104 protein-coding genes, 1 tRNA gene, 1 pseudogene and 1 riboswitch are annotated in these 111,418 nt (G+C 68.9%); of the genes and pseudogenes, 55 read left to right on the forward strand and 51 right to left on the reverse strand.

The features are described from left to right. Positions 1-81: 81 nt before the first annotated feature. The 3 genes and pseudogenes from Q8N19_RS08075 to Q8N19_RS08085 all read left to right on the forward strand — a co-directional run. Positions 82-717: pseudogene (locus Q8N19_RS08075) on the forward strand (methyl-accepting chemotaxis protein); the annotation flags it as partial. Between the two features lie 93 nt (positions 718-810). Further along, positions 811-1,275 (forward strand): hypothetical protein, encoded by a 465-nt coding sequence (locus Q8N19_RS08080; RefSeq protein ID WP_305589535.1) that lies wholly within the window; start codon positions 811-813, stop codon positions 1,273-1,275. Positions 1,276-1,350: 75 nt separating this feature from the next. Next, complete coding sequence (locus Q8N19_RS08085; RefSeq protein WP_305589537.1) at positions 1,351-1,821, forward strand: DNA-deoxyinosine glycosylase; 471 nt, start codon at positions 1,351-1,353, stop codon at positions 1,819-1,821. An 82-nt stretch (positions 1,822-1,903) separates the two neighbouring features. Here the strand turns inward: Q8N19_RS08085 and Q8N19_RS08090 are convergent, their stop codons facing one another. The 3 genes from Q8N19_RS08090 to Q8N19_RS08100 all read right to left on the reverse strand — a co-directional run bounded on the left by Q8N19_RS08090 (position 1,904) and on the right by Q8N19_RS08100 (position 3,701). Then, positions 1,904-2,344: a hypothetical protein gene (locus Q8N19_RS08090; RefSeq protein ID WP_305589539.1), complete on the reverse strand. Its 441-nt coding sequence runs from the start codon at positions 2,342-2,344 to the stop codon at positions 1,904-1,906. Positions 2,345-2,551: 207 nt separating this feature from the next. Beyond that, positions 2,552-3,442: a LysR substrate-binding domain-containing protein gene (locus tag Q8N19_RS08095; RefSeq protein ID WP_305589541.1), complete on the reverse strand. Its 891-nt coding sequence runs from the start codon at positions 3,440-3,442 to the stop codon at positions 2,552-2,554. A 76-nt stretch (positions 3,443-3,518) separates the two neighbouring features. Then, positions 3,519-3,701, reverse strand: coding sequence for a YdcH family protein (locus tag Q8N19_RS08100; protein ID WP_305589543.1), 183 nt, complete (start codon positions 3,699-3,701; stop codon positions 3,519-3,521). 366 nt (positions 3,702-4,067) lie between these two features. Between Q8N19_RS08100 and Q8N19_RS08105 the strand changes: the two genes are divergently transcribed. From Q8N19_RS08105 to Q8N19_RS08140, 8 genes are all read left to right on the forward strand, one after another. Next, positions 4,068-4,571 carry a hypothetical protein gene (locus Q8N19_RS08105; RefSeq protein ID WP_305589545.1) on the forward strand — a complete coding sequence of 168 codons (504 nt, stop codon included), beginning with the start codon at positions 4,068-4,070 and terminating at the stop codon, positions 4,569-4,571. 180 nt (positions 4,572-4,751) lie between these two features. Continuing rightward, entirely contained in the window at positions 4,752-6,950 is a 2,199-nt protein-coding gene (purL, locus tag Q8N19_RS08110) for a phosphoribosylformylglycinamidine synthase subunit PurL (RefSeq protein WP_305589547.1), read from the forward strand. 37 nt (positions 6,951-6,987) lie between these two features. Next, positions 6,988-7,803: a DUF3313 domain-containing protein gene (locus Q8N19_RS08115; protein WP_305589548.1), complete on the forward strand. Its 816-nt coding sequence runs from the start codon at positions 6,988-6,990 to the stop codon at positions 7,801-7,803. A gap of 41 nt (positions 7,804-7,844) precedes the next feature. Continuing rightward, entirely contained in the window at positions 7,845-8,213 is a 369-nt protein-coding gene (locus Q8N19_RS08120; protein ID WP_305589550.1) for a thiol-disulfide oxidoreductase DCC family protein, read from the forward strand. Further along, complete coding sequence (locus Q8N19_RS08125) at positions 8,210-8,668, forward strand: DUF3429 domain-containing protein (RefSeq protein WP_305589552.1); 459 nt, start codon at positions 8,210-8,212, stop codon at positions 8,666-8,668. Before Q8N19_RS08120 ends, Q8N19_RS08125 begins: the two co-directional genes overlap by 4 nt. Positions 8,669-8,744: 76 nt before the next feature. Next, the gene (locus Q8N19_RS08130; RefSeq protein ID WP_293320868.1) at positions 8,745-8,927 is read left to right on the forward strand and encodes a DUF3606 domain-containing protein; all 183 of its coding nucleotides are present in this window, start codon (positions 8,745-8,747) and stop codon (positions 8,925-8,927) included. Positions 8,928-9,198: 271 nt separating this feature from the next. Further along, entirely contained in the window at positions 9,199-12,273 is a 3,075-nt protein-coding gene (locus tag Q8N19_RS08135) for a TonB-dependent receptor domain-containing protein (protein WP_305589554.1), read from the forward strand. 139 nt (positions 12,274-12,412) lie between these two features. Beyond that, the gene (locus Q8N19_RS08140) at positions 12,413-14,224 is read left to right on the forward strand and encodes a DUF885 family protein (protein WP_305589556.1); all 1,812 of its coding nucleotides are present in this window, start codon (positions 12,413-12,415) and stop codon (positions 14,222-14,224) included. A 40-nt stretch (positions 14,225-14,264) separates the two neighbouring features. Here the strand turns inward: Q8N19_RS08140 and Q8N19_RS08145 are convergent, their stop codons facing one another. After that, positions 14,265-15,611, reverse strand: a complete 1,347-nt coding sequence (locus tag Q8N19_RS08145) for an ATP-binding protein (RefSeq protein ID WP_305589558.1) — start codon at positions 15,609-15,611, stop codon at positions 14,265-14,267. Next, positions 15,611-16,321 carry a response regulator gene (locus Q8N19_RS08150; protein WP_305589560.1) on the reverse strand — a complete coding sequence of 237 codons (711 nt, stop codon included), beginning with the start codon at positions 16,319-16,321 and terminating at the stop codon, positions 15,611-15,613. Before Q8N19_RS08150 ends, Q8N19_RS08145 begins: the two co-directional genes overlap by 1 nt. Positions 16,322-16,463: 142 nt before the next feature. On the opposite strand from Q8N19_RS08150, the gene Q8N19_RS08155 reads away from it, so the two are divergent. Beyond that, on the forward strand, positions 16,464-17,351 hold the full coding sequence (locus Q8N19_RS08155) for a branched-chain amino acid aminotransferase (RefSeq protein ID WP_305589562.1): 888 nt from the start codon (positions 16,464-16,466) through the stop codon (positions 17,349-17,351). A gap of 64 nt (positions 17,352-17,415) precedes the next feature. On the opposite strand, the gene Q8N19_RS08160 is transcribed toward Q8N19_RS08155, so the two are convergent. The 6 genes from Q8N19_RS08160 to Q8N19_RS08185 form a co-directional block, all read right to left on the reverse strand. Next, positions 17,416-18,600 (reverse strand): tetratricopeptide repeat protein, encoded by a 1,185-nt coding sequence (locus tag Q8N19_RS08160; protein ID WP_305589564.1) that lies wholly within the window; start codon positions 18,598-18,600, stop codon positions 17,416-17,418. Positions 18,601-18,725: 125 nt separating this feature from the next. Further along, a complete protein-coding gene (locus Q8N19_RS08165; RefSeq protein WP_305589566.1) occupies positions 18,726-19,136 on the reverse strand; it encodes a hypothetical protein in 411 nt (136 codons plus the stop codon). Between the two features lie 56 nt (positions 19,137-19,192). Continuing rightward, positions 19,193-19,696, reverse strand: coding sequence for a hypothetical protein (locus Q8N19_RS08170; protein WP_305589568.1), 504 nt, complete (start codon positions 19,694-19,696; stop codon positions 19,193-19,195). Between the two features lie 2 nt (positions 19,697-19,698). Beyond that, entirely contained in the window at positions 19,699-20,109 is a 411-nt protein-coding gene (folB, locus tag Q8N19_RS08175; protein WP_305589570.1) for a dihydroneopterin aldolase, read from the reverse strand. A gap of 26 nt (positions 20,110-20,135) precedes the next feature. Then, entirely contained in the window at positions 20,136-20,867 is a 732-nt protein-coding gene (locus Q8N19_RS08180) for an SDR family oxidoreductase (RefSeq protein ID WP_305589572.1), read from the reverse strand. A gap of 24 nt (positions 20,868-20,891) precedes the next feature. Continuing rightward, positions 20,892-21,215 carry a hypothetical protein gene (locus Q8N19_RS08185; protein ID WP_305589574.1) on the reverse strand — a complete coding sequence of 108 codons (324 nt, stop codon included), beginning with the start codon at positions 21,213-21,215 and terminating at the stop codon, positions 20,892-20,894. Between the two features lie 25 nt (positions 21,216-21,240). Here Q8N19_RS08185 and Q8N19_RS08190 point away from each other — a divergent pair, with 25 nt between their 5' ends. Further along, positions 21,241-22,677, forward strand: a complete 1,437-nt coding sequence (locus Q8N19_RS08190) for an aldehyde dehydrogenase family protein (protein WP_305589576.1) — start codon at positions 21,241-21,243, stop codon at positions 22,675-22,677. 102 nt (positions 22,678-22,779) lie between these two features. Beyond that, on the forward strand, positions 22,780-23,715 hold the full coding sequence (locus Q8N19_RS08195; RefSeq protein ID WP_305589577.1) for an alpha/beta hydrolase: 936 nt from the start codon (positions 22,780-22,782) through the stop codon (positions 23,713-23,715). 9 nt (positions 23,716-23,724) lie between these two features. Here Q8N19_RS08195 and Q8N19_RS08200 read toward each other — a convergent pair whose 3' ends face one another. Both Q8N19_RS08200 and Q8N19_RS08205 read right to left on the reverse strand, forming a co-directional pair. After that, entirely contained in the window at positions 23,725-24,132 is a 408-nt protein-coding gene (locus tag Q8N19_RS08200; protein WP_305589579.1) for a globin, read from the reverse strand. A 10-nt stretch (positions 24,133-24,142) separates the two neighbouring features. Beyond that, positions 24,143-25,411, reverse strand: coding sequence for an adenosylmethionine--8-amino-7-oxononanoate transaminase (locus Q8N19_RS08205; RefSeq protein WP_305589581.1), 1,269 nt, complete (start codon positions 25,409-25,411; stop codon positions 24,143-24,145). A 64-nt stretch (positions 25,412-25,475) separates the two neighbouring features. Here Q8N19_RS08205 and bioF point away from each other — a divergent pair, with 64 nt between their 5' ends. The 3 genes from bioF to Q8N19_RS08220 are packed head-to-tail and all read left to right on the forward strand — an operon-like array spanning position 25,476 to position 28,740. Further along, positions 25,476-26,630 (forward strand): 8-amino-7-oxononanoate synthase, encoded by a 1,155-nt coding sequence (gene bioF / locus Q8N19_RS08210; RefSeq protein WP_305589583.1) that lies wholly within the window; start codon positions 25,476-25,478, stop codon positions 26,628-26,630. Next, on the forward strand, positions 26,631-27,290 hold the full coding sequence (gene bioD, locus Q8N19_RS08215) for a dethiobiotin synthase (RefSeq protein ID WP_305589585.1): 660 nt from the start codon (positions 26,631-26,633) through the stop codon (positions 27,288-27,290). It begins immediately after the preceding gene. A gap of 28 nt (positions 27,291-27,318) precedes the next feature. After that, positions 27,319-28,740 (forward strand): protein adenylyltransferase SelO, encoded by a 1,422-nt coding sequence (locus Q8N19_RS08220; protein ID WP_305589587.1) that lies wholly within the window; start codon positions 27,319-27,321, stop codon positions 28,738-28,740. On the opposite strand, the gene Q8N19_RS08225 is transcribed toward Q8N19_RS08220, so the two are convergent. Genes Q8N19_RS08225 through Q8N19_RS08235 form a run of 3 tightly spaced genes read right to left on the reverse strand, consistent with a single transcriptional unit; the run spans position 28,737 to position 31,139 of the window. After that, on the reverse strand, positions 28,737-29,651 hold the full coding sequence (locus tag Q8N19_RS08225; protein ID WP_305589589.1) for a DMT family transporter: 915 nt from the start codon (positions 29,649-29,651) through the stop codon (positions 28,737-28,739). The genes Q8N19_RS08220 and Q8N19_RS08225 overlap by 4 nt on opposite strands. Continuing rightward, positions 29,648-30,499 (reverse strand): tRNA glutamyl-Q(34) synthetase GluQRS, encoded by an 852-nt coding sequence (gene gluQRS, locus Q8N19_RS08230; RefSeq protein ID WP_305589591.1) that lies wholly within the window; start codon positions 30,497-30,499, stop codon positions 29,648-29,650. The genes Q8N19_RS08225 and gluQRS overlap by 4 nt, the downstream gene beginning before the upstream one ends. 16 nt (positions 30,500-30,515) lie before the next feature. Further along, on the reverse strand, positions 30,516-31,139 hold the full coding sequence (locus tag Q8N19_RS08235) for a TetR/AcrR family transcriptional regulator (RefSeq protein ID WP_305589592.1): 624 nt from the start codon (positions 31,137-31,139) through the stop codon (positions 30,516-30,518). 471 nt (positions 31,140-31,610) lie between these two features. Between Q8N19_RS08235 and Q8N19_RS08240 the strand changes: the two genes are divergently transcribed. Beyond that, positions 31,611-32,171, forward strand: a complete 561-nt coding sequence (locus tag Q8N19_RS08240) for an HNH endonuclease (protein WP_305589594.1) — start codon at positions 31,611-31,613, stop codon at positions 32,169-32,171. A 9-nt stretch (positions 32,172-32,180) separates the two neighbouring features. Here the strand turns inward: Q8N19_RS08240 and Q8N19_RS08245 are convergent, their stop codons facing one another. Then, positions 32,181-33,056: an SDR family oxidoreductase gene (locus tag Q8N19_RS08245; RefSeq protein ID WP_305589596.1), complete on the reverse strand. Its 876-nt coding sequence runs from the start codon at positions 33,054-33,056 to the stop codon at positions 32,181-32,183. Between the two features lie 105 nt (positions 33,057-33,161). On the opposite strand from Q8N19_RS08245, the gene Q8N19_RS08250 reads away from it, so the two are divergent. Continuing rightward, entirely contained in the window at positions 33,162-33,593 is a 432-nt protein-coding gene (locus tag Q8N19_RS08250; protein WP_305589597.1) for a helix-turn-helix domain-containing protein, read from the forward strand. Between the two features lie 145 nt (positions 33,594-33,738). Next, the gene (locus tag Q8N19_RS08255; protein WP_305589599.1) at positions 33,739-34,122 is read left to right on the forward strand and encodes a PEGA domain-containing protein; all 384 of its coding nucleotides are present in this window, start codon (positions 33,739-33,741) and stop codon (positions 34,120-34,122) included. Positions 34,123-34,440: 318 nt separating this feature from the next. Here the strand turns inward: Q8N19_RS08255 and Q8N19_RS08260 are convergent, their stop codons facing one another. From Q8N19_RS08260 to Q8N19_RS08275, 4 genes are all read right to left on the reverse strand, one after another. Next, the gene (locus tag Q8N19_RS08260) at positions 34,441-34,824 is read right to left on the reverse strand and encodes a response regulator (protein ID WP_305589850.1); all 384 of its coding nucleotides are present in this window, start codon (positions 34,822-34,824) and stop codon (positions 34,441-34,443) included. Between the two features lie 102 nt (positions 34,825-34,926). Beyond that, positions 34,927-36,084 carry an MFS transporter gene (locus Q8N19_RS08265; RefSeq protein WP_305589600.1) on the reverse strand — a complete coding sequence of 386 codons (1,158 nt, stop codon included), beginning with the start codon at positions 36,082-36,084 and terminating at the stop codon, positions 34,927-34,929. Between the two features lie 164 nt (positions 36,085-36,248). Then, a complete protein-coding gene (locus Q8N19_RS08270) occupies positions 36,249-36,812 on the reverse strand; it encodes a demethoxyubiquinone hydroxylase family protein (RefSeq protein WP_305589602.1) in 564 nt (187 codons plus the stop codon). Further along, positions 36,809-37,324 (reverse strand): disulfide bond formation protein B, encoded by a 516-nt coding sequence (locus Q8N19_RS08275; protein ID WP_305589604.1) that lies wholly within the window; start codon positions 37,322-37,324, stop codon positions 36,809-36,811. Before Q8N19_RS08275 ends, Q8N19_RS08270 begins: the two co-directional genes overlap by 4 nt. Positions 37,325-37,477: 153 nt before the next feature. Between Q8N19_RS08275 and hppD the strand changes: the two genes are divergently transcribed. From hppD to Q8N19_RS08305, 6 genes are read left to right on the forward strand one after another with little or no spacing between them, the layout of a single operon-like run. Next, positions 37,478-38,575, forward strand: coding sequence for a 4-hydroxyphenylpyruvate dioxygenase (gene hppD, locus Q8N19_RS08280; RefSeq protein WP_305589606.1), 1,098 nt, complete (start codon positions 37,478-37,480; stop codon positions 38,573-38,575). Positions 38,576-38,577: 2 nt separating this feature from the next. Further along, positions 38,578-39,615, forward strand: a complete 1,038-nt coding sequence (locus tag Q8N19_RS08285; protein WP_305589608.1) for an isoaspartyl peptidase/L-asparaginase family protein — start codon at positions 38,578-38,580, stop codon at positions 39,613-39,615. After that, positions 39,615-40,748 carry a homogentisate 1,2-dioxygenase gene (locus tag Q8N19_RS08290; protein ID WP_305589610.1) on the forward strand — a complete coding sequence of 378 codons (1,134 nt, stop codon included), beginning with the start codon at positions 39,615-39,617 and terminating at the stop codon, positions 40,746-40,748. Before Q8N19_RS08285 ends, Q8N19_RS08290 begins: the two co-directional genes overlap by 1 nt. Then, positions 40,745-41,020 carry a hypothetical protein gene (locus tag Q8N19_RS08295; RefSeq protein ID WP_305589612.1) on the forward strand — a complete coding sequence of 92 codons (276 nt, stop codon included), beginning with the start codon at positions 40,745-40,747 and terminating at the stop codon, positions 41,018-41,020. The genes Q8N19_RS08290 and Q8N19_RS08295 overlap by 4 nt, the downstream gene beginning before the upstream one ends. 21 nt (positions 41,021-41,041) lie before the next feature. After that, the gene (locus tag Q8N19_RS08300; RefSeq protein ID WP_305589615.1) at positions 41,042-42,049 is read left to right on the forward strand and encodes a fumarylacetoacetate hydrolase family protein; all 1,008 of its coding nucleotides are present in this window, start codon (positions 41,042-41,044) and stop codon (positions 42,047-42,049) included. Then, complete coding sequence (locus tag Q8N19_RS08305; protein ID WP_305589617.1) at positions 42,046-42,543, forward strand: MarR family winged helix-turn-helix transcriptional regulator; 498 nt, start codon at positions 42,046-42,048, stop codon at positions 42,541-42,543. Before Q8N19_RS08300 ends, Q8N19_RS08305 begins: the two co-directional genes overlap by 4 nt. Positions 42,544-42,602: 59 nt before the next feature. Here the strand turns inward: Q8N19_RS08305 and feoB are convergent, their stop codons facing one another. Both feoB and Q8N19_RS08315 read right to left on the reverse strand, forming a co-directional pair. After that, on the reverse strand, positions 42,603-44,480 hold the full coding sequence (gene feoB, locus Q8N19_RS08310; protein WP_305589618.1) for a ferrous iron transport protein B: 1,878 nt from the start codon (positions 44,478-44,480) through the stop codon (positions 42,603-42,605). Continuing rightward, entirely contained in the window at positions 44,477-44,809 is a 333-nt protein-coding gene (locus tag Q8N19_RS08315) for a FeoA family protein (RefSeq protein WP_305589620.1), read from the reverse strand. The genes feoB and Q8N19_RS08315 overlap by 4 nt, the downstream gene beginning before the upstream one ends. Before the next feature lie 181 nt (positions 44,810-44,990). Here Q8N19_RS08315 and Q8N19_RS08320 point away from each other — a divergent pair. Next, positions 44,991-45,075: transfer RNA gene (locus Q8N19_RS08320), tRNA-Leu, on the forward strand. 14 nt (positions 45,076-45,089) lie between these two features. On the opposite strand, the gene Q8N19_RS08325 is transcribed toward Q8N19_RS08320, so the two are convergent. Continuing rightward, positions 45,090-46,553 carry a DASS family sodium-coupled anion symporter gene (locus Q8N19_RS08325; protein ID WP_305589622.1) on the reverse strand — a complete coding sequence of 488 codons (1,464 nt, stop codon included), beginning with the start codon at positions 46,551-46,553 and terminating at the stop codon, positions 45,090-45,092. Positions 46,554-46,706: 153 nt separating this feature from the next. Between Q8N19_RS08325 and Q8N19_RS08330 the strand changes: the two genes are divergently transcribed. The 5 genes from Q8N19_RS08330 (at position 46,707) to Q8N19_RS08350 (ending at position 50,717) form a co-directional block, all read left to right on the forward strand. Then, positions 46,707-47,741 carry a hypothetical protein gene (locus tag Q8N19_RS08330; RefSeq protein ID WP_305589624.1) on the forward strand — a complete coding sequence of 345 codons (1,035 nt, stop codon included), beginning with the start codon at positions 46,707-46,709 and terminating at the stop codon, positions 47,739-47,741. A gap of 30 nt (positions 47,742-47,771) precedes the next feature. After that, positions 47,772-48,695, forward strand: coding sequence for a DMT family transporter (locus Q8N19_RS08335; protein WP_305589626.1), 924 nt, complete (start codon positions 47,772-47,774; stop codon positions 48,693-48,695). Between the two features lie 136 nt (positions 48,696-48,831). Then, positions 48,832-49,407, forward strand: coding sequence for a tetratricopeptide repeat protein (locus tag Q8N19_RS08340; protein WP_305589628.1), 576 nt, complete (start codon positions 48,832-48,834; stop codon positions 49,405-49,407). 49 nt (positions 49,408-49,456) lie between these two features. Beyond that, on the forward strand, positions 49,457-49,813 hold the full coding sequence (locus Q8N19_RS08345; protein WP_305589630.1) for a hypothetical protein: 357 nt from the start codon (positions 49,457-49,459) through the stop codon (positions 49,811-49,813). A gap of 55 nt (positions 49,814-49,868) precedes the next feature. Continuing rightward, positions 49,869-50,717, forward strand: a complete 849-nt coding sequence (locus Q8N19_RS08350) for a neutral zinc metallopeptidase (RefSeq protein ID WP_305589632.1) — start codon at positions 49,869-49,871, stop codon at positions 50,715-50,717. Positions 50,718-50,738: 21 nt separating this feature from the next. Here Q8N19_RS08350 and Q8N19_RS08355 read toward each other — a convergent pair whose 3' ends face one another. The 3 genes from Q8N19_RS08355 to Q8N19_RS08365 form a co-directional block, all read right to left on the reverse strand. After that, positions 50,739-51,428 (reverse strand): aspartate/glutamate racemase family protein, encoded by a 690-nt coding sequence (locus Q8N19_RS08355; RefSeq protein WP_305589634.1) that lies wholly within the window; start codon positions 51,426-51,428, stop codon positions 50,739-50,741. After that, positions 51,425-52,429 (reverse strand): D-cysteine desulfhydrase, encoded by a 1,005-nt coding sequence (locus tag Q8N19_RS08360; RefSeq protein WP_305589636.1) that lies wholly within the window; start codon positions 52,427-52,429, stop codon positions 51,425-51,427. The genes Q8N19_RS08355 and Q8N19_RS08360 overlap by 4 nt, the downstream gene beginning before the upstream one ends. A 68-nt stretch (positions 52,430-52,497) precedes the next feature. Further along, a complete protein-coding gene (locus tag Q8N19_RS08365) occupies positions 52,498-52,893 on the reverse strand; it encodes an MAPEG family protein (protein ID WP_305589638.1) in 396 nt (131 codons plus the stop codon). 225 nt (positions 52,894-53,118) lie between these two features. On the opposite strand from Q8N19_RS08365, the gene Q8N19_RS08370 reads away from it, so the two are divergent. Further along, positions 53,119-54,690 carry a sulfotransferase gene (locus tag Q8N19_RS08370; RefSeq protein ID WP_305589640.1) on the forward strand — a complete coding sequence of 524 codons (1,572 nt, stop codon included), beginning with the start codon at positions 53,119-53,121 and terminating at the stop codon, positions 54,688-54,690. A 12-nt stretch (positions 54,691-54,702) separates the two neighbouring features. Here the strand turns inward: Q8N19_RS08370 and Q8N19_RS08375 are convergent, their stop codons facing one another. Beyond that, on the reverse strand, positions 54,703-55,131 hold the full coding sequence (locus Q8N19_RS08375; protein WP_305589641.1) for a DUF6491 family protein: 429 nt from the start codon (positions 55,129-55,131) through the stop codon (positions 54,703-54,705). A 134-nt stretch (positions 55,132-55,265) separates the two neighbouring features. Next, a riboswitch (TPP riboswitch) is annotated at positions 55,266-55,373 on the forward strand. On the opposite strand from Q8N19_RS08375, the gene Q8N19_RS08380 reads away from it, so the two are divergent. Further along, positions 55,369-55,776 (forward strand): hypothetical protein, encoded by a 408-nt coding sequence (locus tag Q8N19_RS08380; RefSeq protein ID WP_305589642.1) that lies wholly within the window; start codon positions 55,369-55,371, stop codon positions 55,774-55,776. Its footprint overlaps the riboswitch before it by 5 nt. 32 nt (positions 55,777-55,808) lie before the next feature. Next, positions 55,809-57,647, forward strand: coding sequence for a phosphomethylpyrimidine synthase ThiC (thiC, locus tag Q8N19_RS08385; RefSeq protein ID WP_305589644.1), 1,839 nt, complete (start codon positions 55,809-55,811; stop codon positions 57,645-57,647). Positions 57,648-57,652: 5 nt separating this feature from the next. Here the strand turns inward: thiC and Q8N19_RS08390 are convergent, their stop codons facing one another. Then, positions 57,653-58,132, reverse strand: a complete 480-nt coding sequence (locus Q8N19_RS08390) for a DUF421 domain-containing protein (RefSeq protein WP_305589646.1) — start codon at positions 58,130-58,132, stop codon at positions 57,653-57,655. 298 nt (positions 58,133-58,430) lie between these two features. Between Q8N19_RS08390 and Q8N19_RS08395 the strand changes: the two genes are divergently transcribed. Next, positions 58,431-58,682, forward strand: coding sequence for a hypothetical protein (locus tag Q8N19_RS08395; protein WP_305589647.1), 252 nt, complete (start codon positions 58,431-58,433; stop codon positions 58,680-58,682). A 73-nt stretch (positions 58,683-58,755) separates the two neighbouring features. After that, the gene (locus tag Q8N19_RS08400) at positions 58,756-60,684 is read left to right on the forward strand and encodes an alpha/beta fold hydrolase (RefSeq protein ID WP_305589649.1); all 1,929 of its coding nucleotides are present in this window, start codon (positions 58,756-58,758) and stop codon (positions 60,682-60,684) included. Positions 60,685-60,689: 5 nt separating this feature from the next. On the opposite strand, the gene Q8N19_RS08405 is transcribed toward Q8N19_RS08400, so the two are convergent. Both Q8N19_RS08405 and Q8N19_RS08410 read right to left on the reverse strand, forming a co-directional pair. Beyond that, positions 60,690-61,043 carry a DUF1428 domain-containing protein gene (locus Q8N19_RS08405; RefSeq protein WP_305589651.1) on the reverse strand — a complete coding sequence of 118 codons (354 nt, stop codon included), beginning with the start codon at positions 61,041-61,043 and terminating at the stop codon, positions 60,690-60,692. Positions 61,044-61,118: 75 nt separating this feature from the next. Continuing rightward, entirely contained in the window at positions 61,119-61,586 is a 468-nt protein-coding gene (locus Q8N19_RS08410; RefSeq protein WP_305589653.1) for a YaiI/YqxD family protein, read from the reverse strand. Between the two features lie 160 nt (positions 61,587-61,746). Here Q8N19_RS08410 and Q8N19_RS08415 point away from each other — a divergent pair, with 160 nt between their 5' ends. From Q8N19_RS08415 to Q8N19_RS08445, 7 genes are all read left to right on the forward strand, one after another. Continuing rightward, the gene (locus tag Q8N19_RS08415) at positions 61,747-63,366 is read left to right on the forward strand and encodes an MBL fold metallo-hydrolase (RefSeq protein WP_305589655.1); all 1,620 of its coding nucleotides are present in this window, start codon (positions 61,747-61,749) and stop codon (positions 63,364-63,366) included. A 57-nt stretch (positions 63,367-63,423) separates the two neighbouring features. Further along, positions 63,424-64,260, forward strand: a complete 837-nt coding sequence (locus Q8N19_RS08420) for a universal stress protein (RefSeq protein WP_305589657.1) — start codon at positions 63,424-63,426, stop codon at positions 64,258-64,260. A 121-nt stretch (positions 64,261-64,381) separates the two neighbouring features. After that, entirely contained in the window at positions 64,382-66,337 is a 1,956-nt protein-coding gene (locus Q8N19_RS08425; protein WP_305589659.1) for a TonB-dependent receptor domain-containing protein, read from the forward strand. 1 nt (position 66,338) lies between these two features. Further along, positions 66,339-70,286: a cobaltochelatase subunit CobN gene (cobN, locus tag Q8N19_RS08430; protein ID WP_305589661.1), complete on the forward strand. Its 3,948-nt coding sequence runs from the start codon at positions 66,339-66,341 to the stop codon at positions 70,284-70,286. Beyond that, entirely contained in the window at positions 70,273-70,743 is a 471-nt protein-coding gene (locus Q8N19_RS08435) for a MotA/TolQ/ExbB proton channel family protein (RefSeq protein ID WP_305589663.1), read from the forward strand. The genes cobN and Q8N19_RS08435 overlap by 14 nt, the downstream gene beginning before the upstream one ends. Further along, positions 70,743-71,048 carry a DUF2149 domain-containing protein gene (locus tag Q8N19_RS08440; RefSeq protein WP_305589665.1) on the forward strand — a complete coding sequence of 102 codons (306 nt, stop codon included), beginning with the start codon at positions 70,743-70,745 and terminating at the stop codon, positions 71,046-71,048. The genes Q8N19_RS08435 and Q8N19_RS08440 overlap by 1 nt, the downstream gene beginning before the upstream one ends. Positions 71,049-71,163: 115 nt before the next feature. After that, a complete protein-coding gene (locus tag Q8N19_RS08445; RefSeq protein ID WP_305589667.1) occupies positions 71,164-72,759 on the forward strand; it encodes a leucyl aminopeptidase in 1,596 nt (531 codons plus the stop codon). A gap of 4 nt (positions 72,760-72,763) precedes the next feature. On the opposite strand, the gene Q8N19_RS08450 is transcribed toward Q8N19_RS08445, so the two are convergent. The 5 genes from Q8N19_RS08450 to Q8N19_RS08470 all read right to left on the reverse strand — a co-directional run bounded on the left by Q8N19_RS08450 (position 72,764) and on the right by Q8N19_RS08470 (position 80,599). Next, entirely contained in the window at positions 72,764-73,822 is a 1,059-nt protein-coding gene (locus tag Q8N19_RS08450; protein WP_305589669.1) for a methyltransferase domain-containing protein, read from the reverse strand. A 54-nt stretch (positions 73,823-73,876) separates the two neighbouring features. Next, positions 73,877-74,854: an alpha/beta fold hydrolase gene (locus tag Q8N19_RS08455; RefSeq protein WP_305589671.1), complete on the reverse strand. Its 978-nt coding sequence runs from the start codon at positions 74,852-74,854 to the stop codon at positions 73,877-73,879. A gap of 74 nt (positions 74,855-74,928) precedes the next feature. Beyond that, positions 74,929-76,671: an ATP-binding protein gene (locus tag Q8N19_RS08460; protein WP_305589672.1), complete on the reverse strand. Its 1,743-nt coding sequence runs from the start codon at positions 76,669-76,671 to the stop codon at positions 74,929-74,931. A gap of 107 nt (positions 76,672-76,778) precedes the next feature. Then, positions 76,779-78,926 (reverse strand): malate synthase G, encoded by a 2,148-nt coding sequence (locus Q8N19_RS08465; protein ID WP_305589674.1) that lies wholly within the window; start codon positions 78,924-78,926, stop codon positions 76,779-76,781. 251 nt (positions 78,927-79,177) lie between these two features. After that, positions 79,178-80,599: a short-chain fatty acyl-CoA regulator family protein gene (locus Q8N19_RS08470; RefSeq protein ID WP_305589676.1), complete on the reverse strand. Its 1,422-nt coding sequence runs from the start codon at positions 80,597-80,599 to the stop codon at positions 79,178-79,180. Between the two features lie 149 nt (positions 80,600-80,748). Between Q8N19_RS08470 and Q8N19_RS08475 the strand changes: the two genes are divergently transcribed. Further along, positions 80,749-82,341 carry an isocitrate lyase gene (locus tag Q8N19_RS08475; protein ID WP_305589678.1) on the forward strand — a complete coding sequence of 531 codons (1,593 nt, stop codon included), beginning with the start codon at positions 80,749-80,751 and terminating at the stop codon, positions 82,339-82,341. 65 nt (positions 82,342-82,406) lie between these two features. On the opposite strand, the gene Q8N19_RS08480 is transcribed toward Q8N19_RS08475, so the two are convergent. Beyond that, a complete protein-coding gene (locus Q8N19_RS08480) occupies positions 82,407-83,171 on the reverse strand; it encodes a hypothetical protein (protein WP_305589680.1) in 765 nt (254 codons plus the stop codon). A 154-nt stretch (positions 83,172-83,325) separates the two neighbouring features. On the opposite strand from Q8N19_RS08480, the gene Q8N19_RS08485 reads away from it, so the two are divergent. The 3 genes from Q8N19_RS08485 (at position 83,326) to Q8N19_RS08495 (ending at position 85,174) form a co-directional block, all read left to right on the forward strand. Continuing rightward, the gene (locus Q8N19_RS08485) at positions 83,326-83,931 is read left to right on the forward strand and encodes a sensor histidine kinase (RefSeq protein ID WP_305589683.1); all 606 of its coding nucleotides are present in this window, start codon (positions 83,326-83,328) and stop codon (positions 83,929-83,931) included. 98 nt (positions 83,932-84,029) lie between these two features. Continuing rightward, positions 84,030-84,386 carry a hypothetical protein gene (locus Q8N19_RS08490; protein ID WP_305589685.1) on the forward strand — a complete coding sequence of 119 codons (357 nt, stop codon included), beginning with the start codon at positions 84,030-84,032 and terminating at the stop codon, positions 84,384-84,386. 23 nt (positions 84,387-84,409) lie between these two features. Beyond that, the gene (locus Q8N19_RS08495; protein ID WP_305589687.1) at positions 84,410-85,174 is read left to right on the forward strand and encodes a hypothetical protein; all 765 of its coding nucleotides are present in this window, start codon (positions 84,410-84,412) and stop codon (positions 85,172-85,174) included. A 159-nt stretch (positions 85,175-85,333) separates the two neighbouring features. Here the strand turns inward: Q8N19_RS08495 and Q8N19_RS08500 are convergent, their stop codons facing one another. Next, positions 85,334-85,831, reverse strand: a complete 498-nt coding sequence (locus tag Q8N19_RS08500; protein WP_305589688.1) for a pyridoxamine 5'-phosphate oxidase family protein — start codon at positions 85,829-85,831, stop codon at positions 85,334-85,336. A gap of 70 nt (positions 85,832-85,901) precedes the next feature. Beyond that, complete coding sequence (locus tag Q8N19_RS08505) at positions 85,902-86,708, reverse strand: undecaprenyl-diphosphate phosphatase (protein ID WP_305589690.1); 807 nt, start codon at positions 86,706-86,708, stop codon at positions 85,902-85,904. Between the two features lie 155 nt (positions 86,709-86,863). Between Q8N19_RS08505 and Q8N19_RS08510 the strand changes: the two genes are divergently transcribed. Both Q8N19_RS08510 and Q8N19_RS08515 read left to right on the forward strand, forming a co-directional pair. Continuing rightward, complete coding sequence (locus Q8N19_RS08510) at positions 86,864-87,244, forward strand: YciI family protein (RefSeq protein WP_305589692.1); 381 nt, start codon at positions 86,864-86,866, stop codon at positions 87,242-87,244. Further along, positions 87,244-88,506: an RNA polymerase sigma factor gene (locus Q8N19_RS08515; RefSeq protein ID WP_305589694.1), complete on the forward strand. Its 1,263-nt coding sequence runs from the start codon at positions 87,244-87,246 to the stop codon at positions 88,504-88,506. Before Q8N19_RS08510 ends, Q8N19_RS08515 begins: the two co-directional genes overlap by 1 nt. A gap of 66 nt (positions 88,507-88,572) precedes the next feature. Here the strand turns inward: Q8N19_RS08515 and Q8N19_RS08520 are convergent, their stop codons facing one another. From Q8N19_RS08520 to Q8N19_RS08540, 5 genes are all read right to left on the reverse strand, one after another. After that, positions 88,573-89,709: an acyl-CoA dehydrogenase family protein gene (locus tag Q8N19_RS08520; RefSeq protein ID WP_305589696.1), complete on the reverse strand. Its 1,137-nt coding sequence runs from the start codon at positions 89,707-89,709 to the stop codon at positions 88,573-88,575. 34 nt (positions 89,710-89,743) lie between these two features. After that, the gene (locus Q8N19_RS08525; protein WP_305589697.1) at positions 89,744-90,940 is read right to left on the reverse strand and encodes an acyl-CoA dehydrogenase family protein; all 1,197 of its coding nucleotides are present in this window, start codon (positions 90,938-90,940) and stop codon (positions 89,744-89,746) included. A gap of 31 nt (positions 90,941-90,971) precedes the next feature. Next, entirely contained in the window at positions 90,972-92,180 is a 1,209-nt protein-coding gene (locus Q8N19_RS08530; protein WP_305589699.1) for an acyl-CoA dehydrogenase family protein, read from the reverse strand. A gap of 73 nt (positions 92,181-92,253) precedes the next feature. Further along, positions 92,254-93,462: an acyl-CoA dehydrogenase family protein gene (locus Q8N19_RS08535; protein WP_305589701.1), complete on the reverse strand. Its 1,209-nt coding sequence runs from the start codon at positions 93,460-93,462 to the stop codon at positions 92,254-92,256. Between the two features lie 75 nt (positions 93,463-93,537). Next, positions 93,538-94,761: an acyl-CoA dehydrogenase family protein gene (locus Q8N19_RS08540; RefSeq protein ID WP_305589703.1), complete on the reverse strand. Its 1,224-nt coding sequence runs from the start codon at positions 94,759-94,761 to the stop codon at positions 93,538-93,540. 161 nt (positions 94,762-94,922) lie between these two features. On the opposite strand from Q8N19_RS08540, the gene Q8N19_RS08545 reads away from it, so the two are divergent. Next, positions 94,923-96,623, forward strand: coding sequence for a GNAT family N-acetyltransferase (locus Q8N19_RS08545; RefSeq protein WP_305589705.1), 1,701 nt, complete (start codon positions 94,923-94,925; stop codon positions 96,621-96,623). Between the two features lie 45 nt (positions 96,624-96,668). On the opposite strand, the gene Q8N19_RS08550 is transcribed toward Q8N19_RS08545, so the two are convergent. Further along, complete coding sequence (locus Q8N19_RS08550) at positions 96,669-96,881, reverse strand: hypothetical protein (protein ID WP_305589707.1); 213 nt, start codon at positions 96,879-96,881, stop codon at positions 96,669-96,671. 212 nt (positions 96,882-97,093) lie between these two features. Between Q8N19_RS08550 and Q8N19_RS08555 the strand changes: the two genes are divergently transcribed. The 3 genes from Q8N19_RS08555 (at position 97,094) to Q8N19_RS08565 (ending at position 101,924) form a co-directional block, all read left to right on the forward strand. Then, positions 97,094-100,153 (forward strand): peptidoglycan-binding protein, encoded by a 3,060-nt coding sequence (locus tag Q8N19_RS08555; RefSeq protein ID WP_305589709.1) that lies wholly within the window; start codon positions 97,094-97,096, stop codon positions 100,151-100,153. Positions 100,154-100,221: 68 nt separating this feature from the next. Beyond that, positions 100,222-101,142, forward strand: coding sequence for a sulfite exporter TauE/SafE family protein (locus Q8N19_RS08560; protein ID WP_300577670.1), 921 nt, complete (start codon positions 100,222-100,224; stop codon positions 101,140-101,142). Further along, positions 101,142-101,924 carry a TIGR02186 family protein gene (locus Q8N19_RS08565; protein ID WP_305589711.1) on the forward strand — a complete coding sequence of 261 codons (783 nt, stop codon included), beginning with the start codon at positions 101,142-101,144 and terminating at the stop codon, positions 101,922-101,924. The genes Q8N19_RS08560 and Q8N19_RS08565 overlap by 1 nt, the downstream gene beginning before the upstream one ends. A gap of 6 nt (positions 101,925-101,930) precedes the next feature. On the opposite strand, the gene pdeM is transcribed toward Q8N19_RS08565, so the two are convergent. After that, positions 101,931-102,668, reverse strand: a complete 738-nt coding sequence (pdeM, locus tag Q8N19_RS08570; RefSeq protein WP_305589713.1) for a ligase-associated DNA damage response endonuclease PdeM — start codon at positions 102,666-102,668, stop codon at positions 101,931-101,933. After that, positions 102,665-105,142 (reverse strand): ligase-associated DNA damage response DEXH box helicase, encoded by a 2,478-nt coding sequence (locus Q8N19_RS08575; protein WP_305589714.1) that lies wholly within the window; start codon positions 105,140-105,142, stop codon positions 102,665-102,667. The genes pdeM and Q8N19_RS08575 overlap by 4 nt, the downstream gene beginning before the upstream one ends. Before the next feature lie 16 nt (positions 105,143-105,158). Between Q8N19_RS08575 and Q8N19_RS08580 the strand changes: the two genes are divergently transcribed. Continuing rightward, positions 105,159-108,026: an ATP-dependent DNA helicase gene (locus Q8N19_RS08580; protein ID WP_371133816.1), complete on the forward strand. Its 2,868-nt coding sequence runs from the start codon at positions 105,159-105,161 to the stop codon at positions 108,024-108,026. Between the two features lie 105 nt (positions 108,027-108,131). On the opposite strand, the gene Q8N19_RS08585 is transcribed toward Q8N19_RS08580, so the two are convergent. From Q8N19_RS08585 to Q8N19_RS08600, 4 genes are read right to left on the reverse strand one after another with little or no spacing between them, the layout of a single operon-like run. Further along, complete coding sequence (locus Q8N19_RS08585; RefSeq protein ID WP_305589719.1) at positions 108,132-108,461, reverse strand: multidrug efflux SMR transporter; 330 nt, start codon at positions 108,459-108,461, stop codon at positions 108,132-108,134. After that, complete coding sequence (locus Q8N19_RS08590) at positions 108,461-109,390, reverse strand: prephenate/arogenate dehydrogenase family protein (protein WP_305589720.1); 930 nt, start codon at positions 109,388-109,390, stop codon at positions 108,461-108,463. Before Q8N19_RS08590 ends, Q8N19_RS08585 begins: the two co-directional genes overlap by 1 nt. Next, positions 109,390-110,511, reverse strand: coding sequence for a histidinol-phosphate transaminase (hisC, locus tag Q8N19_RS08595; protein WP_305589722.1), 1,122 nt, complete (start codon positions 110,509-110,511; stop codon positions 109,390-109,392). Before hisC ends, Q8N19_RS08590 begins: the two co-directional genes overlap by 1 nt. A gap of 37 nt (positions 110,512-110,548) precedes the next feature. Further along, positions 110,549-111,373: a chorismate mutase gene (locus tag Q8N19_RS08600; protein WP_305589724.1), complete on the reverse strand. Its 825-nt coding sequence runs from the start codon at positions 111,371-111,373 to the stop codon at positions 110,549-110,551. Between the last annotated feature and the right edge of the window lie 45 nt (positions 111,374-111,418).

A 111,418-nucleotide genomic window follows, 5' to 3' on the forward strand; every position in this document is an offset into this window, starting at 1 on the left:
CAACTGATCCGGGCCATCCAAGCCTGATCGCTAAACCGCGTGCTAAGGGTCAGAACTTACGGCACAGCGTTTTCACACGGCCTCGGTCAGATCGAGACCTCGGCCAATCAGATCAGCCAGATCATCGGCGTGATCGACGAAATCGCCTTCCAGACCAACCTTCTCGCCTTGAATGCAGGGGTCGAGGCCGCCCGGGCCGGCGAGGCTGGCCGCGGCTTCGCCGTGGTCGCCTCCGAAGTCCGCGCCCTCGCCCAGCGTTCGGCTGAGGCGGCCAAGGAGATCAAGTCGCTGATCTCCAATTCCGCCCAGCAGGTGGGGGCCGGCGTGGAGCTGGTCGGCAAGACCGGCGAGGCCCTGCGGCGCATCGCCAGCCAGGTCAGCCAGATCACCGACCTGGTCACCGAGATCTCCGCCAGCGCCCAGGAGCAGGCCTCGGGTCTCGCCCAGGTCAATACGGCGGTCAGCCACATGGATCAGATGACCCAGCAGAACGCCGCCATGGTCGAGGAATCCACCGCCGCCAGCCGAACCCTGTCCGACCAGTCGGCCGAACTGGCGCAGCTGGTCACCGGCTTCCAGATCAACCGTGTCCGCGCCCAGGCGTCGTCGCGGGTCTCCCCGACGCGGGCGCCGGCCCGGGTCTCTGTGGTCCGCCAGGGAGCCACGCTGCGCAAGGTTTCCCTGGCCCCCGAGACCGACAACTGGAAGGACTTCTAAGGACCATTTCTCCGCCGTCTCAGGCGCTGTCTTGGGACGGCGGACCCAATGGTGCTATCGTTTCCGGGCCGACGGCTAAGAGGTCTGGAACTGGTGTCATTCGCCCTCGCATTCGCGCTCGCCCTCCTGGCCCAGGAGGGGCAGGCCACTCTGCAATCCTGCGTTTTCGAGGCGGACGGCTGGGTGTGCCGCTACCGCGTGCCCGAGGCGATCTATCGGCCGCTGGCGCCGACGCCTTCGCCCCCGGCGACGGTGGCCCCCGCGCCGGTCGATGTCGCGCCGGCGACAGCAGCGCCCGCCCCCGATCGCGAAGCCGCTCGCCGGGCCAGGCTGATCAGTCGCTGCGCCGAGGCTGACTGGCTGTCGCTCTGCACCCCGGATGACCGGCGTGAGGCCAAGGCGCTCAAGGCCCAGGCCGAAGCTCAGACCGCCCTCCGGCTCGAAGTGACCGCCCTGGCCGCCAAGGACCAGTGCCCAGACGCAATTCGCGTGGCCCTGGAGGGCGGCGATCTGGATCTGGCCCGGGAAATCCGCGCCTTCTGTGCGCCGGCCAACTGAGGCCCGCCCCTGGCCAAGTCGCCACCCTCGACCCCGCTCTCGCCCTCCGGCGCCCGCAAGGTCTCCTTCCCACCTGTGGTCGATGACCAGACCCGGGTCCTGATCCTGGGCAGCCTGCCGGGCGAGATATCCTTGGCTCGAGCGCAGTACTACGCCAATCCCCGCAACCAGTTCTGGCGACTGCTGTGCGCCGTCTCCGGACGGGACATGCCCGACGACTACGGCGCCCGCCTGGCGGCGCTCCGGGCGATTCACATTGGCCTTTGGGATGTGGTCGGGTCTGCCGAACGGACCGGCAGCCTGGATGGCGCAATCCGCAAGGCGACCGCCAACCCCCTGGGCGATCTGGTCGCGAGCCTGCCGCGCCTGAAAGCCGTAGCCTTCAACGGCGGGCGAGCGTCCGCCACAGGCGCTGCGGCCCTGGCCGGCCAGCCCGGTCTCGTCATCTTGCCCCTGCCCTCCAGCAGTCCGGCCTACACCCTGTCATTCGAACTCAAGCTGGCCCGCTGGCAGGCCCTGGCGCCCTTCCTGCCCGACTGCGGCTGAGATCTGCGCCCGAAAACGCAAAACGCCGCCGCCCAGGGAGGGCGACGGCGCTTCGAGTGTCGCCGACGCGCGGCGCGAAGGCTCAGGGACGGGCGACAGGCCCGCAGACCCGGCCGTCCGGGCAAGGCGCGATATGCACCTGCGGCGGCTCGACGGTCACCTGCGAGGGCTTCACCCGCACGTCCGGGGCGTGGAGATAGATCTGGGCGGGCGCAACGCGGATCGGCGGCGCTTCCACATAGATTGGCGGGCCCTGAATATCGATGCGGCCGGACGGGACATAGACCGGCTGGGAATAGATGCGCACAGCCGGCCCCCCGGTGTGGCGAACATTGTAGGGCGTGCCGGGATGGTAGAAGACATGCTCCTGCGGGCAGTAGCAGTCGGCATGACCCGGATGCCCCGGATGGGTCGGCGGGCAGTTCTGATAGGTGGGCTGAGCCGACGTCGGGTGATATTGCGCGCTGGCCGCGCCGGCCGAGGCCAGGATCGCGATCACCGCCAAAGACGCTGTCTTGAGCATTAAAACCATCCCCAGTTGAGACTATTCAAGGGCTGGCGAACGGCCATCAGCCCCTTACGCTGACGGTTCCCTGTTAGGGCGGAACGAACGGCCTGACAAGGTTCTGTTAACCATAGTTCCAGGCAAGGTTAATGCGCCCGTCCACCTGACGCAGACGGGTTCGCCTCTCAGGCGAGCGGAACAACGCGGGTCTTCAACTCAAGGGCGTCATCCCCGGGCCTGGGTCCGGCGGTCGAGCGCCTGGAGAATATGTTCGGCAAGCTGTTCGGCCGCCGCCGGAATCGCGCCCCGGGGACGCATCAGGGCGATCTCGGCGTCAGCCAGGGGAGGCAGGCCGCTGTCCTCACCCAGAATGAGCAGGTCCGGCGGCGCCATGTCCCGCGGCAGCACGGTGGCGCCCAACCCTGCGCGCAGGGCGGCCTGCTGCCCGGCCAGGGACGGGCTGGTATAGGCCGCCCGCCAGGTGCGTCCCCGCGCCTCCAGGGCGGCGATGGCCCGCTTTCGATAGACGCAAGGCGACGGCGCCAGCACCAGGGGTATCGGCCCAGGCCCGTTGATCGCCGCGGTGTCGGCGCCGACCCAGACCAGAGGCTCGCGCCAGACCCGTACGCCCATGTCGGGGCCAAGCGGCTCGCGCTTGACCAGGACCAGGTCAAACGCGCCGTCCCGCAGCCCTTCCAGCAGCCGCAGTGTCAGGTCGCAGGTCACCGTCATGGCCACCTGCGGGTGGGCCCGGACGAAGGCGCCCAGAACCTCGGGCAGGTAGAGGGTGGCGAAGTCCTCAGGCGCGCCTAGCCGAACCTCGCCGGCCAGATCATCGCCCCGCAGACCCGAGACGATCTCGTCGTTAAGACGCAGCAGGCGGCGCGCCTGGGGGAGCAGGCCTTCGCCATCGGCGGTCAGCACGACTCGCCGGGGGTCGCGGTTGAACAGGGTCGTCCCCAGGGTGGTCTCCAGCCGACGCAGCTGCAAACTCACCGCCGACTGGGTCAGGCCCAGACGCTCGCCGGCGCGGGTGAAATTCTGGGCCTCGGCGATGGCCACGAAGGTTCGGACGAGATCCAGGTCCAGGGTCTCGAACCGACGACGCTCTGACATATCGACCTACCTCGTCCTGGGTTGCGGGTCGGCCCAGGCGCCGGAAGGGCCGGGGCGCGGGGCCCCGGCCGTGACCCTAAAATCGTACAGGGGAGAGACCCGCTTCTGCGAGGAACATCTGGCCCTTCAGGGCCAACCTGCGGCGCTTGAGATCCTGCAGCCGCTCGGTGTCGGGGGCCTCAAGGCACTCCTCCCGCCGGATGGCGTTGTCGAGGCGGCGGTGCTCGTTGCGCAGTCGATAGAGACGTATCCGATCCATGTCTGGGCTCCTCAGGTATAGAGGACGCGCCCGGCCAAGGAAGCCGACCTGACGATTGGGGGGAGAGAGACCTTCAGACCCTTCTCGCAGCCGGACGCGCCCGCTGCGGTCCGACATCGCGACCCCGATGGTCGCCAGAGGGGCCCGGCCCGCGATGTCGATTTGGCCAAACGGCGGGCGCGGACGCAAGCCAAACCGTCATTCGAAACCGCAATGATCGCGATGAGACTTAAGATCGCGCGCGACGCAGTCGCAGCATGACACAGCCTCATCGCAACCATGGCCTTGCGCACCGATGACAGCGGACCGGACGCCGCCATCTCTGTTCCCAGGACCGCCACCAGAGGCGGAGAAAGGGAAGAAGCCATGCTGAACAGAATGTGGAGTGTCACCAGCGCCCTCATGCTGGCGGGCCTGATCGCCTGGATGTGGGCCTATCCGAAACTCATCGCCGGCTATGAGGTCCATCCAGTCTTCGGGTGGAGCGAGGTGCTCTCAGGCCTTGGCTTTATGGACCCGTATGTCCGCTGGGTCGCCGGCGCGGTGGCTGTCGCCGCCCTTGTCCTGCTGCTGATCGGCAGGACCCGGCTGATCGGCGCCTATCTGGCCGCAGGGCTGTCGGCCTTCTACGTCGTGCTCCACGCCACCCCGTGGCTTGGCCCGGCCATTCCGGCCCATGACGTGCTGGTCAACGGCCTGCAGATGGGTTTGAGCGCCGAGCAGATCCGCGCGGCGGGCCGACTTGATGATGTGCACATCATCATGAGCCTGGTGAACGGCATGCTGGCCGGGGTGATCATCGCCAGCGAGCTGGGCCGGCGCCGGGCAGCCGAGGAGCCCCGGCGGGTCGCCGCCTTCGCCCTCAACTGACGCCCGGGCGGGCGTCACCCTCCCCGAAACTCGCGCCGCGGAGTCCGTCTCCGCGGCGCGCTTGTTTTGCAGCCCGGCCGATCGCCCTGCGCCGCCAACCTCGCTCAAACCTGCATGACTTGCGCGCGTTTCATCCGATAACCGGTTTCCACTTATCGGAACGCGCTCTAGAAGGCGGCCATGACCGCTACGCCCGCGAAATCCCTGGCCGACACGGCCGCCGAGTTCGGCCTCAAGGCCGAGGAATATGACCTGATCCTCAAGCGCCTGAACCGCGAGCCGAACCTCGTGGAGCTGGGCGTCTTTTCGGTCATGTGGAGCGAGCACTGCTCCTACAAGTCCAGCCGCAAGCACCTGGGCAAATTCCCCACCAAGGGCCCGCGGGTGATCCAGGGTCCGGGCGAGAACGCCGGCGTGGTGGACATCGGCGATGGCCAGGCCTGCGTCTTCAAGATGGAGAGCCACAACCACCCCTCCTATATCGAGCCCTATCAGGGCGCGGCCACAGGCGTGGGCGGGATCATGCGCGACGTCTTCACCATGGGCGCGCGGCCCGTGGCCTTGCTGAACGCCCTGCGTTTTGGCGATCCGTCACATCCGAAGACCAAGCGCCTGGTGTCTGGCGTGGTCGCCGGCATCGGCGGCTATGGCAATTGCGTCGGCGTGCCCACCGTGGCCGGCGAGACCAATTTCCATCGCGGCTATGACGGCAATATCCTGGTCAACGCCATGTGCGTGGGCCTGGCCGACGCCGACAAGATCTTCTATTCCGCCGCGCCTGGCCCTGGCCTGCCCGTGGTCTATTTCGGCTCCAAGACTGGCCGCGACGGCATCCATGGCGCCACCATGGCCTCGGCCGAGTTCGACGACGCGTCGGACGAAAAGCGCCCCACGGTCCAGGTGGGCGACCCCTTCGCCGAGAAGCTGCTGATTGAGGCGACGCTTGAGCTGATGGCCTCAGGCGCGGTGGCCGCGATCCAGGACATGGGCGCGGCTGGCCTCACCTCGTCCTCGGTCGAGATGGCCGGCAAGGGCGGGGTCGGCATCGAGCTCGACCTGGACGCCGTGCCCCAGCGCGAAGAGGGCATGAGCGCCTATGAGATGATGCTGTCGGAGAGCCAGGAGCGGATGCTGGCCATCCTCAAGCCCGGCCGCGAGGCCGATGGCCAGCGCATCTTCGAAAAGTGGGGCCTGGACGCCGCCACCATCGGCCAGACCACCGACACCGGCCGCATCGTTCTGAAGCACCAGGGCCAGGTGGTCTGCGACCTGCCGCTGGGACCGCTGTCTGACGATGCGCCTCTATATGACCGCCCCTGGGTCGCGCCCGCCGCGCAGCCCGCTCTGGCGCCCCAAGACGTCCCGGCGCCCGCCGACTACGCTGCGGCGGTCCGCCAGCTGATGGGCAGCCCCGACATGGCCTCCAAGCGCTGGATCTGGGAGCAGTACGACCGCCACGTCATGGCCGACACCATGGAAGACTCCGCCACCGGCGCCGACGCCGGGATCGTGCGGGTCCATGGGACCAAGAAGGCCCTGGCCGTCACGTCTGACTGCACCCCGCGCTATGTGCTGAACGACCCCTTCGAGGGCGGCAAGCAGGCCGTGGCCGAGGCCTGGCGAAACCTGACCGCCGTCGGCGCCGAGCCCATCGCCATCACCGACAACCTGAACTTCGGCAACCCTGAGCGGCCCGAAATTATGGGCCAGATCGTCCGGGCCATTGAGGGCATGGCGCTGGCCTGCCGCGAACTCGACTTCCCGGTCGTGAGCGGCAATGTCTCGCTCTACAATGAGACCAATGGCCAGGCCATTCCGCCGACCCCCACCGTCGGCGCCGTCGGCCTGATCGCCGACTATGATCGCCATGCCGACTTCTCCAGCCTTCGGCCGGGCGACACCCTGATCCTGCTGGGCGAGTCCCATGGGGCGCTGGGGGCCAGCATGTACCTGCGCGAGATCCTGGGACGGGAGGACGGTGCGCCGCCGCCCGTGGACCTGGCCCAGGAACGCAAGATCGGCGACTTCGTCCGGGACATGATCAAGGGCGAGCAGGTGACGGTCGTTCACGATCTCTCTGACGGCGGACTGGTTGCCGCCGCCGCCGAAATGGCCCTGGCGTCTGCCGTCGGGATCACCTTGAAGCTGGCCGGCGACCTGCCCGCCCATGCCGAACTGTTTGGCGAAGACCAGGCCCGCTACCTTGTGGCCGTGGCCGACGCCGAGCCGATCCTGGCCGCCGCCCGCGCCGCTGGCGTCCCGGCCCGCCAGATCGGCGAGGCGGGCGGAGAGCATCTGGCCACCGCTGATCTCTTCCAACTGCCCCTATCGCAACTTCGCGATGCATACGAAGGGTGGCTGCCGGCGTACATGGGCTAGGCGGAGCCACTGGTCGGCCTCCGCGTTGAAGGTCGCCATGTCCCATAGTCTCCCCCGCCTCGCCGCCCCCGCCCTCCTCCTCGCCCTGGCCGCCTGCGCCGGCGCGCCCCAGCAGGGGGCGTTCCTGTCCTCCTATGAGGGGCTCACCCCGCGCACCGACATGGTTCGGGCCGGCGCCCTCGATCGGTCAGACCCCGCCGCCCTGGCCGGGATCACCACCGTGCGGATCGAGCCCACGGTCTTCTCCCCCCGCGCAGAGGCCAAGGCCTGGATGACGCCGGCCGAACAGACCGCCCTCCTGCGGGAGGTTGACGCCCAGCTCTGTTTTGAGCTGTCCGAGCGCTTCGAGATTGCGGGCGCGAACGCTGCGCCTCAGACCCCGCAGGTCCGCGCTGCGGTCACCGAGGTCATCCCCACCGGCCGCGCCGGCTCGGCGGCGTCCGCAGCCGCCGGCTTCTTCATTCCCGGCCCGATCGGGGTGCGGGTGCCCGGAACCCTCGGCGGCCTGGGCGCAGAGGCCGAGATGCTCGGGCCGCAAGGCCAGCAGGTGGCCGCCATCGTCTGGCGCCGCACGGCCGGCGCCATCGGCACGGACAATCCCTCCCTCAGCCGGATCGGCGACGCCCTGCAGTTCGTCGAACCCTTCGCCGACGCCGCCGCCGCGGCCATGACGCCGGAAGATCACACGCCCCGCTCCATCACCGCCGAGACCGATCCTTGCCGCGAGTTCGGCGCCCGGTTCCGGGTCGAGGGCTTTGGCGCGCGCTTCATCACCGGCCTCTATGTGCCTGAGGTCAGCGCGGCTCGTCCGGCCGAGGCTGCGCCTGAGGGCGATCCGGCGACCCAGCCGTGAACGCCAGGGACCAGGCGCCACCGCCTGAGGCGAAGGCTGGGTTGACCGTCTGGTACGACGGCGCCTGCCCCCTGTGCGCGCGGGAGATCGCGCTGATGCAGCGACTGGATGCGACGGGCGAGGTCTGGTTTGTGGATCTGACGACCACCGCCGAAACCCCCTTGCCCAGGCAGGCCATGCTGGAGCGGTTTCACGTCACCACCCCGGAGGGTCAGACCGCCTCTGGCGCGGCGGCCTTCGTCCAGATGTGGCTTCGCCTGCCGGCCTTGCGCCCCCTCGGCCGGCTCGCCGCCTGGCCGCCTGTCCTGGCCGCCCTGGAAGTCGCCTATCGCCTGTTCCTGAAAGTCCGCCCGGGGCTTCAGACCTTGGCGCGGCGATGGGACGCTAGACGGGGAGCGCGTCCGGCATGAGCCCATCGCGTCACATTCCGCAGGCCGCCTTGTTGCTTGGCGCGGCCGGCGTCATCCCCTTCGCCGCCCTGGCCTTGCTCATCGTCCTCGATGGCGCGGGCCTGATCGCGCCGGAGCAGGCTGAGCGCATCCTGCGGCTCTATGGCGCCCTGATCCTGTCCTTCATGGGCGGGGCCCAGTGGGGCCTGACGACAGCCCGACCAGAAGGCCCCAAGGCCCGCGGCCTGGCGGTCAGCGTCCTGCCCGCCCTGTTCGCCTGGGCGGCCTTCCTGATCCCAACGGGCCCTGGCCTGCTCGCCCTGTCGGCCGCATTTCTGGCCTTGATGCTCTATGATCTCTGGACCGTGCGCCGGGGCGAGGCGCCGGTCTGGTATGGCCGCCTGCGGGTCGGTCTGACCCTGGCCGTGGTCGCCGCCCTCCAGATCGCCCTGGCGGCGGGTGGGGGTCTGGCCTGAGGCGGCTTGCGCCCCATGGCCCCGGCTGCGCGCCCGGGATAAACAGACGCAACACCCCAGTGAGGAGCGCATCACCATGGCCGGTCTGAAGGACAAGCGCGGCTTCATCGACAAGGACCGCCTGGACCTGTCGGAGCGCAAGGCCGTCGAATACTGGATGAAGCGCTGGGGGGTCACCCGCGACCAGATTACCGCCGCCCACCGAAAGGTCGGTCGCATGACCAAGGACATCGCAGCCGAACTTGGCAAGCGGCGCTAGGGTATTTTCGACCTCTAGCGCGATGGGGGCTGCCGGCCAGCTCTGACCGGCAAGCTTTAGCTTAACGCCTTCATATAGCTCAGCTTAATATGTGACATCGACATGACATGGGTCTGCGAGTCTGTGGCTTTTTCGCCTCAGGACAGACAGATTATCGCGCCTTTATGCCGCATTTCGGCGGCAGCGGGCCATTTTCGGGCGCCCAAGGGGGTGCGGTCAGAATTCTTCCGTGGTCGAAAATGTGCAACCTCACCCATTTCGGGACGCACAGATGCCGACCAAGCCCCGCCTTCTCGCCACCTCCCTTCTGACCAGCGCCGCGGCCCTCGCCGCCCTGGCTGCGCCTCAGATCGCCTCGGCCCAGACCACCCAGGACGAAGCCGTCGCCGTCGAAGAGCTGGTCGTCACCGGCTCACGCATCCGGCTGCAGGATTTCGTCGCGCCCAATCCGGTCAGCACCCTGACGGGCGAGGCCATCGAACGCTCCGGCGTCACCAACGTCACCGACCTGATGGAGAACTATCCGGCCCTGGTCGGCTCCACCGACACCCAGGCCCTGTCCAACGCCGCCGACCGCGGCAGCGTCGGCCTCAACCTCTTGAACCTGCGCAACCTGGGAACCAAGCGGACCCTGGTCCTGGTGGACGGCCGCCGACATGTGGCCGGCCAGCCCGGCTCCTCGGCCGTGGACACCAACACCATCCCCGTGGCGCTGATCGAGCGGGTCGAGGTTCTGACCGGCGGCGCCTCGGCCATCTATGGCGCCGATGGCGTCTCCGGCGTGGTCAACTTCGTCACCAAGCGCAATTTCGACGGCTTTGACGTCCGGGCCCAGTATGGCTGGTCAGACCTGGGCGGCGGCGAGCAGAGCTTCATCAGCGCGCTGGGCGGCCGCAACTTCATGGACGGCCGCGCCAACCTCACCGTGGGCCTGGAATACTCCAACACCGACGCCCTGGATCCCCGCGACCGCGACTTCTCCCGCCCCGGCCAGCGCGAGACCCTGGTCAATAATCCCGCCGACTATCCCAACGACAACCCCGGCGTCGACCGCGCCGCCTGGGGCGACACCGATCTCGTCTTCGCCCGCGACGGCCGCTACATCGACACCGCGCTGGGCGGCGGCGTCTATACCCGCGCGGGCTTTGACCCCAACACCCTCTCGGGCGTCAGCTTTGTCGGCGACGGCACACGCTGGCAGGACGGCCTCTATACCGGCGGCTTCTCCATGCTGGGCGGGTCGGGCACGCCTCTCGACCTCTTCCAGACCGAGCTGATCCCCGGCCTGGAGCGCTGGACCGGCTATGTGGGCGGCATGTTCGAGATCACCCCGAACCACCGGATGTTCGCCGACTTCAAGTACAACACCGCCAAGACGGACTTCCGCTCGCAGCCGACCTTCGACTACGGGATCTTCGTCCCCATCGATAATCCCTACATGCCTGACTCCATCCGCGCCGACGCCCTGGCGCCGGGGGGCACGGCCGCGGCCGACACCTGGCTGCCGGCGCCCGGCGTCCTGGTGGCGCGGGACAACTTCGATCTGGGCGAGGTTCGCCGGGAGATCGAGCGGGAGACCTTCCGCGGGGTGATCGGCTTCGAAGGCGATCTATCCTCGGCGGTGGCCTACAATGTCTCCTACACCTACGGCCAGACCAAGGAATCCAACAGCGAGCTGAACAACCGCAACAATCTACGCTGGTTCGCCGCCATCGACTCCGTGCGCGATCCGAGCTCCGGCCAGATCGTCTGCCGCTCGACCCTCAATCCGTCGGCCGTGCCGGCCGGCGATCTGTTCGGGACCACGGTCGACCCTGACGTCTGGAACAACCTCTATGTGGGCGGCGGTCAGGCCGCCGGCTGCGTGCCGATCAACATCTTCGGCGAAGGCGGCATTTCGCCCGAAGCCCAGGCCTGGATCAACGACGTCGCCACGTCTGAGGCCAAGATCGAGCAGGAGGTGTTCAGCGCCTACATCACCGGCGACTCCTCCCTGGCCTTCAGCCTGCCGGCCGGGCCGGTGGGCTTCGTGCTCGGGACCGAGTACCGCAAGGAAAAGAGCCGCGAGACCCCCGACGAGGACGTGCTGCTGGGCTCCGAGCTCGGCTACAACATCACCTGGCTGGGCCAGGGCGTCGCCGAGAACGGCCAGTTCGAAGTCCACGAGCTGTTCGGCGAGCTGGCCATCCCGATCGTGCGCGACCTGCCGTTCGTGGACTCGTTTGACGTCAATCTCGCCTACCGGTTCTCCGACTATTCGACGATCGGGACCACCGACACCTGGAACATCGGCGCCCAGTGGCGGGTGACCGAAGATCTGATGATCCGAGGCAGCCGCGCGCGTGCGGTCCGGGCCCCGAACATCAGCGAGCTGTTCCTGCCCCAGACCCAGACCTTCCGCACCATCACCGACCCCTGCGACACCCGCAACGTCCAGGCCGGTTCGGAATTCCGGGTCGCCAACTGCACCGCCGATCTCGGGTTCAATCCGGCGGAGGTGGACTTCATCAACACCACCTCCTCATCGGTTGAAGGCGTGGTGGGCGGCAATCGCGACCTCGACGCCGAGACCGGCGACACCCAGACCCTGGGCCTGGTCTTCACCCCGCGCTTTGCGCCGGGCCTGTCCATGTCGCTGGACTATTACCGGATCACGCTCACCGACGCGGTGAACCTGTTCACGGCCAACACCATCATCGAGAGCTGCTACGACCTGGAGCAGCCCAACGACTTCTGCGGCCTGTTCACCCGCGACCCGGGCAGCCAGTTCGTGGACTCCTTCCAGGAGTATTCGGTCAACGTCTCGTCCTATGAGACGGCGGGCTTCGACTTCTCCATGCAGTACCTGCTGAACCCGGCCGATTTCGGGGTCATGCGCGACATCGGGACCTTCCAGTTCAACCTGGTGGCCAATCGCCTGACCAAGCTGGAATTCGTCGAGATCGACGGCGCCGAGGCCTCCAGCGAGCTGGGCTTCGCCGGCGCGCCCAAGTGGCAGGCCAATCTCGACGTCACCTGGGCCTGGAATGACCTGCTGGTGAACTACGGCTTCAACTGGTTCGACGAGACCAAGCGCTTCACCGACGAGCGGCGCGCGGCCAATCCGAACTATGTGCCGGACGGCTACTGGACCTGGTCGCCGCGGGAGACCCACGACATCCAGGTGCAGTACACCTTCCAGGACCGCTACCAGGCCTATGCCGGCGTCAACAACTTCACCAACCAGCTGCCCGATCGCGGCTCCACCGGCACCGCCACCACGGGCTCGGCGGCCTTCACCGAGGGCGCTTCGCCGGTCGGTCCCATGGGCCGGTACTTCTATGTGGGCATGAAGAGCAGCTTCTAGGCTCTCATCCCCACGGGCGAGGGAGGGCGGTCGCATGCGGCCGCCCTTTCGCGTTGCGCCCCCTCCTGCCGCCACGGGCCTGAGACCATGCTAGGTTCAGGCCCAGACTCAGTTCGGTTGATCGAGAGCGCCTGACCCCATGGATCGCAGAACCTTCCTCTTTTCCGCCGTCGCGACGGCGGCCCTGGCGACGAACGTGCGCGCTCAGGCGCTTGGCCCCCAGGATCAGAAACTCAGGACGCTGTTCGACGAGATGTTCAGCGAGATGCTGGATCACTCGCCCCAGAGCGTAACCCGCCTCGGCCTTCACCAGGGGGCGCGGGCGGGCGCCAAGGCGCAGCTGAACAGCGCCTCGATCAGCGATCTGGCCGCCGACAAGGCGCGCAACGCCGCCAACCTCGCCCGTCTTGAGGCCTTCGACGCCTCGACCCTGAGCCCCTCGGAAGTCCCCCACTACGAGGCGGTGCTGTTCACCCTCAGCGCCGAGGCCGAGGCCAATCAGCGCTACGCCTATGGCGATGTCGGCGCCGGCGACCCCTATGTGATCTCCCAACTGAACGGCGCCTATCGCTCCGTGCCAGATTTCCTGGGCACCCAGCACGGGATCGAGACCCAGGCCGACGCTGAAGCCTATCTGTCCCGCCTGGCGCAGTTCGCCACGGTGATGGACCAGGAGACCGAGCGCAGCCGCCGGGATGCCGAGCTTGGCGTCATCCCGCCTGACTTCGCCCTGGAGCGGGCGCTGACCCAGATGGAGGGGCTGAAGGGCGATCCGGCCGCCTCGCCGCTGGTGACCTCTGTGGCCGAACGCGCCGCGGCCAAGGGCATTGGGGGTGACTATGCCGCCCGGGCCAGCGCCATCTATACCGATCAGGTCCTGCCGGCCCTGGAACGCCAGATCGCCTGGGTCCGCTCCCTGCAACCCCGCGCGGTTCACGACGCCGGCTGCTGGCGCCTGCCGGACGGCGAGGCCTATTACCGCGACGCCCTGAAGAGCTCGACCACCACGACACTGACGCCGGATGAGATCCATGAACTCGGCTGGGAGCAGGCCAAGGCCTTGTCGGCCCGGGCCGAGGTCATCCTTCAAGGTCAGGGCCTGACCCAGGGCTCGGTGGGCGAGCGCATCCAGGCCCTCTTCAAGGATCCCCGCTACCTCTACGCCGACACCGATGAGGCCAAGGAACAGCTGATCGCCGACCTGAACAAGCAGGTCGCCGAGATCACCCCGCGCCTGCCCCAGGCCTTCGGCGCCCTGCCCCAGGCGGCCGTCGAGATCCGCAGGGTGCCCAAGTTCATCGAGGCCGGCGCGCCAGGCGGCTATTACAACCGCCCTGCGCTCGATGGCTCACGGCCTGGCATCTACTGGATCAACCTGCGGGATTCGGCGGAAAACCCCAGCTGGACCCTGAAGACGCTCACCTATCATGAGGCCATTCCCGGCCACCATCTGCAGCGCTCCCTCCAGCAGGAGGCCGACATCCCGATGCTGCGCAGGATCGCCGGCTTCTCCCCCTATAGCGAGGGTTGGGCGCTCTATTCCGAGCAGCTGGCCCTGGAGATGGGCATGTACGAGAACGACCCCCTGGGCGAGCTTGGCCAGATCCAGGCCTCCCTGTTCCGGGCCGCGCGGCTGGTGGTCGACACCGGCATCCACGCCAAGCGCTGGAGCCGCGAGCAGGCCATCGAGACCATGTCCTCCATCGACGGGTCACCCATCTCGTCTTCGACCACGGAGATCGAGCGCTATGCGGTGTGGCCCGCCCAGGCCTGCAGCTACATGGTCGGCAAGCTGGTCTGGCTGCGCCTGCGGGAGAAGGCCCGCGCGGCGCTGGGCGACCGGTTCGACCTGCGCGCCTTCCACGATGCGGGGCTGCTGTCGGGGGCGGTGCCGCTGACCGTGCTGGAGGCGGTGATCGACAACCACATCGCCGCTCGCCGGGCCGCCTGATCCGAGACGCTGCGACCCTTGGGGCGATCGCCCCAGGGGTTCAGGCGGGCAGCCGGATCACTGCCCGCAACCCGCCCAGTGGCGAGCGGTCCAGCAGGACCTCGCCCCCATGCCCGCGGGCCACGTCCCGAGCGATGGCGAGGCCCAGGCCGACCCCCTTGATGTTCTGATTGCGCGCCTCATCCAGCCGGTTGAAGGCCTTGAAGGCGTCCTCGTACTGGGCGGCGGGAATGCCCGGCCCGTCGTCGTCCACGGCGATCTCCACCCCGCCTGAGGGCAGGCGGCGGGCGACGACCTCGATCGTCTCCCCATGGACGGCGGCGTTCATCACCAGGTTGGACACCGCCCGGCGCAGGGCGCTGGGCCGGACCCGGGCCGTCAGGCCGTCGGGCGCCTCGACCCGCACCTGCGCGCCGGCGCGAACCGCGCCTTCGCCGACATCCTCCAGCAGGGGTCGCAACAGGGTGTCCTCGACGCTCTCGCCGCCCTCGCCGCGGGCGAAGGCGAGGTATTCGTCGATCATGTGCTCCATCTCGGCCAGGTCGCGCTTCATGTCGCCGGTCCGGGAGGAGGGCGGCGCCAGGGCCAGTTCCAGTTTCAGGCGGGTGAGCGGGGTGCGCAGGTCGTGGCTGACCGAGGCCAGCAGGGCGGTACGCTGCTCCAGATGGCGCTGGATGCGGGACTTCATGGCCAGGAAGGCGTGGGCGGCCTGGCGCACCTCACGGGCCCCGTGGGGCTTGAAGCCGGTGTCGTCCACCCCACGGCCAAAGGCGTCGGCGGCCGCAGCCAGGCGCTCGATGGCCCGGGTCTGGTTGCGGATGAACAGGATGGCCACCGCGGTCAGCAGCAGGGTCGCCACCGTCATCCAGAGAATGAAGATGTGGCCCTGGGTGGCGAAGGCCCGGTCCCGGGGGGCGAGGATCCGCAGCACGCCCTCGTCCACCTGCACGCGGATGTCCACATAGGCCGGGTAACGGGTCGTATCGAACCAGAAGGGGGCGTCCAGCCGCTCCGACAGGGCGCGCTTGAGCGAGCGGTCCACCGGGGCGAAGAAGGAGTAGCGCCGGTTCAGGGGCAGCTCGCGCCCCTCCTGCAGGGCGATGGACAGGCTGAGGGCCTCCTCGGCCCGGGCGGCCAGCACGGCGAAGGCCTCCGGGCTCTTGTCGTCCTCATAGCCCGCCACCGCCCAGGCGACCTCGCCGGCCAGGCCATCGGAAAGCCGGCTGGTGACCGTGTCCCAGTGGGCGTCGAAGAAAATCCAGGTCACCGCCACCTGCATCAGGGCCACCGGCAGGACGATGATCAGCAGGGAGCGGCCAAACAGGCTGGTGGGCAGGCGGCGCTTGATCAGCCGGCCGAGATAGCGCGGGGGCAACCGGACGCGCATCAGTCGGGCGCCAGCATGTAGCCGACCCCCCGAACGGTCTGCAGATAACGCGGCGCCTTGGGATCGGCCTCGATCTTGCGCCGCAGACGGGTGACCTGGACGTCCACCGCCCGACCGGACGGGTCGACCGTGTCGCGGGCGAGTTCCAGCCTATCCACTGGTTCGTGCGGCGACTGGGCCAGCCTGCGCAGCAGCACGGCTTCACCTTCAGTCAGGCGCACCGGCGCGCCCTCGCGGGTCAGCTCGCCGCGGGCCAGATCAAAGGCGCAGGCGCCAAGGGAATACCGTCCCGCGGCCGGCGCGCGCTGGGCCGTGCGGCGCAGAATGGCCTCGATCCGCAACAGCAGCTCCTGCGGCTCAAAGGGCTTGCCCAGATAGTCGTCGGCCCCGACCTGCAGGCCCTCGATCCGGTGTTCGGCCTCGCTTTTGGCGGTCAGCATCAGGACCGGCGTGCGGCCGGTCCCGCCGCTCTGGCTGCGCAGCCAGCGGGTCAGCGAGACGCCGTCCTCACCGGGCATCATCACGTCGAAGACCGCCAGGTCGAAATCCAGGCTGTCCAGCAGCCGCCGCGCGGCTGCGCCGCCGGCCGCGGTCGTGACGCGAAAGCCCTCGCGGCTGAGGAAGGCCTTCAGCAGTTCGCGGATGCGGTCATCGTCGTCCACCACCAGCAGATGGCGGGCCAGCGGCCCCGAGGCTTCAGCTAGGCTCATGCGTCTGGCGGCTCCCCTTGGCGCAGGCTGACAGGATAGGCCGCTCTTGCGTTGGCGGCCATGCGGCGGCGTGGCCATTTCGTTTGACGAGCGCGGCTTGCGGCGCTGTAAGGGGAGCGCATTGAAAGGAGGCTCTACGCCGATGGCACTCGTTCCCTTTGACGATCGCGATGGATGGATCTGGCTGGATGGCCAGTTCGTAGCCTGGCGCGAGGCGAAGGTGCACGTATTGACGCACGGCCTCCACTACGCCTCGGCGGTGTTCGAAGGCGAGCGAATGTATGGCGGTGAGATCTACAAGCTTACCGAACACACAGAGCGCCTGTTCAAGTCGGCGGAGATGCTGGACTTCGAAATCCCGTTCACGGTGGCCGAGATCGACCAGGCCTGCAAGGAGACCTGCGCCCGCAACGGCCTGACCGACGCCTATGTGCGGCCCATCGCCTGGCGCGGCTCGGAGATGATCGGGGTCTCGGCCCAGGAGACCAAGATTCATGTGGCCATCGCGGTGTGGGAGTGGCCGAGCTACTTCTCGCCGGAGGAAAAGGCCAAGGGCATCCGCATGTGCTGGGCCAAGTACAAGCGGCCCTCGCCGGAGACCGAGCCGGTCCACGCCAAGGCCACCGGCCTCTACATGATCTGCACCATCTCCAAGCATGCGGCGGAGAAGGACGGCTATACGGACGCCATGATGCTCGACTACCGCGGCTATGTGGCCGAGAGCACCGGGTCGAACGTGTTCTTCGTGAAGGACGGGGTGCTGCATACGCCGATCCCCGACTGCTTCCTGAACGGCATCACCCGCCAGTCGGTGATCGCCCTGGCCAAGACCAAGGGTCTTGAGGTGGTCGAGCGCCACATCAAGCCGGAGGAACTGGCCGGCTTCACCGAGTGCTTCGTGGTCGGGACCGCCGCCGAGGTGACCCCGGTCTCGCAGATCGGCGAGTACAGCTTCACCCCGGGCAATATCTCGCTCAGCCTGATGGACGACTACGCCAAGATGGTCCGCCGGGAACTCCAGCCGGCCTGATCCGAAGACCTGCTCAGGTCTGGATATTCGCCCCCTTCGCCCCAGGCGGAGGGGGCGTTTTCGTTCAGGCCAGGATTCGCGCCTCAAGCTCCTCGCGGCGCTGGCGGGTGGTGACGAGATCGGCGCCGTAGCGGGCGGCGTCGCCCTGGGCCAGCTCGGCGGCGATCGCCTCACTCTCGCGATAGAGGTCGAGAGCCCGGGTCCGATGGCCACGGTCTTCCCGGGCGTCGGCCAGGCGCTCCAGGGCGATGGAGAGGGCGCGGCGCGCGTCGGCGCCCCCGACATCCTGGGCGATCTGACGCCGCAGAGCCAGGGTCGCTTCATAGGAGTCGACGGCGGAGTCGAGGCGATGCTCCTCATAGGCCATGTCCCCCACATTCAGCAGGGCGTCGGCGATCAGCTCGGGCGCCTGGGCCTGTCGCGCATAGGCGAGCGCCAGGTCGTAGGCCTCGATGGCGTCGTCGGTCCGGCCCTGGGCCCGGGCGAAGTCTCCGGCGTCCTGGGCGGCCAGCATCTGCTGCCGGTCGGTGCTCGCCAGGGCGGAGACCCGCTGCAGGGCTGCAGCCGCCGCCGGCCAGGCCTCAGCCCGGGCGTGCATCCGCAGGTCCGACCGGGCGGCGTCAAAGTCATCCAGGGTCGGCGCGGCCGCAGGCTCCGGGAGCGGCTCTACAGGCGCGTAAGTGACCTCGGGCTCTGAGACCGGTTCAGCGGTCACCGCGGGCGCGGCGGCTGCAACAGCCGCCAGGGGCGCGGGTAGAGCCGCCGCCGGGTCTGGTTCCGGTTCCAGGGCGGGGGCTTCGACGTCGACCGAGGCGACCTCAATCCCCTCGGGGATCACTTCGGGCTCAGGCTCCGATGGCGCCGTGTCCGCGGTCTCGGCGGGAAAGGGGGCCGGCTCAGGGACCGGCGCGGCCTCGAGGGCCTGGAGCGGGGTCAGGCCTGGAAAGGGACGGGGCTCTTCCGGGAGCGCCGCCTCCTTTGCGTCCTGAGCCTCGTCGGCGAACTTGAAGTCGGCGATCACCGGCAGGCCGTCGCGGGCCTTTTTCCGGGTGGGGCCGCGCACGACGGCGGCGATCACCAGGGCTGCGCCGAGAAGGCCGGCCGCCAGGGCCACCCCCATCCGGACGCTCTCGAAGGCCCCGAGGTCGAGCGCCGGGATCTGCCCCTGCAGGCCGCCAGGATAGAGGATGACATAGGCCAGTCCGCCCAGTCCCAGCCCCAGAAGCAGTCCGATAATCCGCCCCAGCATGCCCAATCCCCGTTCGCCCATCTTAATGGTTAAGCTAGGTGGGCTGGGAGCGGACCCCTCAAGGGGATGCAACCCTCAGGGGACAGGACCCAAGGTCGCCCGCCCTCGAATTAGGCAAGGCGCCCTTAAATCAGCCAGTTCAGCGGCCGCGGATAGGCTTCCCCACGGGCCAAGTAGATGACCCCCAGGACGCAGCGCACCGCAAACCAGATCCAGACCACGCCCATGATGAAGACGCCGAGCAGGACCGCTGGGATGCCGATCAGCACAAAGGACAGCGGAATGCCGAACAGCAGCAGCAGCCCGCCGATCACGAACCAGCCGATGGACAGCCAGAAGGTGCGGATCTGGAACGTGTAGTGGCTGGCCATGACCGGCCCGGCGTCCCGACGATTGGCGTAGGCGATGAACAGGCCGATGAAGATGGTGATCACATTGGCGAGGCCCAGCAGATAGAGCCCATAAGCCACCGCAGGCAGGGTGCGGTCTTCGGTGGGGGCGGCCATCGGCGCGGGGTTGGGCATGGCGTCAGTCATGGCGGATCCTTCAGGCGTTGGTCGCCATATTGGGGCGCCAGCCGTTGGGGGGCACCTTAATTCGGCGTTATGTCGCCGCGTCCGATCCAGGGGAGGGCTGCGGCGGCCAGGATCAGGACGAAGAGCAGCCGCGCCGAGAGCGCCAGCCCCAGGGCCCAGGCGCCGATCATGGCGGCCGCCGCCATCACCGCCAGAACGCCGGCGCCGCACAGGACGATGGTCCAGACCACCATGTCGGCCGCCTGCCGCGGGGGCTGGCCCAGCCGCAGCCGAGGGGCGTGGACCGCGCTGCCAGCGGCCAGGGCCTCGGTCAGTCGGACAAAGGTCTCCCCGTGATCCTCCAGCCGCCCGCCGCGGCCGAAGCTGCGGGCGGGAATACGCACCCGACCCCGGGCGAAGTCGGCCTGGGCCAGTCCGTCTGTGACCGACAGCCGCCGCAGGTCCTTGAGCGGAAAGCGTCGCTCCCTAGCGCCGCGCCGCTCCACCAGCTCGCCATCGGCCAGGGTCCACTCGGTCGGCGGCAAGAGGGGCGAGATCCGCGCGCGGTGGACCGTGGCCATGGTCAGGTCCTGACGAGGACGACCTCGACGCCGGCGCTGGCGGCGTGGGGGGCGAGCGCCTGGGGCTTGTCCACCCGCACCCGGGCGCGGGTCACCCGGGGGTCGGCCAGGCAGGCGCGGGCCAGCATTTCGGCGAAGGTCTCCACCAGGCCGATATGGCCGGACGCCGCGAGGGATCGGGCCGCCTCGGCCACCAGCTCGTAGTTCACGGTCTCCGACAGATGCTCGGCGCCGGCCACGGCCGCGTCCAGTTCCACATCGATGACCAGGGGCTGGCTGCGGCCGCGTTCGTGGGCGTAGATCCCCACATAGGCGTCCACCCGCAGGGTGGAGACGAAGATCTTGCTGGCGACCACGCGGCAGCCGCCGACGTCGGAGGACAGCTGGTCTTCGGTGACGGGGGACAGGGCCATGGAAACGCCCTCCGGGCTCACGGGGGTCAGGCCAGGTGCTGGCCGGAATCGATGGCGATCATCTGGCCCGTCACTGACGGAGCGTCAATGAGGTAGCGCAGGGCCTGGGCGATCTCCCGGGGATCGACGGCCCGCGCCAGGGGCGTGCTGGCCGCTTCCTGGGCGAAATCGTCCGGCGTCTGGTGGATGGAGGGCAGGACGGGGCCAGGCCCGATCCCGTTGACCCGCACCCGGGGCGCCAGCGCCAGCGCCATCATCCGGGTGGCCTCCCACAGGGCGGCCTTGCTGAGGGAATAGGAGAAGAAGGCCGGCTGGGTGCGCAGGACACGCTGGTCGAGGATGTTGACGATCAGGCCCTGCCGCTGGCCGGTGATCCGGCGGGCGAAGGCCTGGGCCAGGACCAGGGGCCCGCGGAGATTGGTCTCCATGTGCAGGTCCCAGGACTGGCGGTTCATGGAGGTGAAGGCGTCGTCCTCGAACACCGAGGCGCTGTTGACCAGCAGGTTCACCGGGCCAAGTTCGGCCTCGGCCTCGCCCACCAGAGGGGCGGTCTCTGACTCTTTGCGCAGGTCCCGGGTGAACAAGGCCGCCCGACGCCCCAGGGCGCGGATCTCGGCGGCGACCGACTCGGCGTCGTCATCAATGGCCCGGCAGTGCAGGGCCACGTCATAGCCGGCCTCGGCGCAACTGATCGCCAGGACCCGGCCGATGCGTCGCGCCGCCCCGGTGACCAGGGCCGCGCCGCGGGGCTCGGTCAAGACCGCCGGCTCCGCTTGCGCGGCTTAGTCCGGACGTCCGAACTCATAGATGTTGATCGCAAAGATCACGACGAGGAACACCAGGATGGTGAGGATGGCGGTCATGGGGCTCTCCCGAAATACAAGGCCCTCCGGCTTTAGCGAGGCCCGCGCCGGCCCGCAAGGCGAGGCGAGCGCGCAGGACCACCGCAATTCCGCGCAGGCCCGGTTGCGGCCAGGCCTCAGGCGCGCCACCTTGGGGACGGAAAGCGGCGCGTGACCCGCGCCGACCGGATTGATGTTCCCTTGGTGAACGTCGATAACTAAAATGCCTGTTTGAAACTGCGCGGGCCGCGGAGCCGGCGCCAAGAAATCTAGGGTCCAGGAGGACGGCATGCGCGAATATCTGAAATTCTATATCGACGGCCAGTGGGTCGAGCCGGTGTCGCTCAAGACCCTGGACGTCATCAATCCCGCCAACGAGGAAGTGGTCGGCAAGATCGCCCTCGGCGGCGAAGCCGATGTGGACAAGGCCGTGAAGGCCGCCCGCAAGGCCTTCGCCACCTGGTCCCAGACCAGCCGCGAAGAGCGCCTGGATGTCATGCAGCGGGTCCTGGCCGAGTACCAGAAGCGCTTTGGCGACCTGGCCACCGCCGTCACCGAGGAGATGGGCGCGCCCGCCTCGCTGGCTCAGCGCGCCCAGGTGCCGTCGGGCATGGGCCACCTGGCCACGGCCATCGGCATTCTGAAGGACTTCAAGTTCGAGGAAGACCGCGGCTCGACCATGATCGTCAAGGAGCCGATCGGGGTCTGCAGCTTCATCACCCCCTGGAACTGGCCGCTCAACCAGATCATGTGCAAGGTCGCCCCGGCGCTGGCCACCGGCTGCACCATGGTGCTGAAGCCGTCGGAAGTCGCCCCTTTCACCGGTCAGATCTTCGCCGAGATCATGCATGAGGCCGGCGTGCCGGCCGGCGTGTTCAACCTGGTCCACGGCGATGGCCTGGGCGTGGGCGTGCCGCTCTCGACCCATCCGGAAGTGGACATGGTCTCCTTCACCGGCTCCACCCGGGCCGGCATCGAGGTGGCCAAGAACGCCGCCCCGACCGTCAAGCGCGTCCATCAGGAACTGGGCGGCAAGAGCCCGAACATCGTCCTGGACGACGAGGTCTTCGCCAAGAGCGTGGCCGGCGGCGTCCGTCAGATCATGACCAATTCCGGTCAGTCCTGTAACGCCCCGACCCGGATGCTGGTCCCCACCAAGAGGATGGACGAGGCGATCGCCGCGGCCAAGGAAGCCGCCGCCCAGGTGACGGTGGGCGATCCCACCGGCAACGCCATGCTGGGCCCGGTGGTCTCCAAGACCCAGTGGGACAAGATCCAGGGCCTGATCCAGAAGGGCATCGACGAGGGCGCCACCCTGGTCGCCGGCGGCGTGGGCCGTCCCGAGGGCCTGGACAAGGGCTACTATGTCCAGCCGACGGTGTTCGCCAATGTGACTCCGGACATGACCATCTCTCGCGAGGAGATCTTCGGTCCTGTCCTGTCGATCCTCGGCTATGAGGACCTCGATCAGGCCATCGCCATCGGCAACGACACCGAATACGGCCTGGCGGCCTATGTGAACGGCGCCGACCTGGCCAAGGCCCGGGAAGTGGCTTCCAAGCTCCGCGCCGGTCAGGTGTCGATCAACGGCGCCTCGGACATGACCGCCCCCTTCGGCGGCTTCAAGATGAGCGGCAACGGGCGCGAGTGGGGCGACTTCGCCTTCCACGAGTTCCTGGAGGTCAAGGCCGTCATGGGCTACGCGCCCAAGCAGGCGGCCGAGTAAGGGCTGTAAGCTCCACGAGACCCACGGCCCCCGGCGATCCGCCGGGGGCCGTTTTCATGACCGCGCCGGTAAGAGCGCGACACGCAAACGAGGACGACGCCGATGATGGACCCCCATTTCCAGGCCATGCTGGAGGCCCAGGCCAAGGCCGCCGAGGGCCAGACCCCGCCGCCCCTGGACGCCCTGCCGCCGGACATGGTCCGGGCCGGCTATCGCATGCAACGCCAGGCGACCGATCAGAACGCGCCCAAGGATGTCGTGACCCGCGACCTGAAGGTCGATGGCGCGGCCGGCGAGATTCCGGCCAGGCTCTACACCCCGGCCGGCGCGGCGCCGATCACCGGCGGGCTGGTCTATTTCCACGGCGGCGGCTTCGTGATCGGCGACCTGGAGAGCCATGACGGCCATTGTCGCCGCTTGGCGGCCCTGGCCGGCGTGCGGGTGCTGTCGGTGGACTACCGCCTGGCGCCGGAAAACCCGTTCCCGGCGAGCCATGACGACGCCTTGGCGGCCACCCGCTGGGCCTTCGACCATGCCGCGGAGATCGGCTTTGACCCGGCCAAGATCGCCGTGGGCGGCGACTCCGCCGGCGGCAACCTCGCCGCCTCGGTGGCCAGCGACCTGAAGGCCGAACCCAAGCGAAAGATCGCCTTCCAACTGCTGCTCTATCCCGGCATCTGGCCCGAGGAGGAGACCGCGTCCCGCAAGGCGCTGGATGGTCCGCTGCTGACCAAGCAGGCCATCGCCTGGTTCGACAAGTGCCTGGCGGCCATGGGCCACCCCCAGGCGCATCGGGCCATGCTGGGTAAGGTCGACTGCGCGGGTCTGCCGCCGGCCCTGGTGGTCACGGCGGGCTTCGATCCGCTGAAGGACGAGGGCCGCGACCATGCCGAACGCCTGCGTGCGGCCGGCGTGGCGGCGGAACATGTGGAATATCCCAGCCTGATCCACGACTTCTACATCATGGCCGATGTCTCGCCGGCGGTGGGGGAGGCGGTCAAGGCGACGGCGGCCTCGCTGAAGGCGGCGCTGGCCTGAGAATGGGTTTCAGATCGTCTGGGGTTCGCCCTGGACGATCTGCTCAACCTGCGCGGTGAGGTCATTCCAGGCGGCCTGCATGTCAGGCGTCCAGTCTTCACCCAGGATATCGGCGAAGGCCTCGGCCATGGCCTGGTAGAAGCGCGGGAAGATGTCGCCGGGCACGCCGATATCGTCGTGATTGCGCAGCTCGGCCTTCAGGAAGTTGGCGGCGTAGATATTGGGGCCCAGATGGTCCAGCAGGGTCTCGGTGGCCTGGCGCAGCATCTGGCCGCGGGCTGCGCCACGCTTGTCGCCGACGAACAGGGCCTCGGTCTCCGGATAGCGGGCGAACAGCCGCTCATAGACCTGGGGGGCGGGGTCGTCGCTGCGTTCAGCCACAAGGTCGAGACTGTCGAGAATGGCCTGGGTGTCCATGGCCCGCAGCCTAGTCCTGCGATCCGGCGACGCCCAGGACCTTTCGGATCGCGCCGGTCAGCTGCGCAAGCTCGGCGTCCGTGGTGACAAAGGGCGGGGTCAGATAGACGACCTTGCCCATGGGCCGGATCCAGCAGCCCAGCTCGGCGAACTGCTGGCAGAGGCCGCCTGAGTCCACCGCCGCCTCGAACTCCACCACCCCGATGGCGCCCAGGGTTCGGACATCGACCACGCCGGCGGCCCCCTGGCAGGGCTCCAGGCCTCGGCGCAGGGCCAGCTCGATCCGCGCCACATCAGCCGTCCAGCCGCCGGCTTCGAAGAGGTCGAGCGAGGCGCCGGCCGCGGCGCAGGCCAGCGGATTGGCCATATAGGTCGGCCCGTGCATCAGGGCTGCGCCGGCGTCGTCGGACCAGAAGGCGTCGAAAATCCGCCGGCTGGCCACGGCGGCTGACAGGGGCAGGGTGCCGCCGGTCAGCGCCTTGGAGAGCGTGATGATGTCGGGCGTCACGCCGGCGCCCAGGCAGGCGACGAGATCGCCGGTGCGGCCAAAGCCTGTGAAGATCTCGTCGAAGATCAGCAGCACGTCGTGCCGGTCGGCGATGGCCCGCAGGCGACGCAGCACCTCATCATCATGGATCAGCATGCCGCCGGCGCCCTGGATGCGGGGCTCGACGATCAGGGCGGCGATCTCATATCCCTTCTCGGCCAGCAGGGCGTCGAGGGCGGCTTCGCTGTCGCGGTCCCGGGGCAGGGCGACCACATGCTGGCTCGGCATCACCCCGGAAAACAGGCTGTGCATGCCCTCTTCCGGGTCGCAGATGGTCATGGTGGCCAGGGTGTCCCCATGATAGCCGCCGAGAAAGCTGACGAATTTGGAGCGGCCAGACACGCCGCGATTGATCCAGAACTGGATCGCCATCTTCATGGCGATCTCCACCGATACCGAACCGCTCTCGGCGAAGAAGACGTGGTCGAGATCGCCTGGCAGCAGGGCGGCCAGGCGCCTCGCCAGCTCATAGGCCGGCGCATGGGCCAGGCCCCCGACCATGACGTGCGGCGCCCGGGCCAGCTGGTCGGAAACGGCCTTGGCGATATGGGGGTGGTTGTAGCCGTGGCAGGCGGTCCACCAGCTGGCGATGCCGTCCACCAACTGGCGGCCGTCCTCCAGTATGATTCGGGCCCCTTCCGTCCGGGCGACGGCCAGGGGCGCAGGGGCCGTCTTCATCTGGCAATAGGGCCGCCACACATGGGGGGCGCCGCGGTCGAGCCAGTCGGTCATGGAAGCCTCCTTCGCCAAGCAAGGGCGCTTTAACGCGGGCGCGGCCTCGTGCATACCGCGCGGCGTGACCGACAGCCTCTCCGCCTTCGCCGCCGCCAAGCTGGCCGACCTGGACGCCGCCCACCTGCGCCGCCGGCTGACGGCGACCCATCGCCTGGACGGCCTCTGGGTAGAGCGGGACGGGCGGCGCCTGCTGTCCTTTTCCTGTAACGACTATCTGAACTTGTCGCACCATCCTGCCGTGATCGAGGCTGCGGCCGCCGCCGTCCGCACCTATGGCGCTGGGGCCGGGGCCTCGCGGCTGGTGACCGGCGACCATCCGCTGCTGGGCGAGCTCGAGGTGCGGCTGGCCACCTTCAAGGGGACGGAAGCCGCCTGTGTCTTTGGCTCGGGCTATCTGGCCAATGCGGGCCTGATCCCCACGGTGGCGGGACCCGGAGATGGGGTGTTCGTGGACGAACTGGCCCATGCTTGCATCTGGGCGGGCGCGCAGCTGTCGGGGGCCAGGATCATCCCCTTCGCCCACAACGACACGGCCGATCTGGCGGCCAAGCTTGAGGTTGAGCGCGCCGGCCTGCGCCATGCCCTGATCGCCACCGATGGGGTCTTCTCCATGGACGGCGACCTCGCGCCGCTGGACGTCATCAGCGATCTGGCGCAGGCCCATGAGGCCTGGCTGCTGGTGGACGATGCTCACGGCCTGGGGGTCGTCGGGCAGGGGCGCGGGACCGCCGCCCTGTTCCCGCAGGCGCGGATCGACCTGGCCATGGGGACTTTCTCCAAGGCGGTGGGCGGTTATGGCGCCTATGTCTGCGCCAGCGCCCCGGTCATTGACCTGCTGCGCACCCGGGCGCGAACCTTCGTCTATTCCACCGGCCTGCCGCCAGCCAGCGCCGGGGCGGCCCTGGCGGCCCTGGAGATCATCGCCAGCGACGCAGGCCTCACCACCCGCCCCCTGGCCAAGGCCCGCCGGTTCACCAGGGCGCTCGGACTGCCGGACGCCCAGAGCCCGATTGTGCCCGTGGTGTTGGGGGATACGGCCCGCACGCTTGGCGCCATGCAGGCCCTGGAGGTCCAGGGCTTCCTGGCCGTGGCCATCCGTCCGCCCACCGTGCCGGCCGGGACCGCTCGCCTGCGACTGGCCTTCACTGCGGGCCACGACGACGCCGACATCGACCGCCTCGCCCAGGCCGTGGGCGCCCTGATGGAGACCGCCTGAATGCGCGCCCTGTTCATCGCCGGCGCCCACACCGACGTGGGCAAGACCTACGCCGCCTGCGCCCTGATCGCCGCCGCCCGCGCTCGGGGCCTGTCGGTCGAAGCCTTCAAGCCGGCGGTGAGTGGGATCGATCCCGCTGACTGGGCTGAGAGCGATCCTGGCCGCCTTCTGGCCGCGCTTGGCCTTCCCCTGACGCCCGCCAACCTCGAAGCCATGTCGCCGCTGCGGTTTACGGCCGCCCTGTCGCCGCCCATGGCCGCCCGGCTGGAGGGGCGGGACCTGCGCCTGCAGACCCTGGTCAGCCTCTGCCAGACCGCCCTGGCGGCCGGCTCGCCGGACCTGATGCTGATCGAAGGGGCCGGCGGAGTCATGTCGCCGCTCAGCGAGGACGCCACCAATCTCGATCTGATGGCGGCCCTGGGACTCCCGGTCGTCCTGGTGGGGGGCTCCTATCTCGGTTCGATCAGTCATACCCTGACGGCGGCCAAGGTGATCCAGGACGAGGGGCTAGACCTGGCCGCCGTGGTGATCAGCCAGGACGCCAGCCCGCTGGCGCCGGATTTCACCGAAACGATCGGCGATGTGGCGCGCTTCCTGCCAGGCGTTCGCGTGGTTCCCGCCCCGCGCAACGGGCAGGACTGGGCCAGGACGCTTATCTGACACCGAGACGCCAAGGGAGCCGCCGAACATGTCGATCTCGCCCGCCTATCAGCCCGATCCGCAGTTCGTGACCCTGGGCGAGAGCTTCTTCGACCCCGTAGCCCCGGCGGACTTTCCCCAGACGATCCTGCGCTATCGCAATGACCGGGCCGCGGCGTCGGTGGGGTTGAGCGACCTCAGCGACGGCGAGTGGATCGCCCATTTCGGCCGGTTCGCGCCGCTGCCGGACAATCTGAAACAGCCCCTGGCCATGCGCTATCACGGCCACCAGTTCCGCACCTACAATCCCGACCTCGGCGACGGCCGCGGCTTCCTGTTCGCCCAGCTGCGGGAGGCCGGGAACGGTCGCCTGCTGGACCTCGGCACCAAGGGGTCGGGCCAGACCCCCTGGTCGCGCTCGGGCGATGGCCGGTTGACCCTGAAGGGCGGCGTCCGCGAGGTGCTGGCCACGGCCATGCTGGAGGCCCAGGGGGTTCCCACCTCGCGCTCCTTCTCCCTGGTCGAGACCGGCGAGGCCCTGGAGCGCAATGACGAGCCGAGCCCGACCCGCGGGGCTGCGCTGACTCGGCTCTCGCACAGCCACATCCGCTTCGGGACCTTTCAGCGCCACGCCTTCGAGGAGGCGCCCGAGCGCATCGGCGCCCTGATCGACCACGTCATCGCCCACTACTATCCCGAGCTTGAAAGCGCGGTGAATCGCCCGGCCGCCCTGCTGGGGGCGGTGAGCGGACGGATGGCGCGGCTGGCGGCGTCGTGGATGGCGGCGGGCTTCGTCCACGGGGTGCTCAACACTGACAATATGAACATCACCGGCGAGAGCTTTGACTACGGCCCCTACCGGTTCCTGCCGCGCAATGATCCCAATTTCGTGGCCGCCTATTTCGACCACAGCGGACTCTACAGCTTTGGCCGGCAGGCCGAGGCGGTGTTCTGGAACCTGCGGCAGCTGGGCGGCTGTTTCTCCCTGGTCAGCCCGACAGAGCCCCTGGTCGAGGCGCTGAACGGGTTCGCCGGCGTCTACCGGGCCGAGCTGGCGGCCGCCATGCGCCGCAGGCTCGGGGTGCGCAGCCAGGGGACCGAGGCCGATTCCAGCCTCGCCCAGGCGGCGTTCCAGGCGCTGGCGGCCGGCGGCGAGCCCTTGCGCTGGGAGCCCTTCTTCTTCGACTGGTTCTGCGGTGATGAGGCCCGCGCACTGGCCGGCGTCCGCGGCGACATCTATCGCCAGGAAGGCTTTGCGGACTTCCGTGCGCAGCTCGCGGGCTTTGAACCCGTGCGACCCGACGCCCTCCAGCACCCTTATTTCAACGCCCCCGAACCTCAGGAGCTGATCTATGAGGAGATCGAGGCGATCTGGGCGCGGATCGATCAGGCCGACGACTGGAGCGCCTTTGACGCCAAGCTCGCCGCCATCGATACGGCCCGCCAGGCCTATGGGCTGAGCGACGCCTAGAGGGGCTTGGGCGCATCGGCGACGGGGACCCGCGGCGGCCTGGCTGACCACTGGGCCAGCGCCACCCCGGCCAGGGTGACGGCGCCGCCCAAGGCCTGGACTGGCCCGAGCGCCTCCGCAAACAACAGCCAGCCGGCGGCGGCGGCCACCACGGGCTGGATCAGCACCACGACTGAGGCGGTGGCGGGCGGCAGACGGCCCAGGGCCCAGGCGATGGCGCCCTGTCCCGCCACGTGCAGAACGCCCAGTCCCGCGCAGGCCGCCCAGCCGCCGAGGCTGGCGGGGATCACGCTCTCGCCCAGCAGAAGGGCCGCGCCGAGCAAGAGGGGCGCGCCGGTCAGGCTCGACCAGAACATGATCTTCAAGGCCGCCTCTGTCCGCCGCGCGGCGCTCACCGCCAGGAAGTAGAAGGCGTACCAGAGCGCCGTGAGGGCGGCCGCGGCGTTGCCGAGGCCAGGGGCTGGCCCCACGGCCCCGCTGCGGGCGGCGGCCATGGTGAAGGCGCCGACGAGCGCCAGGGTCACGGCCAGCAGGAAGAGCTTGCGGGGCGTCTGTCGCAGAAAGATCCAGGCGAAGGCCGTCACCACCACCGGCGTCAGATTGGTCAGCACCGTGGCGTTGGCCACCGAGGTGAGCGCGATGCCGTAGTGCCAGAAGCCGAGGTCCAGGGCGAACATCACCCCGGCGACCATGGCCAGGCGCGAGGGCGCGCGTCCCAGCCCTGCGCCCGCTCGGCGCGTCATCAAGGCCAGGAGCGGCAGGGCGAAGGCCAGACGCCAGAAGCCGGCGGCGGCTGAGCCCGTGTCGGACAGGCGCACCAGGATCGGTACGAACCCGATGACGACGGCGCCGAAGATCAGCACCGCCAGGGCGCGGCCGTCGCTGCTCTGCGGGGCTTGCGGGGTCGTCACAGGCCCATCTCCCGGCGCAACTGCTCGGGCGTGAGGCCCGCGGCGCGCAGCGCCTGCAGGGTTTCGGCCCGGTCACGCTTGGCGTAGCGCTTCCCGTCCGGCCCCGCCAGCAGCCAGTGGTGGCGATAGACCGGGGTCGGCAGGGCGAGCAGGGCCTGCAGCAGCCGCTGGACATGGGCGGCTTCGAACAGGTCGCAGCCGCGGATCACGTGGGTGACGCCTTGCAGGGCGTCGTCCACCACCACGGCCAGGTGATAGGCCACCCCCACATCCTTGCGGGCCAGGACGACGTCACCGCCGAGCTCGGGCCGCGCTGCGATCAGGCCGGTTTCGTCTTCTGGTCCGGCGCCCTCTTCCTGGAAGGTGAGGTCGTCGAACCCGCCGAGCCGCGTCGCCGCGGCCTCAAGGGAGAGCCGCCAGGCGAAGGCTTCGCCCCGGGCCAGGCGTTCGGCCTCCTCATCGGCGGAAAGGGGCGCGCTGCGGAAGGTGTCCATGGCGCCGTGCGGGGCGCTGGCCATGGCCTGGGCCACCTCCTTGCGCGTGCGGAAGCAGCGGTAGACTAGGCCCTCGGCCGCAAGGCGCGCGAGCGCGGCCTCGTAGTCGTCCAGGTGCTCGGACTGGCGCCGCACAGGCTCAGGCCAGGTGATCCCCAGCCAGGCCAGGTCCTCGCAGATGGCCGCCTCGAACTCCGGCCGCGCGCGGGTGGCGTCGATGTCCTCGATCCGCAGCAGGAAGGTCCCGCCGGCCGCCTGCGCCGCCTGATAGGCCAGCAGGGCCGAATAGGCGTGCCCCCGGTGCAGCAGGCCGGTGGGGGAGGGGGCGAAACGGGTGACGAAGGGCGCGCTCACCCCAAGGGCTCTAACCCTAGAGGCCCTTGGCGAACACCCCCACATGGGCGAGCACGCCGCGCAGGAAGGCCTCCTCGCCGCCCAGGGCTTCCTTAAGGGGCTCGAACTGCTTGAAGCTGGTCATCTCGGCCAGGCCATGGGCGGCGCACCAGCAGGCGATGGTCGCCAGTTCCAGGCCGATCTCGTCTGAGGGGTCGGCCCCGGCGGAGATCAGCACCTCCCGGACGCGACGATAGGCGCTTTCCTCATTTTCCAGCACATGGGCGGGCATGTCCGCCTTGTCCCGGGAGCAGTCGTACATCACCCGGTAGAGGTCGGGGTGCTGGCTGGCGAAACAGACATAGGCCACCCCCAACTCCCGCACCCGGTCCGGCGGAGAGGTGTGGGCGTCGCGGGCCGCCTGAAAGGCGAGGTCCAGCTTCTCCCAGCCCTCGTGGGCGACGGCGTCGAGCAGTTCGCTCTTGTCCTTGAAGTGGTGATAGGGCGCGGCGGGGCTGACGCCAGCCTCCCGCGCCACGGCGCGCAGGGACAGGGCCTGGGCGCCTTCTTTCTCCAGGAGGCGGCAGGCGGCCTCCACCAGGGCGCGGCGCAGATCGCCGTGGTGATAGGGGCGCGACTCGGGGGCTTCAGATTCTCTCATTACCCCGAGTGTAATTCTCTATCTGATCGCCGTAAAGATCATCTTGACGTCGCTTAGATGTGCGCTATCTTAGCGTTGTTCAAATAAGAAACCCGCCCCCCTCCCCGGGGGCTCCAACTCACAAGGTGTGTGTCATGTCTCTCGCTTCCCTGTCGGCCGCCGAACGCGTCTTTGATCGCATCACCCCGGCCCTGTTCGTGGTGCTCAGCCTCGCCCTGGTGGGCGCGCTGTTCGGCGCCTTCGCCTGAGGGCGACCTTTTTCTCCCAGTCTGTCGCCTTGAGGGGGCCCCATGGGTCCCCTCTTTTTTTGTGGCTCCATCCCGCCGCACGACGCCATGGAGCCGTCACAGAATCGCGACTATGGTGAGCTGTCCCTGGTCTCCCAGGGCACACGAGAGGGAGGATCTGCGTCTTCAGTCTCAGTGCATTTGACATAGGGCGTTCAGCGCCCCCGAGGTGGGCGCTCCGGCGATGCAGGTGATCCAGCATCCCCCATCGGGCTGGCCTGCCCTCGTACTCAACGCCGACTATCGGCCGCTCAGCTATTATCCCCTGTCGGTCTGGCCCTGGCAGGAAGTGATCAAGGCGGTGTTCCTGGATCGGGTCGACGTGGTCTCGACCTATGACCACATGATCCGCTCCCCCTCCTTCTCCATGCGTCTGCCCAGCGTCGTCGCGCTGAAGAGCTATGTGACGCAGGACCGCCCGCCGGCCTTCACCCGCTTCAACCTCTTCCTGCGCGACGGATTCGCCTGCCAGTACTGCCGCTCGGGTGAGGACCTGACCTTCGACCATGTGGTGCCGAGATCCCGTGGCGGCCGCACCAGCTGGGAAAACATCGTCACCGCCTGCGCGCCCTGCAATCTCGCCAAGGGCGGCCGCACCCCGCAGGAAGCCGGCATGCGGCCGCTGATGGCGCCGCGCCGCCCCCAGGCCCACGAACTTCAGGAGCGCGGCCGCCGCTTCCCGCCCAACTACCTTCACCAGAGCTGGCTCGACTATCTTTACTGGGACATCGAGCTGGAGGCCTGAGGGCGGCCCCTAGCCGCCTGCCGCGAGGGTTTCAGCGACCGTTGCGGTAAAGGGCGTGGTGGGCCGGCCGATGAGGCGCGACAGCTGGCCGGAGCGGTCAAACAGGGCGCCCTTGGCCGCAGCCGCATCGGAGTCCGAGAGGAGCTCGGCCACCGGCGATGGTAGTCCCGCGCCGACCAGGGCGCTGCGGAATTCGGCCTGCGGGAGATGGACATAGGCCACCGGCTTGCCGGCCTGGCGGGCGATCTCGGCCGCGAACTCCGTCAGGGTATAGGCAAGGTCGCCGGCCAGTTCATGCACCACCTGCGGACCCGTGTCCTCAATCAGCGCCTGGGCTGCGGCCTCGGCATAGTCCTGCCGGGAGGCGCTGGAGATATGGCCGTCGCCGGCGCTTCCCAGCAAGGCGCCATGGGCCAGGGCGGCCGGGATCGAAGCGGCATAGTTCTCCGTGTACCAGCCGTTGCGAAGCAGGGTGTAGGACAGCCCGCTGGTCCGGATCAGGGCCTCGGTCTGCCGATGCTCCTCGGCCAGGCCAAGGCTTGAGGTGTCAGCCCGCAGGACGCTTGTATAGGCCAGCCGCTCGACTCCCGCCCGGCTCGCGGCCGCGATCACATTGCGATGCTGGGCGAGGCGGGCGCCCAGGGCGTTGGAAGAGATCAGCAGCAGCCGGTCTACGTCCTTCAGGGCGATATCCAGGGTCTCGGGGCGCTCATAATCGCCTTGGCGGACCTCGACACCTTCTGGAAACGGGGCGCTGAGATGGGCCGGGTCACGCACCAGGGCGACCACGGCGCGAGGGGGCAGACTCCTCGCCAAGGTTTCGATGACAAGGCGGCCGAGCTGGCCGTTGGCGCCGGTGACGGCGACGCGGAAGGAGGTGCTCATGGGAGTCCATCGGTCTCTTGTTGTTGATAAGGTCTCATTTAGAGACCTATAAGCGCCACCGTAAGACGGCACCGCGCCGTCGCCTGGTTACGCTGGGGTCACCACATGGACGCGCGCATAGCCCTGGGGCTTAAGTTCTCGGAATGGCTGGCCATGGGCCACGATCCCGGCGGCTGCCCCGTGCGCAATCTGCTGGACCGGCTGGGAGACCGCTGGTCGATGCTGTTGCTGTGCGCCCTGGCCCAGGGACCCAAGCGGTTCAGCGTCCTGGCCCGCGTGATCCCCGACATTTCCAAACGCATGCTGTCCCAGACCTTGCGCAGTCTGGAGACGGACGGGCTGGTCCTGCGGGATGTTCAGCCCACCGTGCCCCCCAGCGTGACCTACTCCCTCACCCCCCTCGGGGAGAGCTTCGCCAGCCCGCTGCTCGGCCTTGTGACCTGGGCCGAGGCCAATTTTGACGTCGTCCGAGCGGCCAGGGCCCAGGGGCGCTCGGACCCTGGCGACCTGAGCCAGCCTTCATCTCAGGTGAGCTGAACGGGGGAGACCGCTCACGCGGCTGGCGGCGTCCCAAGGTTGCGCGTTGCACGATCGCGTGGCGATGGTGCAGCTTCCGCTTGTGTTGCGGCGGCCGCTCCTCTTATTTCCCATGGCCCGGTGTTTGGGCTCATGGGGGGATTTCATGCTTCGGACTATTGTGATCGCCAGCTCTATGCTGGCGCTGAGCGCGTGCGCGACTGTCACGCGCGGGACCAACACCACCTGGACGGTTGAGACTGAGCCCTCGGGGGCGAGCGTCAAGACCAGCAACCAGTTCGCCTGCGACGCGACGCCGTGCACCTTCAAGATGCCGCGGAAGTCGGAGTTCGGCGTCACCATCAGCAAGGATGGCTACAAGACCTGGACAGGCCAGGTGACGACCCGGGTTTCGGGCGCTGGCGGCGCGGGCATGGCAGGCAATGTCCTGGTCGGCGGCGTGATCGGCGCCGGCGTCGATGTGGCCACGGGCGCCATGCTCGACCTGGATCCGAACCCGCTGGTCGTCAAGCTGGAGCCGCAGGACTAGACTAGCGATTGCCCTGACCAATGACGGGGCAGGGGCGAGGACGGCTGGGCCGTTCTCGCCCCACTTCGGCCCATCTGGGCCCCATAAGCGCAAGGCCCGCGGAGCCGCCACATGAACCTCCGCCGAGCTTGAGCGTTGGCCTCGACGGCGCGGTAGCCATTCTCGCCTGCGCCAGCCCCATGCGGGCGTCAGGGGAGGCCGCGCCGTTCTACGAACCCAGTCCGACAGGATTTTCCAGACGGCCCAGGGCTGAGTCATCGCCACCTTCGGCTGGTTCTATGTCGCCGCCGTCGCCGCTGGCGACGGGGCTAGGCGTCCTCACGCCGGGGGCAGCAGCCTGCGAATCGCCTCAACCAGGGTCTGGCGGTCAAAGGGCTTGGCCAGGGCCTCCTGGGCGCCCAGGGCCTTGGCGGTCTCCAGGATGGTGTCGGGGCTGATGGTCCGCCAGCCCCCCGACATGGCGATGATCGGCAGGCTCGGCCAACGGGCGCGAACCTCGCCGATGGTCTCCATCCCGTCTTGATCGGGCATGAATATGTCAACAACTACCAGAGAAATGGCCAGGTTCTGCAGGGACTGGATGGCTTGGGCGGCAGTCTGGGCGAGAACTGCCTCAAATCCTTCCAGGTGTAGATGTCCAGCAATGACCTGTAACAGTGTTACGTCGTCGTCGACCAAGAGTATCAAAGGTCGAATTGTCATGAAATTCGGCTCCAGCAATTGAGCCGCTTCTAGATGTGTTCGGATCAGCGCGCATGGCCGCTCGCCTCACAAGCGAGGGCTGCACGTTCTGCTCGCGGCCACCTAGACAGGCGTCGTGCCCCGATGGGCGAACTGCCAGAAGGCGGCCGCCGCCACGGCCACGAGCCCCGCCGCGAAGGTCACCGACAGGGCGCCGCTCTGGGTCAGCAAGGCCCCGCCCAGGGCGCCGCCAAAGGCCTGACCCAGGGCGGCTGACGAGCCGTTGAAGGCCAGGGCCAGCGGCGCCGAAGCCGGCGCCTTGGCGATCAGTCGGGTCTGGATCACCGGCATGATCGAGAAGAGCGAGGTGGAGCCGGTCAGCACCGCCAGGCCGACAATCCCGTATGCCAGAGCGCCGGGCGCGCCGGTCCGCGCGAGCTCCAGGCCATGCAGGGCCGCCGCCGCCGCCAGGCCGAGGAAGCCCAGAGTGACGCTGAGGCCGCCCGCCCCCCGGTCGGCGGCCCGCCCGCCGAGCGCCAAGCCCAGGAAGCTGCCCACGCCCACCAGCATCTGGAAGGCCGCCACGCCGGCGCCTGTGACCTCTACCTGCAGGCGCAGGATAGGGGCGATGTAGGTGGTGATGGTCATATTGGCCCCGAAGGCCAGGAAGGTGGAGAGGAAGAGCGGCAGGACGCCGGCGCCCCTCAGGCCCTGGCCGACGCCCGGCGCTGGCGGCGTCACCCGCGGGATGAAGATCAGGATGGCCGCCAGGGCGAAGGCGCTTAAGCCTGCCGAGAGCAGGAAGGTGGCCCGCCAGCCGAACGCCGCGCCTACCACGCTGCCCAGGGGAATGCCCATCAGGAAGGCGACCGTCATGCCGCCCATGACGATGGCCAGGGCCGAGCCCCGGCGCTCGGGCGGGACCAGGGCGCTGGCGGCGGCTGACGCCGCGGGGCCAGCCATGGCGCCGATGGCGCCCAGGACCGCGCGCAGAATCATCAGGGTTCCGTAGCCGGGGGTCAGCAGGCAGGCGAGGTTGAGCAGAACCGCGACACTGAGCGCGACGGTCAGCACCCGCTTGCGCTCGAACCGGCCCACCAGGAAGGCCAGAGGCGGCCCAGCCAGGGCCGACGTCAGGACATAGACGGTCTGCAGCTGGCCCGCCGCACCCACCGAGACCCCAAGCTCGGCGGCCATGGGCTCCAGCAGCCCCGCGAAGATGAAGGCGCCCGAGCCGAAGGCGAAGGTCGACAGGGCCAGGACGAAGATCTTGATGTTCATGGCCGGAGATCCGCAGGCGGTCGCGCGCGCCGGGCGCTGCAGATTATCCCCATGGCCGAACTCCCTGCCGGCGGTCTGGCGCCGCCTGATCATCGATCAGTAAGCCCGACTCAGCTGGGGTCAATCATAGGATTTCTGAGGGCTGGATCAGGCCGGGGCTGGCCTCAGACCTTTTCGCTGATCTTGATCGCCGTCCGACAACCGGCCTGGATCACCGCCGACAACAGGCCATAGCCCGGCGCCTCGCGGGCGCCTTCTTCGACGGCGAGGTCGCGGTGGGCCAACTCCTCGTCGCGGAACTTGGCCAACTCGGCGGCCAGTTCCGGATCGCGGTCGGCGAGCTCGGCCACCTGGCCGGCATAGTGTTTCTCGATCACCGATTCGACGGCCTCGGTGCAGGCATGGGCGGCCTTCTCGCCCATCAGGGCGGTGCCGGCGCCCAGGGCGAAGCCGGCCAGGCGCCACAGGGGCGTCATCACCGTCGGGCGCACCCCATGCTGGTTCAGAAGCGCGTCGAAGCGGGCCAGATGGACGGCCTCATGCCCCTCCATCTCCTCCAGCTGGGCGGCCAGGCGTTCCTTGCCCTTGGCGGCGCCCAGCACGGCGCGCTGGCCTTGATAGATGTGGACAGCCCCAAGCTCGCCTGCGTGGTCGACCCGCAGGATTTCCGCCAGCCTCGCCTGGACGGCGCCAGCGCCTGGGCGGGCGGGAATGGGTTTGTCGCTCATCGCTTGCCTCTCTCATAGGCCGCGGCGGCCAGGCTCAGCGCCGCGAGGATCAGGGAGATGACCGCGTTCCACCCGGCCATGGACAGGCCAAGGAAAACCCAGGGCGCGGTGTCGCAGGCCGGCGCGGTGATCGCCTGGCCCGCCAGCAGCCCGCTCATGGCGTCGAGGCTGACCGCGCCCCCGGACGAGGCGCAGGCGCTGGGTCCCGGCCACCACTTCCACTCCGCGCCCGCGTGATAGACGGCCACCGCGGTCCCCACCAGGAAGATCAGGCCCAGGACCAGGTTGAAGGCCGGCCGGAAACGCGCCCCGCCCTGCAGCCGCGTCAGGATCATGCCGGCCAGGGCGACGCCGGCGGCGGCCCAATAGACCTCCCGCTGCCGCAGGCAGAGCGTGCAGGGCGCCAGCTCGCCAAAGGTCTGGAAGCCGTGGGCTATGGCCAGCATGCCCGCCGAGGCGAGCAGGGCCGTCAGGCGCCAACGGTCGAGGATCGGATCGAGGGCTCGGATCATGGACGGCGATTGAACCGCACTTTCGTCAGCGGCGCTATAGGACGTTGGGGCCCACGCCGTGCAGGCTGGAGAATTCGCCGCCGCCGGCTTGTGCGAGACAGGGTCTTTGGTAGATAGTTGCATCTGATACTATCTCGCCGACGGGAGACCACCATGACCGCCCTTGCGACCGCCGCCACCACCGATCTGTTCGAGAACCCCCTGGGCACCGACGGGTTCGAGTTTGTGGAGTTCACCTCGCCTGAGCCCGAGCGCCTGGGCGGTCTGTTCGAGCTGATGGGCTTCACCGCGGTCTCGCGGCATCGGTCCAAGCATGTGGTCCGCTATCGCCAGGGCGACATCAATTTCCTGCTCAATATGGAGCCGTCGGGCCAGCCGGCCGACTTCCGCGCCGCCCACGGTCCCTCGGCCAACGCCATGGCGTTTCGGGTGCGGGATGCGGCCAAGGCGCTGGCCCTGGCGGTGGAGCGCGGCGCCACCGCGGTGCAGGGCCCGGTGGGACCGATGGAGCTCAATATTCCGGCCATCGAGGGGATCGGCGGATCGAACCTCTATCTGGTGGACCGCTACGGGGCCCAGGAAATCTATGACGTGGACTTCGTCCCCATCCCCGGCGCCGCCGAGCTGGAGGCTGAACGTGGGGTCGGCCTGACCTATCTCGATCACCTGACCCACAATGTGTTCCGCGGAAACATGGCCAAGTGGGCGGACTTCTATGAGCGGATCTTCAACTTCCGCGAGATCCGCTATTTCGACATCGAGGGCGCCCAGACGGGCCTGTTGTCCAAGGCCATGACCAGCCCCTGCGGCAAGATCCGCATCCCCCTGAACGAGAGCCGGGACGATCACTCCCAGATCGAGGAGTTCCTGAGGGACTACAAGGGCGAGGGCATCCAGCACCTGGCGCTCGGGACCGACGACATTTACGCCGCTGTCGAAACCATGCGCGAGCGCGGCGTCCGCTTCCAGGACACGCCGGAGACCTATTACGACCAGATCGAGTCCCGGGTGCCTGGCCACGGCGAGGACCTGCAGCGCCTGCGGACCGACCGTATCCTGGTGGACGGCGCCCCGACGCAGGGCCAAGGTCTGCTGCTGCAGATCTTCACGGAGAACATGGTCGGTCCGATCTTCTTCGAGATGATCCAGCGCAAGGGCAACGAAGGGTTCGGCGAGGGCAACTTCAAGGCGCTGTTTGAGTCCATCGAACTCGACCAGATCCGCCGGGGCGTGCTGCCGAAGAAGGACTAGACATGCGGACGTTTGCTTTGGCGGTGGTGCTGGCGAGTTTGGTGACGGGAAGTGCGATGGCGCAGCCGAAGTGGGCGATTGTGGTGCATGGGGGGGCGGGCGTCATCGAACGCGCCGACCTCACCCCTGAACAGGAGGCGGCCTATCGCGCCGCCATGACGAAGGTGACCCAGGCCGGCGGCGATGTGCTGGCCAAGGGCGGATCGGCCCTGGACGCCATCGAGGCGGCCATCCATCTGCTGGAAGACGATCCCCTGTTCAATTCCGGCCGGGGGGCGGTGTTCACCGCCGAGGGCCGCAACGAGCTGGACGCCTCGATCATGGACGGGGCGACCCTGAAGGCGGGCGCCGTGGCCGGCGTCACCCGCACCCGCCATCCCATCTCGCTCGCCCGGGCGGTGATGGAAAAGTCGCCGCACGTCATGCTGATGGGTTCCGGCGCTGACACCTTCTCGAAGGAGGCGGGCCTGGAGCAGGCCGAGCCTGCCTACTTCTTCACCGAGCGCCGCTGGCGCTCCCTGGAGAAGTTCCTGGCCGAACAGAAACTGCCGGTCCCGCCTAGGCCCACCGGCTCGGTGGTCGCCGATGAGGCCGCAGCCCTGGCCCATGACGAGGGCAAGTACGGCACCGTGGGCGTCGTGGCCCTGGATCAGGCCGGCCACGTGGCGGCGGGCACGTCGACGGGCGGCACCACGGGCAAGCGCTGGGGCCGGGTGGGCGACAGCCCGATCATCGGCGCGGGCAACTACGCCTCGGACGCCTCCTGCGCGGTCTCGGCCACCGGGACCGGCGAGTATTTCATCCGCCTGACGGTGGCCCGGGAGATCTGCGCCCTGGTGGAGCACAAGGGCCTGTCCCTGCAGGCCGCGGCCGATGAGGTGGTCCAGGAAAAACTCACCGCGCTCGGCGGCGACGGCGGCGTCATCGCCGTGGCGCCCGACGGCCAGATGGCCTGGAGCTACAACACCTCGGGCATGTACCGCGCCCGGCTGGCCGACGGCGAACCCCTGAGCGTGGGGATCTACAAGGACGAACCCTGATGGCGACCCGCAACTGGATCCCCGTGCGCGGGGCGCAAGGGACGCATTCGCGCCAGGCCCACGCCGACATGCCAGCCGGCACCTATGAGCGCGAGATTTCCAAGGAGGGCTTCTTCGGCCCCGCGGCCTTCCTGCATCATCCTAGGCCCCCCACCGGCTGGACGCGTTTCGAGGGCCCCCTGCGACCCCGGGCCTTCGACCTGGCGCGGCTGAACGAGCCCCAGGCCTCGCCCTGGAGCGCGCCGGTGGTGCTTCACAACGCCGCCACCGAGATCCGCTTCTGGAAGCTCGCCCAACCGATGCCGGGCCTGGCGCGCAACGCCGATGGCGACCAGCTGCTGTTTGTCCACCAGGGCGCCGGCGACCTCTTCTGCGACTATGGCCGCATCGCCTTTGTCGCCGGCGACTATCTCTATCTGCCCCGGGGGACCATGTGGCGCCTGGCGCCGGCGGAGCCCTGCGCCATCCTGACCATCCAGGCGACCAACAGCCACTTCACCCTGCCCGACAAGGGCCTGCTCGGCCCCCACGCCATCTTTGATCCCGCGATGCTGGATACGCCGGCGATGGACGAGGCCTTCCGCGACCACCAGGCGCAGGACGGCGAAACCACGGTCGCCATCAAGAAGCGCGGCCAGGTCTCGACGGTGACTTATCCCTACAATCCCCTGGACGCTGTGGGCTGGCATGGGGAGCTGGCGCCGGTGCGCCTGAACGTCAGCCATATCCGACCGGTGGTCAGCCATCGCTACCACCTGCCGCCCAGCGCCCACACGACCTTCCTGGCCGACCGGTTCGTGGTCTGCACCTTCGCGCCGCGGCCCTTCGAGACCGACCCCGGCGCGCTGAAGGTGCCGTTCTTCCACAACAATGACGACTATGACGAGGTGCTCTTCTACCACGCCGGCGACTTCTTCAGCCGCGACGGCATCGATGCGGGCATGATGACCTTCCACCCGTCGGGTTTCACCCACGGGCCTCACCCGAAGGCGCTGAAGAACATGCTGTCCCAGCCCAAGCCCGCCACCGACGAATATGCGGTGATGATCGACACCCGCGATCCGCTGGAGGTGGGCGAGGCCGCTGCGAGCGTCGAGAACACCGCCTATGTCGACAGCTGGAAGGCCCGATGAACGCTGCGGTTCATGACGACCTGGAGGCTGCCGCCCGGGAGGAGCTGACCCAGGCCTGCGATCTTGGCTGGCGGGCGCTTTCGCCCTGCACGCCGTGGGGCGACACCTTCGAGGGCTTCAGTCCCCAGGGCCGGCCGGTCTGCTTCGAGCGGAACTATATGTGGGAGGACAGCCCCGGCGGCGACATCCGCGTGGAGGTCCACGTCTATGAGCCCCGCGCCTTCGAGGCCGGTGTGCGTCTGGTGCAGACCCTGATTCAACAACAATCCTAGCCCTCAAGCGGAGACCCCAAGATGAAGCTCGCCTCGCTGAAGTCCGGCCGTGACGGCCGGCTGGTGGTGGTCTCCAACGACCTGGCCTGGTTCACGGACGCCGCCACGGTGGCGCCCACCCTGCAGGCGGCGCTGGACGATTGGGAGCGGTGCGAGCCCATGCTGCGCGCCCTGGCCGAGAGCCTGGAGCACGGCGGGGTGCCCAAGGAACGCTTCCATGAGCACGACGCCGAAAGCCCCCTGCCGCGGGCCTATCAGTGGGCCGACGGCTCGGCCTATGTGAACCATGTGGAGCTGGTGCGCCGCGCCCGCGGGGCCGAGATGCCGCAGAGCTTCTGGACCGATCCGCTGATGTACCAGGGGGGCTCCGATGGCTTCCTGGCGCCCCGCGACCCCATTCCGCTGGCCGATGAGGCCTGGGGTTGCGACCTGGAGGCCGAGGTGGCGGTCATCACCGGCGACGTTCCGCAGGGGGTAAGCCCGGCCGACGCGCTAAACCATGTGCGCCTGGTGCTGCTGGTCAACGACGTCTCCCTGCGCAACCTGATCCCCGACGAGCTGGCCAAGAACTTCGGCTTCTTCCAGTCCAAGCCAGCCTCGGCCTTCTCCCCTGTGGCGGTGACGCCGGACGCGCTCGGTGAAGCCTGGCGGGAGGGGCGTCTGCACGGCGCCGTCGAGGTGGAGCTGAACGGCGCGGTCCTGGGCTGCGCCGACGCCGGCGTCGACATGACCTTCGATTTCGGGACCCTGATCGCGCATGCGGCCAAGACCCGGGCGCTGGCGGCGGGCACGATCATCGGCTCGGGCACGGTGTCGAATCGCGGTCCGGACGGCGGTCCAGGAAAATCGGTGGCCGAGGGCGGGGTCGGCTATTCCTGCCTCGCCGAGGTGCGGACCGTCGAAACCCTGGCCCATGGGGCGCCCAGAACGCCGTTCCTCAAAACAGGCGATACGGTGCGGATTGAAATGCGCGACGGTCGCCGCCACTCGATATTCGGCGCCATCGAGCAGGAGGTCCAGGCCCTATGACCGCACCGTCCCGGCCCGAGCCGGCCGACACCACCGCCGGCCTCCAGCTGGACGCCTATCTGCCCTATCGCCTGTCGGTGGCCTCCAACGCGGTCAGCCGGCTGATTGCTCGAGCCTATGAGGACCGCTTTGGCCTCAGCATCCCCCAGTGGCGGCTGATCTGCGTCCTGGCGGAGGACGGGCCGATGAACCAGAGCGCCCTGGTCAGCCGCACCGGCATGGACAAGGTGACGGTCAGCCGCGCGGCCCAGGGACTGGCCAAGCGCCATCTGCTGGAGCGGTCCCAAAACGACCAGGATGGCCGCTCCCACGTGGTGGCGCTCAGCCTGGAGGGCGTGCGCCTGCATGCGGAGATCGCGCCCCTGGCGCTGGCCTATGAGGCGGCCTTGATCTCAGGCCTCGATCCCAGCGAGGTGGCCCTGCTCAAGCGGCTGCTGATGCGCCTGCAGGCCGCCGCCGGCGTCCTGGCCGGCGAACGAACCGAGGCGGGCTAGGGCTTCAAAGTGAGCGCGCGTTTTCTCCGATAACCGGTCCCCACCTATCGGAACGCGCCCTACCCCCAGCCCAGCGCCACGGCGCCGTGATAGACGCCCATGGCCGCCAGATAGGCCAGGGTGATCATGTAGGCGAACATCACCATGGGCCAAAGCCAGCTGTTGGTCTCGCGCTTCACCACGGCCAGCGTGGGGGCGCACTGCGGGGCGAACACGTACCAGGTCAGGAAGGCCAGTCCCATGGCCAGGGACCAGTCGGCCGACAGGGCGCCGGCCAGGGTGCCGACCGCTTCCTCGGCGTTGGCCACCGCATAGACAGTGCCCAGCGCGCCGACGGCGACCTCCCGGGCGGCCATGCCGGGGATCAGGGCCACGGTCATCTGCCAGTTGAAGCCGATGGGCGCGAACAGGGGGTGGATCAGGTGGCCCAACTGGCCGGCGAAGCTGTAGTCGATGGCCGGCCCCGTGGCGCCCTCCGGCGGATAGGGGAAGGTGGACAGCACCCAGATCAGCACCATCAGCGGCAGGATGATGCGGCCGGCGCGGTTCATGAAGATCGCCGCCCTCTGCCACAGATTGCGCAGCACGCTCTTGGCGTCGGGCATCTTGTAGGTCGGCAGCTCCATCAGAAAGGGCTCGACCTGACCGCGCCAGAACAGCCGCCGGGCGATGAAGGAGATGGCGAGCGCGCTGGTGATGCCGGCCACATAGAGGCCGAACATGACCAGACCCTGAAGGCTGGCGAAGCCCCAGACCGTCTGGTTGGGAATGAAGGCCGCGATGATCAGGGTGTAGACCGGAATCCGCGCCGAACAGGTCATCAGCGGGGCGACCATGATGGTGGTCAGCCGGTCGCGCTTGGAATCGATCACCCGGGTGGCCATGACCCCTGGAATGGCGCAGGCGAAGGACGACAGCAGGGGAATGAAGGCCCGGCCGTGCAGCCCGGCCCCGCCCATGATCCTGTCCATCAGGAAGGCGGCCCTGGCCATGTAGCCGAAGTCCTCCAGGAGGATGATGAACAGGAACAGGATCAGGATCTGCGGCAGGAAGACCAGCACGCTGCCGACGCCGGCGATCAGGCCATCGACGATCAGGCTCTGCAAAAGACCGTCCGGCAGAACCGTCGCCACCAGGCCGCCTAGGGCGCCGATGCCGCCCTCGATGCCGTCCATCAGCGGACCGGCCCAGGCGAACACCGCCTGGAACATGACAAACAGCAGAGACAGCAGAATGGCGAGGCCCGCCACCGGATGCAGCAGCACCCCGTCGATCTTCCCGGTCAGGGTGTCGGGACGTTCGGCCGGCCGCACATGGGCCTTCATGATCCGCTGGGCTTCGGCGTGGGCCTGGCGGATCTCCGCAGGCGAGGGCTCATGCCAGGTGTTGGGAGCCTCCAGGGCGCCGGTCGCCGCCAGCGCCTCGACCTTGGCTTCAATCTGGGCGACCAGGTCCTCGATGCCCCGTTTGCGGGTGGCCACGGTGGTGACGATCGGCGCGCCGATGTCCCGGGCCAGCCCCTCCAGGTCGATGCGCAGGCCCTGGCGCTGGGCGATGTCGAACATGTTCAGCGCCAGCACCATGGGCCGGCCCACCTGGCGCAGCTCCAGGATCAGGCGCAGCACCAGACGCAGATTGGTGGCGTCGGCCACGCAGACCACCACGTCCGGCGGGGTCTCCCCCTTTAGCTGGCCGAGGATCGCGTCCCGCGTCACCGCCTCGTCCGGGCTACGCGCGCGCAGGGAATAGGTGCCGGGCAGGTCCAGCACCGAGACGGTGCGGCCGCTGGCGGTGGTGATGATCCCTTCCTTCTTCTCCACCGTCACGCCGGCATAGTTGGCCACCTTCTGGTGGCTGCCGGTCAGGGCGTTGAAGAGGGCGGTCTTGCCGGAATTGGGGTTGCCGACCAGGGCGATGCGGGCGGTCGCGGTGCTCACTGGGCCGTCTCCGGGGCGAGGCGAAGGACGACGTCGGCTGCATCCTTGCGGCGCAGGGCCACCCGCATGTCGTCCAGGCGCACGGCGATGGGATCATGGCCGATCGCGCCCTCATGAATTACCTCGATCGCTGCGCCTTCCACGAAGCCGAGTTCCAGCAGACGACGCTCCAGCTCCTGGGCGTCCAGCCCGCCCCGCCCCTGGGCGTCCGGGGCGCCGACCGCGCCGATGACCCCGCGATCCCCCACCCGCGCCTGGCTCAGCCGGATCTCGCCGGGCGCGAGCGGCTGGGCGGCGGCTGAAGTCGGATGGGGATAGGAATCGTCCATGGCGGGGTCCCGGTGGGAAGGGCGGCGAGGCGTAGCGGCGTCGCCAGCATTGTCTGCGAACGATTATCAGTTACGGGTCCGGCGAGGGGGATGCAAGCCCTGTGACCCGGCGCAGCGGCCTGTCGCGGGCTCGCGCGCCGTTGACGCGCCCCGGCGTCTGGCTAGATTGCGCCACCCGCGGGCCCCTGTGGTGGAATTGGTAGACGCGCCGCACTCAAAATGCGGTACCGCAAGGTGTGTCGGTTCGAGTCCGACCGGGGGCACCACTATCGCTGTGCGGTCAGGTGGCGCCGAAGATCAACGGCACGGCGGCCAGGGCGATCAGCGAGATCGCGACCACGCCGATCAGGTTCAGCCATAGGCCAGCCCTGCTCATCTGGGCGATGGAGATCAGACCGCCGCCATAGACGATGGCGTTGGGCGGCGTGGCCACCGGCAGCATGAAGGCGCAGGACGCGGCCAGCGCCAGGGGAATGGCGAACAGCAGCGGATCGGCCCCGATGGCGAGCGCCAGCGCCCCGCCGATGGGCAGGAAGGTGGCGGCCGAGGCGGTGTTGCTGGTCAGCTCCGTCAGGAAAATCATCGCCAGGGTGACCATGACCACCAGGGCGGCCACCGGCCAGCCGCCAAGGATGCTCAGCAGTTCGCCAAGCCAGGCCGCAAGGCCGCTGGTGGAGATGGCGGCGGCCAGGCTCAAGCCCCCGCCGAACAGGGTCAGCACCCCCCAGGGCAGGCGCTTCAGCTCGGCCTCGGTGACCAGCCGGTCGCCGGTCGCCTCGCCTGAGGGCGTAAAGGCGAGCGCCACGGCCGCAGCGATGGCCACGCCCGTGTCGGTGAGCCACGGGGCGTAGGGGGTCAGCAGGGGCCGGAAGACCCAGGCGAAGGCGGCGAGGGCGAAGATGATGCAGACCCGGATTTCCGCCCGGCTCATGGCGCCAAGCCTGGCCTTCTCCTCGCGGAAAAGGACGCCGGCCTCGGGCAATACCAGCCTGACCGGATTGAGCAGGATGAGCGTGCCCCAGGCCGCCGCCAGCAGGACCAGGGCGACCGGCACGCCGATCATCATCCACTGGCCAAAGCCGATCTCGATTCCATGCTCTTGGGCCATGTAGCCGGCCAGCAGGGCGTTGGGCGGGGTGCCGATCAGGGTGGCGATGCCCCCAATGCTGGCGCCATAGGCCACCGCCAGCAGCAGGGCGACGCCGAGGTTGCGATAGGAGACGGGGTCCTCCCGCCCCCCGTGATCCTCGGCGAGCGCCAGGACGGCCATGGCCACTGGCATCATCAGGACGGCGGCGGCGGAATTGCTGACCCACATGGAGACCAGGGCCGTAGCCCCCAGCATGCCGGCCACCAGCCGCCGTGGCGTGGCGCCAGCGGCGGCCGCGCAGCCCAGGCCCACCCGCTTGTGCAGCCCGCTTCGCTCCATGGCCGCGCCCAGGACGAAACCGCCCAGGAACAGGAAGATCACCGGGTCCGCATAGGGGGCCGCGGCGGCGCGGATGTCGCTGACGCCCAGGGCCGGGAACAGCACCAGCGGGATCAGGGCGGTGACCACCAGGGGCGCGGCCTCCGTCATCCAGAGCACGGCCATCAGGACGGTGACGGCCGCGACCGGACGGACGGCGGGCCCTGACCCAAAGTCTGGCGCCAGCAGGATCGCGGTGAAGGCGCCCAGGGCTAAAGCCAGCCCGACCATTCGACGCCGCGCCTGCGCGGTCGCCGCGCCGTCCTGAACCTGCATGCCTGCCCCCGATACCGTGGCCAATGTCTCAGCCTTGACCTTGCACAATATGAGCGCATCGGCGCGCCTCGCGCCAGGGACAGGGCGCTGCTGGGGCCAAACCCATGCTACCCTTAGGTCAATCGGCGGTGGCGAGCCCCGCCCGGAGGTCCCATGGACGAGCCTGATGCGGCCGCAGGACAGGGTCGAGCCGGCGCTGCAAATTCAGTCGCGGGCGGGCCTACGGGGGGCGCGCCGGAGACCGACAACACTTCGCGCCTGGTTCTTCAATGCGCGGCGCCCATTTTTCTGCAGGGTCTGGGAGGCCTGGCCCATCTGTCTGGGGGCGACCGGCTCACATCGCTGCTGACCCTGGCCATCCTCGAGGCCAATGTCCGGCATGTGGTTCGCGATCCCGTGCTGGCGCTGCGTTACGCCCGGTTTGAGTCGCCGCCCCCTGACGAGCTTCGCCGCCCCGTCAGTGTTCGCGCCCTGGCGGAGTCCCTGAGCCTGCCCTACGACGCGGCCCGCCGACGGGTCGCCGCCCTGGAGGCTGCGGGCGTCTGCGTCCGCACAGCCAGGGGCGTCTACATTCCCAACAGCGCCCTGACGACCGAGGCCAACCACCAGGCTCTGATCCAGGGCTACCAGGCGATGGAGGCCCTGGCGGCCGACCTCGTCAGTATCGCCCCAGGCTTCGACCTGACCGGCGGCGCGCCGTGTCCCGCCGAACCCTCCCCGGACGGGGCGGAGCGTCTCGCTGTTCGGGTGGGGGTTGAGTACGTCCTGAGGTTCGCCGAACGGCTGGCGGCCGTCGCCGGCGATGTAGGGCAGGGTCTCGTTCTCCTGGCTATCCTGCACCACAACTACACGCCGGTGTTCAGCGATCCGGTGCTCGCGCGACGCCATGGGGGGCTGTCCGATCCGCCTCCGGACGAACTGCTGGCGCCGGTCAGCGTCCTGGCCCTGGCCAAGTCCCTGGGGCAGCCCTTTGAAACGACCCGGCGACAGGTCAACCGACTGATCCGGGGGCGCCGGTGCGTGCGGGTCGCCGGTGGAGTCATCGTATCGGCTCAGGCCATGCGCACGGCTCTGGCCCGTCGCGCCCTGCTGGCGCATGTGGGGGATGTGCAGCGCGCCTATGGCGCCCTGGCCCGCCTGGGGCTCACATTCGGGGGAAATGCGACCCCCTCTGCGCCCGACGATTGACCTTGCGCCGTCGCCGGGTCATGGCCAGCCATGGCGAGTGACACCCCCGTTCCGATCCCAGGCCCCCTGCAGCGGCCCGCCGCGCGCGTGGGCTTCGGGATCCTCCTGCGGGTCTGCGCCATGGCCTGTCTGGCCGGGTTGTTTGGCTTGGTGAAGGTCGCCTCGGAGCGGGGGGTGCCGATCTTCGAGACCCTGTTCTTCCGCAACGCCTTCGCCTTCATTCCCATCGCCATCTACATCTGGCGCACCAGCGGGTTCGGCGTTCTGCGCACCACCCGGCCAGGGGCTCACGCGACCCGGGCCATGGTCGGCCTCACTGGCATGATTGGCGGCTTTCTGGCGGTGTCCCACCTGCCCCTGACCGAGGCCACGGCCCTGTCCTTCTCGGCCCCCCTGTTCATGACGGCCCTCTCGGTCCCCCTGCTGAAGGAGTCTGTGGGGCCGCACCGTTGGGCGGCGGTGGCGGTCGGCTTCGTCGGCGTGCTGATCATGATCCGGCCTGACCCGGCGAACCTGGCCAATATCGGCGTCATCTTCGCCCTGATCGGCGCGGTGGGCTCGGCGCTCGCCATGATCACCATCCGCCAGATCAGCATGACCGAGCCTGGCCCCCGGATCGTCTTCTACTTCACCGTCGCCGGCGCCCTGGCGGGGCTGGCCAGCCTGCCCTTCGGCTGGATCATGCCCGATCCCGGCACCTTCGCCCTGCTGGTGGTGATGGGCCTGCTGGGGGGCGTGGGCCAGCTTCTGCTGACCGAAGCGATCCGCGTCGCCCCCGTGGCGGTAGTGGCGCCGTTCGACTACACCCAGCTGGTCTGGGCCAGCCTGTTCGCCTTCCTGGTCTGGGAGGAGCTGCCGCGGGCGTTGACCCTGGTCGGCGCCGGCGTGGTGGCGGCGAGTGGTCTCTACATCCTCTATCGGGAGACGAGGCGTCGCCGCGAGCCCCCGGCGTGACACCTCCGGAAGTTGATTTCCAAGACTAAATTGCAGCCTTGACGCGGTCTGTCACATTGACGGAACCGCGATACGGGAAGAGTCTGTTCAGGTCGTCGACACCGGGTCGACGAGATCAACCTCAGGGGGTCCGGCCATGGGTCGTCGACTTTCCATCCTGGCGGCGCTCGCCGCCCTGACCACAGCCGCTGCGGCGGGATCGGCCCATGGCGCGGTGACCATCATCGGCGGCGGCATGGCCGAAGCCTGCTCCAAGGCCGCTGTCGGCGGCCAGTCCGACGAGCGGTTCGAGGAGTTCTGCGACCTCGCCCTCGAAACCGAATTCCTCAACGCCCGGGACCGGGCCGGCACCTATGTGAACCGTGGCGTCCTGCGCATGCGCCGCGCCGAATATCCCCGCGCCATCGCCGACTTCGACCAGGCGATCAAGATGAAGCCGGACCTGGGGGAGGGGCACGTCAACCGCGGCGCAGCCCTGATCGGCCAGAAGCGCTACGCCGAAAGCCTGCCGGCCATTGACCGGGGCCTGGAGCTCGGCGTCGAGGAGCCGGCCAAGGCCTATTACAACCGCGCCCTGGCCCATGAGGGACTGGAAGACGCCCGGTCGGCCTATTTCGACTACCAGAAGGCGCTGGAACTGGCGCCCGGCTGGGCCGCGCCCACCGAGCAACTGGCCCGGTTCTCGGTCACGACCCGCACCCGGCCGCAATAGGGACCCGCAGGGGCGGGTGGCGCGTTGAGGTGGCAAAGGAGTCCGCCCCATGCGCCCCATCATCCCCCGTGTCGCCCTTGCTGGCCTGGCCATCGCTGTCCTGGCCACTCCGACGCTCGCCCAGGACGCCTACACGCAACACCAGCTTGGCGTGCTCGAGTCTCAGCAGCAGATGGACCGCTATCGCGGGGTCGCCCAGCAGAACGAGCTGAACGCCCTGTCGTCCCAGATGCAGACGGAGCGGGCCCTGCAGGACCTGCGCCGCCAGCGGGAGGCGTCGGACCTGGCGCCGGCGACCCCCTGGTTATCCCCGATCGGCGGGCCGGAGGACGTTCGCATTCCCGATGCGCGGCTGGCGGACTCCAACGCCCGGGTGCGGGCGATCCTGGCGCGCGACGGGCGGTAGTTTTCGCATCGCGGCCAGGGCATGGTCGCGCCTGGTCTTTGGGAGATGAGCGCGCATGCGTTGGCGGGGCGGACGGCGGTCTGGAAACATAGATGACCGGCGCGGGGTCGGACCCGTCGCCGGCGGGCTTGGGGTCGGCGGCGTGGTGCTGGCCCTGATCGGCTATTTCGTCTTCGGCATCGATCCGACCACGACGCTCAGCGTGGTGAACGGCGGTGGCGCGCCGGCGGCCCAGAGCGCGGGCGTCCGCGGCGCGCCCGATGATGAAGCCGGCCAGTTCGTCGATGTCATCGAGACCTCCACCGCCGAGGTGTGGACCGAGATCTTCGACCAGGCTGGTCAGACCTACGAGCCGCCGGCCGCCATGGTGCTCTACGAACAGGCCACGGGCACGCGGTGCGGCACAGGGGAGGCGGCCATGGGCCCCTTCTACTGCCCGGCTGACCGCAGCGTCTATCTGGACCTGTCCTTCTGGGATGATCTTGAAAACAAGTTCGGCGCAGGGGGCGAGGCGGCGCGGGCCTATGTCATCGCCCATGAGGTCGCCCATCACGTCCAGAACCTGACCGGTGAGATGGACCAGGCCCGGCGCCTGGGCTCCCAGGGGGCGGAAAGCGGCGCCGTGCGGCTGGAGCTGCAGGCCGACTGCTATGCCGGCGTGTGGGCCGCCCGGGCCGAAGCGGCGTCCGGCGGCGCCGTGGCGCTCGGACCTGACGACATCGCCGAGGGCTTGGCGGCGGCCTCGGCCATCGGCGACGACACCCTCCAGAAGCAGTCCCAAGGCCGGGTCGTGCCCGACGCCTTTACCCACGGCTCCAGCGCCCAGCGGATGGCCTGGTTCCGCCGGGGGGCGGAGTCGGGCGACCCCAACGCCTGCGACACCTTCAGCGCCGCACGGCTCTAGACCATCAGGCTCTGGAGCGCCTCAGATTGACGGCGGCGGCTCGCGCTCCAGGCAGACGGCCACACATCGGCGAGCCAGCAGGTCGCCGGCGTCGATCAGCGGCACGGACACCTCGGCGGGCGAGAGGACCAGCGGCGCCTCGGTGCAGCCGGCGATCAGGGTCTCGGCCCCCTCAGCCACGAGATCGCGGGCGAGCCCGGCCATCTCCGCCCGCGCCTGGGCCGACCGGTCTCCGCCCTTGATGCGGTAGAGGACCTCCATGAACGCCTCCTGGCGCTCAGCCCCCAGGGCGACCAAGCCCAGGCCCCGGGCTGCGAGATATTCACGGTAGAGCCGCAGCGCACCCTTGGTGCCCAGCACCCCGACCCGCCTCGCGCCGGTGTCGGCCGCGGCCTTGGCCGCGCCGCCGATCATGTCGATCAGGGGCAGGCCGCTGGCGCGCACGATGAGATCTGCATGGGCGTGGGCGGTGTTGCAGGGCATGGCCAGCACCTCAGCCCCGCCGCCAGCCAGGCCGCCAGCCATCTCGGCCAGCACCGGGCCCGCCCCGGCGCCGGGGACATTGCGGTCAGGGACCTGCGGGTTCAGGTCCATCAGGACGCGGATATGGTCCTGGTCCCGTTCGGCGGGGGTGTAGGCCTGAAGCCTGGCCAGGAAGTCGAGGGTGGCCGCCGGCCCCATCCCACCCAGGACGCCAAGGATCAGGCTCATCCCAGCTGGCCTTCCAGCTCGCCCTGATAGCCGAACAGGCCCTGGGCGCCGCCGGTGTGCAGGAAGACTACGGTCTCATCCCTGAAGGCGCCCTGGGCGCAGAGGTCAATGAGGCCCTTCATGGCCTTGCCGCTATAGACGGGATCGAGGATCAGGGCCTCGGTGCGGGCCGCCAGCTTCAAGGCGTCAATCACCGCCTGGTCGATCAGGCCATAGCCCGCGCCCACATAGTCGCAATTGGCCGCCACGCGGTCGCGGGTCACCCGGCCCTCCTGGCCGAGCAGGGCGCAGGTCTCCTGGGCCAGCTTGAAGACATTGGCCTCCTGGGTCGCCTGCGGCGCCCGCACGCCGATGCCGAGGACCGGTATGTCAGCGCCGATGACGGCCAGGCCGGCCACCAGACCCGCATGGGTGCCGGCGCTGCCGGTGGCCGTGACGATGCGGTCGATCTTCAGCCCCATGGCGTCAGCCTGGACCACCAGCTCCCGGGCGCAGTCGGCATAGCCCAGGGCGCCGACCGCATTGGAGCCGCCGCCGGGGATCACATAGGGCCGCCCGCCGCGCTCACGCACCCCCTGGGCGACGCGCTCCAGGGCGGCGTTCATGTCGCTGCCGCCCGGCACGGTCTCGATGTTCGCGCCGAGCAGGCGGTCGAGGAGCACATTGCCGGAATTATTGTAGTCCACGGCGCCCGAGCCGGTGCGGGCTTCCAGGATGATCTCGCAGGCCATGCCCAGCCGTGCCGCCGCGGCGGCCGTCTGGCGCACATGGTTGGACTGGATCGCGCCCTGGGTGACCAGGGTGTCGGCCCCCTGGGCCACGGCCTCGCCAGCCAGGAATTCCAGCTTGCGGGTCTTGTTGCCGCCGCCGGCCAGGCCCGTGGCGTCGTCCCGCTTGATGAACAGGCTCAGGCCGCCGAGCGCCTCCCCCAGTCGGGGCGCGGCCTCAAGCGGCGTGGGCAGGTGAGCGAAGCGGACGCGGGGAAAACGGGCCAGGTGCATGATCGGCTCCTCGATGAACTCGAGCCTGCCCTATCACGCGCCTGACCCGTCGTCTGCGTCCCACCCGGTCAGGGAACGAGGATCGGCGCCGCCACCAGGCCGAGACCGGCGATGCTGATCAGCCAGGCCAGGGACCGCAGGCCCCGCACCCCGAAGGCGTAGAGCGGAACATAGGCCACCCGGGCCCAGAAATAGACCTGGGCGCCGATGGCGCTCAGCTCGGTTCCGCGACCGGTCACATGGGCGATCAGCACCACGCCGATGAAGATGGGCAGGGTCTCGAACAGATTGGCCTGGGCCCGTTGCAGCCGTTGGGCGCGGGGGTGGAGCGGCGGCATCTCCTCGTCCCGGGCGCCGGTGTTCCACTTCAGCCCGTACTGGGCGGTGCGCGCCATGTCGAAGAGCAGGATCTGGATGAAGGCCAGGACCAACGTCCAGGCCAGCATGACGAGTTCAATGGTCATTTCGGCGTCCCCCTTGGCGCTCCCTGGTGGAGCTTGAGCGCAGGAGGGGACGCCGACACCAGGCCGCCGTCAAGGCGGCCCCGGCGTCAGCACCAGGCAGGCGGTCGATGGGCCAGCCGCATCTGCGCCCGGATCAGGTTCCAAAGGCCTTGGGGCGCCGGGGCGGGCGATAATCCGGTATGAGGGGCCCCTGTTCGCGCATGTACGGGTTTGACGACGCCCCCAATGACCGCAGGGACCCTGAACTCCACCACCGAACGCCTGGCGCAGGCCGAGCGCCTGATGGCCGAGCAGGCCTATGAGCCGGCTCACGCCCTGTGCATGGAGGCGCTGGCGGCCGACCCCCAGGCGGCCGGGGCGTGGTTCCTGCTCGGCGTCCTTGCGGCCGATCATGACAATCCCGGCAAGGCCGCCGAGCTGTTTGGCCGCGCCGCCGCCCTGGATCTCGACGACCCCCGCGCCCCGGCCCATCTGGCCCGCTGCCTGATCGCGATGAACCGCCGGGATGAAGCGCTGGCGCAGGCGCAGATCGCCGAGGCCCGCAAGCCGGCTGACGCGCTCATTTTCGACATCCTGGGCGTCGTGTTCAGGCAGGTCGGGCTGCCCAGCCGCGCCATCGGCCACTTCGAAGCCGCGCTTGCCAGGGAGCCGGTGCGGGCCAGCATCGCCTGCCACCTCGCCTTCGCGCGGCAGGATGTCGGGGATGCAGACGGCGCCGAGGCGGCGTTCGCTCAGGCCCTGGCGCTGGATCCGGGCCTGCACCAGGCCTGGTCGTCGCGGGTGCTTCTGCGACGCCAGACCGCAGAGCAGAACTTCCTGCCTGACCTGGAGACCCAGTTCGCGGCGGCCCGCGGATCGGCCGCGCCCCGTCTGCATCTCGGCCACGCCCTGGCCAAGACCCATGAGGATCTGGGGAATTTCGAGATCGCCCTGGACTGGCTGATCCGCGCCAAGGCCGCCATGGGGCGGCAGGTGGGCTATGACCCCCGCGCCGACGCTGACCTGTTCGCCGCCGCCCGGGCCACCTGTCCCACCGCCACGGCCGGCGCGCGGGGCGCGACGTCTGAGGGGCCTATCTTCGTGCTCGGCCTGCCATGTGGCGGCGCTGCCGCGGTCGAGCAGATTCTCTCGCAACATCGGGAGGTCGCCTCGGTCGACAACCTGACCAGTTTCGGTCTGGTCCTGCAGCGGATGACGGGCTCATCCGGCGCGCTTCTGATGGACGAGGCGGCTCTCGAGGCCGCGGGCGAGATCGATCTTCGAAGGGCTGGACAGGCCTACCTGCAGATGGCGGGCGCGCGGCTGGCCGGATCCGGGCGCTCCGTGGACCGGGCGCCTCTCAACATCGTCTGGGCCGGGTTGATCCACCGGGCCATGCCGCAGGCGCGGATCATTTGCGTTCGTCGTCATCCGATGGACGCCTGTATGGAGACCTACCGGCGGCTGCTCCCCACGGACCTGGCCTGTTACGACTATGCCTACGACCTGACACATACGGCCGCCTACTGCGCCGGCTTCGAGCGCCTGATGGCCCACTGGCGCCAGGTTCTGCCCGTTGACCGGTTCACCGAGGTGGCCTTGGAGGATCTGGTCGCTGATCCGGAGGGCGAAACCCGCCGCCTGCTCGAATTCTGTGGCCTGGACGTCGATCCCGTTTTCCTGGCGCAGGATGAGGCCACCGCACCGGCGGCGGCGGTCATGGCGACCCACGCCGGCTCCATCGGACGATGGCGCAGCTACGGCCCGGGTCTCGCGCCCCTGCGTGAAGCGCTGGAGTCCGCCGGCGTCAGACTTTAGGGCGCGGCGTCGTCAGGGCCGCTCGCCAGGGCCCAGAGCGGCGACCTGGGCGGAGTTCAGCTTGCGCACCTCCTGCACCAGGCACGGAGTCGCGCCGATGGGCGAGGCGACCCGCACATCCAGATCCATCCGGTCGCAGACTGTGTCGGAGCCCCCGGAGGGGATCAGCACCAGCGGGTCCGAGGCGGCAGTGTTCAGGCAGCCATTGCGCATGGTGACGCGGAACACATCCTGGGGGCCGACGCTGGTGCGGAACAGGACCGTGTTGCGGTCGATGATCTTCTGGCCGCGAATGCCGCTTACGCGGAAACAGGCGCGGCCGGGCTCTGTGGCGTTGGCGGCCATGGCGGGCGAGGATGGTCCGCCGGCCGGCGGCGCGGCGGCGCATCCGGCGAGGGCAAGCGCGCCCAGGGCGGCGGCCGCGGTGGCGTGGTTGAGCATTGTTGTTCCTCCTTCAGCCGACAACGTGGCGGCTGGTCCCGACGTTCCGGGTCCAGACTTATCTGACGGCGCCATTGGGGCTGAAGCTGGGCCTTGCACAGCCCTTGGCGGCGTCGCCCAGGAGGGCTAGTGTCGACGTATCCTCGGGGGGCCGCGCATGAGCGGCTGAGAGGCGGGTGAGCCCGCGACCCGTAGAACCTGATCCGGGTCATGCCGGCGAAGGGAAGGGAGAGCGCCATGGCGCGGGTCTTGGACTCGACACGACTGACCGCCCGGATACTCGGGCCGTTCCTGGCCGTGGCCGGGGCCGCCGCCGTCCTGCGCCGTGACGACCTTCTGTCGCTCCTCGAAGGATTTCAGGGCGATCCGGCCCTGACCTTCGTCACGGGCATGCTGCTCGTCCTGGCCGGACTGGCCCTGATGGCGGTCCACCAGCGCTGGCGAACCCCGGCCGAGATCGCCCTCAGCCTCACCATCTGGCTCCTGACCCTGCGCGGCGTCTTCCTTCTGTTCGCGCCGGGCGTGCTGTTCGACCTTGCCGACAATGTCATCGCCAGGACGCCCCTGGTGGTGGCCGCAGGCCTCGCCGCCGTGGGCGTCGGGGTCTGGCTGACCCTGGTGGGATACCGCCAGGCCGCCGCCTGAATCTCATTCCGACATCCTCACAGAGATCCTCCATGAACAAGCCGCTGACCCCCAGTCTCGACGCCGACGCCATCCCGACCGGGGAGCGTCCGGGCTCGAAAAAGGTCTATGAGGCCGGGCGGCTCTGGCCCGACATCCGCGTGCCCTTCCGCGAGGTGGCTGTGCATGAAAGCGCCGGCGAGCCGCCGGTGACCCTCTATGATCCGTCCGGTCCCTATACCGATCCCGCCGCAAGCATCGATATCGACAAGGGCCTGCCCCGCACCCGCGAGCCCTGGGTCGTCTCCCGCGGGGATGTGGAAGTCGTCGCCGACCCCCGCAACGTCAAGCCCGAGGACAATGGCTTCGCCCGCGGCGCCCATCTGGCGCCGGAGTTCAGCCAGCCCCGGCGGATTTATCGGGCCCGTCCCGGGGTCAGCGTCACCCAGATGGACTATGCCCGCCGCGGGATCGTCACGCCCGAGATGGAGTATGTGGCCATCCGCGAGAACCTGCGCCGCAAGGAGGGCGAGGCCTTCATCCGCGACGGCGAGGACTTCGGCGCCTCCATTCCTGACCTGGTGACACCGGAGTTCGTCCGCGATGAGATCGCCCGCGGCCGGGCCATCATTCCGGCCAATATCAACCACACCGAGCTGGAGCCGATGGCGATCGGCCGGAACTTCCTGGTCAAGATCAACGCCAATATCGGCAATTCCGCGGTGCTCTCCACCGTCGCCGACGAGGTGGACAAGATGGTCTGGGCCATCCGCTGGGGCGCCGACACGGTCATGGACCTGTCCACCGGGCGCAACATCCACAACATCCGCGACTGGATCATCCGCAATAGCCCCGTGCCCATCGGCACCGTCCCCATCTATCAGGCCCTGGAAAAGGTGAACGGCGTCGCCGAGGACCTGAACTGGGAGGTGTTCCGCGACACCCTGATCGAGCAGGCCGAACAGGGGGTGGACTACTTCACCATCCATGCGGGCGTGCGTCTGGCCTATGTGCCGCTGACCGCCAACCGGGTGACCGGCATCGTCTCCCGCGGCGGCTCGATCATGGCCAAGTGGTGCCTGGCCCACCACCGCGAGAGCTTCCTCTACGAGCACTTCGAAGACATCTGCGAGATCATGCGGGCCTATGACATCAGCTTCAGCCTGGGCGATGGCCTGCGGCCTGGCTCCATCGCCGACGCCAATGATGCGGCTCAGTTCGCCGAGCTGGAGACCCTGGGCGAGCTGACCCAGGTGGCCTGGAAGTACGGCGTCCAGACCATGATCGAGGGGCCGGGCCACGTGCCCATGCACAAGATCAAGGCCAATATGGACAAGCAGCTCGCCGTCTGCGGCGAGGCGCCCTTCTACACGCTGGGCCCGCTCACGACCGACGTGGCGCCGGGCTATGACCACATCACCAGCGCGATCGGGGCGGCCATGATCGGCTGGTTCGGCACCGCCATGCTCTGCTACGTGACGCCCAAGGAGCATCTGGGCCTGCCCGACCGCAAGGACGTGAAGGACGGGGTGATCACCTACAAGATCGCCGCCCACGCCGCCGACCTCGCCAAGGGGCATCCCTCGGCCCGGGCCTGGGACGACGCCCTGTCGCGGGCCCGGTTCGAGTTCCGCTGGGAGGACCAGTTCAACCTGGGTCTCGATCCAGAGACGGCGCGGCTTTATCACGACGAGACCATGCCCAAGGAGGCGCACAAGACGGCGCACTTCTGCTCCATGTGCGGCCCCAAGTTCTGTTCCATGAAGATCAGCCAGGACATCCGCGAGGCCGCCCGCGGCCAGAACGACGCCGCCGTCCAGGGCATGGCCGAGATGAGCGAGAAGTTCCGGGCCACCGGCGGCGAGGTCTATGTGCCAACGCCGAAGGGCTGAACCGCTCAGCCCTTGAGGACGGCGCTCAGGCTGCCGTCAGACTCCAGGACCACGAAGGCGGCGTCGGACAGCTCGGCGCCGCCCGAGGTGCGGATGGCGGCGAGCAGCTCCTCCTGCGTCACCCGCTGCCGGCGCAGGGCGCCAGGCAAGGGCGCGCCGTCCTTCAGCAGCAGGCTCGGCTCGGACTTGACCAGCTTGTCGATCGCCTTGATCCGCACCGAAAGTAAGGTGACGGCGTACTGCAGCCCGACCAGCAGGGCCAGCGCCGCCACACCTTCGGCGAGGGCGAGGTCCTTTGACGTCAGGATGCTGGAAAAGGTCGAGCCGATCGCCACTGTAACCACCAGATCGAAGGCGTTGAGCTTGGACAGAGTCCGTTTGCCAGAGACTCGCAAGACGACGACCAGGGCCACATAGGCCGCCGTTCCCACCACCAGGATGCGCAGGATCGGGTCCCAGCCTGTGAACAGGGCCTCAAAGTCCATGGGGGCCGCGTCTGAAGTTGTGCATGGCGGAGCAACACGCAGGCGGGGCAAAGGCTCCCTGGCCAGTCGAGGTTCGGGGACCAATCGCCAGCCGGCTTCCTGGGCCTGGCGCCCCCAAGTCCCTCGCGACGCTTGCGCCCGCCTCGAGCAGAGATGCTCGCCCCAAGGGCGAGCATGACGGTGGTGAAGGCGGGACGACGGCAGACTGTTCAGGGCCTTCCACCGATCCGGCGGCTTGACGCCGATCAAGGCGTGGCAATGGCGTTGGGCCAAGCTCCCTCCACAAAAGGAGCCGACCATGGCGGATGAGGGATCGAAAATCGGCCGCCACCCGGGCCCCCGGCGGGCGGTCTGGGGGATGGTCGCCGCGCTGACCGGCTTCGCCCTGGTGAGCGCCATGTTGATGGTGGCCCATGGACGGACGCCCGAGCTCGAAAAGGCGCTGTTCCAGCTGGGTCTTGGGGCGACGACCCTCATCGCCGCCGTGGGCCAGGTCCTGATCCTCGGTGGCCTCGCCCTGCTTTGGAGCGCGCTGCGCCATCGGCGGTGAACTTCTGGCCCCGCCATTGACGCGGGGCCTGCAAGGGGAAAGGCTCGCCCCTTCCACAGTTCAGGGGCCGCCCATGGTTTTGCGTTCAGTCGTCGTCGGAGCGGGCCTCGCCCTGCTCATCGCCAGCGGAGCCCTGGCCCAGGTCGAACGTCGAGAGATCGGCCAGCTGGTCTATGAAGGCGTGCCGGCCGCGCCCGATGGCCTGCAGGCGGCCATATCCCCCTATTACGAGGTGCGTTCGGCTGAGCTGAAGGACTGGCTGGCCGACGGCTCCATGCTGATCTCCACCCGGTTCGGCGAGACGACGCAGATCCACCGGCTGGCGGCGCCCGGCGCGGCGCGGACCCAGCTCACCTTCTTCAATGAGCCGATCACGGCCGCCAAGGTTCAGCCCGGCGTCTCCCGCTTCATCTACCGGCGGGATGAGGGCGGCTCGGAGTACTATCAGGGCTTTCTGCGGGATCTGAATGGCCAGGAGGTGCGGCTCACCGCGCCCGGGACCCGCAACAGCGACTTCGTCTTTTCCAAGGACGGCGCGGTGGTGGTCTGGAGCCAGGTGACCCCCGGCGATCCCAACTATGACATCATGCTGGCCCAGACTTCGGCGCCGGATGCCCGCCGCGTGGTGCTTGAGGGGCAGGGCGCCATGGCGCCCACGGCCATCTCCCCCGATGGCCGGCGCATCCTCATCAGCCGCTACAACTCCATCGCCTTTGTGGAGCTGTTCGTGCTCGACGTGGCGTCTGGTCAGCTGACGCAGGTCGGCCCCGCCGACCGCCAGGTCTTCTATGAGGGCGCGGCCTTCGTCGATGGCGGCGCGGGCGTGCTGACCCTGTCGGACGACGGCTCGGAAGTCGCCCGACCGGTGGTGTTTGATCTCGCCACCGGCGCCATGCGCGACCTCGCGCCGGGATCGCAATGGGGCGCCGAAGCCTTCGACATTTCGCCGGACGGCAAGACTGTCGCCTACATGGTCAATGAGGAGGGCTATTCGAAGGTCCTGCTGCGTGACGTCGCCAGCGGCCGCCTGCTGAAAGGACCCGACCTTCCGAAAGGCGTCCTGACCGCCCTGAAGTTCTCCAAGGATGGGGCCCGGCTGGGCCTCAGCCTGTCCACCTCGACGACTTCAGGGGATGTCTGGGACTATGAGCTGGCCAGCGGCGAGCTGACCCGCTGGACGCAGAGCGAGCTGGGCGGCCTGGACGCCGCGAGGCTCGTGGAGCCGGCCCTGTTCCGCTACCCGACCTTTGATGACCGCTCGATCCCGGCCTTCATCTACCGGCCGCAGGGGGTGAGCGGAAAACTGCCCGTGGTGATCCAGATCCATGGCGGACCCGAGGGGCAGGAGCAGCCCAGCTTCAATCCCCGTCGGCAGTCCTGGGTGAACGAACTTGGCGCGGCAGTGATCATCCCCAATGTCCGCGGCTCCACCGGCTACGGAAAGACCTATCTGTCTCTCGACAACGCTGAAAAGCGCGAGGACTCGGTCAAGGACATCGGCGCCCTGCTGGACTGGGTGGCCCAACAGCCCGACCTCGACGCCAGCCGCGTGGCCGTGGTCGGCCAGTCCTATGGCGGCTACATGGCGCTCGCCGTCGCCGCCCATTACAACGACCGGCTGGTCGGGGTGATCGACCTCTACGGCATCTCCGACTTCATCACCTTCCTGGAAAACACCGAGGGCTATCGCCGGGATCTTCGTCGCGCCGAGTATGGCGATGAGCGCGATCCGGCCATGCGGGCGGTGTTCGAGAAGATCGCGCCGATCAACATGTCTGACCGCATGAAGAAGCCGATGATGATCTATCAGGGGGCCAATGACCCCCGGGTGCCGGCCTCGGAATCCGAGCAGATGGTCGCCCGTCTCCGCGCCCAGGGCACCGAGGTCTGGTACATCCTGGCCAGGGACGAGGGCCATGGCGTCCACAAGAAGTCCAACCAGGAGGCTGTGCGCGCCACCGAGGTGCAGTTCCTGAAGTCGGTGCTGAACCCCGCGCCCTGAGCGACCTAGCGGACGATCATCGACTCAAAGCCGCCGAAGATCATCCGCGCGCCGTCAAAGGGCAGTGTGGCCGGCTCGTAGTTCATCCGCGGGTCGGCCATGACCTTGGCCATCACCTCGTCGCGCTTTTCGCGGGACTCGTAGGTGGCCCAGGCGAACACCACCACCTCGTCATCCTTGGCCAGGACCGCGCGGGGGAAAGAGGTCACCTCGCCGACGGGCGTGTTGTCGCCGACGCATTCTACGTAGCTCAGCGCGCCGTGCTCCATCCAGACCTCCGAGGCCAGGGTGGCCATCGCCTTGTAGGCGTCCAGATTGGCCTTGGGGACTGCGAGCACGAAGCCATCGACATAAGGCATGGGTCTCTCCTTGGGGTCAGGTCACTGCTCAAGGACGACCAGGCGCTGTGGACTCCGACAGCGGCCGCGCGATTCTCATCCTCGTCGGCGGCGTTCCTTCTGGATCACCTCGTCCAGGGCCTGCAGGAAGCGCGATCGGTCATTGCGGTCGAAGGGCTTGGGGCCGCCGAAGATGTCGCCGGTGGAGCGCAGCTGCTCCATCAGGGCGCGCTGGGCGATGGCCGAGCCGATGGAGTCCTCGGTGAACGGTTTCCCGTTGGGCGCAATGGCGTGGGCGCTCGCCTGCAGCACCCGTTCGGCGAGCGGAATGTCGTTGGTGATGGCCACATCGCCCGGCGCCACATGCTCGGCGATCCAGTCGTCGGCCACGTCGGGACCCGCATCGACGATCACCCGCTCCACCATGGGCGAGGTGGGGATCATCATGAAGGCGTTGGACACTACCCAGGTCTTCAGGCCGTAGCGCTGGGCGACCTTGTAGACCTCGTCCTTCACCGGACAGGCGTCGGCGTCGATGAAGATTTCGATCGGCTTGCGGCTCACGGCTGGCTCCCTGTCTGGCAGCCCCTCTCCTAGACCAGAATGGCGGCAGGCGGGACCGGCCCCGTCGTTCCTCCGCCTCACTTGATCTGAATCACAGGGTGGAACGAGCAGGTGGCCGATGGTCGCCAACCGGTTTGTTCAAGCTCTTGAAGGCGTCTCCATGTCCATCACCCTGACATTCCACGGCGCCGCCGGGTGCGTGACGGGATCCTGCGTGGAGGTCGAAACGCCCAAGGCCCGGCTGCTGATCGACTGCGGCATGTTTCAGGGACCAAAGACCCTCAAGGCCCTGAACTATGGCGACTTTCCCTTCGACCCGCAGACGGTGGACGCGGTCCTGCTGACCCACGCCCATCTCGACCATGCCGGCCTGCTGCCCAAGCTGGTGAAGGCGGGGTTCAAGGGGCCGATCCACGCCACGGCCGCCACCCGGGATCTCTGCGGGGTGATGCTGCCGGACGCCGGCGGCATCCAGGAGACCGAGGTCCGCCACCTGAACCGGCGCAATCTCCGCCGGGGTCTGCCGCAGGTGGAGCCGATCTATACCGCCCGGGACGGCGAGCGAACGATCCGCCAGTTCTCCAAGGTCAAGCTCGGGGTTCCGGTCGAAATCGCGCCCGGCGTCCGGGCCATCTATTGGGAGGCGGGTCATATTCTGGGCGCGACCTCCATCGAACTGCGGGTGGAGACCGAGGAGGGGGAAACCTCGTTCCTCTTCTCCGGGGATATCGGCCAGGGTGGCCGTGACTATGCCGCCGATCCGGAAGGGCCTGCGGGCGTCGACCACCTGATCCTGGAATCCACCTATGGGAACCGCGACCGGCTGAACCTGGCGCCGCCGGAGCGCCGCGCGGCGCTCGCCCAGGAACTGCGGGACGCCCATGCGGCCGGCGGGCCTGTACTCATTCCCACCTTCGCCGTCGAGCGGGCTCAGGAGCTCATCGCCGACCTGGTCGCCCTCATGGAGGCTGGCGAGGTCCCTGAGGCCGACATCTTCCTGGACTCCCCCCTGGCCATCGAAGCCACCGAGGTCTTCCAGCAGCGGGGCTATAACCGCACCACGGGGGTGAACCCCTTTGACCGCCTGCGGGCCGGAGGACGGCTCAACTTCCTGCGCAAGCCCGCCGAGAGCGACCGGATCGATCGCCTGCGCGGCTGGCACATCATCCTCGCCGGCAGCGGCATGTGCGACGCGGGCCGCGTCCGCAAACACCTCAAGCGGCTGCTCTGGCGGCGGGAAGCCACTGTGCTCCTGTCTGGCTATCAGGCGGTCGGGACCCTGGGTCGTATCCTGGAGGACGGGGCCAGCCGGGTCAGTATTCAGGGGGAGGAGGTGCAGGTCCGCGCCCGCATCCGCGCCCTCGACATCTATTCCGGTCATGCCGACGCCGGCGGCCTTGTGGCCTGGGCCAAGGCCCGCGCTCCGGTGAGCGGCGCTGTGTTCCTCTGCCACGGCGAGCCGGAAGCCCTTGAGGGTCTGAGCGCCCGCCTGGTCGGCGCGGGCTTCGACGGGGCGTCCATCCGTGTCCCTGACCTGGACGCCGCCTATGAAATCTCGGGCGCCACGGTGGATGGCGCAAAACCCCCGGCGCCGCAGCGCGCACGCCGTCTGGCCCCGGGACAGGCGGTGAAGGCCGACTGGCACAACGCCCGGGTCGCCCTCAACATGGCGCTGAACGCCGCCCTGGCCGAGGCCCCGACCGATGCGGCCCGCGAGGCTCTGCTGGCGAGGCTTACGGGCGTTTTGGGCGAGCAGAGTGAACCGTCTCAGGCGCCATGACCCTGGTATTGGGTCGCAGGCCCAGGCAGGATCGAAACAACCTCAAGGAGATTGCTGATGTCATTTCGTCAAATCATTGTGCAGCTCGGCGAGGACGCGGCGTCCGGGCTGCGGGCGAAGGCGGCGGCGGATTTCGCCAAGCGGTACGGGGCGCATCTGACCGGCGTCTTCCTGACCAGCGAATATGTTCGCCAATACATGGCCGCCGAGAGCCTCACCGCCCTGCCGGCTGACGTGGTCCAGCAGGTTCTGAGCGGTCATGAGGCCGCCGTCGCCAAGGTGGCTGACGCGGCAAGGGCGCAGTTCGAAGCCGCCTGCGCCCAGAGCGGCGTGACCCATGACTGGCGCATGGTGGGCGGGGACTCGCCCCAGCCGTTCCTCGCGGTGGCCCGCCGCAGCGACCTGACCATCTTTCCCCGACACGCCAAGGCCTGTCTCAGCGAGCACGGCCTGAGCGCCGCCCAGGTCGCCCTGGCCAGCGGCGGCCCTGTGCTGATCACCCCGGACGACGACTACGCCCCGCCGGTGGGGCGCCGGGTGCTGGTGGCCTGGAACGGTGGGCGAGAGGCCGCCCGCGCCCTGCAGGACGCCTGGCCGATCCTGGAGCGGGCGGAAGCCGTGCACGTGCTCACCGTTTCCCCCGATGGCGAGGGAAATTCGGACGGCCTTCTGGAGGCGCTGCTGGCCAGGCACGGGGTCAAGGCCGAGTTGATCACCGATCCCAGCCAGGACGAATCCGCTGTGGACGTGATCGCCCGGCAGGTCGCCGAACTGGGGGCCGACCTGCTGGTCATGGGGCTCTACGGCCGCCCGCGCCTGCAGGAACTGCTCCTCGGCGGGGTCAGCCGAGCCATGGTGGCCGCCAGCCCCATCCCGATCTTCGCCTCCCATTAGGGCGAAGGGCGCCTGTTTCCCGCGTGCAGAGCGGAGGCGCAGAACCTCCGGCCAGATGAGGCTTGACTCATAGATATGTTATAACGTTACAGGTCCTCCGCTCTTTGTGGGGAGGCCTTCTGTGTCGCTGTCTGTGTCGTCGTCTCGTCTGTCGCGTTCAAGCCGTCGCGCCGCCTGGTTCGCCAGCGTCGTCCTTCTGGTCCCGGCCGCGCCGGCCCTGGCGGATGACGCCACGGACCTGACCCAGGTTGTGGTGACGCCGATGGCGGGGCCGCAGGCCCTGCGGGACGCGCCGGCCACCATTTCGGTGGTCAGCCGGGAGGACCTGGAAGCCCGCCCCATCGCCGACCTGTCTGACTCCCTGCGCAATGAGCCTGGGGTGACCATCACCGGGATCGGCATGACCCGGCGAGGGATCAGCCTGCGTGGCATGCCGGTGGAGCACACCCTGGTCTTGGTGGACGGGCGGCGGATCAGCGCGGTGGGCGGCCTGGTGGCCCATGCGGACTATGATCTGGCCTGGACGCCAACTGAGGCGATCGAGCGGATCGAGGTGGTTCGCGGGCCCATGTCCTCCCTCTATGGCGCCGACGCCCTGGGTGGGGTGGTCAACATCATCACCCGCAGCGCCACCGACACCTGGCTGCGCAGCGCCACCCTGAACGGCACGGTTCCCGAGCGGGGCGCCGGTCGGGCCTATCAGATGGGCGCCTATGCCGGCGGTCCTCTGGTGGAGGGGGTGCTGGGGCTCAGCCTCTATGCCGACGCCTCCGGGCGTGACCCCACCTATCAGGCGGCTGATCCCCGGCAGGCCGAACTGGAGGGCCGTCGCGCCCTGAACGCCTCGGCCACCCTCAGCTGGACGCCCGACGACTCCCAGCGGCTCGACCTCACCTTCGGGGCGGGGACCGACTTCCGCTACCGGGACACCGTCACGACGGGGGCGGCGCCGGTCTACTACCGCTTCAAGGACGACATCACACGACAGCAGGTGTCCGCCAGCCACAGGGGCGACTACGGCTTTGGCCAGACGCTGGCGCGGGTCTATCGCAGCGAGGTTGAGCGGGTAAACACCCGCACGCAGAACCAGACCCCGAGCGGCACGGTGCGGATCATCGAGACCGTGGCCGACGGCCATGTGACCCTGCCGTGGGGGGCGCACATGCTGAGCGCGGGCGGCGAGGTCCGACGCCAGGAGCTGGAAAATCCGGCCGTCAACGCCCGGGGCCGCAGCGAGGCCGACCAGTATGGCCTGTTCATCCAGGACGCCTGGAGCATCACCGAGCAGTGGTCGATCGTGGGCGGCGCGCGCTTCGACCATCACGACACCTATGACTGGCAGACCAGCCCGCGCCTCTACACGGTGTTTCACCTCAATGAGCGCCTGACCCTGAAGGGCGGGGTGGGGCGTGGGTTCAAGGCGCCCAGCCTGACCCAGCTGTCGCCCGACTATCAGGTGGTGGCCGCCGGGGGCCGTTTCACGGTGTTCGGCAATCCGAACCTCAAGCCCGAGATCGGCACGACCTACGAGGTCAGCGCCGACTACGCCGGCGAGGGCTGGTCGGCCCGTCTGGGGGTTTTCCAGAATGATCTGAAAGACCTGGTTGAGACCCAGTGTGTCCGCCTCTGCGGGATCCGCGGTCGGGAGGTGCGCGTCTATGGCAACGTCGCCGAGGCGCGCATCCGGGGCCTGGAGCTTGGCGGGGATGTGGACCTGCCGGCCAACCTGAACCTCTCAGCCAACTACACCCGGCTGGAGACGGAGAACCGTCAGACGGGCAAAGCCCTGCTGGAGCGTCCGGAATCCCGGGCCAACGCCACCCTGCGCTGGCGCCCCACCGAGCGTCTGAGCGCTCAGCTACGCGGAGAATATGTGGGCGAGCAGACCGTCAGCACCGGCGGCCTGCCCGACTACAGCCTGTGGTCTCTGGAGGCGAGCCAGCGGCTTACTGACAGCCTCACCTTGCGGGTGGGCATTGAGAACCTCACCGATGAGCGGCTGGCCGAGAAGTCCGGCTCCTTCACCTATGCCGAGCCCGGTCGCCTCTATCACCTCGGCCTCAATCTGAGCTTCTAGGATGGGGCGAGCGCTCCGCCTCTGGCTTGCAGCCCTAGGACTTTGGGCGGCGCTGGCGGGGACGTCCGCAGCCCAGGCTGAGGACGCCCTTGCCCCCGCGCCAACCGTCCGGGTGATCACGACCGACTTCGTGCTGCCGGGCAAGCTGGCCCGACTGCGGCTCCTGGCGGAGGCGGAGGGACTAAGGCTCGATGGTCTCTGGGTGGAGACCGATCCCCGTCCGGCGGAAGACTGGCTGGCCGGCGCCGATCTGATCATCCTGGACACGCCCCGGGGCAACGACCTGGCCAAGGTCATGGGAAGTCTGGAGGGCCGGCTTGAGGCTCTGCAAGTCCCGTGGGTGAGGGTCGGCGGTGGCCCACCAGCCTTCGGCGGCGGCCTGGAGCCCAAGGCGGCGGCGCGGCTGTCGGCGTACTACGCCAATGGCGGACCGGCCAACCACAGGGCCCTGTTCACCTATGCGTCAGCCCTCATGGCGGGGTCGGATCTGGCCGGGTTCGCGGACCCGGAGGTGCTGCCGGCGTCCGGCGTCTATCATCCCGACGCCCCACGTCCCTTCGCCGAGGTGGCCGACTACCTCGCCTGGGCCGAGCCCCGATGGGCGGCTGACGCCCCCCGGCTCGGGGTGATCACCTATGCCGGCGCCATCTCCAGCGGCGAGACGGCCCTGCTGGACGCCCTGGTCCGCAGCGCCGAGGCCACAGGCGTCGCGCCGGTGGTCTTCTGGTTCGACGCCGCCAAGGCGGACGCCATCGGAGCCATCGCCCGGCCGGCCGGCCTCGATGTTCTGGCCAATCTCCAGCACCTGCAGAACGGGGCCGCCCGCAAGGCCGAGTTCGAGGCGCTGGGCCTGCCGGTCCTGTCGGGCTTCGTCTATCGGGAGGGGGACCTGGCCGCCTGGCGCGCCTCGCCCACAGGGCTGGCCGCCCAGACCACGGCGGTCCTGCTGGCCACGCCGGAGGCCTGGGGCGTCAGCGACCCCATCGTTCTGGCCACCATTGACCGGGGCGAGACCCGCCCCATCCCGGCCCAGGTGGACGCCCTGACCGCCAAGGCCGCCCGCCTCGGCGCCCTGCGCGCCAAGCCCAACGCCGACAAGCGCCTGACCCTGATGTTCTGGAACCACCCCGGGGGCGAGAAGAACCTGGGCGCCTCCAACCTCAATGTGCCCCGCAGTCTGGCGGCCCTCACCGGGCGGCTGGCGGCGGAGGGCTATCAGGTTCCGCCCACCGATGAGGCGGCCCTGATCGCTCAGGCCCAGGCCCTGCTCGGCGGCTATTATCGCCCGGAGACCCTGGACGACCTGCTGGCCAGAGGGCTGGCGGCCACCCTGCCGGTGGATGACTACCGCGCCTGGCTCGACCGGCAGCCGGCGCAGATCGGCGCCGCGGTTCGCGAACGGTGGGGGGCGCCCGAGGACCACTGGGCGGTCCGCGAGGTGGCCGGCCAGCGCCAGTTCGTCATCCCCCGCCTTAGCCTGGGCCATCTGGCCCTGATGCCGCAGCCACCCCGGGCCGATCGACCGGGCGAGTCCTATCACGACACCAAGGTCCCGCCGGGCCACCTCTATCTGGCGGCCTATCTGCTGATGCGCGAGCCTTTGGCCAGCGACGCGCTGATCCACTTCGGCACCCACGGGACCCAGGAATGGACGCCGGGCAAGGATCGCGGCCTGTCGGTGGAGGACTATCCCTTCCTGACGGTCGGCGATGTGCCGGTCTTCTATCCCTATATTCAGGACAATGTGGGCGAGGCCATCCAGGCCCGCAGGCGCGGCCGGGCGGTCACCATCAGCCACCAGACGCCGCCCTTCGCCCCGGCGGGTCTCTATGACGAACTGCGCGACATTCACGCCCTGGTGCACGAGTACGGACAGCTGGAGGACGGGCCGGTGCGCGACCGCACCGCCGACCAGATCGCCGCTCTGACGCTCAAGGAAGGCGTCGCCCAGGACATAGGCTGGGATGAGGCGGCCGTGGCGGCCAGCTTTCCGGACTACATGACCGACCTGCATGACCATCTGCACGCCCTGGCGGCCTCGGTGACGCCGCTCGGCTTGCACACCTTCGGCGAGCCCGCCGCGCCGGAGCAGCGGCTGATGACCGTGATGCAGCAGCTCGGCCGGCCCTACTATCTTCAGCTTGGCCTGGACGCCGACGAGCTGTTCGCTGAAGACGCCGAGCAGATCCGCCAGAGCGAGCCCTATCTCCTGCTCTATCGACACCTCAGGGAGGGCGAGCCCCCCGAGGTCCTGGCTGATGAGACCCTGCGCGCCTACCTGATCCGGGCCGCCGAACTGGACCGACATCTGGCCGAGACGGGGGAGATGGAAGCCCTGCTGGCGGGTCTCTCAGGTCGCTTCATCGCCGCAGGCCCCGGCGGCGATCCTGTCCGAAACCCTGACGTGCCCAGCGGCCGCAACCTGTTCAGCTTCGAACCCGACAAGCTGCCCACCCTGGCGGCCTATATCGCCGGCGGGGAGGCCTTCGAGAGCCTGCAGGCCGCCTATGTGGACCAGCATGGCGAGCCGCCGCGCAAGCTCGCCTTCACCCTCTGGTCCGGGGAGGCGGTGAGAACGCTGGGGGTGGTGGAGAGCCAGGCCCTGCACGCTCTGGGCCTGCGCCCGGTCTGGGACCAGGGCGGCCGGGTGGTGGACCTGGAGATCATTCCCGCCGCCGAGCTGGGGCGGCCGCGGGTGGACGTGGTCTTTCAGATCACCAGCGTCTATCGCGACCAGTTCGACGGATTCATGCGTCTGCTCGGCGGCGCGCTCAATCGCCTGGCGGTCCTGGAGGAACCCGGCAATGAGGTCGCGGCCAACAGCGCCAGGGTGGAGGCCCAGCTGATCGCCGCGGGCCAGCCGGCCGACCAGGCCAGGCGGCTGTCGGCCATCCGCCTCTTCAGCAACGCCCCTGGCGACTATGGCAGCGGGGTTCCGGCCGCCGTGCTGGACTCCACGGCCTGGGAGTCTGACGGCGAGGTGGCTGATCGGTTCCTCTCGCGCCTGCAGTACGCCTATGGGGCCGACGCCTGGGGGGAGACGGTCGAGGGCGCGAACCTGTTTGCCGCCCAGCTCAGCGGTGTGCAGGCCGCGGTCCTGTCCCGGTCATCCAACCTGCACGGGGTGCTATCGACCGACCATCCGTTCGAGTATCTGGGCGGCCTGTCCATGGCGATCCGCAAGCTGGACGGGGCGAGCCCGGACCTGTTCATCACCGATGCGCGAGGCAGCACGCCGCGGGTGCGAACCGCCGCCTCGGTCCTATCCGATGAACTGCGCAGCCGCTATCTGAACCCTCAGTGGATCTCCGCCATGCAGGGGGAGGGCTATGCCGGCACGCTGGAGATCCTCGACGTCACCAACAACCTGTTCGGCTGGCAGGTCACCGATCCGGCCATGGTCCGTTCCGACCAGTGGCAGGCCATGCATGAGACCTTCGTCATGGACCGGCGTGAGCTTGGGCTGAACGCCTGGTTCGAGGCCCATAACCCCACGGCCCAGGCCCAGCTGATCGAGCGCCTGACCGAGACGATCCGCAAGGGCTACTGGACCCCTGACGCCGAGACGCAGGCGGAACTGGCGCAGCGGTGGTCCGAGCTGACGGAGGCTGGCGCCATGGCGGGCGAGGCGACCACCACGGCGCTGCTGCGCAGCGGCTTTGGTCTGTCGGCCCAGGCGCCTGCGCCGGCCCCTGGACCCGCTGCCAGCGCCCCGGCGTCACCGCAATCGGCCGCGTCACCGCCGCCGCCTGAGCCGGCGCCCCCTTCCCCCACCGTCCGGGGGCAGGTGTTGGAGAAGGTGCAGCCGCCCACCCCCGCCGCGCCGGTTTCCCCCTTGCGGGCGCTCTTGGGGCTCGCCGCCCTACTGGCCCTCACCCTGATCGGGGCGGCCAGCCAGGCCAGACCCCGTCCTCGTTCCTTCCTGGAGTTGTCCCATGCACGGCCTTGAGGCGGGTCTGTTCGACCTCGCCCGACTGTTTCTGCTGCCGGCCCTGGCCCTGATCATCATCGCCCTGGCCTATGCCTTCATCGCCCTGGGCGCCTTCCTGATGGAGTGGACCCAGCGGCGGTCGGGCGCCTACAGCTCGCGGCTCGCGGCTCATCAGGCGGCCACGGGCGCGTCCAGCGAAGACCTGGAGCTGTGGATCATGAAGCGCCTGGAGTGGCTGCGCATCACCTCGCGCAGCGCGCCCATGCTCGGCCTCGTGGCGACCATGATCCCCATGGGTCCGGCGCTGCTGGCGCTTGGCGAAGGCGATGGGCGGTCCATCGGCGAGAACCTCGTCGTGGCCTTCTCCGGTGTGGTCCTGGCCCTGATCGCCGCCAGCATCACCCATGTGATCCTGACGATCCGGCGGCGCTGGCTGCTGGAGGAACTCCGCAGCTATGAGCGGGGTCTGGCCTGATGCGTTTCCTGGAGGACGATGAGGCCGACGACCCGATCCTCTCGGTGGTCAATCTGATCGACGTCTTTGTGGTGGTGATCGCCATCCTGATGATCGTCATCGTCCAGAACCCGCTCAATCCGTTCAACGCCGACAATGTCGTCGTGGTGCAGAATCCCGGCGAGGCGGACATGACCATGATCATCAAGGAGGGGGAGGAGCTGACCCGCTACGAGTCCTCGGGCGCCATCGGTGAAGGTCAGGGCGTGAAGGCCGGGATCACCTACCGCCTGCCCGACGGCAAGATGGTCTATGTCCCCGAATAGTTGATCGCCGGCGGCTTGCGGCAGGCGCCTGGAGCCTCTTCATTGGCGGCCAAGCTGTCGCCTGGGCGCCCCCGACTCGCCGCTGCGACGAACCCATAGATCCGGAGCCTGCCGCATGATCCCCCGTTTCCTGTTCGCCTTCGCCGCCCCTGGCGCGCTCGCCCTGGCGCTGTGCCTGCCCGCCGCCGCCGAGGCCCAGGGACGTGGAGCCGCCGGCGCCCGCCCGCCCGCGGCCGCCGTTCCCGCGAGCCAGCGAGCCTTGACCTTTGTGGCCGAAGCGCCGGCGGCCGGGGGTGTCCTGGTGCTGCCGCTGAGCGCCGAAGGCGATCTCGCCGGTCGGGCCGCGAGCCTTGGCGAGGCTGAGCGCGGGGCAGTGGGCCGGGCCCTCGCCGCCTCGAAGTTCAGCTATGAGGCCGGCAAGACCCTGACGCTCCGGGGGATCGGCGCCTGGGATGCGATCCTGGTGGTCGGTCTTGGCGAGACGCCTGAGTCCAAGGCCTGGCAGTCGGCCGGCGCCGTCGCCGGTCGCACCCTGCGGGACGAGGCCGGCGGTCTGACCGTCCTGGCGGGCGGCCTGCCGGCGGAGGCCGCGGCCGAACTCGCCATCGGGCTCGGGCTTGGCGAGTATCGTTCCGACTTCCATCAGGCCAAGGCCCGGGAGCGGACCGCCACGGGTCCTGTGACCGTGGTGACCGACCAGGCCAGCGCCGCTGAGACCCTGTTCCGTCCCCGGGGCGAGGCGATTGTGGGGGCCATGGCCTGGGCGCGGGATGTGTCCAACGAGCCGGCCAACAAGGTCTATCCGGAGGTCTTCGTCGAGCGCGCCCGTGCAGCCCTGGCAGGCGTGTCTGGGGTCACGGTCGAGGTGCTGGACGTCCCCGCCATGGAGCGCCTGGGCATGGGGGCGATCCTCGGGGTCGGCCAGGGCTCCGAACGGCCGCCGCGGATGCTGATCATGCGTTATCGCGGCGCGGGCGCGCCATCGGCCCCGGTAGTGCTGGTGGGCAAGGGGATCACCTTCGACACCGGTGGCATCTCCATCAAGCCCAGCGCCAACATGGGCAATATGAAGATGGACATGTCCGGCGCCGCCAGCGTGACGGGAGCCCTCCTGGCGCTCGCCAAGGCCCGCGCGCCCGTCAATGTGGTGGCTATCGCCGCCCTGGCGGAGAACATGCCCGATGGCCGGGCTATCCGCCCGGCCGATGTGCTGACCGCCATGAACGGCAAGACCATCGAGATCATCTCCACCGACGCCGAGGGACGCCTGGTTCTGGCCGACGCCCTGTCCTGGGTCGACGCCAATCTGCAGCCGGCCGCCGTCGTGGACGTCGCCACACTGACCGGGGCGGTGCGCGGCGCGCTCGGGGATGAATATGCAGGCCTGTTCAGCCGTCACGACACTCTGGCGGACCAACTCCTCGCCGCCGGCGAGACGGTGGGCGAGCCCCTGTGGCGTCTGCCTTTGCACCCGAACTATGGCGCCGATATCAGCTCCACCATCGCCGATCTGAAGAATGGCGGCGGCGAGGGCGCGGGCGCCGGCACGGGCGCCCACTTCATCGGCGAATTCATCAGCCGCGACACTCCCTGGGCCCATCTGGACATCGCCGGCGTCGCCTATGGGGCGGCCACCGACACCGGACCCGCCGGCTCAGCCGGCTACAGCGTACGCCTGCTGGAGCGCTTCGTCCGCGACTTCCAGCCCTGATCGTTTAGCAACAGCCCCCCGCGACGCCCGCCTCGGCGGGGGGACTGAACGGCAGGTCGAGGCCACAGCCCTTGAAGACGCCGAAGTGCCGGCTGCGGTCGCCCATGAACGCGAAATGGGGCGCAAGCCGGCTCTCGGCCAGCATCCGCCAGGTGTTGCCGCAGACCGGGAACATCCGGCCCGTCTCAATGGCGTGGTGCTTGTCGAGGGTGAAGACCTCCGGCGAGCCCGGTATCGTCCCGAGATAGCGGACCGCCTGGCCATAGTCCTCGCAGGCCGGCTCCAGGTCCTCGAGCTTGAACAGGCGGTAGGTGGCCGAGAAGAAGACGATGGGGGCGACCATCTCCTTCACCCGCAGGTCATTGAGGCCCAGCGGCCGGTCTGACACCAGGCGCGGATCGCCGAAGCCGGCGGCCTTGGCGAGGCTGAGGAAGTCGCCCCAATAGAGGGCGCCAGCCAGGCACTCCCCGTGCAGCACGGGATCACGACGCAGGGCGTCAGGAACCCGGCGGTCGGCATAGACGTCGGAAAAGTAGAGCTCGCCGCCCGGCTTCAGCAGCCGCCAGGCCGCGGCGAAGACGGCCGCCTTGTCCTCCACCAGATTGATCACGCAGTTGGAGACGATGACGTCAAAGCTGCCGGGCTCCAGGTCGAGGTCTTCAAGCCGGGCGATGTCGCCATCCAGGAAGGTGACGTTGCTGGAGGGGTAGCCGAATTTCTCCGCATGCCAGGCCTCGTGCCGCCGGGCGACGTCCAGCTGCTGCGGCGTCGCGTCCACCCCGACCACGTGGCCCGCAGGCCCGGTCAGCTGCGCCAGTACATAGACGTCTTGGCCCGAGCCACAGCCCAGGTCGAGGATGCGCGCGCCCTCCAGGGCCTGAGGCGCCACCAGACCGCAGCCATAGTAGCGGGCGCAAACCTCGTCATGGACCTGGGCCAGAGCCTGGCGAACAGCCAGGGGCGGGGCCTCGGCCGTGGCGCAGGCGTCGGTGCGCAGGTCGCCGGAGCTCGTCAGCACCTCACCATAATAGGTGCGCGCGTTGTCCAGTCCCATGACGGTCATGTGGGGCGTGTCTCCAAGCTTCAGCGGCTGTCTGACAGCCTTCGAGGCGGGAGGCTACGGGGTTACAGTCAGGTCCGGGCTTGCGACGAAGTCGGCGACGGCGGCCCAGACCTCGGCGTCGTGACCAGCCCACAGGTGACCGCCCTCCTCGAACAGGATCAGCCTCCCCCGGGGCGCCAGGGCCACAGCATGGGCCGCAGCGTCGGCGGTGCCATAGAGATCGTCCCGGGCGCTGATCGCCAGCAGGGGACAGCTCAGTTGCTCAAGCGAGTAGGGCGGCGGGCTGCCGGCGGTGGCGGAGTCCATGGCGATCCCAGCGTGGCGCGCGCTGATGGGCAGGATGTGGCGCAGCACCCGATTGGCCCGCGCCGTCTCTTCGCGACCTGCGGCCGCCAGCACGGCGGGTTCTGTCGCCAGGACCATGCGGGTCATCAGGTCCGGGGCGATGCGGATGGCCATCCAGAATACGAGGTCGGATCGCAGGGCCAGGTCTGTCAGGGCGCGGACGGGCCAGGGGGCGGGCGCCCGTTCCTCCGGCGCCCGGTTTGGTCCGTAGAGGGCCGGGACGCCCACGATTAGGCCTCGACAGCGCTCCGGGTGGCGCAGGGCCAGTTGGGCGGCCGAGAGCGCGCCTGCGGAGCCGCCGAAGATGACCGCCTGGTCCACTTCCAGATGCTTGAGCAGATAGGCCAGGGCGTCGGCCTGCATCTCCGGCGTGGCGTCCGGCGGCATGGCGCTGCGCAGATAGCCGAAGCGGGAGGGGGCGATGATGCGGAACCGGTCACGGTCCAGGCGCTCGGAGAAGGCCAGGGCCTGGTCAAAGCCCCCGCCGCTGCCATGGATCATCAGCACCACGGACCCACGGCCCACATCGGCGAACTCGATCGGGCCGAACGGACTGTCGATGACCTGACTGCCAGCCAGGGGCGCCTGCGCCGCCGCCATGTCCTGCCTGTAGGCGCCGGTCGCCACCCCGGCGAGAACCAGGGCTGCGAGGATGCCAGCGGTGGCGGCCCACCGGAGCCGTGCCATGGGGCGATCTCCTGACCAGGGCTCAGCCTGACGCCCCGGAAGACGTCTGCGCCATGACCAGGATCAATCGTCGCTCAGGCCCGCGTCGCGACCGCGGGGGTCTGGAGCGGTTGAGACTCGACGGGGGAGAGGGCCCGGCCCATGGCCCCGATCAGCTTTGCAGCCTCGATGGGCTTGAGGACATGGTCGCTCATGCCGGCCTCGTGGCAGGCGGCGATATGGGCGGGTTCGCCGGCGCCGGTGACGGCGATGACAGGTGTGTGCTGGTTGGGCCCGCTGCGGTGGCGCAGCTCCCGGGTGACCGACAGGCCGTCCATCCCGGGCATGTGGCAGTCCATCAGCACCAGATCGAAGGGTTGCGCCTCCAGGAGGCCGAGGGCTTCAAACCCGGACGAGGCCTCGGTGAGGCGGATGTCGAGGTCCTGCAGCATGAGGGCGACCGCGCGCCGATTGATGTCGTGGTCGTCCACGACAAGGACATGCAGAGGCGGCAGGTCGCCGCTCGCTGGCGCCTCCTGAACCGGCTCAGGGGGTGCGGCGGCGGGCAGGCCTACAGTCAGGGTGAAGCGAGCGCCGCCTTCGGGATCCGAAGCGGCGGTCAGGTCACCGCCCATCAGCCTGGCGAGATCTCGGCTGATGGCCAGTCCAAGCCCGGTGCCCCCGTGGGTCCGGGCGACGTCGGGTCGCGCCTGCTGGAAGGGGGCGAACAGGGTTTCGAGGGCAGAAGCGTCCAGGCCGGGGCCGGTGTCTTTCACCGAGAGGGTCAGCGCATGGCCTGCATCGGCCGTGATGGTCAGGGTGACGCTGCCGTGCTCGGTGAATTTGAGAGCGTTGGACAAAAGGTTGTTGAGGATCTGCCGCAGGCGGGTCGGGTCCCCCTGGACCCACCGCGGACAGACTCGCGCGCCAGACAGCCTGAGGCGAAGACCCTTGCGCCGGGCCTCGGCGCGCCAGAACAGCATTTGCTGGGCCAACAGGCGGCGGAGGTCGAAGGGCAGGCTCTCGACGCTCATCCGTCCGGCGTCGAGCTTGGCCTGATCAAGAAGATCGTTGAGCAGGGTGCGCATCATGCCGCCCGCCTCGACGATGAGGTCGGCCCTCAGGGCGTCCTTCCCGTCCAGGGTCCGGCGGAGTTCTCCCGCCCCGGCCAGTATGGCGCTGATGGGGGTTCGCAGTTCATGGCTGACGGCGGCGACGAAGGCCGACTTTGCGGCCACCGCATCCTCGGCTTCTCGGCGGCGGCGCTCGCTCTCAAGACTCGCGGCGCGCTCCTTGGCGTGGGCCTTGTCCGCTTCGCGCCAAAGAAGGTCGGCGGCGGCGATCATCATCAGACCGGCAGCGAACATGGCCATCAGGCTTCCCGAGTCGGCGCCCACATGATGGGCCTCGAGGAGCAGAACGCCCATCAGAGCCACGAAGGGCAGGGCCGAGGCCAGATAGACCACGCGCGAACGCCGGTTAGACAGGACCGTGTAGCAGGTGCCGCTGGCCAGCAGCCATGCGCCGCCGGCTGCGCCCCAGGCGCCATCCATGAACGGCGCGGGGAGCGCAATCAGGCCAAAGAGGGCGCTGTTCAACGCCACGAGGAACAAGAACCAGGGCGCGCTACGTTTGGTCACCCTTGCACCCGCCGGGAAGGCGCGCCGTTCCAGAAGCTGTCCGGCCATGAAGGCGGCCAGCCAGAGCATCGGGCCGGCCGTGCCCAGGAGGGCGGCGAACGCCAGAGCGATCAGGCCAGCCCCGATCTTGCGGGCGACCGCGCCGCTGCGGCGCTCGGCCACGGCCTCGCTCATCCTGTCCAGGTCGATCAGCGGCATCCCAAGCTCCGGTTGGCCGACCGGCTTAGCTGTGACGTGCTTAAAGCTGAGCTAAACCGGTCAGCGACCCCTGGTCGCGTGATCAGGGGTTTGGGTCGCCCCCGGACTCAACCTGTGATCTGCGCCTTCCGCTCCCGACGACGGCGGGTGAGGATGTGCTCGGTATAGCCGTTCGGCTGGGCGCGGCCTTCGAACACCAGCTCCAGGGCGGCCTGATAGGCGATGCTGGCGTCGAGATCGGGGCTCATCGGCTGGTAGAGGGCGTCGCTGGCGTTCTGGCCGTCCACCACCTTGGCCATACGGGCGAAGGTCTCGCGCACCTGGGCCTCGGTGCAGACCCCGTGGTGCAGCCAGTTGGCGATGTGCTGGCTGGAGATCCGCAGGGTCGCCCGGTCTTCCATCAGCCCGACGTCGTGGATGTCCGGCACCTTGGAGCAGCCGACCCCCTGGTCGATCCAGCGGACCACATAGCCGAGGATGCCCTGGACGTTGTTGTCCAGCTCCTGGGCCACGTCGGAGGCGTTCCAGTTGGACTTGGCCAGCGGCAGGGTCAGCAGATCCTCGAGCCCCGTGGGCTCAGTGGCGTCCATCGAGGCCTGCAGGGCGGCTACGTCCACCTGGTGATAATGCAGGGCGTGCAGGACCGCGGCGGTGGGCGAGGGGACCCAGGCGGTGTTGGCGCCGGCCTTGGGGTGGCCGATCTTGGCGGCCAGCATGTCCTTCATCATGTCGGGCGCCGCCCACATGCCCTTACCGATCTGGGCGCGGCCGGGGAAGCCTGTGGCCAGGCCGATCTCCACATTGCGCTTCTCGTAGGCCGGCAGCCAGGGCTCGGTCTTCATGGCGTCCTTGCGGACCATGGGGCCGGCTTCCATGGCGGTGTGGATCTCATCGCCGGTGCGATCGAGGAAGCCGGTGTTGATGAAGACGATCCGCTCGCGGGCGGCGTAGATGCAGGCCTTGAGGTTGGCGCTGGTGCGGCGCTCCTCGTCCATGACGCCGATCTTGACGGTGTTGCGGGGGATGCCGAGCGCATCCTCGACCAGGTCGAACAGATGGACGGCCAGCGCCACCTCGTCAGGCCCGTGCATCTTGGGCTTCACCACATAGATGGAGCCGGCCGGACTATTGGCCTTCTGGCCCTTCAGGTCGTGCAGGGCGGCGGCCACGGTGATCAGGGCGTCGACGGCGGTCTCATAGGCGTCCTGGCCATTGAAGCGAACCGCGTCGGTGGTCATGTGGTGGCCGACATTGCGCACCAGCAGCAGGCTGCGGCCGCGCAGGGTCAGGTCCGATCCGTCCGGGGCGGTATAGACCCGGTCGGCCTCCAGCCGGCGGGTCTCGGTGCGGCCGCCCTTGGGGAAGCTCGCCTCCAGGTCGCCGCGCATCAGGCCCAGCCAGTTGCGATAGACGCCCGTCTTGTCCTCGGCGTCGACGGCCGCGACGGAATCCTCGCAGTCCTGGATGGCGGTCAGGGCGGCTTCCACCAGCACGTCGGCGACGCCGGCCGGATCGTCCTTGCCGATATTGCTCGACCGGTCGACCAGGATCTCCAGGTGCAGGCCGTTGTGGCGCAGCAGGACGCCTTCGGGGGCGTCCTTCGACCCACGCCAGCCGGCCAGCTGACCGTCAGTGGCGAGGCCGGCCTCGGTCCCGTCCTTCAGGCGAACGACGAGGCCCGTGCCGCCGATGGCGTAGCTGACGGCGCCGGCGTGGGAGCCGCTGGACAGCGGGGCCACCTGGTCCAGCAGCTGGCGGGCATAGGCGATGACCTTGCCGCCGCGCTCGGGATCATAACCCTTGCCGCCGGTCGGCGGCTCCAGGGCGTCGGTGCCATAGAGGGCGTCATAGAGGCTGCCCCAGCGGGCGTTGGCCGCGTTCAGGGCGTAGCGGGCGTTGGACACCGGCACCACGAGCTGCGGGCCAGCCAGGCGGGCGATCTCCGGATCGACGTTCTGGGTGTCGATCTTGAAGGCCGGCGGGGCGGGGACCAGATAGCCGATCTCGCGCAGGAAGGCGGTCTGGTCGGAGACGCTGACATCCTTGCCGCGGCGCTCGCGCCACCAGGCGTCGATGGTGCTCTGCAGCTCGTCCCGGCGCTTGAGCAGCTCGGCGTTGCGCGGGGTGAAGTCGGCCAGGACGCTTTCCAGCGCCGCCCAGAAGACCTTCGGCTCTACGCCCGTCCCCGGCAGCAGTTCGCCTTCGACGAAGGCGTGCAGAAGATCGTCGACCGAAAGGGTGTTGCTGATGTCCATGCGCGTAACCGGGCTCTCGATAAGGCGTTCGGGGAGACGGCTCAGGGGCTGAGACGTTCCTGCTCGGCCGCTTTACTGCACGGAAGCGCCGCGCTTTGAAGCCCCAAATGTGAACAAGTTCGGCCGCCCTGGGGCTGCTGCGCCCAGGACGGGCGGCGCAGCCGCGGGATGAAGCTTGCGCGGGCCACGCCGGGTCGGCGGGATTTCTTGCGCGCCTGAGCGGGCGGGCGGGAAGGTCCCGCCCTCAAGCCTCAGTTGTCGGAGAATCCGAACGGCGCGCTGGTCCGCCGGATATCGTCCACCAGGATCTGGCGACCGATGGGCGGGGCCGAGCGGGCGGTGCAGTCGGTCCGGTGGCAGAGCCGGCAGGTGACGCCGATCGGCGTGGCGGCGTCGGCCCCCAGACCTGGGCGGCCCTGGGTATAGATCAGCCGATCGGCGTGCTCGGCGGCGCAGCCGAGCGCGATAGCCCGTTCCACCCGCTGAGCCCCATAGGCGCCGCCCCCGGCGCTGACCGTGCGGGCGATGGAGAAGAAGCGGTGCCCATCGGGCAGCTCCAGCCACTGGGTGACGATCTGGCGGGGGGTGCGAAAGGCGTGGTGCACTGACCACAGGGGGCAGCCGCCCCCATGCCGGGCGAAAGGAAAGCCCGCCCCATCCAGGCGCTTGGAGACATTGCCCGCCTCGTCGACCCGGATGAAGAAGAAGGGCACCCGCTCCTGGCCGGGCTTCTGCAGTGTGGTCATCCGGTGGGCGGTCTGTTCGAAGCTAGCGGCGAACTGCCGGGCCAGGGCCTCGACATCATAGCGCCTGGCCTCCACCGCTCGGGCAAACGCGCTATAGGGCATCAAGATGGCGGCGGCCGCATAGCTGGCCAGGGCCCGCCGCGTCAGGCGCTCGCCGCTTTCGGTGGCGAAGCCGCCCTCCGACAGCACACTGGCCACCTCGCCGCGCATTTCCAGATAGGCGAGCTGAAGGGCCAGCTGAAAGGTCTGGCTGGCGGTGTCGAGAGAGTCGTCCAGCAGGATTTCCTTGCGGTGCTGGTCGAGCCGGCGAACCGAGCCGACCATCACATTGGCCGGCAGGCGGCGGACCCGCAGCCCATGGCGGGCCTTCAGATAGCCGGCCAGGCCCTCATGGCTGGCGACGTTCTGGGCCAGGCGCTCGGCCGCATCATCCAGGGTCGGAAAGTTGTTGCGCCGGGCGGCCAGGAACCTGCGGGACTCCGCCACCGGGTCCGGAGCGTCGAAGGCCGCGCCCGAGCCGGTGGCGTGGGCCTCGGCGCTGCGGTCGGCCAGGGCGAGCTGCTCTTCCTGGTAGGCGGTGTAGAGGCGCAGCAGGGCCTCGGTGACGCCCGGAAAATTGGTGGCCGCATCCGCGCTCTCCAGGGCGGGAAGGTCAATGTCGGCGAACATCGGGTCCTTCAGCACCGCCTGAAGCCTGGCGGCGTCATCGGAATCCGCATTGCCGGCCAGGGCGGCCACGTCGATGCGATAGGTCTGGGCCAGACGCAGGAGCATCTCGGCGCTGAGCGGCCGGTGGTTGCGTTCCAGAAGCGCGATATAGGAGGCCGAAACGTCCAGGTCGGAGGCCATGTCCGCCTGGGTTAGGCCGAGGTCCCGGCGCATCCGCCTGAGATTGGCGCCCACATAGAGGCGGCGTTCGCTGGACATCCGTGAACTCCTTGGTTCGTGGCGTCCTTACAACATTACACGCAATTTCTGTAAAGTTTGACATCCCAACCGCGCGGGGGGTTTCGCCGCCCCCGCCCGACCCTGTAGGCAGCGCTCCAAATCCCCGGCGGATTTCGAGGAGAAGCGTAATGGCCTACCAAGAACACACCACCAAGATGAGCGAGCTCATCAAGAGCAAGAACGGCACCTGGGACGGCATCAACGCCGAGTCCGTGGCCCGGATGCGGCTGCAGAACCGCTTCCAGACCGGCCTGGACATCGCCCGCTATACCGCGGCGATCATGCGTAAGGACATGGCGGCCTATGACGCCGACCCGTCCCTGTACACCCAGTCGCTCGGCTGCTGGCACGGCTTCATCGGCCAGCAGAAGATGATCTCCATCAAGAAGCACTTCGGCAACACCGACCGTCGCTACCTCTATCTGTCGGGCTGGATGGTCGCGGCCCTGCGCTCGGACTTCGGCCCGCTGCCCGACCAGTCGATGCACGAGAAGACCTCGGTCCCGGCCCTGATCGAAGAGCTCTACACCTTCCTGCGCCAGGCCGACGCCCGTGAGCTAGGCATGATGTTCCGCGACATCGACGCCGCCCGCGCCGCCGGCGACAAGGCCAAGGAAAAGGCCCTGCTTGAGGCCGTCGACAACTACCAGACCCACGTGGTTCCGATCATCGCCGATATCGATGCGGGCTTCGGCAACGCCGAGGCGACCTATCTGCTGGCCAAGAAGATGATCGAAGCCGGCGCCTGCGCCCTGCAGATCGAAAACCAGGTCTCCGACGAAAAGCAGTGCGGTCACCAGGACGGCAAGGTCACGGTCCCGCACGAGGACTTCATCCAGAAGGTCCGAGCCTGCCGCTACGCCTTCCTCGAGCTGGGCGTCGAGGACGGCATCATCGTCACCCGCACCGACTCCCTCGGCGCTGGCCTGACCAAGCAGATCGCCGTCAGCCATGAGCCGGGCGACCTGGGCGACCAGTACAACAGCTTCCTGGACTGCGACGAAGTTGACGCCTCGCAAGTGGGCAACGGCGACGTCATCATCAGCCGCAATGGCAAGCTGCTGCGTCCCAAGCGCCTGCCGTCCAACCTGTTCCAGTTCCGCGAAGGCACCGGCGCCGACCGCTGCGTCCTGGACTCCATCACCTCGCTGCAGAACGGCGCCGATCTGCTCTGGATCGAGACCGAAAAGCCGCACGTCGAGCAGATCGCCTCGATGATGGACAAGGTCCGCGAAGTCATCCCGAACGCCAAGCTGGTCTACAACAACAGCCCGTCCTTCAACTGGACCCTGAACTTCCGCCAGCAGGTCTATGACGCCTACAAGGCGGCCGGTAAGGACGTCTCGGCCTATGACCGCGACAAGCTGATGAGCGTCGACTACGACACGACCGAGCTGGCCATTGAGGCCGACGAGAAGATCCGCACCTTCCAGGCCGATGGCGCCAAGCGGGCCGGCATCTTCCACCACCTGATCACCCTGCCGACCTACCACACCGCGGCCCTGTCCACCGACAACCTGGCCAAGGAGTACTTCGGGACCCAGGGCATGCTGGGCTACGTCCTCGGCGTCCAGCGCCAGGAAATCCGCCAGGGCATCGCCTGCGTGAAGCACCAGAACATGTCGGGTTCCGACATCGGTGACGATCACAAGGAGTACTTCGCCGGCGAAGCCGCGCTGAAGGCGGGCGGCGTCCACAATACGATGAACCAGTTCGGCTAAACCCGACGGTTCGTCCGCGGACGACAGATCAGGCGGCCTGAGGCGAAAGCTCCAGGCCGCCTTTTCTATGCCCGCAGGGCGCCGGGACGACGCAGGGCGAGGACCACGGTGAGGCCGAGCACAAGCACGGCCGCGGCGACGGCGGCAAAGGCGACCTCAGGTTTGGACCCGGACTCCGCGACGGCGACCGCGGCGAGGCCCCAGCCCACCGCCAGGCCATAGGTGGCGACGCGCACGGCCAGGGCGCTGAGCAGGGCGGCGAGCGTTACCCCAGCCACGCCGGCCAGGGCGGCGATGCGGGCGCTCTCGGGGCCGATGACCCCTTGAGCCGTAAGTACGGTGAGAATGTTCAGGGCCGCCGCCGCCGTCAGCCATCCGGCGAGCAGGCCAATCGGCCAGACCACCAGGCGCCGGGGCCAGCCTGAGCGCCCAAGCCCAGCGTTGCGGGCGCGCACGAGTGCGAAGGTGGCCGCCCCAGTCGAGGTCAGGATGATGGCCACCGAGGCCCAGTCGAGGTCGGCGGCCGAGGCGATGATCCAGAGTCCACAGCCGAGGGTCGCGACAACGGAGGGCCAACCCACCGCGTCCAGCAATGCGGGCTCGGCGCGCCGCGGGAGGACCTGATAGACCGCATAGGCCACCAGTCCGGCATAGATGACGCTCCAGATCGAGAAGGCGTAGCCCGCCGCTCTCAGGGTGCCGTCACCGCCCGCTGAAAATTCTGCGGCGCTTTGCCCCCAGCCTGTCAGGGCCTGGATCGCTGGAACCAGGATGGCGAAGGCCACCGCCCCGATCACCGCCAGCTTCCGTCCAAGGTGTCTCTCAGCCATCTGGCGGTCTCCATTGTGCGCCTTGAGTCTACGGCCCCTCGAACCTCACGGACGCCCACATGGAGCTGCGCCCGCGGGACGACTCGCATCGGCGTGTGACAAACGCCTCAAGCGCGGCCATGTTCACCGGCCGACGTGAGGGGGGCGTGATCGCATGTCTGAGAACCCGGAGGGACCTGCCGCCGAACTGGCCTCGGAGGTGCGGCACCGCACGGCCAACACCTTGCAACTGCTGGCCACCCTGGCGCGGATGCGGGGGCAGAAGGCCAGCGACGCCGAGCTCCGGCGGCAGATGATCTGGATGGCTGAGGCGATCGGCGCGGTGGGCTCCCTGGAGCGGCGCAGGACGCCTGAGGGCATCGACTTCTCCGGCTATATCGACGAGATGGCGCCGGTCTGGCGCCGTCGTCAGGGCGGCCAGGCGGTCGATGTCGCGGTCAGGCTGGAGCCCATCCACATCCGCGACCAGGCCGCATCCACCCTTGCGCTTATTCTCAATGAGCTCATGGCCAACGCCCTGACCCACGGCCTGCAGGGCGCTGCGGTCCGGCGGATATCCATCGACCTCGCCCGTACCGGCGACGGCGCGCGGCTCAGCGTCACCGACTCAGGGCCAGGTCTCCGAGCTGACCAACCTGACTCGCGGGAGCGATTCGGTCTTTGGCTGGCGCGCAGTCTGACCGCCCAGGTCTCAGGCCAGCTGGTGCTTCTGCCGGCCCCGGCGGGTGGTCTTACAGCGCAGCTCGACTTCAAGCTTTAGCCTTCGTTCACAACCCCTCGGCGAACCCATCCCCTGACGATCGTGGGGAACCATGCCCCGGCTTAGGGCTTCCTCCCGGCATCAAGGGAGCCAGCCAAATGATCAAATCCATCCTAAGCCTCACCGCCGTCGCCGCTCTTCTGGCCGCGTGCGGCGGTCAGGACGACAGCGCCGACATCGACAACACCCAGGGGCCGGTGGTCTCGACCTCGGAGGCGCCGCGCAACGAGGCGGTGAACACCGACCCGAACATGGCTGACGGCGCTCTGACGCCCGGCGCCAGTTCGTTCACTGAGGGCCAGGCCCGCAGCGCCATCGAGTCCGCCGGCTACACCGGGGTCAGCGCGCTGACTCAGGACGCCCAGGGCGTCTGGACCGGAACGGCCCAGCGCGACGGCGCTCAGGTTCAGGTCTCCGTCGACTATCGCGGCGCCGTGACTCCGGCCGCCAACTGACCCCCATCCAAGGAACAGATCCCATGACAAAGACCGTGACCCGGCTGTTCGACAGCCACACCGAAGCCCTCCGCGCCGTTGACGATCTGGAGCGCGCGGGCGTCCATCACGACCGCATCAGCCTGGTGTCCAACAACGCCGACAACTGGCATGCGGGCCATCATCACGACGAAGCCAAGACCCGCGGCGGCCCCCTCGGCGACCGCAACGGCGACGGTGAGAACGATGTCGCTGACGGCGCCGGCAAGGGTGCGGCCACCGGCGGCCTGATCGGCGGCGCCGGCGGTCTTCTGGCGGGCCTCGGCATGCTGGCCATTCCGGGTCTCGGGCCTGTGGTGGCGGCCGGCTGGCTGGCCTCCACCGCCGTTGGCGCGGCCATCGGCGCAGCAGCCGGCGGCGCCACGGGCGGCCTGCTGGGCGCGCTGAAGGAGGCCGGGCACTCCGACGACGAGGCCCATGTCTACGCCGAGGGCGTTCGCCGCGGCGGCACCCTGGTGAGCGTGAAGGTCGAGGGCGATGACGCCCCGCGTCTTGAGCAGATTCTCGACCAGCAGCGGGGCGTGAGCGCCCAGGCCCGTGGCCCGGCCTATCGTGACTCCGGCTGGACGCGGTTCGACCCGGAAGCCCAGCCCTACACCGTCGAGGAAATCCAGGTTGAGCGTCGTCGCTTCGCCGAGGATCGCTCCTTTGCCGGCCAAGGCGGCGCCGAGCCCTATGGGGCGGCCGACGCGACCACCGGGCGGAGCGCCGATCCGGTCGTCCGGCCGATTCCCGGCGTTGACCGCTAAGGCGCCAAGCCAGGGCGGGGCGATCTCGCCTCGCCCTGATCTGGCCTGAAACGCTGAACCCCCTGGCCCGTAAGGGTCAGGGGTTTTTGCGTGGGCTCCAAATCCTAAAGTTGGAGCATTTTTGATCCGATAGCCGCGTCACACTTGTCGGAAGGTGCTCTAGGTGAACCGCACCTCCGCCCGACCGCCAAGGTCGGGGGTCGTGCCCGTGGCGTTGGCCTTGGCGATCTCCCAGGCGAAACGTACGGGGCCAACCTGGGAGAGCCACACCTGGGCGTCGTCGCAGTCGAGGCGCAGCAGGGTGAGGCTGGGATCGTCCTTGCCTTCCGGATACCAGGCGGCGACGACGGCGTTCCAATAGCGGTCCATGCGCTCACGGTCCTGGGTGACGGTGAGATGGCCGCCGATGCAGGCCCGCAGATCGCGCTGCTGGAAAACGAACATCGCCTTGTGGCCCGGTCCGATCTCACGAACCAGATCTGTGTCGTTGCGGGTGAAGAACCACAGGCGGTTGGCGGCCGGTTCGACAAAGGCGGTCATGGGCTGCAGGTGGTGGGCTGCGCCCCCCGCCACGCCCAGCATGCCGACCTGGTCCTTTTCGATCTCGTCCCACAGCCTGCGTTCGACCGCGGCGGGATCTTTGATGTCAGTGGTCATATCAAGCCTCCGATGGCCCCCACGGACGGAACCCGGCGCCTCGGCCGAGGTTCCTGGGGCGGCGGAGGGATCAGATCAGGTAGAGGAAGGCCAGGGCGGCCGAGCCCAGCGCGATCCGGTACCAGGCGAACGGCGCAAAACCGTAGCGGCCGACCACGGCGATCAGGCTCTTGACCACCAGCAGGGCGGTGAGGAAGGCCACCGAGAATCCGATGGCGATGCCGGTGAAGTCGTCGAAGTTCAGCTGGTCCCAGGACTGCAGCAGGTCATAGGCCGTGGCCGCCACCATGGTCGGCGCCGCCAGGAAAAAGGTGAACTCCGCCGCAGTCTTGCGCTCCACCCCCAGCATCAGCGACCCCATGATGGTGGCGCCGGACCTGGAGACCCCCGGGATCATGGCCATGCACTGAAAGAGGCCGATAAGCAGGGCGTTGCGCCAGGACAGCTCCTCGATCCCGTGGATCACGGGCGGCGGGGCGATGCGCTCGATGACCAGGATCGCCACACCGCCGACGATCAGCATAACCGCCACGATAGTGGGGTTTTCCAGCATGAGCTTGATGGCGTCATAGGCGAACACCCCGATCACCATCGCCGGCAGCACCGCCAGGGCGAGGTTTCGGACGAAGGCGAGGTCCGCGGGCCTGGCCTGCAGGGCGCCCAGCCCCACGCCGATGAAGCGCTGGGCGTAGACCACCAGCACCGCCAGGATGGCGCCCAACTGCACCACGATCTTGAAGGTGCTCTCGGCCGGCCCCTTAAACCCCAGGAGTTCGGCGGCCAGGATCAGGTGGCCGGTGGAGGAGACGGGCAGGAACTCGGTCAGACCCTCGATGATGCCGAGGATGATGACGCTGATGAGAGAATTCTGGTCCAAGCCGGCCCCCGCAAGTGCAGGGGCTGCGATAGCGAATATCACCCGGCTTGGCGAGACGGCGGGGCGCCCGACCTAGGGATTGGGCGCAATTTCCGCAGACACCCTGTCGGGCCTGGGCATAATCGGGCGTCCTAGGATCAACAGAAGGCTCGCCCATGCTCTACGCCATCCTCTGCTATCACTCCGAAGCCATCGTCGGCGGCTGGTCCAAGGACGAGGACGACGCGGTGATGGAAAAGCTGGAAGTCGTCCATCAGAGGCTGGCCACCGAGGGGCGGCTGGGCCCTGTGGCCCGCCTGCTGCCAACCTCGGCGGCGACGACCCTTCGCAAGGACAGCGATCCGCCGCTGGTGCTGGATGGTCCGTTCGCGGAGACCAAGGAGCAGCTGCTCGGCTTCTACATCGTCGACTGCGACGACCTCGACCAGGCCCTCGCCGTGGCGCAGGAGCTTGGCCGCGCCAATCCCGGCGGCGCCTATGAGCTGCGGCCCATCGGGGTCTTCTACCCCAGCAACCTGCCGCAGGATGCGCGCTGATGAGCGACCTGGCCTGGATCGACGGGGCGCTCGCCGCTGCGCGACCCCAGGCCATGGCCGCCCTGCTGCGCTATTTCCGGGATCTGGACGTCGCCGAGGAGGCCTTTCAGGAGGCGAGCCTGCGGGCCTTGCGGAACTGGCCTGACAAGGGTCCGCCCCGGGATCCGACCGCCTGGCTGATTTTTGTCGGGCGCAATGCGGCGCTGGACTCTGTACGGCGCAAGGCGCGGGAGGCGCCGCTCCCCCAGGAGGTGCTGATCTCCGATCTGGAGGATGCCGAAGCTGATCTCGCCGAGCGGCTGGACGGCGCCGACTATCGTGACGATGTGCTTCGCCTGCTGTTCATCTGCTGCCATCCCGACCTGCCGGCCACCCAGCAGATCGCCCTGGCCCTGCGAATCGTCTGTGGGCTGAGTGTTGCTGAGATCGCCCGGGCCTTCCTGGTGGGCGAGAGCGCCATGGAGCAGCGGATCACCAGGGCCAAGGCCAGGGTGGCCAAGGCCGGCACGCCCTTCGAGACCCCAGGCGCTGTGGAGCGGGCCGAGCGCCTGGCCGCGGTGATGGCCATGGTCTACCTGCTGTTCAATGAGGGCTATTCCGCCAGCGGCGGCGAGGCGCCCCTGCGCAGCGGTCTCTGCGATGAGGCCATCCGCCTTGGCCGCCTGCTGCTGCGGTTGTTTCCCGCCGAGCCGGAGGTCATGGGACTGACCGCCCTGATGCTGTTGCAGCACGCCCGGGCTCAGGCCCGTTTCGACGCCCACGGCGCCATCATCCTGATGGAGGATCAGGACCGCAGCCGCTGGAACGGGCGGATGATCGCCGAGGGGCTGGCCCTGATCGACAAGGCCGTTCGCCATCGGCAGCCCGGCGCCTATCAGATCCAGGCGGCCATCGCCGCCCTCCATGCCAGATCACCCCGGTCGACGGATACCGACTGGCCGCAGATCGCCGGTCTCTACCAGGCCCTGGAACACCACATGCCCTCGCCGGTGGTGACGCTGAACCGCGCCGTGGCCGTGTCCAAGACCGAGGGGGCGCAGGCCGCCCTGGCCCTGATCGAGCCCCTGGGCGAGCGGCTGTCGGCCTATTTTCACTTCCACGGCGTGCGCGGGGCCATGTTGCTGGAAGAGGGTCGTTCGGGCGAGGCGAGGGAAGCCTTTGACCGTGCCATCGCCCTGGCTCGGACCCCGGCGGAAGCCGCCCATATCCGCCAGCATATCGACCGGCTTCAGGCCGAGGCGGCGCAGGCTTCCCCCAAATGAAAACCCCCGGCCTCGCGGCCGGGGGTCCATGTGGTTCGACGATCCCGACCGGAGCCGGGCGGCGTCTCAGTAGCCTTGGATACGGGCGTAGCGGTCGCGATGATAGGCTTGGTTTCCGAAGGCCGCCTCGGCCGCACGGGCGCGCTTCATGTAGAAGCCCGCGTCGTGGGCGTCGGTCATGCCGATGCCGCCATGCATCTGAACCATCTCGTTGGACACGAGGTGGAAGACGTCGCCCATCTTGGCCTTGGCCAGGCTGACCAGTTCCGGAACGTCCGGGGTGTCGGCGTCGATCGCCTGGAGGGCGGCTTCGACGGCCGAACGGGCCAGTTCGAGATCGGTGAACATCTTGGCCGCGCGGTGCTGCAGGGCCTGGAAGGAGCCGATGACCTGACCGAACTGCACCCGGACCTTGAGGTAGTCCAGGGTCACTTCGAAGGCCTGGACGGCCGAGCCGAGCATTTCGGCGCAGAGGCCGGCGCGGGCGCGGTCGAGGGTCTTCTCCAGCAGGGCGTAGCCCTTGTCGACTTCGCCCAGCACCGCGTCAGCGCCCACTTCGACGCCGTCGAAGGTGATGTTGGCGGCGCCGCGGCTGTCGGCCAGGTGCAGACGCTTGCGGCTCACGCCCTTGGCGTCGCCGGCGACCAGGAACAGGGTGATCCCGTCGGTGTCGCCCGGCTTGCCCGAGGTGCGGGCCGAGACGATCAGCAGGCCAGCGGCCATGCCTTCCAGCACGAAGGACTTGGAGCCCGACAGCTTGTAGCCCGAACCGGACTTTTCAGCCTTCAGGGCGACCTTTTCAGGGGCGTGATGCGCACCTTCGTCGATCGCCAGGGCGCCGACGACTTCACCGCCGGCGATCTTCGGCAGCCATTCGGACTTCTGGGCGTCGGAGCCGCCCAGCACCAGGGCCGAGGCCGCAGCCAGGCCGGAGGCCAGCAGCGGAGACGCGGTCAGGGTGCGGCCGGTTTCCTCCAGGATCAGGCCCATGGAGAGGTAGCCGAAGTCCGAGCCGCCGTATTCCTCGGGGATGATGACCCCGGCCCAGCCCATCTCGGCCATTTCGTTCCAGGCGTCGGCGTCGTAGCCAAGCTCGACCCCGCTGTCGCGCATCTTGCGGAAGGCGGTGACGGGGGACTTTTCCTGCACCCAGCTCTTCGCGGCGTCGCGAAGCATTGATTGTTCTTCGTTGAGAACGGCCATCTTATTGTAATCCCTATAAAATTCGTGTGAGTGCTTATTTCGGGTCGGGCAGGCCGAGGATGCGCTTGGAGATGATGTTGTTCTGCACCTCCTGCGAACCGCCATAGATGGTCGTCGCCTTACCGCCCAGCCAGGAGCGCACAGCGCCCAGTTCTTCGGCGGTGAAGTCGTCGCCTTCCCAGCCCAGACCCTGATGGCCCATGAGCTCGATGGTCAGTTCAGCGCGATCCTGCATCCAGCGGGTGCCCGCATTCTTCATGATCGAGGTGGCCGCCGAAGGCCCGGAATTGGCCTTGGATTCGACCATGGCGCGCATGGCGGTCAGCTGGAAAGCGCGACCGTCGATCTCGTTCATGATCACGCGGGTGCGCAGGTCGGAGTCCGACAGGCGGCCCGACTCGTCGGCGCCCACATAGTCCTTGGCCAGCTTCACCAGCGAACGACCACCCAGGCCGCCGCCGCCGCCGGCGCCCGACAGGCCCGAACGCTCATGCTGCAGGAGGCGCTTGGCCACCGTCCAGCCGCCGTTGACTGGGCCGACCACCTGGTCCTTTTCGACGCGGACGTCGGTCAGGAAGGTCTCGCAGAAGGGCGAGTTGCCGGCGATCAGCGGGATCGGGCGGACTTCGACGCCGGGGACATCCATCGGGAACAGCACGAAGGAAATGCCCTCGTGCTTCTTGGTGGTGTCGGTGCGCACCAGGCAGAAGCACCACTGGGCCCACTGGGCGCCCGAGGTCCAGATCTTCTGGCCGTTGACGATGTAATGATCGCCCTTGTCTTCGGCGCGGGTCTGCAGCGAGGCCAGGTCAGAACCGGCGCCCGGCTCGGAGAAGCCCTGGCACCATTGCAGTTCGCCCTTCACGATGGGCGGAATGTGCTGCTGCTTCTGGGCCTCGGTGCCGAATTCCAGCAGGGTGGGGCCGAACATCATCACGCCCATGCCGCCGATGGGGTTGTAGGCCCCCACGCGGCCCAGCTCCTGCTGGATGATGCGCGCATGCGCCGGGGTCAGACCGCCGCCGCCATACTGGGCCGGCCAGGTGGGAACGCCCCAGCCCTTTTCGCCCATGGCCTTGCGCCAGGCGTCCATGTCCGGGGTCGGTTCAGACCGCTCTTCGCGCATCATCATGCTCCCCTTGCCCTTCAGGGACTTGGGGAAGTTGGCTTCGATCCAGTCGCGGGCTTCCGTGCGGAAGGCGTCCAGATCAGAGCCGCCAAAATCAGCCATTAAAATTCTCCTTGAAAATCAGTCGTTGTAATCATTTCGACGGCGCAGCGTCCGGCAGGCCGAGGATGCGCTTGGAAATGATGTTGTTCTGCACCTCATTGGACCCGCCGTAAATCGAGCCCGCCTTGCCGGCCAGCCAGCCGCGGACAGCGGCCAGCTCTTCCTCGGTGAAGTCTGCGCCCTCCCAGCCCAGACCCTGATGCCCCATGAACTCCAGGGTCAGCTCGGCCCGATCCTGCGCCACCTTCATATTGGCGTTCTTCATGATCGAGGTCGTGGCCGAAGGACCGGAATTCCCCTTGGCCTCCAGAGCCGCGCGCTTGACGGTCTGCTGCAGAGCCTTGAGGTCCATGTCGTTCATGACGATGCGGGTGCGCAGGTCGAGATCGGCCAGCCGGCCGTGCTCGTCCTCGCCCACATACTTCTTGGCGATGACGCCGAGGGCTTCGCGCTTGCCGCCTTCACCGGCCCGGCCGCCCATGCCGCTGCGTTCATGCTGCAGCAGGCGCTTGGCCACCGTCCAGCCGCCGTTCAGCGGGCCGATCAGGTTTTCCTTGGGCACCTTCACATCAGTGAAGAAGGTTTCGCAGAAGGGCGAGGAGCCGGCGATCAGGCGGATCGGGCGAACCTCGACGCCGGGCTGATGCATGGAGAAGACCACGAAGGAGATGCCCTCATGCTTCTTGGTCTGATCGGTGCGCACCAGGCAGAAGATCATGTCCGCCCACTGGCCGCCGGAGGTCCAGATCTTCTGACCGTTGACCAGCCAGTGATCGCCCTTGTCCTCGGCCTTGGTCTGCAGGGCGGCGAGGTCGGAGCCTGCGCCCGGTTCGGAGAAGCCCTGGCACCAGCGCACCTTGGCCGTGGCGATGTCGGGAATGTACTTCTTCTTCTGATCCTCGGTGCCGTATTCCAGCAGGGTGGGCCCGAACATGCCCACGCCCATGCCGCCGATGGGGTTCCAGGCGCCCAGGGCGGCCATTTCCTGGTTCAGGACCCGGGCTTCCTGGGGCGAGAGCCCGCCGCCGCCATACTGGGCCGGCCAGGTGGGAACGCCCCAGCCCTTTTCGCCCATCCGGTCGCGCCAGAGCGCCATGTCGCCGGTCAGTTCGACGCCGCCGGCCATGGCCCGGGTCTGGGCTTCGGTATCATGGGCCAGGGACTTGGGGAAATTGGCGTTAAGCCATTCACGCGCCTGGGTCCGGAACGCGTCCAGATCAGCGCCGCCAAAGTCAGCCATGAATATTCTCCCTTAAATTCATTATGTTATCATTCATTATAGCATGAAGTTCGTGGCTCGGGGAGTCGTGCGCTTACTTCGGGTCCGGCAGGCCGAGCACCCGCTTGGAGACCACGTTCAGATTGATTTCCGAGGTTCCGCCCTCGATGGAGTTGCCCTTGGACCGGAGCCAGGCGCGAACCAGATTCAGTTCACTTTCGTCATAGGCCTCGCCGGCCCAGCCCAGACCCTGATGGCCGAACGCCTCGATCATCAGTTCATTGCGGTCCTGAGCGATCTTGGCCCCGGCGTATTTCATGATCGAGGTGGCGGCGCTGGGTCCGGCGTTCGACTTGGCCTCGTCGGCGGCGCGGCGGACGGTGAGCTGGAAAGCGCGGGCCTCCATCCGATGCTCGATGATCCGGCGGCGCAGGTCCTGGTCGGCGATCCGGCCGGTCTCATCGAGGCCGACATACTTCTTGGCCGCATCCTCAACGCTCATCACCGCGGCCGGCGCGCCGATATTGCCGCCGCCCAGGCCGGCCGAAATATTGTCGCGCTCGAACTGCAACAGCCGCTTGGCCACCGTCCAGCCGCCGTTCAGCGGGCCAAACAGCTGGTCCTTGGGCACCTTCACATCGGTGAAGAAGGTCTCGCAGAAGGGCGAGCCGCCGTTGATCAGCAGGATCGGCCGCACCTCGACGCCGGGGCTCTTCATGTCGATCAGGAGGAAGGAGATGCCCTCATGCTTCTTGCTGGTATCGGTGCGCACCAGGCAGAAGCACCAGTCGGCGAGGTTGGCGCCGGAGGTCCAGATCTTCTGGCCGTTGACCAGATAGTGGTCGCCCTTGTCCTCGGCGCGGGTCTGCAGCGAGGCCAGGTCAGAGCCGGAGCCCGGCTCGGAATAGCCCTGGCACCAGCGGACTGAGCCGGTGACGATGCCCGGCATATGCTGCTTCTTCAGCGCCTCGGCGCCGTATTCCAGCAGGGTCGGGCCGAACATCATCACGCCCATGCCGCCGATCGGGTTGCGGGCGCCGATGGCGGCCATCTCCTCGGCCAGCACCCGGGCCTCCTGGCGCGACAGACCGCCGCCGCCGTATTCCGCCGGCCAGGTGGGGACGCCCCACCCCTTGGCGCCCATGGCCTCGCGCCACTGGCGCGCCTCGGGGCTTTCCTTGCCGCCGGCCGCCGCGGCGGTCTGGGCGGCGGTATCGCCCTTGAGGGCCGCGGGGAAGTTCGCGCTCAGCCAGGCCTTGGCCTCGCCGCGGAAGGTGTCGAGATCGCCGCCAAAATCAGCCATGGAAATCCGCCTTTGCAAAAAATCGTCCGGAGTGTCCGCCGGCCGAAAATGCGACCGGCGGCCCTGCGCAACCGCCTATTTCGGGTCGGGCAGCCCCAGAACACGCTTGGAGATGACGTTCAGGTTCACTTCGCTGGTGCCGCCCTCGATGGAATTGCCCTTCGAACGCAGCCAGCCCCGGGTCGCCAGAAGCTCGCCGGGCTTGTAGGTCTCGCCGTCCCAGCCCAGGCCCTGGTGGCCCATGGCTTCAATCATAAGCTCCGACCGGTCCTGGGCGAAGCTGGCTGCGGCGTACTTGATGATGGAGACCGCGGCGCTGGGGCCGTTGCTGGCCTTGGCCTCGGCCGCCGTGCGGCTGATGGTCAGGCCCAGGCACTGCATGTTCATCTTGTTCTGGGTGATCCGGCTGCGCAGATCGGTGTCGGCCAGGGCGCCGCTAGCGTCGAGGCCGAAATAGCTCTTGGCCACCTCAGACAGGTCGCCCGCCGTGCCGCCGGCCCCGCCGCCGCCGCCGAAGCCGCCGGAAATGTTCTGGCGTTCATATTGCAGCAGACGCTTGGCGATCTCCCAGCCGCCATTGACCTTGCCCACCAGATTGCCCTTGGGGATCTTCACGTCGGTGAAGAAGGTCTCGCAGAAGGGGCTCTCACCGCTGATCAGCTGGATCGGGCGGGTTTCCACGCCCGGCGTGCGCATGTCGATCAGCACGAAGGAGACGCCCTCGTGCTTCTTTGAGGTGTCGGTCCGCACCAGGCAGAAGCACCAGTCGGCCTTGTCTGCGTAGGAGGTCCAGACTTTCTGGCCGTTGATCAGCCAGTGGTCCCCCTTGTCCTCGCAGCGGGTCTGCAGGGAAGCCAGGTCAGAGCCGGCGCCCGGCTCGGAATAGCCCTGGCACCAGCGGGTCTCGCCCTTGATGATCTTGGGCAGGTGTTCCTGCTTCTGCTCTTCGTTGGCGTATTCCAGCAGGACCGGACCCAGCATCCAGACCCCGAACGAGGCCAGCGGCGTGCGGTAGCGGCCGGCGGCCAGCTCCTGGTCAAGGATGCGGGCCTGGGCGGGGCTCAAGCCGCCGCCGCCATACTGGGTCGGCCAGGTCGGCGCGGTCCAGCCCTTAGCGCCCATCTTGCGCATCCAGGCGATCTGCAGGTCGTCGGAGTCGAGGAAGGCCTGACCGCCCCACATGGCCTCGGGGTCGACCTTGGCCTTCGGATCGCGCAGCTCAGCCGGATAGTTGGCCTCCAGCCAGGTGCGGACGTCGGCCCGGAAGGTGTCGAGGTCTGCGCTGCCGAAGTCGGCCATAGCTGTCTCCCAATCATGGAACCGGATTTTGCGCGCCACATTAGCGCTGAGCGGACGCAGGGCAAGCCGCCTTGCGAACACGTGTTTGAAGCCTCATCGGCGCCGTCCTTAACGAATCCAGTCTATATACGGGCCGACTCTTCATCAGGACGCTCCGCTTCATGAGGCTCTTGCGCGAACTGCGGCCCGCCGGCCTGGCCGCGGCCCCGCTGACGGGCGCCATCCTCACCCTGGCCGCCGGGGTCATGCTGGTCGTCTCGGCGGCGACGCCGTCGGTGCCCAACCGGTTCCTGCTGCTGGCCGAGCTGGCGCCGGTCATCCTGATCGAGCTGTCCCACTTCCTGTCCAGCGTCCTGGGCCTGATCCTCATCTTCCTCGCCTTTGGCCTGCGCGCCCGCCTGGACGCAGCCTGGATCGCCACCATGGTCGCCCTGGCCGTGTCCTTGCCGCTGACCCTGCTCAAGGGCATCGTCTGGGAGGAGACCGCCTGGCTCGGCGCACTCCTGCTGCTGCTGGCCCCCTTCCGCGACGCCTTCACCCGGGAGGCCCGCCTGTCGCGGATGGAGATCACGCCGGGCTGGCTGGTCTCGGCCGCCGCCCTGGTGCTGGGGGCGGGGCTGCTGGGCCTGTGGTCCTTCCAGAACGCGGACTATGGGCATCGCAGCTGGATCAGCGTGATGGTCGAGGACGACGCCGCCCGCGCCATCCGCGCCTGGGTCGGCGCGGCGCTCGGCCTGCTGGCCTTCGGCATCTGGCGGTTGTTCGCCTCGGCCGCGACCCCGCGGGTGGTCACACCCCATGACCAGGACTTCCAGCAGGTCCGCGCGATCCTCGCCTCGGCCCAGGCGGCCGAGCCCGCCTCCAATCTGGCCCTCCTGGGGGATAAGCGGTTTCTCTTTTCCCAGAGCGGCGAGTCCTTCCTGATGTTCGGCGTTCGCGGCCGCTCCTGGATCGCCCTCGGGGCGCCGGTGGGCCGTCGTGATGAGCGTCTTGAGCTGTTCTGGCGCTTTCGGGAGATGGCCGACGCCCACGCCGCGCGACCCGGAATCTACGCCCTGGGCGCCGACGATCTGCCCGAGGTGGTGGAGCTCGGCTTCTCCCTGCAGAAGATCGGTGAGTCCGCCGTCGTGCCGCTCGAGACCTTCTCGGTGGAGGGCCGCAAGCGCGGCAATCTGCGCCGGGCCTGGCGCAAGGCCGGGGAGGAGGGCGCCACCTTCGAGGTGCTCAGCCCTGCGGCGGTTCCCGCCGTGCTGGAGGAGCTGCAGCAGATTTCCGACGAGTGGCTGGACCATCACGCCGGCGGCGAAAAGCGGTTCACCATGGGCGCCTTCACCCCGGCCTATGTGGCGGAGTTCCCCATCGCCCTGGTGCGCCAGGACGGGAGGATCGTGGCCTTCGCCACCCTCTGGACCACCAGTGGGCGCACCGCTTTCTCCATGGATCTGATGCGCTATTCGGACGCCGCGCCGAAGAACATCATGGACTACCTGTTCGTCGAGCTGATCGCCTGGGGCAAGGCCCAGGGCTATCAGGCCTTCGAGTTCGGCATGGCCCCGCTGGCCGGCCTGGAAGACCGTCCCTTCGCCCCGATCATGTCCAGGGTCGGCCGCCTCCTCTATGAGCGCGGCGAGGAGATCTATAATTTCCAGGGCGTGCGCCGGTACAAGGACAAGTACGACCCCCTGTGGCAGCCCCGCTACCTGGCGGCGCCGCACAAGTGGGCCATTCCTCTGCTGCTGGCTGATGTGGGCCTTTTGTCCTCCGGCGGCATGGCCGCGCTGGCCAAGCGACCGCGCAAGGCTGAGTCCCGTCCTGAGGGCGGAACCGTCGAGGCGGCTGAGGCTCTACACTCAAAGACTTGAGTGCGTTTTGATCCGACAACCGGTTACCACTTATCGGAACGCGCCCTAGAAGCGCGTGGGGCCGGTGGAGACCCCCATCAGATTGACCAGGTGGACCAGCACCACGATCAGGCCGGCGGCCCCCATCAGCATGATGAACCGGTAGGGCACCAGCCGCGGCCCCCTTCGGAAATCCGGTGGCCGCGCGCCCATCCAGCCGCAAAAGAGGGTCAGGGCCAGCAGGGCGGCGCCGAGGGCCAGGGTCACGGTGAGGTCCATCTGCGACGCCGTAGCGCAGCGGCGGGCTGGGCGCAAACAGCGCCGTTTACCCTTCGTTAACCCTCTCGCCCCCTGTTGCAGGCTAAGGGTTTCCGCGTGCGGCCCGTCATCCACAGCTCATCGCGGCAAACGCTATATCTAGCGTTAACCTTGCGTTTACACCCCAAGGTTCGGTGGCTAGCGTCGAATCGGCGGGTAGGAGATCGATTCGAATGAGCGTGGCGACGCCATGGAGCGTCAAGGGCATTGACCCGAAGGCTCGGGAGGTCGCGAAGGACCTGGCCCGGCGCTCGGGCATGACCTTGGGCGAGTGGCTCAATCGAATGATCCTGGACGATGAGGGCCCGGAGGACGCCGTCTCCGAGGCTGATATCGCACGTCGCCCCACCCCCCTGTATTTCGAAAGCGCCCGCCGCACGGAAGACGCGCCGCCGCGCGTCGAAGCCGCCGAACATCCGGCCGACGAAATGGGCCGCATCGCCCTGGCGCTGGACCGGCTGAGCGAACGTCTGGAAGTTTCGGAGAGCCGCACGGGTCTCGCCGTGTCCGGTGTCGAGCATTCCGTGCGCGCCGCCCTGGCGCGGATCGAGGCGGCGGAACGCGAGCACATCGCCGTGGCCGCCCGCTTCGAAGGCGCCGTCGAAGGGGTGTCCAGCGAGCAGGCGCGGATCGCCGAACGGCTGCGCCGTATGGAGGCTGAGGCCGCCGGCCCCCGCTCGGCCGAGGCCCTGCGCGCCCTGGAGGGCGCCGTCGCCAAGGTCGCCAACCATCTCTATGACGGCGAGACCCGCACCCGCGAGGCGCTGGGCGCCATCGAGGCCCGGGTGGATCGCGTCGAGGCCCAGGGCGGATCTGAGTCGCCGGGGCTGATCGAGGAAGTCGTCGGCCGCGTCTCGCAGCGGCTGAGCGAGGCCGAGACCCGCACCGCCGAGGCGCTGGAGAGCCTTCGGGAGTCCTTCGCCCATCTGGACGGCCGGATGCAGTCGGTGGAAACGGGCGAGGCGCCGGGCATCGACCGTCGGCTCGAGGAGATGGCTGCGCGGCTCACCGAGCGGGTCGAGGCCGCCCGTGTGGAGATGACCCAGAAGCTCCATGCCGCGGCCGACGGCCGCTTCGACCGCATGGAACGCCGGCTCGGCGAGATGACCAACCATGTCCGCGCCGCCGAGCAGCGTTCGGCCCAGGCGATCGAGGCCATGGGGCGCGAGGTGCTCAGCATGGCCGAGAATCTGAACCGCAGGGTCCAGACTGCCGAACACCACAGCGCCCAGGCCATTCAAACGGTGGGCGGCGAAGTCGCCCGCATCGCCACGGCCATGGAGACGCGTCTCGGGCGGTCAGACTCGCTGCACGCCGAGGCGCTGGAGCGCCTGGGCGGCGAGATCGCCAAGATCACCGAGCGTCTGGGCGAGAAGATCGCCACCGCCGAGCGCCGGTCGGCCCAGGCGATCGACGATGTCGGCGACCAAGTGGCCCGGGTCACCGAGCGCATCAGCAGCCGTCAGGACAGGGCCGCCGAGGAACTGTCCGAGCGGATCCGTCTCAGCGAGGAACGCACCGCACGCCTGCTGGAAGAGGCCCGCGAGCGGATTGACCGGCGCCTGGCCGACGTGCCTCGTGAGGTCGAGACGCCCGCCCCATCCATCTCGTCCGCCCCGGCGAATCCTGTCGCCAGGGACGACTCGCCCTTCGGCCTGGAGGACTTCGCCGGCTTCGGCGCCCGCGAGCCGCGGTCTGAGTCGCTGACCCGCCAGGCCTTTCCCGACGCCGACGACAGTTTCCCCACGCCCCAGGCTTTTTCTGTCGAAGCCGAGCGCCCCCCCCTGTCGCACGAGGACTTCGAAGCCGCCGACGGTTTCGCGCCGCCGCCGCCCGCCGAGAGCCGTCGCGCCGCCCCCCTGCCGGTGGTCGAGCCCGACCCGTTCGCCGATCCGGAGCCCCCGGCGCCACGGCGCGCCGCGCCCGAAGTCGCGGCCCCGGCGCCCCAGCTCCGCGCGGACTTCGAGGACGACTTCGGCTTCGAGGACGAGTCAGAGTTCGTCACCCCTTCGCCGGCTGCAAACCGCGCCGCCACCACCCCGCAGGCCCTGTCCACCCGCGAGGTCATCGCCCAGGCCCGGGCCGCGGCCCGCGCTACGCCTGCGGTGGAGACCAAGGGACGCAAGGCCAAGGACAAGGGTAAGCCTAAGCCGGCCGCTGAGCCCAAGGATGCCGGTGGCTCGCTGTTCAGCAGCTTCTCCGTCCGGCCGAAGAAGCGCGCCAGTTCCACCCTCCAGACCGCCCTGTTGATCTCTGGCGGCGCGGCCTTCCTCGGCATGGCGGCTGGCGGCATGGTGCTGATCGGCGGCGATCCGTCTGGCGACCTCCCTGCCCGGGTGGCTCAGGCGGTGTCGGCCGGACGTACGGCCCCCGATGAACTGGCCGGCCTTGAGGCCGATGGCGTCAGTCCTCGGGCGGCGGTCGCCCTGTCGACGCAGCCGGCCTTGGGCGACGAAGACACCGGCCCCACAGGCCAGATGCGCGACGACTTCCCGGCCCTCTACGCCGAGGCCGTGCGTCAGGTGGAAGAAGGCGCCGCGGGCGGCGTCGACGAAGTCCGCCGGGTGGCCAATCTAGGCTACGCGCCGGCCCAGTTCTATCTCGCCAAGCTGTATGAGAACGGCGGCGCGGGCGTGGCCAAGGACATGACCGAGGCCCGCCGCTGGACCGAGCGCGCGGCCCAGGGCGGCGACCGCAAGGCCATGCACAATCTGGCCCTCTACTATTTCGAAGGCCAGGGCGGGCCGAAGAACTCCACCACCGCGGCTCAGTGGTTCCGCAGGGCGGCCGATCTCGGCCTGGTGGACAGCCAGTACAATCTCGGCCGCCTCTACGAAGAAGGCTTCGGCGTCAGCCAGAACGCCGCCGAGGCCTACAAGTGGTTCATGATCGCCGGCCGGGCCGGCGACAAGGACGCTGCGGCCAGCGCCGAGCGGATCAAGGACTCCCTGACGCCCGCCGCTCAGGCCGTGGCCGAACGGGCCGCCAGCGCCTTCCGCCCCACGGAGGCCGCGGCGCCGGTGGCCGCCGCCGCCGCGGGCGTGTCGCCCCAGGCTCTGCAGACCGCCCAGCGGGCCCTCTCGCGCCTCGGATACTACCAGGGCCCCACCGACGGGACCGCTTCTCCGGCCCTGCGCCTTGCGGTCGCCGCCTATCAGCGCGATCAAGGACTGGCCGCCACCGGCGCCCTCGACCAGACGACGGTTTCCAAGCTCTCCGTCTTCACGCGTTGATCGGCCAGGGGCGGACCAACCGCTTGGACGCCTTCGGGGCGTCCCCAGATCTGTGAGGCGCTGAAGGCGTGGACATCTACCTGCCCATAGCAGAGGTCTCGGTGAACGCCGGGATTCTCGTGCTGCTCGGGGCGGTGGTGGGGTTCATCTCCGGCCTGTTCGGCATTGGCGGCGGCTTCCTGATGACGCCGATCCTCCTGTGGATGGGCATTCCGCCGGTGGTGGCTGTGGCCAGCGAGGCCAACCACGTGGCCGCCTCCTCGGCCTCCAGCGTCATCTCCTACAGTCGCAAGCGCCAGGTGGACTTCCGCATGGGCGGGGTGCTGGCCGCCGGCGGCGCGGTGGGCGCCCTGCTGGGGGTGGAGGTGTTCCGCTGGCTGCGCCTGATGGGGCAGGCAGATCTGGTGGTCTCGCTCTCCTACCTGATCTTTCTGGGCCTGATCGGGGGGCTGATGCTGGTGGAATCGGTGGGCTCGGTGCTGCGCCAGCGCCGCGGCCAGCCGCCGGCCAAGCGCCGGGACCGGCGGCCTGTCTGGCTCTATGGCCTGCCGTTCAAGGTCAGATTTCCCCGCTCCAGGCTCTATATTAGCGTCATTCCGCCCGTGATTCTGGGGGTTTTCGTCGGTATTCTTTCGGCCATCATGGGGGTCGGCGGCGGCTTCATCCTGGTCCCGGCCATGGTCTACATCCTGCGCATGCCCGCCGGCGTGGTGGTCGGCACCAGCCTGTTCCAGATCATCATCACCACATCCCTGGCCAGCATCCTGCAGGCTGGGCGCAATCAGTCGGTGGACATCGTCCTGGCCACGCTGCTGCTGCTGGGCGGCGTCCTAGGCGCCCAGTTCGGCGCCCGGGCCTCGTCGCGCTTCCGGGCCGAAGAGCTGCGCGCCCTGCTGGGTCTGATCGTGCTGATCATGGGCCTGCAGATGGGGCTGGTGCTGTTCATCACCCCGGAGGATCCGTTCATCCTGGTGGGGAGCGGCAAGTGATGGTCACTCCCGCCCTGCCGCCGCCGGCCATCGTCGCCCCGGAGCCCGGTCCCACGGTGTCCGCCGCCCTGACCGACGCCAATGTCCGGGTGACCTCGGCCTTCTCCGGGGCCCAGATCGTCCTCTATGGGGCGGTCTTCGATCCGGAGACGCGGCCGTCCGACGTGGTGGTCATCGTGCGCGGGCCAGACCAGCCTATCCGCATCGCGCGCAAGGTCCGGGTGGCTGGCCTGTGGGTCAATTCCCGCCCTGTGGTGTTCGAGGGCGCGCCTGGTTTCTACATGGCCGCCTCCTCGCGACCGCTCACCGAGATCGCCAGCTTCTCCACTCTGCGAAGGCTCGGCGCCGGCATCGACCATCTGCCCATGAACGCGCCCGAGGAAGAGCGGATCGAGACCCGCTACGGGGTTCGCGACGTGGTGGTCAGCCGCTTGGGCGGCGACTATCTCGAATGGCGTCGGGCGGTGATCCGCCTGAAGGAGAAGGCCAGCCTCTACGCCACCGACCATGAGGGCGTGCGGTTCGTCGACCGGGGCCTGTTCCGGGCCGAGATCGACCTTCCCACCTCGGCCCCCATCGGCGAGTACCAGACCGAGATCATCCTGTTCCAGGACGGCGAGCCGGTGTCCCGTCGGGCTCGCACCATCACCGTGGAGAAGGCGGGGCTGGAGCGCTGGCTCTTCCTGTTCGCCAATGAGCAGCCTTGGCTGTACGGCATCGTCTCGGTCCTGATCGCCCTGACGTCGGGTTGGCTGGCCTCGGTGGTCTTCCGTCGGCGCTGAGCCCTATTAGTCGCTCGTCAGCGAGCGCCATCCCACCGCATGCACCCGGTCACGGCCCAGCGCCCCGGCCAGGGGCGGACGGGCGAACAGGCCGGCGAAGGCCGCGTCCTTCACGTTCAGTCCCCCGGCATAGGCTCCGAAGGCCGGCAGGATCATCCGCGTTCCGTCCGTGGCGAAGCAGCGCCTTCGCACCGTACCGCGGCCTGAACTCACCCGCGCGCAGGGGTGCAGGTGGCCCGACAACTCGCCGGGCTGCTCGCCGGGCTCAGGCTCATGGCGCAGGACCAGAGCTCCCAGGGTCATGGTCTCGACCACCTGGCCGGGCAGGCGGCGGGGACCATCGGCGTCGTGATTGCCCACCAGCCAGATCAGGGTGCGGCCCTGCGCCAGCGCCACCAGCCTTGCGGTGTCGTCGGATGAGAGGCGGTCCTCGGCCCGGCCGTCGTGGAAGCTGTCGCCCAGGAAGATCACCACCTGCGGCTCAAGGCCCGCCACCTCGGCCTCCAGGCGGTCGAGGGTGTCGCGTGTGTCATAGGGGGGCAGGAACTGGCCGCGCATGCCGTAGGCCGAGCCCTTTTCGAAGTGCAGGTCGGCGACGATCAGGGCCTGGTGGGCGAGGTCGAGCAGGGCGCCAGAGGCCCGCATCCGCAGGGCCGCGCCCATGATCTCCATCTCCAGCCCGCCGCAGGGACTCTGGGCGAAGGCGTAGGGGGCGGGGGCGGGCGTGCGGGCGAGGGCGGTCATGAACTGGCTTCGGCGATCAGGTCTTCGGCGGCTTCGGCCAGGATCATCTCGCCGGCCGCGCCCGGCACCCGTTCCTTGCCGATCTCCAGCAGCATGGGGACCGAAAAGGGCGAGAGGTGGTCGAGGACGGCGTGGCGAATCTTGCCCTGGATACGGGCCAGCATATGGCCAACCCGGGCCACGTCGATAAGGCCGGTGGCCGCATCCTCCCGGGCGCAGCGCAACAACAGGTGATCGGGCTCGTGCCGGCGCAGGACGTCATAGACCAGGTCGGCCGAGAAGGTGACCTGTCGCCCGGACTTCTCGGCGCCGGGGAACCGCCGCTCGATCAGGCCCGCCAGGATGGCGCAGCCTTTGAAAGACCGCTTCATCATGTAGCTCTCCGCCAGCCAGTCCTCGAGGTCATCGCCCAGCATGTCCTGGTCAAACAGGGCGTCCAGATCGACCCCGTCCATAGGGTTGAGCGACCAGACCGCCAGGGCGTAGTCGTTGCAGACAAAGCCCAGGGGCGCAGCGCCCATCCGCTCCAGCCGCCGGGTCATGAGCATGGCGAGTGTGGTGTGGGCCAGCCGGCCTTCGAAGGGATAGCAGACCATGAAGTGGCGTTTGCCACGGGGAAAGGTCTCCACCAGCATCTCGTCCTCGGCCGGGATCAGCGAGCGGTCCCGCTGCAGCTCCAGCCATTCACGCACATCGGCCGGCAGGACCGACCAGTGGGCCTGGTCGAACATCAACTCGCGCACCCGTTTGGCCAGGAAGGTGGACAGGGCGAACTTCGAGCCGCCCCAGGAGGGCAGCTTGGGATCGCTGGCCGGCGCCGGGGTGACCAGCACATCGAGGGCCGTGACCCCCATCAGCCGCCAGACCTGGCCGGCGAAGATGAAGGTGTCGCCAGGCTCCAGGGCCTCCAGATAGCCCTCTTCCACCTCGCCCACCTTGCGCCCGGCGCGGCCCCCGCGGCCGGCGATCCGGACGCTGAGCACGGCGGGCGAGAGGATGGCGCCGACGTTCAGCCGATGGCGCAGGATGGTGTCGGCGTTGCGCGCCCGCCACAGCCCATCCTGGCCCTTCACAATCCGGCGGAACCGGTCATAGGCGCGCAGGGCGTAGCCGCCGGTGGAGACGAAATCGACCACCTGCTCGAAGTCCTCCCAGGCCAGCGCCCGGTAGGGGCCGGAGGTGCGGATCTCGTCATAGAGGGCGAGTGCGTCGAAGGGCTCGGAACAGGCGCAGCCCATGATGTGCTGGGCCAGGATGTCCAGGGCGCCCACCCGGGGCGGATCACCGTCGAAGCGATTCTCGGCGATGGCTTCGCGGGCGGCCTGGCATTCCAGCATCTCGAAGCGGTTGGCCGGCACGAACAGGGCGCGGCTGGCCTCGTCCATCCGGTGATTGGCCCGGCCGATCCGCTGCACCATGCGCGAGGCGCCCTTGGGCGAGGCGAGCTGGATCACCAGGTCCACGTCGCCCCAATCGATGCCGAGGTCGAGGGTGGAGGTGCAGACGACGGCCCGCAGCTCCCCCCGGGCCATGGCCGCCTCCACCTTGCGGCGCTGCTCGGCGGCCAGCGAGCCGTGGTGCAGGGCGATGGGCAGGGCGTCTTCGTTCAGCCGCCACAGCTCCTGAAAGGCGAACTCGGCCTGGAAACGGGTGTTGACGAAGACCAGCGCCGTACGGGCCTTCTTGATGACCTCATAGACCTCGGCCATGGCGTGCTGGGCGGTGTGGCCAGCCCACGGCACCCGACCTTCGGACAGCAGGACCTCGACGATCGGCGGCGTGCCGGCTGGACCCAGCACCAGATCGACAGCCGGCGGGGCGTCATCGCGCTCGCCCGCGTGAAAGCCCATCCAGCGGCGGATGACGTCGGGATCGTCCACCGTCGCCGAGAGGCCCACCCTTCGCAGGTTGGGGCTGAAGGTCTGCAGGCGGGCGATGTCCAGAGCCAGCAGGTCGCCCCGCTTGGTGGAATGCAGGGTGTGGATCTCATCGAGGATGATGCAGGACAGGTCCTCGAAATAGGCCCGCGCCCCTTCCCAGGCGCAGAACAGGGCCAGCTGCTCCGGCGTCGTCAGCAGGATGTCCGGCGGCTTGACCCGCTGGCGCTGACGCCGCGCCGCGCCGGTGTCGCCGGTGCGGGATTCCGCCACGATGGAGAGGCCCATCTCGCGGATCGGGGTGGCCAGGTTGCGCTCCACATCCACGGCCAGGGCCTTCAGAGGCGAGATGTAGAGGGTGTGGATGCCCCGCGGCGTATTGGCCGGCGGTCGCTGCGAAAGCTCGATCAGGCTGGGCAGGAAGCCCGCCAGGGTCTTGCCCCCGCCGGTCGGCGCGATCAGCAGCGCGTCACGGCGATCCCTCGCGCGGGCGACCATCTCCAGCTGATGGGTCCGGGGCGCCCAGCCGCGCGTGGCGAACCAGTCGGCGAAGGCGGCCGGCAGCAGGTCGGCGGGGAGGGCGGCGTCATCGGCCATAGACCCGCCTCATAGCATGTTCCCGTTCCGTTTCACGCCAAATCCCGGTAGGAGTCGCGAGGTGAACGCGCTTTCCCCCGCCCTTGATCTGGCGCCTGCCCTGGTGGTCCTGCCGGGACCCCGCGCCGGCGCGGCTGACGCCGAGCGAGCGGAGGTCCTACGCGCCCCCGACGCCCGGGACCTGTTCGAGCGCGGCCCGGTCCTGGTGGCCCATGCGGCCATGACCGCAAGGCGTCTGGCCCTGCATCCGCCGCAGCGGAGCCCGCGGACCTTCGATGCGCTCGAGCTGTTCGCCTTTGTCCGCCCGGCCAAATTCTGCGCGCCCTCGGCCGCGGGGCTCGCCCAGACGCTCGGCTTGCCTGAGCCCAAGGGCGCGCCGGCCCAGGCTCGCGCCCTGCGCCAGGCCTGCCTGCTGCTGCTGGAAGAGCTGGCGCGCACGCCGCAGCCCAATCGGGAAGAGGCCCTGGCCCAGGCCGAGACCCTGGCGCGGGCCGGCTGGGCCTGGGGGGCTGCTGTGATCGGCGCCCTGCGCTCGGCGCCGGTGGGCAACGCCTTCCGCGGTTCGGGCCTCGATGTCTGGAGCCGGATCCCTGAGTGGGAGGATCAGGCGCCGCCCGGCGAGGCTGGCTCCCGCCCCATCGCAGGCCCTGAGGCCGCCCAGCGGCTGTCGGAGCTGCTGCATCGGGCCGGCCTGGATGAGGCCCGCCCGTCTCAGGCGGAATTTGCATCCGAGGCCGCCTACGCCTTCCAGCCCCGGGAGAAGGAGGGCGAGCCGCGCATGATGCTGGCCGAGGCCGGCACGGGCATCGGCAAGACCATGGGCTACCTGGCGCCCGCCTCCCTCTGGGCCGAGGCCAATGGGCCGGCGGTCTGGGTCTCGACCTATACCCGCGCCCTGCAGCGGCAGATCGAGCGCGAGAGCCACGCCATCTATCCCGACGAGAAGACCCGCGCCCGCAAGGCGGTGGTCCGAAAAGGTCGGGAAAACTACCTCTGCCTCTTGAACCTGCAGGACGCGGTCAACGCCGCCCAGTTGGGCAATGGCGACCTGGTGGGCCTGACCCTGGCCGCCCGCTGGGCCAGGGCGAGCCGGGACGGCGACATGACCGGCGGCGACTTCCCGGCCTGGCTGCCGACCCTGTTTGGCCTGCCCACGCCGATGCAGGCCTCGGCCGCCAATCTGGTGGACCGCCGCGGCGAGTGCGTGCACGCCGGCTGCCAGCACTACCGGACCTGTTTCGTGGAGAAGGCCATCCGGGGATCGCGGCGCGCTGACCTGGTGATCGCCAATCATGCGCTCGTTTTGACCCAGGCGGCCTTTGACGGGGCGCGGGCGGCCCGGGGCTCTAGGGCCGACAGCGAGACCGCGCATCTGAAGCGCCTGGTGTTCGACGAGGGCCACCACCTGTTCGAGGCCGCCGACAGCGCCTTCTCCGCCGCCATTTCCGGCGCCGAGGCCGCCGAGCTGCGCCGCTGGCTGCGGGGGCCGGAGGGCCGAGGCCGGCGGGGCCGAGGGCTTGAGGCCCGGCTGATGGACATGCTGGGCGACGCCGACGAGGCCAAGCGCGCCCTGCTGGCCGCCCTGCAGGCGGCCGCCGCCCTGCCCGGCGAGGGCTGGTCTGGCCGCATTGCGCCGGCCACCGGCGAGGTGAACCCCATCGGCGCCATCGAGGCCTTTCTGGTCGCGGTGCTGGAGCAGCTGCGCGCCCGGGCCGCACCATCGGAGGTGGGCATGGAGTGCGCCGCCCGGCCCGCTCTGGATCTGGTCCGCGACACCGCCCGGGAGGCGGCTGCGGCGCTGGCCCGCATCGAAGCGCCCCTGCTGGCGCTGGCCCGTCACCTGGAAGACCTGCTGGACGCCGAGGCCGCTACGCTGGGACCGAGCGAGCGGGCGCGGATCGAAGGGGCGTTGCGCGGGCTGGATCGCCGGGCGCGGATGACCCTGCCGGCCTGGCGCTCCATGCTGCGGGCCATCGACGAGGACGCCGAGGATGATCCGGACTTTGTCGACTGGTTCGACGCCACCTTCCTCTATGGCCGGGTGGTGGACGCCGCCTGTCGCCGCCATTGGGTCGATCCCACCGAACCCCTGACCAATGCGGTCATCGCGCCCGCCCACGGGGTGCTGGTCACCAGCGCCACCCTGGCCGATCCGGGCCTGGATGATCCCTTTGCGCTCGCCGAGATGCGCACCGGCGCAGCGCGTCTGCCCGACCGGCCCAAGACGCTGAAGCTCGCCTCACCCTTCGACTACGCCGCCAATGCGCGGGCCTTCGTGGTCACAGACGTGGGCAAGGAGGATCCCCGTCAGGTGGCTGCGGCCATGCGCGAGCTGTTCCTGGCGGCCGGCGGCGGCGGCCTTGGCCTGTTCACCGCCATCCGCCGCCTGCGCGCGGTCCATGAGCGGATCGCCGGCCCCCTGGCCGACAAGGGCCTGGCCCTTTACGCCCAGCATGTGGACGCGCTGGAGGTCGGCGCCCTGGTGGACATCTTCCGGGCCGAGGAGGACGCCTGTCTGCTCGGCACTGACGCCGTCCGCGATGGCGTCGACGTGCCGGGCCGATCCCTGCGCCTGCTGGTCTTCGACCGGGTGCCGTGGCCGCGTCCGGACATCCTGCACAAGGCCCGCCGGGTCCGTTTCGGCGGCAAGGGCTATGACGACTCCATCGCCCGGGGCCGCATCGCCCAGGCCTTCGGCCGCCTGATCCGCCGCGCCGACGACAAGGGCGTCTTCGTCATGCTGGACGCCGCCGCCCCCACCCGCCTGTTCTCCAGCCTGCCGCCGGGGGTCGAGATCCAGCGCATGGGCCTGGTGGAGGCCATTGAGGCGACGGCTGAGTTTTTGAAGGTGGACGCGCCCGGCCCGGCCGCGCCGGAGGATTGAGTTAGGGGGGCGGACCGCCCCTTCGCTACCCCCCCAACCGTCTTGGTCGGGTCAAGCCCGAGGGCGATGAGGAGTTGGGGGGAGGGTGTGAGGGGGAATTTCGCCCTAAGCCGTCGCCTTGGAGAACACCTGGATCACCACCACGCCAGCCAGGATCAGGCCGATGCCGATGAGGCCGGCGGTGTCGATCTGCTGGCGGTAGAGGACCCAGGCGATGGCGGTGATCAGGACGATGCCGACGCCTGACCACAGGGCGTAGACGATCCCCACCGGCACGGTGCGCATGGCCTGGGACATGCACCAGAAGGCGATCCCGTAGCCGATGGCGGTGATCACCGAGGGCGCGGTGTTGCGGAAGCCGTCGGACGCCTTCAGGGCCGTGGTGGCGATCACCTCGGCGACGATGGCGATGGCGAGCCAGGCCATGCCGTGCATCAGCCGCCCCGCTTTCGGCCGAAGTCCGGCTCGGCGCTTTCCTGGCCGGCCTCGATGACGCCGCGGCGGATCTCCCGGGTGCGGCTGAACAGGTCAAACAGCTTGTCGCCCTCGCCCCAGCGTATGGCTCGTGACAGGGCCTGCAGATCCTCAGTGAAGCGGCCCAGGACCTCTAGCACCGCGTCCTTGTTGGTCAGGAAGATGTCGCGCCACATGGTCGGGTCAGACGCCGCAATGCGGGTGAAGTCGCGGAAACCGCCGGCGGAGTATTTCATCACCTCGGCCCGGGTGACCTCCTCCATGTCGGCGGCGGTGCCGACGATGTTGTAGGCGATCAGGTGGGGCAGGTGGCTGGTGACGGCCAGAACAAGGTCGTGGTGCTTGTCGTCCATACGCTCGACCTGGGCGCCCAGCGCGGTCCAGAAGTCGGCCAGGCGCTGCACGGCGTCGAGATAGGCGTCGTCCTCCCGGGCCTGGGGGGTCAGGATCACCCAGCGCTGGTGGAACAGTTCGGCGAAGCCGGCGTCGGGGCCGGACTGCTCGGTGCCGGCGATGGGGTGGCCCGGCACGATGTGGACGCTGCCCGGCAAGGCTGCGGCGAGCGCCTCGCTGACCGCCGCCTTCACCGAGCCTACATCGCTGACGATGGCGCCGGGCGAGATCGCGTGGGCGCAGGCGGCCGCCGCCTCGCCGATGGCCCGCACCGGGGTGGCGAAGATGATCAGGTCGGCGCCGGTCACGGCCTCTTCGGCGCTCAGCGTCACCGCATCAGCCAGGCCGAGCTCAGCGATGCGGGCCCGCGCAAAGGGGCTGGCGTCATGGATGACGATCTGGCCCGCCGCGCCGGACGCCCGCGCGCCCCGGGCCAGGGACGAGCCGATGAGGCCGCAGCCGATGATGGCCAGGCGGGCGAAGACGGGCTCAGCCATCAATCGGCCTGCATGAAGTCGGCGAGCGCCTCGACCACGGCGCGGTTGTGCGCCTCAAGCCCGATGGTCATGCGCAGGTGGTGGGGCAGGCCATAGCCGCCGACGCCCCTGACGATCAGGCCGCGGCTGGCCAGATAGGCCTCGGCCGCCTGGGCGCTCTTCGCGCCCGTGGCGGGGAAGCCCACCAGCACGAAGTTGGTGGCGCTGGGCACCGGCGACAGGCCAAGCCCTCCCAGCTGCTGGGCGAGCCAGGGCCGCCATTGGGCCAGCAGGTCCAGGGAGGCCTTCTGGAAGTCCTTGTCGGCCAGGGCCTCCACCGCGGCCAGCTGGCCTGGGATGGAGGTGTTGAACGGCTGGCGGATGCGGTCGAGCGCGCTGATCATCTCGGCCGGCCCATAGGCCCAGCCGACGCGGAGGGTCGCCAGGCCGTGCAGCTTGGAGAAGGTGCGGGTGACGATGACATTGTCGCTGGTGCGGGCCAGGTCCGTCCCGTCCTCGAAGGCGGGATCATCGACGAATTCGGCATAGGCGCCGTCCAGCACCAGGACCACGCTCTTGGGCAGGGCCGCGTGCAGGCGACGGATCTCTTCGCCGCCGACATAGGTGCCGGTGGGATTGCCGGGATTGGCGATGAAGACCAGGCGGGTGCGGTCGTTCACCAGCTTCAGGAGCTCGTCCACATCGACCCGGTAGTCGGGTTCGGGCGCGCTGAGCACCTGCGCCTGGCAGGCGCGGGCCCCGATGGCGTAGGCGCCAAAGGCGAACTCCCCCTGAACGATATTGTCGCCCGGCTCCAGATAGACCTGGCAGAGCATGTGGAAAATCTCGTCCGAGCCGCAGCCGAAGATCAGCTGTTCGGGCTCCAGTCGGAACTCCGCGGCGATGGCCTGGCGCAGGGGGGTGGCGCGGCTGTCGGGATAGATGTGCAGCTGGTCGATGGCGCCGGCATAGGCGGCCTTGGCCCGGGGGCTGCAGCCCAGGATGTTCTCATTGGCCGACAGCTTCAGCGGATGCTCGATCCCGTCGACCTTGGCCTTGCCGGGGACATAGGCCGAGATATCGAGGATGCCCGGCTTGGGAACCGGACGGTCGGCGGCGGCGCGATCGGGGGAATGGGACATGGGCGGGCCTGGGTTTGGACGTATCAGGCCCTGGCTCTTACACGTCGAACGGTTCCGGTGCAGCCCCGATGACGCCGCTCAGGCGACCAGGCGCCCGGGCCAGGCGCTCATCATCGGCCTGATAATAGCCCGCCAGGGTGAAGAGCTTCAGCCCGCCGGCCTCGCTTAGCAGCTCGGCCGCCACCCCGTCGCGGCTCAGCGTCTCGGCCACCTTGGCGGCTGGCCCCGGCGCGTCGGTGACCCAGAGGGTGACATCGGCGCCGGTGGGCTCCACCTCCACCTCGGCGAAGGCCAGCGCCGAGGGCGGCCCCCACGCGTTAAGGCAGGGCAGGACGGCGAAGACCTTGAGCTTCGGCTCCGCCAGCAGCCGGCCCCACCAAGCGCTGTCCCCGGTCAGCATGGCCACGCCCACCCCGCCCTTGAGCTTGGCGGCCGCGAGGGTCTCTTCAGGCTTCTGAGCCATGCGCAGGGGCGGCGCCGCGCCAAAGCGCAGCCGCGTCAGCTCCAGGGCGCGGGCCTGGGTCGGCCCCCCCCAGACGGTCAGGTTGAAGGGCCCCTGCAGGGCCAGGCTCTGGCCCATCAGCTCGCGCCAGATGCGGATGACCAGGGCGTCGCTGGCGCCGGTGCGGGGCATGGCCAGCAGGCGGCGCAGGATTTCGGTCTCGCGGCCCGGGCGAAGCCCGAAGCGGTCGGCCTGACCGGCGGCGGCCTTGGCTGCGGCCACCTGCTTGCCCAGCGCCGTGCGCTCGTCCAGCAGGGCCAGCAGGCCCGCGTCGATCTCGTCGATCCGCGCGCGCACGGCCTCCAGGGGCAGGGCGCCTCCGGACGAGGCTGCGGGCGCGGCTTGCTGAGCGTCGGCCATTTCTATTCCCGAAACGAAAGCCGCGACCTAAGTCATTGCGCGAAG

It is taken from the genome of Phenylobacterium sp. (genome assembly GCF_030693405.1).
Taxonomy (GTDB): domain Bacteria; phylum Pseudomonadota; class Alphaproteobacteria; order Caulobacterales; family Caulobacteraceae; genus Phenylobacterium.

Bases quoted from the DNA above. Each gene is read 5' to 3' on its own strand.
- Q8N19_RS08090 (WP_305589539.1), bottom strand. From the start codon at position 2,344: ATGCTCAAGACAGCGTCTTTGGCGGTGATCGCGATCCTGGCCTCGGCC.
- Q8N19_RS08095 (WP_305589541.1), bottom strand. From the start codon at position 3,442: ATGTCAGAGCGTCGTCGGTTCGAGACCCTGGACCTGGATCTCGTCCGA.
- Q8N19_RS08100 (WP_305589543.1), bottom strand. From the start codon at position 3,701: ATGGATCGGATACGTCTCTATCGACTGCGCAACGAGCACCGCCGCCTC.
- Q8N19_RS08105 (WP_305589545.1), top strand. From the start codon at position 4,068: ATGCTGAACAGAATGTGGAGTGTCACCAGCGCCCTCATGCTGGCGGGC.
- purL (WP_305589547.1), top strand. From the start codon at position 4,752: ATGACCGCTACGCCCGCGAAATCCCTGGCCGACACGGCCGCCGAGTTC.
- Q8N19_RS08115 (WP_305589548.1), top strand. From the start codon at position 6,988: ATGTCCCATAGTCTCCCCCGCCTCGCCGCCCCCGCCCTCCTCCTCGCC.
- Q8N19_RS08125 (WP_305589552.1), top strand. From the start codon at position 8,210: ATGAGCCCATCGCGTCACATTCCGCAGGCCGCCTTGTTGCTTGGCGCG.
- Q8N19_RS08130 (WP_293320868.1), top strand. From the start codon at position 8,745: ATGGCCGGTCTGAAGGACAAGCGCGGCTTCATCGACAAGGACCGCCTG.
- Q8N19_RS08135 (WP_305589554.1), top strand. From the start codon at position 9,199: ATGCCGACCAAGCCCCGCCTTCTCGCCACCTCCCTTCTGACCAGCGCC.
- Q8N19_RS08140 (WP_305589556.1), top strand. From the start codon at position 12,413: ATGGATCGCAGAACCTTCCTCTTTTCCGCCGTCGCGACGGCGGCCCTG.
- Q8N19_RS08145 (WP_305589558.1), bottom strand. From the start codon at position 15,611: ATGCGCGTCCGGTTGCCCCCGCGCTATCTCGGCCGGCTGATCAAGCGC.
- Q8N19_RS08150 (WP_305589560.1), bottom strand. From the start codon at position 16,321: ATGAGCCTAGCTGAAGCCTCGGGGCCGCTGGCCCGCCATCTGCTGGTG.
- Q8N19_RS08155 (WP_305589562.1), top strand. From the start codon at position 16,464: ATGGCACTCGTTCCCTTTGACGATCGCGATGGATGGATCTGGCTGGAT.
- Q8N19_RS08160 (WP_305589564.1), bottom strand. From the start codon at position 18,600: ATGCTGGGGCGGATTATCGGACTGCTTCTGGGGCTGGGACTGGGCGGA.
- Q8N19_RS08165 (WP_305589566.1), bottom strand. From the start codon at position 19,136: ATGACTGACGCCATGCCCAACCCCGCGCCGATGGCCGCCCCCACCGAA.
- Q8N19_RS08170 (WP_305589568.1), bottom strand. From the start codon at position 19,696: ATGGCCACGGTCCACCGCGCGCGGATCTCGCCCCTCTTGCCGCCGACC.
- folB (WP_305589570.1), bottom strand. From the start codon at position 20,109: ATGGCCCTGTCCCCCGTCACCGAAGACCAGCTGTCCTCCGACGTCGGC.
- Q8N19_RS08190 (WP_305589576.1), top strand. From the start codon at position 21,241: ATGCGCGAATATCTGAAATTCTATATCGACGGCCAGTGGGTCGAGCCG.
- Q8N19_RS08195 (WP_305589577.1), top strand. From the start codon at position 22,780: ATGATGGACCCCCATTTCCAGGCCATGCTGGAGGCCCAGGCCAAGGCC.
- Q8N19_RS08200 (WP_305589579.1), bottom strand. From the start codon at position 24,132: ATGGACACCCAGGCCATTCTCGACAGTCTCGACCTTGTGGCTGAACGC.
- Q8N19_RS08205 (WP_305589581.1), bottom strand. From the start codon at position 25,411: ATGACCGACTGGCTCGACCGCGGCGCCCCCCATGTGTGGCGGCCCTAT.
- bioD (WP_305589585.1), top strand. From the start codon at position 26,631: ATGCGCGCCCTGTTCATCGCCGGCGCCCACACCGACGTGGGCAAGACC.
- Q8N19_RS08220 (WP_305589587.1), top strand. From the start codon at position 27,319: ATGTCGATCTCGCCCGCCTATCAGCCCGATCCGCAGTTCGTGACCCTG.
- Q8N19_RS08235 (WP_305589592.1), bottom strand. From the start codon at position 31,139: ATGAGAGAATCTGAAGCCCCCGAGTCGCGCCCCTATCACCACGGCGAT.
- Q8N19_RS08240 (WP_305589594.1), top strand. From the start codon at position 31,611: ATGCAGGTGATCCAGCATCCCCCATCGGGCTGGCCTGCCCTCGTACTC.
- Q8N19_RS08245 (WP_305589596.1), bottom strand. From the start codon at position 33,056: ATGAGCACCTCCTTCCGCGTCGCCGTCACCGGCGCCAACGGCCAGCTC.
- Q8N19_RS08250 (WP_305589597.1), top strand. From the start codon at position 33,162: ATGGACGCGCGCATAGCCCTGGGGCTTAAGTTCTCGGAATGGCTGGCC.
- Q8N19_RS08255 (WP_305589599.1), top strand. From the start codon at position 33,739: ATGCTTCGGACTATTGTGATCGCCAGCTCTATGCTGGCGCTGAGCGCG.
- Q8N19_RS08260 (WP_305589850.1), bottom strand. From the start codon at position 34,824: ATGACAATTCGACCTTTGATACTCTTGGTCGACGACGACGTAACACTG.
- Q8N19_RS08265 (WP_305589600.1), bottom strand. From the start codon at position 36,084: ATGAACATCAAGATCTTCGTCCTGGCCCTGTCGACCTTCGCCTTCGGC.
- Q8N19_RS08270 (WP_305589602.1), bottom strand. From the start codon at position 36,812: ATGAGCGACAAACCCATTCCCGCCCGCCCAGGCGCTGGCGCCGTCCAG.
- Q8N19_RS08275 (WP_305589604.1), bottom strand. From the start codon at position 37,324: ATGATCCGAGCCCTCGATCCGATCCTCGACCGTTGGCGCCTGACGGCC.
- hppD (WP_305589606.1), top strand. From the start codon at position 37,478: ATGACCGCCCTTGCGACCGCCGCCACCACCGATCTGTTCGAGAACCCC.
- Q8N19_RS08285 (WP_305589608.1), top strand. From the start codon at position 38,578: ATGCGGACGTTTGCTTTGGCGGTGGTGCTGGCGAGTTTGGTGACGGGA.
- Q8N19_RS08290 (WP_305589610.1), top strand. From the start codon at position 39,615: ATGGCGACCCGCAACTGGATCCCCGTGCGCGGGGCGCAAGGGACGCAT.
- Q8N19_RS08295 (WP_305589612.1), top strand. From the start codon at position 40,745: ATGAACGCTGCGGTTCATGACGACCTGGAGGCTGCCGCCCGGGAGGAG.
- Q8N19_RS08300 (WP_305589615.1), top strand. From the start codon at position 41,042: ATGAAGCTCGCCTCGCTGAAGTCCGGCCGTGACGGCCGGCTGGTGGTG.
- Q8N19_RS08305 (WP_305589617.1), top strand. From the start codon at position 42,046: ATGACCGCACCGTCCCGGCCCGAGCCGGCCGACACCACCGCCGGCCTC.
- Q8N19_RS08315 (WP_305589620.1), bottom strand. From the start codon at position 44,809: ATGGACGATTCCTATCCCCATCCGACTTCAGCCGCCGCCCAGCCGCTC.
- Q8N19_RS08325 (WP_305589622.1), bottom strand. From the start codon at position 46,553: ATGCAGGTTCAGGACGGCGCGGCGACCGCGCAGGCGCGGCGTCGAATG.
- Q8N19_RS08330 (WP_305589624.1), top strand. From the start codon at position 46,707: ATGGACGAGCCTGATGCGGCCGCAGGACAGGGTCGAGCCGGCGCTGCA.
- Q8N19_RS08335 (WP_305589626.1), top strand. From the start codon at position 47,772: ATGGCGAGTGACACCCCCGTTCCGATCCCAGGCCCCCTGCAGCGGCCC.
- Q8N19_RS08340 (WP_305589628.1), top strand. From the start codon at position 48,832: ATGGGTCGTCGACTTTCCATCCTGGCGGCGCTCGCCGCCCTGACCACA.
- Q8N19_RS08345 (WP_305589630.1), top strand. From the start codon at position 49,457: ATGCGCCCCATCATCCCCCGTGTCGCCCTTGCTGGCCTGGCCATCGCT.
- Q8N19_RS08350 (WP_305589632.1), top strand. From the start codon at position 49,869: ATGCGTTGGCGGGGCGGACGGCGGTCTGGAAACATAGATGACCGGCGC.
- Q8N19_RS08355 (WP_305589634.1), bottom strand. From the start codon at position 51,428: ATGAGCCTGATCCTTGGCGTCCTGGGTGGGATGGGGCCGGCGGCCACC.
- Q8N19_RS08360 (WP_305589636.1), bottom strand. From the start codon at position 52,429: ATGCACCTGGCCCGTTTTCCCCGCGTCCGCTTCGCTCACCTGCCCACG.
- Q8N19_RS08365 (WP_305589638.1), bottom strand. From the start codon at position 52,893: ATGACCATTGAACTCGTCATGCTGGCCTGGACGTTGGTCCTGGCCTTC.
- Q8N19_RS08370 (WP_305589640.1), top strand. From the start codon at position 53,119: ATGACCGCAGGGACCCTGAACTCCACCACCGAACGCCTGGCGCAGGCC.
- Q8N19_RS08375 (WP_305589641.1), bottom strand. From the start codon at position 55,131: ATGCTCAACCACGCCACCGCGGCCGCCGCCCTGGGCGCGCTTGCCCTC.
- Q8N19_RS08380 (WP_305589642.1), top strand. From the start codon at position 55,369: ATGGCGCGGGTCTTGGACTCGACACGACTGACCGCCCGGATACTCGGG.
- thiC (WP_305589644.1), top strand. From the start codon at position 55,809: ATGAACAAGCCGCTGACCCCCAGTCTCGACGCCGACGCCATCCCGACC.
- Q8N19_RS08390 (WP_305589646.1), bottom strand. From the start codon at position 58,132: ATGGACTTTGAGGCCCTGTTCACAGGCTGGGACCCGATCCTGCGCATC.
- Q8N19_RS08395 (WP_305589647.1), top strand. From the start codon at position 58,431: ATGGCGGATGAGGGATCGAAAATCGGCCGCCACCCGGGCCCCCGGCGG.
- Q8N19_RS08400 (WP_305589649.1), top strand. From the start codon at position 58,756: ATGGTTTTGCGTTCAGTCGTCGTCGGAGCGGGCCTCGCCCTGCTCATC.
- Q8N19_RS08405 (WP_305589651.1), bottom strand. From the start codon at position 61,043: ATGCCTTATGTCGATGGCTTCGTGCTCGCAGTCCCCAAGGCCAATCTG.
- Q8N19_RS08415 (WP_305589655.1), top strand. From the start codon at position 61,747: ATGTCCATCACCCTGACATTCCACGGCGCCGCCGGGTGCGTGACGGGA.
- Q8N19_RS08420 (WP_305589657.1), top strand. From the start codon at position 63,424: ATGTCATTTCGTCAAATCATTGTGCAGCTCGGCGAGGACGCGGCGTCC.
- cobN (WP_305589661.1), top strand. From the start codon at position 66,339: ATGGGGCGAGCGCTCCGCCTCTGGCTTGCAGCCCTAGGACTTTGGGCG.
- Q8N19_RS08435 (WP_305589663.1), top strand. From the start codon at position 70,273: ATGCACGGCCTTGAGGCGGGTCTGTTCGACCTCGCCCGACTGTTTCTG.
- Q8N19_RS08440 (WP_305589665.1), top strand. From the start codon at position 70,743: ATGCGTTTCCTGGAGGACGATGAGGCCGACGACCCGATCCTCTCGGTG.
- Q8N19_RS08445 (WP_305589667.1), top strand. From the start codon at position 71,164: ATGATCCCCCGTTTCCTGTTCGCCTTCGCCGCCCCTGGCGCGCTCGCC.
- Q8N19_RS08450 (WP_305589669.1), bottom strand. From the start codon at position 73,822: ATGACCGTCATGGGACTGGACAACGCGCGCACCTATTATGGTGAGGTG.
- Q8N19_RS08455 (WP_305589671.1), bottom strand. From the start codon at position 74,854: ATGGCACGGCTCCGGTGGGCCGCCACCGCTGGCATCCTCGCAGCCCTG.
- Q8N19_RS08460 (WP_305589672.1), bottom strand. From the start codon at position 76,671: ATGCCGCTGATCGACCTGGACAGGATGAGCGAGGCCGTGGCCGAGCGC.
- Q8N19_RS08465 (WP_305589674.1), bottom strand. From the start codon at position 78,926: ATGGACATCAGCAACACCCTTTCGGTCGACGATCTTCTGCACGCCTTC.
- Q8N19_RS08470 (WP_305589676.1), bottom strand. From the start codon at position 80,599: ATGTCCAGCGAACGCCGCCTCTATGTGGGCGCCAATCTCAGGCGGATG.
- Q8N19_RS08475 (WP_305589678.1), top strand. From the start codon at position 80,749: ATGGCCTACCAAGAACACACCACCAAGATGAGCGAGCTCATCAAGAGC.
- Q8N19_RS08480 (WP_305589680.1), bottom strand. From the start codon at position 83,171: ATGGCTGAGAGACACCTTGGACGGAAGCTGGCGGTGATCGGGGCGGTG.
- Q8N19_RS08485 (WP_305589683.1), top strand. From the start codon at position 83,326: ATGTCTGAGAACCCGGAGGGACCTGCCGCCGAACTGGCCTCGGAGGTG.
- Q8N19_RS08490 (WP_305589685.1), top strand. From the start codon at position 84,030: ATGATCAAATCCATCCTAAGCCTCACCGCCGTCGCCGCTCTTCTGGCC.
- Q8N19_RS08495 (WP_305589687.1), top strand. From the start codon at position 84,410: ATGACAAAGACCGTGACCCGGCTGTTCGACAGCCACACCGAAGCCCTC.
- Q8N19_RS08500 (WP_305589688.1), bottom strand. From the start codon at position 85,831: ATGACCACTGACATCAAAGATCCCGCCGCGGTCGAACGCAGGCTGTGG.
- Q8N19_RS08510 (WP_305589692.1), top strand. From the start codon at position 86,864: ATGCTCTACGCCATCCTCTGCTATCACTCCGAAGCCATCGTCGGCGGC.
- Q8N19_RS08515 (WP_305589694.1), top strand. From the start codon at position 87,244: ATGAGCGACCTGGCCTGGATCGACGGGGCGCTCGCCGCTGCGCGACCC.
- Q8N19_RS08520 (WP_305589696.1), bottom strand. From the start codon at position 89,709: ATGGCCGTTCTCAACGAAGAACAATCAATGCTTCGCGACGCCGCGAAG.
- Q8N19_RS08525 (WP_305589697.1), bottom strand. From the start codon at position 90,940: ATGGCTGATTTTGGCGGCTCTGATCTGGACGCCTTCCGCACGGAAGCC.
- Q8N19_RS08530 (WP_305589699.1), bottom strand. From the start codon at position 92,180: ATGGCTGACTTTGGCGGCGCTGATCTGGACGCGTTCCGGACCCAGGCG.
- Q8N19_RS08535 (WP_305589701.1), bottom strand. From the start codon at position 93,462: ATGGCTGATTTTGGCGGCGATCTCGACACCTTCCGCGGCGAGGCCAAG.
- Q8N19_RS08540 (WP_305589703.1), bottom strand. From the start codon at position 94,761: ATGGCCGACTTCGGCAGCGCAGACCTCGACACCTTCCGGGCCGACGTC.
- Q8N19_RS08545 (WP_305589705.1), top strand. From the start codon at position 94,923: ATGAGGCTCTTGCGCGAACTGCGGCCCGCCGGCCTGGCCGCGGCCCCG.
- Q8N19_RS08550 (WP_305589707.1), bottom strand. From the start codon at position 96,881: ATGGACCTCACCGTGACCCTGGCCCTCGGCGCCGCCCTGCTGGCCCTG.
- Q8N19_RS08555 (WP_305589709.1), top strand. From the start codon at position 97,094: ATGAGCGTGGCGACGCCATGGAGCGTCAAGGGCATTGACCCGAAGGCT.
- Q8N19_RS08565 (WP_305589711.1), top strand. From the start codon at position 101,142: ATGGTCACTCCCGCCCTGCCGCCGCCGGCCATCGTCGCCCCGGAGCCC.
- pdeM (WP_305589713.1), bottom strand. From the start codon at position 102,668: ATGACCGCCCTCGCCCGCACGCCCGCCCCCGCCCCCTACGCCTTCGCC.
- Q8N19_RS08575 (WP_305589714.1), bottom strand. From the start codon at position 105,142: ATGGCCGATGACGCCGCCCTCCCCGCCGACCTGCTGCCGGCCGCCTTC.
- Q8N19_RS08580 (WP_371133816.1), top strand. From the start codon at position 105,159: ATGTTCCCGTTCCGTTTCACGCCAAATCCCGGTAGGAGTCGCGAGGTG.
- Q8N19_RS08585 (WP_305589719.1), bottom strand. From the start codon at position 108,461: ATGCACGGCATGGCCTGGCTCGCCATCGCCATCGTCGCCGAGGTGATC.
- Q8N19_RS08590 (WP_305589720.1), bottom strand. From the start codon at position 109,390: ATGGCTGAGCCCGTCTTCGCCCGCCTGGCCATCATCGGCTGCGGCCTC.
- hisC (WP_305589722.1), bottom strand. From the start codon at position 110,511: ATGTCCCATTCCCCCGATCGCGCCGCCGCCGACCGTCCGGTTCCCAAG.
- Q8N19_RS08600 (WP_305589724.1), bottom strand. From the start codon at position 111,373: ATGGCCGACGCTCAGCAAGCCGCGCCCGCAGCCTCGTCCGGAGGCGCC.